Genomic DNA, 115022 nt, shown 5'->3' with positions numbered 1-115022 from the left:
TGCTCATGGGGCCTCGTGATATTGCCAGTGGCGAGAGTTACTTTGAATTCCTGACATTCTCTGCATGTTAGCTTAATATACAAGGCTGTATAAATGTACAGAGTCTGGACGTGATATCCGATGCCCCAGCGCAAAATCATCCATGTAGACTGCGACAGCTTCTATGCCTCTGTGGAAATGCGTGATGATCCGTCTCTGCGGGATGTGCCTTTGGCTGTTGGTGGCGATGGCGGGCGTGGTGTTGTAGCCACCTGTAATTACAGGGCCCGCGCCTTCGGTGTGCGCTCGGCCATGCCCGGCAGTGAGGCCCGGCGACTGTGCCCCGGACTGGTCATGGTGCCGCCAGATATGGCCAGGTACCGTGCGGTTTCCCAGCAGGTGATGGCGATTTTGCGGGAGCTTACTGATCTGGTCGAGCCGCTGTCGCTCGACGAAGCGTTTCTGGATGTCTCAGAAGTGACAGATCATAGGGGCAGCGCCACCCTGATGGCCCGATACCTGCGGGAGAGGGTACGTCAGGAGGTTGGTATTACGGTATCGGCAGGGGTGGCGCCGAACAAGTTCCTGGCCAAGATTGCCAGCGACTGGGAAAAGCCGGACGGGCTGTTCGTTATTCGCCCCGGGGATGTGGACGCGTTTGTCCGGTCCCTCAAGGTGGAAAAACTGTTTGGCGTTGGCAAAGTGACTGCTTCCAAGCTGCATGAGATGGGGGTGGAAACCTGTGGTGATATGCAGGCTGTCGGGCCCGAGGTGCTGACTGACCGGTTTGGCAAGCAGGGGTATCGCTTGCATGAGATGGCCTATGGCAGGGACGAGCGTCCGGTGGTGGTGTCGCGTATCGCCAAGTCGGTCAGTGTCGAGCGCACATTCTCCCAGGATCTGCCCGACCGGCTGGCGTGTGAGTCGGTCATGGCGTCGCTGGTGGATGATCTGAATCGCCGGCTGGCTCGAAAGACCCGCGCCAAGCCAATTCATAAGCTATTCGTGAAGGTTCGCTATAGCGATTTCTCAACCCATACCCTGGAACGGGTTCGTGATCAGGTTAAAGAACCGGAAGCAGACGATTACCTTCCCCTGTTCCGGGAGCTGGTTGGGCAGAAAGACAGGCCGGTGAGATTGCTTGGCCTGGGCGTGCGGTTTCGCAATGACGATGCGCCGGTGACGCAACTGAGGCTGTTCGACTGATTGCGCTGAGACGGACTGTGACTGACGGGTGGTCAGAACAGCTTGGCGGCATCGTCGAACAGATAAGCCATGGACCCATACCCCATGAGACCGCCAATCAGGGCTCCCGCTGCAACATCGGTTGGGTAGTGTAGCCCGAGAACGACCCGGGATGCCGCCACGCTCAGGGTGAACGGCAGGATTGCCACAGCGAGGGCCGGTACCGCCATGAACAACATGGTCTGGAAGCAGATGGCGTGCAGCGTGTGGCCGGAGGGGAAGCTGTATCGATCCAATGGAGGGGTGCCGCAGTTAATGCTGGGAAAGGAAATGAACGGCCGTTCCCGGATCAGTCGTCGTTTTAGGAGCTTGTAGGTGATGGTGCAGGTGAGTCCGGTCAGCGCCATCAGCAGGGCGAGGCCCGGGCCCTGTTCGGGAGCGAAGAACGGGATGGAGAGGATCAGCACATACCAGAACCAGCCGTCTCCGAGTTTGCTCACCAGTTGGAAGTAGCCAAGAGCGGGGCCAAATTGAACCAGTCGGTTAATCGTCTGGCAGAAGGCGTATTCGCGCTGATCTACCAGGTCAAAGAAGCGAGATGCTTTGGTTGTTGGTTGCATGGTATTTCGCCTTTGCAGTTTGCTTGAACACCAGTTGTTCGAATTGTTCTATTTGTGAGTTCCAGCTCAGCTCGAGGGCATCGAGCCTTGCCTGAGCCCGGATTCGGCCGAGCAGGGTCGGTTGGTCGGCCAGCCGGAGCGCGCTGTCTACGAAGGCTTCATCATGATTCAGGGGCGCCTTCATGCCGTTTTCCTCATGGCGGAGGTGCTCGCTGGCGGCGGCATCGTCATAGGCCACGATGGCGAGCCCACTGGCCATGGCCTCCAACACCACGTTTCCGAAGGTGTCGGTCTTGCTTGGGAAAAGGAAAATGTCGCCTGACGCGTAGTGCCTGGCCAGGTCTTCTCCACGTTGTGTGCCGCAGAACATGTAGTCGGGGTGCTTCTCGATCAGTTGCCTGCGTAAAGGGCCATCACCGACGAGAACAAACTTCGCCTGTGGGTGGAGTCCCCGGATCCGTTCGTAACAGGCCACCGCCATTCTCAGATTCTTTTCAGATGCCAGGCGCCCGACATACAGGACCGCCCGCTCATTGCCTCTGAGCCCCCATTGGGATCTGAGGTCATCGTCGCGTTTGTGCGGCGTAAAACGGGTGCAATCGACCCCGCGACTCCACAGGCCTGTCGGCCTGATGCCCATGGCGGCAGTGACCTGCTCCATCTTTCGTGTGGGTACCAGTGTGATGGCGGTCCGGTTGTGGAACCAGCGGCCATAGCCGCACAGCACTCGTTCCAGCATGCCGACACCGTAGTAGCGGCTGTACTGATGAAAGTTGGTGTGGAAGCCGGAGCTTACCGGGATGCCCGCTTTTCGAGCCGCGGATACGGCGGCGACGCCCAGAGGCCCCTGAGTGGCGACGTAGATGGCGTCAGGCCGGTCTTTTCGCCAGAGGCGCTTCATCGAAGCCGCGGTGGTCAGGCCGAACCGCAAATCGGCGTAGCCTGGCAGTGGCAGTCCGGCGACAACATGCTCTTGGGTGAACAGTCCCTCGCCAGCGCATGCGACCTCGCCCTTACGCTCGTGGCGTTGCCTCGGGCGCACCACAGACACCCGGTGGCCACGTTGCATCAGGCCCTGGCAGAGGTGCCGGAGAGTATTGGCAACACCATTGATTTCCGGGGGAAAAGTCTCGGAAACGATGCTAATGTGTTGTTGGCGTCGGCTTGCCCGATTGGTCTCGGTCACGATGCTTCCTGTGTTTCCTTTGTCATGTTTCTACTATGGAAACGCGGCATGACAGTTATGCGACAGTCCCGTGACATTCCCTTTACCTGTTCAACCCCCATGAAGCGGAGATGCTATGCAAACCCGAAAACTTGGAAATACCGATACTGATGTCTCTCTGATTTGCCTCGGCACCATGACCTGGGGAGAGCAGAACAGCGAACAGGAGGCGTTCGAACAGCTCGATTACGCGACCGCCGAGGGTGTGAATTTCATTGATGCGGCAGAGATGTATCCGGTACCTCCCAGGGCAGAGACCCAGGGGCTGACGGAAACCTATCTGGGTAACTGGCTTGCCAGGCGAGGTCGCCGGGATGATCTGGTTATCGCCTCGAAGGTTGCTGGGCCGGGGAATGGTCTGAGTTATCTTCGCAATGGCCCGCGCCTGACCCGGGAGCACATTCGTGAGGCTTGTGATGCCAGTCTGAAGCGTTTGCAGACCGATTACATCGATCTGTATCAGGTGCATTGGCCAGACCGTGGGACCAACTTCTTTGGCAAGCTCGGCTACCAGCACAATCCCGAAGAGGCGTTCACGCCGATCGAGGAGACTCTGGGGGCGCTTGCGGAACTGGTTAAAGAGGGAAAGGTACGACACGTCGGGCTGTCCAATGAAACGCCCTGGGGCACCATGGAGTATCTGCGCCTGGCCCGGGAAAACAACTGGCCCCGAGTGGTCAGCATCCAGAACCCTTACAGCCTGTTGAATCGGACCTTTGAGGTGGGACTTGCAGAGTTCGCGCATCGGGAGCAGACCGGGTTGCTCGCGTATTCACCACTGGCTTTCGGTATGCTTTCAGGCAAATACCTGGGTGGAAAGTGGCCGGAAAAAGGCCGCCTGACGCTCTATGAACGCTTCAGTCGTTACAGTGGCGAACGGGGGATGGATGCCACCCGGGCCTATGTCGAGCTTGCCCACAAACACGATCTCTCACCGGTACAGATGGCTCTCGCCTACGTGAACAGTCGTAGTTTTGTGACCAGCAACATCATCGGAGCAACTACCTTGGATCAGTTGCGCGAAAACATCGCGTCCGAGCGATTGGAACTGAGTGCGGATGTCCTTGAGGCGATTGAGGCCATTCATCGAGAGTTCACATATCCCTGCCCATAATGGGTGTTACCAGTGCCCCGGGATGGATTATCCCGGGGTGCTCGGCCTGCCTTTGTTACAAACTGCAAAACTAGGGATAAAAAGTTGACAAAAAACGACCACCTTGATGACAAATTACTGGCGCCAATGTGTGCAAAGTCACATCTTTCTCTGTCATAACGATTAGACTTTAGCACTAGGAACTCGCAGAATTACGCACCAGCTTATAAGGTCATTGACGTGTCATGATTATTCGTATTTTTGTCGCATTGCTCGCTCTCAATATGGTCGCTTTCGTCGTTCGTGCCGAAGCCGCTGAGCGCGTATTTGGTGACATGGATGAAAATCTGACAACCCAGGATGTTTACGAGCTGCAGGAGCGTATGTCCGGTGATTTTGATCAGGATCCTTCCGAAGCTGTCAGTGCCCTGGGTTCACGCCTTCTGACGCTCTCCATGGTTCGCTCCCACAGCAAGGGCAAGCGGTATGCGTCAACGCCCGCTCAGCCGGATCACGGCATTGCACTCCTGAACGAAGGTGCGTGCCTCAACCTGAAGTGGAATTTCTGAGTTTACACCCGGTCTTTTTTTACCCTCGTTTTTTCTTCATTCGCTTTTCGCTGCAATAAGTCCTCAAAATCCTGATTTAGCGCATTGTCTGTACCACGGTACCGTGTGATCATCCCCACATAAAAACAGTCTCTGTGACTCGGAAGGAGCGTGGCGATGACGGAAACAAGGGGCCATCGGCTCAGCGAAGCGGAAGCGTGTGTTGATGAGGTGATTCGGCGGGTCGGCAAGAAAATTACGCTTGGTCTGCCGCTCGGGCTGGGAAAGCCGGTTCGGTTCGTAAATGCGCTGTATCAGCGTGCCAAGGATGACCCTGATATCTCCCTGCACATCGTAACGGCCCTGTCTTTGCTGGCTCCGAAAGGTGGCTCTTCCCTTGAAAAACGGTTTATGGGGCCTTTTGTTGAGCGCTTGTATGGTCAGATACCGGAGCTTGCCTATGCTCGTGATGTCTCTGCCAATCGCCTGCCGGCGAACGTCCGGGTTTCGGAATTTTTCTTCAAGGCTGGTAGCTATCTCAACAACCGGTCGCAGCAGCGCCATTACATCAGCAGTAACTACACCCATGCCGTTCGCGATCTGATGGCGCAGGGCGTCAACGTGGTAGGTCAGATGGTCTCCCCGGGCGACGCGATGGGCCGACCCGGGGAGGTCAGTCTGAGTTGTAATCCGGACCTGTCGCTGGACCTCATTCCCTTACTGAGAGAATTGGAGTCCGAGGGCACCCCGGTTGCCCTGGTCGCAGAGGCAAATCGCCACCTTCCGTTTATGGGGCATCATGCCGTGGTAGATGAGGCAGCGTTCGACGTTGTTCTGGATCATCCGGCATCCGATTATCCGCTGTTTTCTGCGCCGGCGATGGCGGTGAGTCCGGAAGACCATCTCATCGGCTTCTATGCCAGTGCGTTGTTGAAAGATGGCGGCACGCTCCAGGTCGGTATTGGCTCACTGGGGGCGGCCCTCGTCCACAGCGCCATTCTTCGCCACAAGTACAACGAGGATTGGCTGGCGGTGTACAACCACCTCAAGGTGGCCGAGCGTTTTCCCGTTGTAAATGAATATGGTGGTACCAATCCTTTTGATGATGGTCTTTATGGCTGCAGCGAAATGATGGTCGACGGTTTTATCTATCTGATGCAGGCCGGCGTTCTCAGTCGTGAGGTCTACGACCATGCCGGTCTCCAGACTTTGATCAACCGGCAGGCCATGAGTGTGCAGGTATCGATGGACAGCCTGGATACCCTGCGACGCGAGAAACTGATTGACTCACCGATGCGTGCCCGGGATGTGAGCTGGCTGGTGTCATTGGGGATTCTGAAGGAGAACGTCGAATTCAAGGGCGGTCGGCTGCGGATCGGGGATCATTCCGTAGAGGGGGATCTCGATAGCGCTGAGGCTCGCGAAACCATTCAGGCGTTGGCCCTGGGTGACCGGCTTCGTGGCGGCATTGCCATGCATGGCGGATTCTACGTCGGTCCGGAGCGTTTTTATCAGGCCCTGCGGGATCTGACCGACGAGCAGCGGGACCGCATCTGCATGACCAGCGTCAACTTCGTCAACCAGCTGTACGATCACCCCTTCGGTGATCAGAAGCTCAAGGTGGCTCAGCGCGTCCATGGCCGTTTTATTAACTCCGCGATGATGTATACGCTCAGTGGTGCGGCGGTGTCGGACGGCCTGGATGACGGGCGAGTCGTGAGCGGCGTGGGCGGACAATACAACTTTGTGGCCATGGCTCATGAGCTTCCTGGAGCCCGCTCCATTCTGACCATGAGAGCGACCCGGATGTCCGGTGGTAAGGCCGTTTCGAACATCGTGTTCAATTACGCCCATTGCACCATTCCCAGGCATCTGAGGGATATTGTGATTACCGAATACGGCATCGCGGATTTGCGCGGTCAGTGCGATGAACAGGTTTACCTGAGGCTTATCCGGATCGCCGATTCCCGGTTCCAGCAGGAATTGCTCAAGCAGGCGCAGAAGGCGGGCAAGGTGGATGCGTCTTTCCGCTTGCCGCCAGAGTGGTGCAACAACACACCGGGAGCCGTGCGCAGTGCGGTTGCTGTGGCGGGGAATGGCGACCTTTTTCCTGCGTTTCCATTTGGCCGCGAGTTTACCGACGAAGAGTTGAGATTAGGGAAAGCCCTTAAGGCGCTGAAAGCCGCAACCGCGACCCGACGTGGTAAACTGGCGGTTCTCTGGAAGGCCATGCGAACCCGGGAGGATGCTGCGCAGTATGAGCCCCTGCTCGAACGCATGGGGCTGAGTAATCCCTCCGGATTGAAGGAAAAACTGGACCAGGGTCTGGTTGTTCATGGCCTTAAGATTACCGATTCACCGACAGACAACAGGTAGCCCGAAATACCAATGGATGCTTCACAGAACAGGCCGGCCGTTTACACCGTTCACTATGTCCTCAAGAACCGGATCGGCGAACTGGTCGACACGTCGGAAGGCAGCGAGCCGCTGCATTTTATCTATGGCTCTCCGGACATCATTGAAGGGATCCAGAAAGCGGTCAGGGACCGAAACGTCGGGGATTGTCTGGAGGTGACGGTGCCGCCGGAATTGGCCTATGGAGAACATCAGGAAGAGCTGGTTCGTAAGGTGCCACGCTCAATGTTTGAAGGCGTGGAGAACTTACAGATCGGCATGAAGTTCCAGACCAACACCGGCGATGAGGCGCAGATCGTACAAGTCGTCGGTATTGATGGAAACCTGGTCAAGGTCGATGCGAATCACCCTCTGGCAGGCTTTACCCTGTACTTCGACCTGGAAATCGTGGGTCGGCGTGAGGCGACTGAGGACGAAGTGGCTCAGGGGCGTCCGCTTTTCTGAGTCCTCCCGTTTCCTGATCAAACTCGCCGGCTTGTATACGCTTCAGGCCGGTGAGGACGGTTTCATGAAGCTGGGCCGAGAGTTCTGACGTGTTGGCCGCACTTGCGCTGACCGGGGCGTGGAACAGCACGTCCACCCTCGCGGACGGTTGTTGCAACATCCTCAGGAGGTGGGTGTGGAAATCGTCGTCACCAATAAAAGGGGCGAGGTGGTCCGGGCGACCGTCACGGCGATAGCTCACGGTCACAGGTTGGATGAGCGTTTGCGAATCACCCGCAGCGCCCAATAACAGACCGTGGAATGGGAGCACCGAAAGACCAGTGCTGGTGGTGCCTTCCGGGAAGATCAGAACCGACTCCCCAGTGCTCAGATGGTCCGCAATGCTGCGGCGAATGGCCCTTGCTTTGCCGCCCCCCCGTTTGATAAATAATGTGCCTGCCTGCCGGGCAAGCCAGCCAATCACCGGCCATTGGCCCACTTCGGCTTTCGACAGGAAGCGGATTGGGGTCAGGCTCCCGAGAATCGGGATGTCGGACCAGCTGATGTGGTTGCTGACGAACAGGGCGTTTGTCTCGGGCGCCGGGCCATGCACGCGAACCTTGAGGCCCAGGGTGCGGCACGCTACCCGGAAGCAGCGTCGTGCCCAGGGCGTGCGGTCAATGTGCCTGCGAGTGACCAGATCCGTCAGGAGTAAAGCAGTAGCCAGCCCGACCGTTGCTATCAGAAAGAGCACAAAGCCCGTCAGTCTCAGAACCAGTCTCAGCCATCCCATGGTGTCGTATCTCCCGGCCAGGCCAAATCAGGAAGCTTTACCCAGGAAATGGCGGCTGTAACGGGCTGCCAGTTTGTTGACTTCGAGAAGTACCAGCAGGTCGGCGCAACGGAACTCCGGATCCCAGCACGGTTCACCGCAAACCCGGGCACCCAGGCGCATGTAGGCGCGAATCAACGGAGGTACATCCACTGGGCGCTCACCGATGGAAGCGTGAGTCAGGTGGGGGAGTTCACGCAGGGGGGAAACACGGAAGCGCTCGTCTGCCAGGTATTCCTGTTGCAGATGGCTGGCAATTCGCCAGGCTTTTAGTCCGCCATCGGACATGCCAATGCTGGCGCATCCAATCATGTAATCCACGTCCTGTGAAACGAGGTAGTCGGCGACGGCAGACCACAGCAGGGTGATAGTGCCGCCGTTCCGGTAATCCGGATGGACGCAGGTGCGTCCGAGCTCGGCGACGGTGCCTGGCAGCTTCTCCAGTTCCGAGAGATTGAACTCACCGGCGGAGTAGAAGCCGCCTACGGGGCCGGTGTTGGCCTGGTGAAGGATACGAGTGGTTGCAACCAGTTCACCGGTTTCCGTGTCGGTAACGATCAAGTGGTCGCAAACGGCATCGTAGGCATCGGCATCGATGCCAGCCACCTCGGCTCCAAGGTCACTTCCGTATTCCTCCGAGAATACCCGGTAGCGCAGGCGTTGGGCGGCCTCTACTTGCTTGGGGCAGCGAGTCATCTCGGTTTTCAGCTGTCGGGCACTGCGACGGGCCTTAACGGATTGTGCGGTCATGGCATGGTCTCTTTTGTTTCCATTTCCCGACAAGCCTATGAAGCCGGTATGACACATCGGTGACCGGAGAGTGACGTGTGTATGACAGTCATTGGCCATTTGGGCCACCTCTGGCCTTTGTCACAGGGTGTAACGAAGCAACTGATCCATGTATATTTCTGAATAGCATGTATAATTGCTGTTACATGAGGTTGCCTGTATCGTCAGGTGGCAAGAGAGATCTATAACCGGAAGAACAAAATCAGAGATGGATGGCGGCGTGGAACAGACAAACGAAAGTTGGCGTATTCTGATTGTCGAAGACGACGAGCGGCTGGCAGAACTGACCCGTGAATATCTGGAAAGCAACGGGCTGCAGGTCTCTCTTGAAACCCACGGTGGAGCGGCTGTTGAGCGCATCCGCAACGAGCAGCCGGACCTGGTGGTGCTGGATCTGATGCTTCCCGGTGAAGATGGCTTGTCTATCTGCCGCCGCGTGCGCCCTGCCTATGCCGGCCCCATCATCATGTTGACGGCCCGCACCGATGATCTGGATCAGGTTCTCGGACTCGAAATGGGAGCTGACGACTACATCGGCAAGCCAGTCAAGCCCCGGGTGCTGCTTGCCCGAATTCGCGCCATGTTGCGTCGGGTGACCGAGACCGCTCAGGGTGGTGCGGATGAAGCCGATGGCGAAGAGCCGGTACGTCTGCAGTTCAATGACCTTATCGTTGACCGCTCAATGCGGGAGGCCTGGCTCAATGATGAAAGCATTGATCTCACCAGCGCCGAGTTTGATCTGCTCTGGCTCCTGGCCAGTAATGCGGGACGTGTGCTAAGTCGGGAAGAAATCTTTACCGCGCTTCGTGGCATAGAATATGACGGGCAGGATCGCTCCATTGATGTTCGCGTTTCCAGAATCCGGCCCAAGATCGGTGATGATCCGATCCATCCCCGACGCATCAAGACTGTCCGTAGTAAAGGTTACCTGTTCGTGAAGGAAGCCTGAGTCTGGTCCCGGGAAACCAGCGACTTCTGAACGCTGGTTTCCACTCCTTGTGCCAGGGTAGGTGCCATGCCCCTGAAGCTGTTCCTCAAACTTTATCTTCGCCTTGCAGGCCTGACCGGGCTGGTTGTGTTGGTCTGTATCGCCCTGTTTTCGGGTGTTAACTCGGTCCGCGAGCAGGTCTGGCAGGAAGAATTTCCCGAACCCCTGATGCGTTGGCTGGCGGCAGACCCGGCCTCTGTGGAGCGCTACGACTGGTTGTCTTCTCATTACGACTTTCAGGTACTGGAACCGGATGAGATGACGTTGTCCGATATCACTCGGGAGCGTCTGGGTTATGGTCAGTTGGTGGCGGTCAAAACGGACCTGGGCATTACACTCCTGGTTGTCGGTACCAGTGGCGGTATTCTCAAGCTTAATCTGACTGAACCCTATCGACAGATTACGCAGGCGGTCGCATTGATCATCCGGTGGCACCTTGATCTGGTGGAGTCTCAGGAGCGGGCCGGTGTCATTGACGAATTGTCCAAATCCCTGCATGTCGGCATTCGCCCGGTGAAAGACGCATCCGCTTTGCCGTCGACGGATGTGTTGGAGCGATTGGCCGAGTCGGGCATGGTGTTTTTCCAGGGTGAGGGAAATGCCCGGGTAATGGTCCGGCTCTCAAGCGGCGAGCTGATCGAAGTGAGTTTTCCGGACGCCTATGACCCCTGGGCCTGGCAGGTGTTGTTCCTGCTGGTGGCCGTTGTGGGCGCAGTGCTGGCCGTTGCCCTGTTCCTGGCTGTGAGAGAGGTCGACAATAACCTCAGAAGTGTCGAGTCCGTCGCGATTCGGATTGCCCGTGGTGAGCTTGGGGCCAGGGTAGAAGGCGGCGACAGTAATCTGGTCTCGCGTCTGGCAAAATCCTTCAATGGTATGGCCGAGCACATTCAGCGTCTGGTTCAGGTCCAGAGAGAGATGATTCATGCTGTGTCCCACGAGCTGCGAACGCCGGTGGCCCGGATCCGTTTCGGGGTACAGATGATCGAGGAGTGTCAGGATCAGGAAGCCCTTCACAAGCAACTGGATGGCATTGATGGCGACATCCAGGAGCTCGATGAACTGATTGACGAAATCCTGACCTACGCGCGGCTGGAGCAGGGCGGGCCGGTCTTTTCGCTTCAGGAGGAATCCGTTGTCGATCTGGTCAATCAGGTGGTCTCTGAGCAACAACTCATCCGACCGGCCCTGTCCATTGAGGCCGATATCGACGAGGGCTCCGAGCAGTGGGCACTGTCCGACATTGAGCCGCGTTACATTCATCGTGCCATTCAGAATCTGGTGGGTAACGCAGGCCGATACGCCAATGGCCGGGTTGTGGTCCACTGCCACCTTGACGAGGATAACTGTCGGGTGGATGTCGAGGATGATGGCCCGGGTATCCCGGAAGAAGACTGGGAAAAAGTGTTCACCGCCTTCGCCCGTTTGGATGACAGTCGCACCCGCACGTCCGGAGGCTATGGTTTGGGGCTTTCAATTGTCCGCCGGATTCTATACTGGCATGGTGGTCAGGCATTTGTTGGTCGCAGCGAATCCCTGGGGGGTGCCCGGTTCAGCCTGGTCTGGCCGAGAAAGAAAGCTGACGATGCGATTGTGTGATCCAATACTCACGCCCTCACCAGATGTAACAATCCCGCTACATAACCGCTACTGAAAGCCCGGCCTCAGGTCCTGATAATAGAAAGCGTAAGGGATGACTTTTGAGGTTGTAGTTCTTACGAACTTTCCTTGTTTCATTCGTCATTTAGGGGCTGGTTTTTTCCAGCCCTTTTTTTATGCCTTTCTTTCTGTTTCTTGCCCTGTTCACTCTTACGACTACCGCGCGCCTGTTACACTCCGTAAAAAAACTTACCGGAGACTTGCATGACGCGTTATCTGCTTGCCATCGATCAGGGGACCACCAGTTCCCGTGCCATTGTCTTTGACGAGAGCGGGAATAACTGTGGCATCGCCCAGCAGGAGTTTCACCAGTATTTCCCCAATGATGGGTGGGTGGAGCATGATGCCATGGAAATCTGGGACAGCACCCTGGCCGTTTGCCGCGGTGCTCTGGACAACGCTGGGGTGGCGGCGAAGGAGCTTGCGGGTATCGGGATCACCAATCAGCGCGAAACCACGGTGATCTGGGATCGGAAGACGGGTAAGCCTATCCACCATGCGATTGTCTGGCAGGATCGCCGCACCGCTGCCGTGTGTGCCAAGCTCAAGGCCGATGGCCATGAGGGCACCGTGGTGGAGCGTTCAGGGTTGTTGATTGATCCCTACTTCTCTGCCACCAAGATTGCCTGGATTCTCGACCACGTTGAGGGCGCTCGCGCCCGGGCGGAGGCTGGAGAGCTCGCCTTCGGAACGGTTGATAGTTGGCTGTTGTGGAATCTCACCGGAGGGAAATCCCATTTCACCGACGCCACCAATGCGTCGAGAACGGCGCTTTACAATATCCACGATCAGCAGTGGGACGAAACGTTGCTGGCGCTGTTCCGGGTGCCGGGAGCCCTGCTTCCACAGGTTCTGGATTGTGCGGACAATTACGGGGAAACCCTCGGTGAATTACTGGGTGCGCCGGTGCCAGTGGCTGGCATTGCCGGTGACCAGCAGGCAGCGCTGATCGGCCAGGCATGTTTCGAGCCGGGTATGGCCAAGAGTACCTACGGTACCGGTTGCTTCCTGATCCTGAACACAGGGGAGCAGGCGGTCAGATCCGAGAACCGACTGTTAACCACCATGGCCTACCGGTTGAATGGCAAGCCCTGTTACGCCATCGAAGGCAGTATTTTTATCGCCGGGGCGGCCATGCAATGGCTCAGGGATGGACTGCGGCTCATTGAACATGCCAGCGAATCGTCCGCTCACGCTGAGAATGTGGGTGTGGACAACCCGGTTTACCTTGTGCCTGCCTTCACCGGACTGGGGGCTCCACACTGGGATCCCCATGCACGGGGGGCGATCATGGGGCTGACACGGGACACTGGTATCGGGGAGATCGTAACGGCCGGGCTGCAATCCGTGTGCTATCAGACCAAGGATTTGGTTCGGGCGATTCAGAACGACGGTGCCCGGCTGGCCTCGCTTCGGGTCGATGGTGGCATGGTGGTTAACGACTGGGTGATGCAGTTCCTGGCGGATATTCTGAACGTTGCCGTTGACCGACCCAAGGTTACTGAGACGACTGCCCTGGGTGCGGCCTATCTGGCAGGTCTGCAGACCGGAGTCTACGAAAGCCTGGATCAGATCGCAGGGCTCTGGGAATGCGAGCGGGAGTTTGAACCGGCGATGAAGCCGGCGTTGAGGGAATCGCTCTACGCCGGTTGGCTGGATGCCGTAGAGCGGGTCTGTAATAACTGATCGTCGTCAGGTCAGGCGGAGCGCTCGAAAGCAATCAGGTGGTCCGCCTCGACTCTGACTGGCACATTCTCGCCCATGTGGAAGTCAAGATGGCTTCGGAATAACGCTTCGAACTCTGTGTCGTTTGAGCAGTGGAAGCGGTAAAGGGTCGAGGTGCCTGCGAACGTTTTCTCAACGACTTTGGGGCGAAGCTCGGATTCTGGATCGTAGACGATATCGTCTGGTCGAATCAGCACGTCAACGAGCGTTCCTTTTTCCCATTTATAGGCGCGGTTGCCGTGAATGATACCCAGTTCTGACTCGATGGTATCCGGCCCCAGGGCTATTCCGGGAACAAATCCGCCCTGACCGACAAAGCTCGCTACGAAGCGGTTTGCCGGCTCGTGGTAGAGGTTATAGGGAACATCCCACTGCTGGATGCTGCCGTCCCGAAGAACGGCGACCTGATCGCACATGGCAAACGCTTCCTGCTGATCGTGGGTCACCAGGATAGCGCTGATGCCACGATTCTTCAGGATTTCCCGCACGTCCAGGCTGAGCCGTCGGCGCAGGTCTGCATCAAGATTTGAAAAGGGTTCGTCCAGGAGAATGAGCGTTGGCTCGGGAGCCAGGGCCCGGGCCAGGGCGACACGTTGTTGCTGTCCCCCGGAGAGTTCGTGGGGGTAGCTGTCAGCGAGATCCTGGAGATGCACGACTTTTAGCAGTTCCATGACCTTCTGGCGTTTGTCTGCCTTTTCCATCTTATGGAGCCCGAAACCAACGTTATCGGCGATGGTCAGGTGCGGGAACAGGGCATAGTCCTGGAAAACCATGCCAATCTTCCGCTTTTCCGGAGCCAGGGTTCGGCCGGGTAGGCTTATGGCCTGGGCCTGGAGCCGGATCTCGCCGCTGTTAATGGGCAGGAAGCCGGCGAGGGCTCTGAGGATGGTGCTTTTGCCGCAGCCACTTGGCCCCAGAAGGCATCCGATATCACCCTGGCTGAGCGCAAAGTTGATGTCCTGTACCACGGATTCCCCGCCATATCCACAGGACAGGTTGTTTACTTCCAGCAGCCAATCTGCGGAGGGAGAGGTCTTCTCGGTCATTGGATCAGTCCAGGCGGCCAAGAATCAGGAACTCTAGCAGAGCCTTCTGGGCATGCAGGCGGTTCTCAGCTTCTGCCCAGACCACAGATCCCGGGTGTTCCATCATGTCTGTGGAGATTTCCTCACCACGATGTGCCGGCAGGCAGTGCATGAACAGTGCGTCCTTGTCGGCAATTGACATCAATGTTGGGTTTATCTGGTAGTCTTGGAACGCCTTTTCCCTGGCTTTCTGCTCGTCTTCCTGGCCCATGGATGCCCAGACGTCGGTCACCAGAAGATTGGCGCCCCGCGCTGCATCCTCTGGATCACGAACCACGGTGACCCGGTCTCGGTGCTGCTCAAGCAACTCCGGAGCCGGATCGTAGCCTTCCGGGCAAGCTACGTTGAGATGAAAATCGAACTGCGCGGCTGCGTTGATGTAGGAGTGGCACATGTTGTTGCCATCACCAATCCAGGCAACCGTGCCTCCCCGGATGCTGCCACGGTGCTCACGGTATGTCTGCATGTCGGCCAGCAACTGGCAGGGATGGAAATCATCGGTCAGGGCATTGATGACCGGGACGCTGGATGCAGCCGCAAAACGTTCGACGGTTTCGTGGGCGAACGTTCGGATCATCACCGCATCTACCATGCTGGAGATGACAATGGCGGAATCTTCTATCGGTTCGCCTCGACCCAGCTGGGTGTCGCGGGGGGACAGGAACATGGCAGACCCGCCGAGCTGCGTCATTCCGGCCTCGAAGGAAACCCGGGTACGGGTCGATGATTTTTCGAAAATCATTGCCAGTACGCGATTCTTCAGACTGTCCCGGACGACGCCCTGGCGCCACTCCTTGCGCAGTGCGCTGGCGTGATCCACCAGGCTTTCCAGCTCGGTGGTCGTCATGTCGTTCAGTGTCAGAAAGTGTCTCGCCGCCATGGTGATGGCCCTTGTCTCAACGAAGCCCGCCAGAAACGGGGTTCTATGTGAAAATTTGCGGAAAAAATGGGGTCACAAGTCTAGCCCTTCGCGGCGGGGATGACAACGCCGTAGCCGGGGCTTTGCCTGGGTCAAAACGGCGTGTTTGGTGAGCGCTTGAGGGGACGTGTACAATAGCGTCAACGTCCGTTGCCTTGCGGCAATTCTGTTACATATCTGAGGTAAATGTTCATGGACATCAACGAAACGATCAAGAGCCAGCTCGACGAAAACCCGGTCATTCTTTACATGAAGGGTACGCCCCAAGCGCCTCAGTGCGGCTTCTCTGCGAAGACCGTGCAGGCCGTTATGGCGTGCGGTGAGCGCTTTGCTTTTGTAAACATTCTGGATAATCAGGAATTGCGTGAAGCCCTGAAGGTTTACTCAAGCTGGCCGACCTATCCGCAGCTGTATATCAATGGCGAACTGGTTGGCGGTTGCGACATCGTGCTTGAAATGTCCGAGAGCGGTGAGCTGGCCACTATGGTGAAAGACGCGGTCAAGCAAGCAGAAGCCTGATCAGTCGCGCCTCTAGAGCCGCTCCGGGGCGAGCTTCAGCTCGACCACGAAGCGGTTCTTTGCCTTGTTTCCGGCCGGCGGTGCCGGGTAGGGGCTCGCCGCAAGTGCAGCCCGATAGGCCGCTTTATCGATTCTTTTGTCACCCGACGATTTGACGATTCTTGCCTGGGTCAGGGCGCCGTTATCCAGTAATCCAAGCTCCACTTTCACTGTCACCACAGATTCTCCGGTCTTGCTCGCTTCGTTGGATGCCTTGGCTATCCCGCGCATGCCTTCCGTGGCCTTGGCCAACTGGACGGCGAGCAACGCCACGTATGGATCCTGCTTGACCGGCGCTTCGCTTGTCAGTGTGTTCTGGTCTTTCGCCAGGTTCTCGTTTGGCGAGGGGGCCTGTTCCCGGGTCCGGGGCGTCATCTGCTCACTTGACGTGTCGGGCGCCGGTGTTCGGGTGCTTGATATCTGCGGACGGCTTTGGGGCTTCTGGCTCGCAGGTTTTGAGCGCGTCTCGGCCAAATCGGGCGTCTTCGCAGAGCGCGATACCCTCGGTTTTGCGGTGGTGTCAGGTGGCGTTTTGTCCGGGATTGGGATCTTGAACTCGGGATTTCTGTTGGTTGGCGGCGTTGTAGCGGTTGTCGCTTTCGAGGCTTTGCTCGCTGGGCTTGCCGTTGTCAGCGCTACCTGAATGGTGTTGTGGGGAGGCTCGGGCTTGCTGGATGGAAACGGCAAGCCCGAGAGGATCAGAATATGGACGAGAAGCGCCGACGACAGCGCCAAGAGAAATCGGTAACCCGCCGGTAGATGGGGGGTACTGCCCAGGTGATGCATTGGCGTCAGGCGGTTTTACTCCGCAGGCTGCCAACAACAGCGTCGAGCGCCCGATCAATCAGTGCGCCCTGTTCCAGCAAAGTCAGGCGCCCACGTCGCATTTCGTGTGCGAGTTCGATGCGGTTCTTCTCAATGACTTTCAGTCCCATCCGGTTTACAAAGACGAAGCAGTCCGCTTCTTCAATGATCGCCGACAGTTTGCAGCGGAAGCTGGCTCCGTTGACCAGTCGGAACTCTACCCAGTTGCCAATTTCGATACCATCGATCTGAGTGACATACTCGGAGATGGCTGCATCTTCCAGTTCCTGCTGGCGCTCGACCGCGGTCTGGTGAGTCGCCTCGGGTTCCTCATCGGTTTCCGCCGGTGAGTCCTGACGGGCCTCAATAGCTGCATTGGTCCGGAAGGCCTCAGCCAGTTCGTGTTTGAGGTGGCCCATCATCTCATCCAGCCGGGATGAGTTGTAGGAGACCTCCTCCAGGCCCGCGCGAAGAGTCTTGAGCAGGCTCGGTACAACCCGGACCCACTGATCGCGTTCCTCATCTTCCTGATGAGGGTGGAGGCACCAGATGAGGTCATCCACCGTGCGCACGGCCTCATGCCAGCGATGTTCCACGTCATCCCTCAGGTAGGCGAGGAACATGAAGCGACTCCAGCCGTTGGTCAGGATGTCGTATATGGGGTCTGGCAGCCGGTAACGGGCAAGCTTTTCCTTGAGCAGGGTGTCGACCGTCTCCTGGGCTTTCTGGGACTTGATGCGACCTCGTTCGGACTCCCGGGTTCTCTGCTCTACAAGTGAGGCCTTCCGATTCTCTTTTTCCAGGAACTGTTCGAACTCGTGATTGAGTGTGTCAAACAGGCTTACATCGCCATTGAACTCGTTGAGGATGCGCTGAACGATGTTGTGAATCTGGTTGTAAAGCTTGTCCTTGGCTTTCTCGTCACTGCTGCTCCAGCCAATACCAGCCCGGGCCAGGGAGTTGAGCAGCCGGCGTGCGGGGTGTGTTGCCTGGCTAAAGAAGGTCTTGTCCCGCATGACAACCTTCAGGATCGGGATCTGGAGTCGGCTGATCAGAACCTGCACGGGAGCTGACAGGTTGTAATCGTCGAGAATGAATTCAAACAGCATGGAGACCAGGTTGATCAGGTCTTCATCGAATTCATTCAGTGCTGGTTTCCGGCCGTCGCCTGTGTCGGCTCTCGCCAGTAGTTGCTGGACGACCTGGCGCAGGTCAACGGTTATCGGCTCGCCGTCACTCAGGTTGTCTCCGGTCGGTACGGCGTCCGTTACCGGCAGAGAGTTCAGAAGGTCTGCCAGCTCGGCGTCCCCGACGACTCGCAGGCTGGGGTCGGATGTTCTTGGTGGCATGCCTGCGTTGGTGCGCTGCAGTGCCAACATTTGTCGGATCTGTTCGAACAGAGCGCTTTCATGGGCATCTTCCGGGGAGGCGGTTGTGGCCGTTGCAGGCTCATCACTGGCTTGCTGGGGCGCCTTGCCCTTTTGGGTAGCCTGCTGCTTGCCTGCCTTGCCGTGATAACGGAAGTTGGGAATGATGCCGGCCTGAATCAGAATCCGGTTGGCTTCATCTAGCAGCATTCCGAGATTCGAAACTACGTAGCGATCAAACTGCTTGAGCAGGATCAATCGCTCTCGGATCTGGATTTCCAGTGCCTGGATGGCCTCTGTGAACGCGCTGCAGAGATGTTCGGGTGCCATGGGATTAACGGGGGAATCCTCCGTGGCTTCCGGGTATACCTGACCGAATCGGGTCTGTAACTGGAGCAGCGGACCCTGGAAGTGTGCTTTCGCTTTCGTGATCATCGCATTGAGCGCGACCTGTTCTTCCAGATCCTCATTGCCGACCAGTGACAGCGTGTCGGCTGTGGCCTGCTTGCTCAGGGACTCGTCCTGAATGTGGCCTGTGTGCGGGGGGTTGGCGAAAAACTGTGCGACAGCGTTCTGGAAATGTCTTTCCACGCCTTTGCGTTTGATGCGAATTTCCCGCATCGCTTCGAAGTAGCGATTTTGCTCATTGTTGCTGCGGGCATTATTCGCGAGCTCAAAAAGGGAGTCGTCGACCGCGTCGAATGCTCCCTGCAAAAGATCGCCCAGTCCGGCGACGACGGTGTCGCGGATGCGGGTGACCTCCATTGGAACCGGTTTGCTGCTACCTGCTTCCCTGTGTTCGCGGAGGTAATGTATGCCGGACTGCTTATTCATGGCCGACTCCTTTTACGCCTCAACCGGATACATGACCGAGCTTTAAAACCTACTATTCTCGTTATTGTACAAATTTACCGTATTTTTAGGCAGCTGAACATGATTAAAAGTTAACCTGCGACAGCTGTCAAAGAATTGGCTTCGTATTATAGGCCAAGAGCCCGCTTTTTGCGTTTTTTGGGGTGGACGATCGCAGCCTTGACGACATTGTCCTTTATCTGAAGGACTTCGATGCGATGGCCATCCACTTTCAGGCAAACATTGGTGTCCGGGATGTTTTCCAGTGTCTCGGTAATCAGTCCATTCAGGGTTTTGGGGCCGTCTGTTGATAGCTTCCAGCCCAGGGTCTTGTTGATGGTTCGTACCGCCGCGGTTCCGTCAATAATAAAGGTGCCGTCGTCCTGGGGAATGATGTCAGGGCTTGTGGCGGCATAGTCGGTGGTGAAATCGCCAATGATCTCTTCCAGGATGTCTTCGAGTGTGGCCAGTCCGAGCACGTCTCCGTATTCGTCTACCACAATCCCGAATCGACGCTTCCCTTTCTGGAAATTGATCAGCTGCGTGTTGAGCGGTGTGCTCTCGGGGACAAAGTACGGATCCTGGCAAAGCTGCATGATCATGGCCCGATTGATTTCGTCCTGCTGCAGTAACTTGGAGGCGCTGCGCAGGTGCAGGATGCCCTGAATGTTGTTGATGTCGCCTTTGTAGACCGGCAGTCGGGTGTGCTGGCTGCTGCGAAGCTGCCGAAGAATGGTATCGGTGTCGTCATCCAGGTCGATACCGATGACCTCGTTCCGGGGCACCATAATGTCGTTAACAGTCACCTTTTCCAGGTCGAGAATGCTGATCAGCATATCTTTGTGTTTCTTGGGGATCAGTGCCCCGGCCTCGTTCACCACCGTTCTGAGCTCTTCCCGGCTGAGATGGTCGCTGGCGGCTTCCTCGGGCGACACTCTCAGGAGCTTCAGAATAACTCCGGTCAGCAAATTGACGGCCCAGACAATCGGATACAGCAGTTTTAATAGTGGGCCCAGGATAAAGCTGGCCGGAAACGCGATTTTTTCCGGAAACAGGGCTGCAAGGGTTTTTGGTGTCACTTCTGCGAAGATCAGGATGACGACCGTCAGGAGCAGAGTCGCAATAGCGATGCCGGCATCACCCCAGAGTTCGATGGCAATAACGGTTGCTATGGATGATGCGAGGATGTTGACGAAGTTGTTGCCGATCAGGATAACGCCAATCAGTTGGTCGGTGCGCTGAAGCAGGTTCTGGGCGCGTTGGGCTCCCTTGTGCCCGGTGTTGGCTAGGTGTTTCAGTCGATACCGATTCAGGGACATCATGCCGGTTTCTGAGCTTGAGAAGAATCCGGACAGAAGAATCAGGCCGATAAGTAGAATGAACAGCGCGGTAAGCGATGTTTCGTTCAAGAGAGGTGTCCTTGTATGGCTGACGAGAGAGGAAAATAGGGTTTGCCTGAGGCTGGTGTCAAGTGCCTGCGCCCAGGCCGGTCCTTAGCTTCCCTTTTTGAATACCAGTTCAAGCGCGAATTTGCTGCCGTAAAAGGCGAGCATGAGCAGGATGCATCCTGCAAGGGTCCAGCGACTCGCGGTAATACCGCGCCAGCCTTTCGTGTAGCGGCCAACGAGAAGGGCGACGAACACCAGCAGGGACAGAAGTGAAAAGATGGTCTTGTGCGCCAGGTCCTGGGCGAAGAGGTCTTTGACGAAAAGCGCGCCGGTTCCGATGGCCAGGGTCAGCATCACTACACCGGCCCAGACCATTTCAAATAGCAGGGACTCCATGGTTTGCAGCGGGGGTAGGTTGCGAACCAGGAGGCTGTTGTAGTTGTGCTTGAGCTGGCGATTCTGGAAATACAGCAAAATGGCCTGAATGGCCGCCAGGGTAAACAGGCTGTAGGCGGTAACCGACAGGGCGATGTGGGAAAGCATGCCGTAGCTGTCGTCTGAGACCAGTCTGGACGGCGTGTGGGTGACCAGGGCCATGATGATGGTGAGCGTTGCCAGTGGATATACGCCCAGCAACATATTCTGTACGGGTTTGCGCAGGTTTAATCCGAGTAGCAGAAATACGATGATCCAGGAGATCAGGACCGAGCTCTTGAAAAAGCCAAAGTCAAAACCGCCATCGTGGTGAACGGTCTGGGCGATGAGGAGGCCATGGCTAACCAGTGCAAGAACGCCAATCAGTGTTGTTATGGCGATGTTGCTTTGCACCCGGCCCCTGAAATGCAGTGCCTGTAGTGCAGTTCCTACGCTGTACAGAAATAGAGAGGTTACCGCGAGAATCAGCGTTCCCATGACTTCCTTATTAACCGCTGTGCTGACAGGGGATCGGTGCAATTTGTCACCGATTTGACCGGGCTGGTCGTTTCAGGGCGATAGTCTGGTTATAATGTCGCGATTATGCAACTGGAATCAAGGAGTCCTGTCCGGCTCTGTGGTCCATGCACTCAATTTATCCGGGGTACGGAAGAGTAACATGTTTGAGAACCTCCAAGACCGACTTTCCGGTAGCCTGCGCAAGATTTCCGGTCAGGCGCGGCTCACCGATGACAATATCAAGGATACGCTGCGCGAAGTGAGGATGGCTCTGCTTGAGGCAGATGTCGCCCTTCCGGTCGTGAAGGATTTTGTCGAGGGCGTCCGGGCGAGGGCGATTGGGCAGGAGGTTCAGCGCAGCCTCACTCCTGGCCAGGTGTTTGTGAAGGTCGTCCAGCAGGAGCTGGAGCGGGTGATGGGCGCCGGGAACGAATCCCTGAACCTGGCGACTCAACCACCTGCGGTCATCATGATGGCGGGTTTGCAGGGTGCGGGTAAAACCACCACAGTGGCGAAGCTCTCCCGTTTCCTGAAGGAGCGCGAGAAAAAATCCGTGATGGTTGTCAGTGCGGACGTTTACCGGCCTGCTGCCATCCGTCAGCTTGAAACTCTGGCTGGTGAAGTGGGTATTGAGTTCTTCCCCAGCACGTCTGACCAGGATCCGGTGGATATCGCAGAGGGCGCCATTACTGCGGCCAGGAAGAAGCACGTTGATGTGGTGATTCTGGATACCGCCGGTCGTTTGCATGTTGACGAGCAGATGATGGGAGAGATCGGGCGCCTTCATAAGGCTGTAAATCCGATTGAGACCCTGTTTGTAGTGGACGCGATGACTGGTCAGGATGCCGCTAACACCGCCAAGGCGTTCAATGATGCGCTGCCATTGACCGGTGTCGTGCTGACCAAGACCGACGGTGATGCCCGCGGTGGTGCGGCTCTTTCCGTTCGCCATATCACCGGTAAGCCCATCAAGTTTATGGGGGTGGGTGAGAAATCAGATGCGCTGGAGCCGTTTTATCCGGATCGTGTCGCCTCCAGAATTCTCGGCATGGGCGATGTGCTTTCTCTTATTGAGGAAGCTGAGCGCAAGCTGGATCAGAAGAAGGCGCAAAAGCTCACCAAAAAGATCAAGAAAGGAAAAAGCTTTGATCTTGAGGACTTTCGTGACCAGCTTCAGCAGATGAAGAATATGGGTGGTATTGGTGGCCTGATGGACAAGCTTCCCGGGATGGGGCAGATGGCCCAGATGGCTCAGCAGCAGGTCAATGACAAGTCTGTAGGGCAGATGGAGGCCATTATCTGCTCGATGACACCCAAGGAGCGTCGCTATCCGGATGTCATCAACAATGCGCGCAAGCGTCGTATTGCGGCCGGTTCCGGTACCCAGATACAGGACGTCAATCGACTGCTCAAGCAGCACAAGCAGATGCAGAAGATGATGAAGAAGTTCAGCAAGAAGGGCGGAATGGCCAATATGATGCGCGGGCTCGGTGGCATGATGCCCCCGGGTGGTGGCGGTGGTGGCATGCCTCCTTTTGGCCGTATGTAAAAAGCCTTACACCGAAAACGGTGAAACCGAGCGTTTCCCTGTTTTCTTTGCCGCTTTTTTAGCATAGAATAGCGGCCCTTTCGAGTATGGGTCCTCTCGCCAACTATCTATAAGCGGGTGAGAGACGTACAAAGTTCGTACACACAGAACAGGATATTGGTTAAATGGTAACAATCCGTTTGGCTCGTGGCGGCTCCAAGAAGCGCCCGTTCTACCATCTGACAGTAACCGACAGCCGCAAGTCCCGCGACGGTCGTTTCATTGAGCGTGTTGGCTTTTTCAACCCGGTTGCCCGTGGTCAGGAAGAGCGTCTGCGCGTAGATCAGGATCGCGTCAACTACTGGCTCGGCCAGGGTGCCCAGACCAGCGATCGTGTAGCTCAGCTGCTGAAGACGGCTGGCTAATAGCACTACTGAACCGGGGTTGATGGCATGACGCAGCATTCGCAGGAAACTGTGATCGGCCAGATTACTTCGGTGTTTGGGGTCAAGGGATGGCTTAAGGTCTTCTCTTACACAGACCCCAAAGAAGGAATACTGCAGTATCGGGACTGGGTACTCGATCTGGACGGCAAGCGTATTCCGGCAAGGCTTGAGGAGGGTCGCCGCCAAGGGCAGGGGATCGTCGTCAGGCTTAAAGGTGTTGATGATCGGGATGTGGCGCTGAGCTATCGTGGTGCCGACATCAAGGTTGCGACAGCTGAATTGCCTGAGCTTGCTGAAGGGGAGTACTACTGGTACCAGCTTGAGGGCCTTGATGTCTTCACCGTTGATGGTCAGTGCCTGGGTAAGGTCCACCATCTGATGGAAACTGGTTCCAATGACGTCCTGGTGGTGCGAGCTTCGGATGGCTCTATCGACCAGCGCGAGCGCCTGCTGCCCTATCTTCCTGACCAGGTAGTCAGGAGTGTGGATCTGGCAGAGCGACGTATTCTGGTGGAATGGGATCCGGAGTTCTGACGGGTGTGGATTGGCGCAGTCAGTCTGTTCCCGGAGATGTTCGGTGCGGTTACGGAATACGGGATCACGGGTAGAGCTGTCAGGGATGGTCTTCTGACCTTCCAGAGCTGGAATCCCCGGGATTTTACCCATGACCGTCATCGCACAGTGGACGACCGGCCTTATGGCGGCGGCCCTGGTATGCTGATGAAAATTCAGCCTCTCAGGGATGCTATCCATGCGGCACGTGAGTCTGCGCCTGGCAAGGCCTGTGTGGTGTACTTGTCACCGCAGGGTGAGACCCTGAATCAGTCGGTGGTTGAATCGCTGGCTGAAGAAGAGCGTCTGATTCTTGTTGCAGGTCGCTATGAAGGCGTTGATGAGCGCCTGATAACTGCGGAAGTCGATCGGGAAGTGTCGCTGGGTGATTTTGTCCTTTCCGGCGGCGAGCTGGCGGCTATGGCTGTCATCGATGCGGTAACACGCTTCATCCCCGGTGCGCTGGGTCATGCGCAGTCGGCAGAGCAAGATTCGTTTGCCGACGGATTGCTGGATTGTCCGCACTACACCCGGCCCGAAGTATACGAAGGTCAGGCGGTGCCGGAGGTTCTTTTGGGCGGTCACCATGAACAGATCCGGCGTTGGCGACTCAAGGAGTCGCTGAGGCGAACCCGGGAGCGACGCCCCGACCTGTTGGAAAAACGGGTACTTACGGACGAAGAGCGTGAGCTGCTGGAAGAAATTTTGAATGAACCGGGTGTCTCTGAGTGATTCAGGACACTGAGAGATTGGGTATCAGGAGCATTACGATGAGCGGCAAGAACAACATCATCAGTCAGATTGAAGCAGAACAGATGACCAAGGAAATCCCTGCGTTCGCGCCGGGTGATACCGTGGTTGTTCAGGTTCGTGTAACCGAGGGTAACCGTGAGCGTCTGCAGGCGTTCGAAGGTGTTGTTATCGGTAAGCGTAACCGTGGCATGAACTCTTCCTTCACCGTGCGTAAGATTTCTTACGGTGTTGGTGTAGAGCGTACCTTCCAGACCTTCTCCAAGCTGATCGACAGCATCAGCGTGAAGCGTCGCGGCGACGTCCGTCAGGCCAAGCTTTACTACCTGCGCGACCTGTCTGGTAAGGCGGCTCGCATCAAGGAAAAGCTGGGCTGATCAGCCTATCGCTGAGACGTTCGTTTCCAGAAAAGGCAGCCAATGGCTGCCTTTTTTTGTGTCTGTAGGGTGGTAAAGTTCTAGATTGCCGAGCAGTTGAGGGATGGGGAAGGTGTGAGGTCGTACGACGATATCGTAATAACGCGTTTCACGGATGCTCTCTGGCTTGAGGACGGGCTTGGCGAAAAGACCCGGCAGGCTTATCGCAGCGACCTGCTTCGGTTGTCTGCATGGCTTGAGTCCCAGCCGGGCAAGCCTGTGCTGACTGCTGCCCGCCGTACCGATCTTCTTGCCTGGATGTCTCAGGGATTGGCTGAGGGGGTAAAGACCTCAACGGCCGCGCGCCGTCTGTCTGGTGTTCGGCGATTCTATCGTTATCTGTTGCGGGAAGGTGTTGTTTCCGAGGACCCCACTCTCCGCATCGATAGCCCAAGATTGCCTCGCAGGTTGCCGGATTCGTTGACCGAAGATGAGGTGGATGCGCTGTTAGATGAGCCCGATCCAGATGTGCCGATAGAGCTTCGGGACCGGGCAATGCTGGAGATTCTTTATGGCTGCGGGCTGCGGGTCTCCGAGTTGACGGAGTTGCAGGTTGATCAGGTCAACCTCCGGCAGGGGGTGATCCGTATCATCGGCAAAGGCAACAAAGAGCGCCTGGTGCCTATGGGGGAGGAGGCCGTGGACTGGCTGGTTCTCTATATGAGGGAGGCCAGGCCCGAGCTGCTGAAAGGGCGCGCCGCAGATGCCCTTTTTCCTGGAAATCGACCGGTGGCAATGACGCGACAGGCTTTCTGGTACCGGATCAAGCACTATGCGGTTCGAGCAGGAATTCAAAAGCACCTGTCTCCTCATACCTTACGTCATGCGTTTGCGACCCACTTGTTGAATCATGGTGCCGATCTGAGGGTGGTGCAGATGCTTCTGGGGCACGCTGACCTGTCGACCACACAAATATATACCCATGTGGCTCGCCAAAGGCTTCAGGCGCTTCATCAGTCTCATCATCCCCGTGGATGAGGGTCGGAATTTTGGTTAAGGTGGCTGTTGAACTTTTGCGGCGGCCTAGTGTCGCATAACCTGTTGAGTGGCTCGACGACCTGAACCGGCGAGTCCGTTACCTAATTTGACTGGATGTATGTATGTCTGCCAGAAGAAGCTTGAAGTGTGTGGCTGCAGTGCTTGGAATGAGTGTCGCTGCTCTGTTGTCGGCGCCCCTGGTTGCGGGAGAGGTCGAAGATCGTATCGCTGAGCGCCTGAGTGCCGCTGTACCTGGTTTACAGGTGAGTTCGGTTCGCGAGTCCGAGGCTGAAGGGCTTTATGAGGTTCAGAGCAACAATGGCGAAACCATCTATACCACGGTAGACGGGCAATACCTGCTGACCGGTGACATGCTTAAGATAACCGATACCGGCATTGCCAATGTGACGGAACAGGCCCGGACCGGGCAGCGCCGTAAGGTCATGGAAAGCTTTGGGGACGACGGGGTGATCAGCTTCCCTGCTGAGGGTGACGAGAAGGCTGTGATCAGCGTGTTCACCGACATTGATTGTCCATACTGCCGCAAACTGCATAACGAGGTTGGTCAGCTCAACGGTTACGGCATTACCGTGAATTACTATGCCTTCCCCCGCTCCGGCCCCAATACAGAGTCATTCCGGAAATACGAGTCGGTCTGGTGTGCAGACGATCAGCAGGCGGCTATGGACGCCGCAAAAGCGGGGCGCCGTGTTGAAGCAGCTGAGTGCGAAAATCCAGTGCTTGAACAATACCGCCTGGGTGGTCAGGTCGGTGTCACTGGTACTCCCGCTATTGTGCTCGAAGATGGAACCATGGTGCGGGGGTACGTTCCTGCGGATAACCTGGCCAAGGGGCTGGGCCTCCTCTGATAGTATTTGCGGCCGGTTGCGCCGGCCGCACCCTTCCTGTATTTGATCTGCTTCCGATTCAGGGCTTATTCATGCGCTACTGAATGGGTATACTATGCCCCCACTGAAATTCATCAGCACCCGTTCGGGATCAGAGGTGAAAGTTTGAAAGACGTCAATGTCGGAATCTGCGGACTGGGTACCGTTGGCGGCGGTACGTTCAATGTCTTGACTCGCAATGCCAAGCTTATTGCCGGCCGGAGCGGATGCAACATCCGAATCGCGCGGGTTGCCAGTCGTCACGCCAGGGATGACATGGATCTTGGCGACGTACCGTTTTCTACTGACATCTTTGATGTGGTTAACGATCCCTCTGTCGATATTGTCGTCGAGCTGATTGGCGGCTATGACGCAGCCAAAGAATTGGTACTGGCCGCTGTTCGCAATGGTAAGCACGTTGTGACCGCCAACAAGGCATTGATCGCCGTCCACGGAAACGAAATTTTCGAGGCCGCGGACAAGGCTGGTGTCGTAGTGGCTTACGAAGCGGGTGTGGCCGGCGGTATTCCGGTGATGAAAGCCGTACGCGAAGGTATGGCCGCAAACCGGATCGACTGGATTGCCGGCATCATCAACGGAACCGGTAACTACATCCTGACTGAGATGCGTGCGGGCCGGGAGTTTTCCGAAGTGCTCAAGGAGGCACAGGATCTTGGCTACGCCGAAGCGGATCCGACGTTTGACGTTGAGGGTATTGATGCTGCACACAAGCTGACGATTCTGGCCTCGGCCGGTTTCGGTGTACCGCTGCAGTTTGAAAAGGGATTCACCGAGGGAATTTCCAAAATCACCCCCTACGACATTGCCCATGCGGAATTGCTTGGTTATCGGATCAAGCACCTGGGTATTGCTCGCCGTCGCGAAGATGGCATCGAGCTGCGGGTGCATCCGACACTCGTGCCCAAGAGCCACCTGATCGCTCAGGTTGACGGTGTCCTGAACGCCGTTCTCGTCGATGGCGATGCGGTTGGTCAGACCATGTACTACGGTCCAGGTGCAGGTGACGAGGCGACTGCATCAGCTGTTATTGCCGATATCGTTGACGTTGCCCGCGGAGTTGCCTGCGGCAGCAGCCAGCGGGTTCCGTACCTTGGGTTCGAGCCTGACGCCATCGAAGAGCTCGATGTGCTGTCCATGGAAGATGTGCAGTCAGCTTACTATCTGCGTATCACTGCGCTGGATCGTCCGGGTGTTCTGGCCAAGATTGCCTCTGTACTCAGTGAGCATGGCATCAATATCGAATCCATCATGCAGAAAGAATCCGAACTCAAGGACGGTCGCATCCCGGTGATCATCCTGACCCATACGGTTCAGGAGCGTCAGATGAACCGCTCTATTGAAGAGCTTGAGGGCTTGTCAGACATCGACGGCCAGGTTATTCGCATCCGCGCTGAAAACTTTAACTGACAGGTACGCACGTGAGATATATCAGTACGCGGGGTGAAGCGCCCGCATTGGGCTTTGAAGACGTTCTCCTGACAGGTCTTGCCAGCGACGGCGGCCTTTACGTTCCCGAATCCCTCCCGCACTTCAGTCTTGAGGAAATTCGCAGCTGGCGTGGGCTGAGCTACAGCGAACTTGCGTTCAATATCATGCACCCGTTTGTGAGCGATGCGATTCCGGAAGATGATTTCCGCAAGATGCTGGACGAAACCTACGCGGGTTTTGCCCACAAGGCCGTAGCGCCACTGGTTCAGCTTGATACCAACGAATGGGTGCTGGAGCTGTTCCGGGGACCGACACTGGCGTTCAAGGATTTTGCCTTGCAACTGCTGGGCAGGTTGCTGGATTACGTTCTCGAAAAACGCAAGCAGCACGTGGTCATCATGGGTGCGACCTCGGGGGATACCGGGTCGGCCGCGATTGAAGGCTGCCGCCACTGCGAGCATGTGGATATTTTTATCCTGCATCCACATCAGCGGGTATCCGAGGTTCAGCGGCGTCAGATGACAACCGTCATCGGCGATAATATTCACAACATTGCGGTCGAGGGTAACTTTGACGACTGCCAGAAGATGGTCAAGGAAAGCTTTGGTGATCAGTCTTTCCTGGGCGGCAAAACCCAGCTTGCCGCGGTGAATTCCATCAACTGGGCCCGGATCATGGCCCAGATCGTCTACTACTTCCAGGCCTCCCTGGCACTTGGTGGGCCGGATCGGAGCATGGCGTTCTCGGTACCGACCGGTAACTTCGGTGATATCTTTGCCGGCTACCTGGCCAAAAAGATGGGGCTGCCGATTTCCCAGCTGGTTATTGCAACCAATCGCAATGACATTCTGCACCGATTCATGAGCGGTAACCGCTACGAACAGCACCAGCTGGAGCATACGCTGTCCCCGAGTATGGACATCATGGTGTCCAGTAACTTCGAGCGGCTGCTGTTTGATCTGCACGGTCGGGATGGCGCAGCAGTCAAGGAGCTGCTGGAAAACGCCGCCAAGGGGCCGGTCAGCATTGAAGATTATCGCTGGCGCCATGCTCGCAAGCTGTTTGACAGCGACGCAGTGGATGATAAAACCACCTGCGAGACCATTCGAGAGGTGTTTGAGCAGAACGAATATTTGCTGGATCCTCACACCGCGATTGGTGTTAAGGCCGCCCGTAACTGTCGTCGTGACCCATCGGTTCCAATGATTACTCTGGGGACAGCGCATCCCGCCAAATTCCCGGACGCCATCGCCGAGTCTGGACTGACCGTCAAGCCCGAGCTTCCGCCTCACATGGCTGATCTGTTCGAGCGGGAAGAGCGCTACACGGTGCTGGATAATGATGTGACCGGTGTTCAGTCGTTCATCGCCGAACACTGGAAAAACGCCTGACCGGGTATGACTCCAAAGAAGATTCTGCGTCGCCCCCAACCGGACTCCAGTCCGGTCTGGGGGGCTAGTCTCCCACCGATTCTCCGTCGCCTTTACGCCGCCCGGGGCATTCGCTCCGACGATGAACTCAGCTATACCCTGAAGCACCTGGCCTCGCCGATGGAGCTCAGGGGTATTGAGCGAGCTGTCGGGCTGCTTGCTGAGGCCATTATCCAGAAGCAAAAAGTGCTGGTTCTCGGAGATTTTGACGCGGATGGTGCAACCAGTACTGCGGTTGCCATGCTCGGCTTGACCATGCTCGGTGTCGCCGACATCGATTTCCGGGTGCCCAGTCGCTTTTCGGATGGATACGGGCTGACGCCAGGCATCATTGAAAGGTTGCACCACGAAGGTGAACTCCCCGACCTGATGGTCACTGTAGATAACGGTATTTCTGCTGTTGAAGGCGTAAAAGCGGCTCAGAACCTCGGCATCAAAGTCATCGTTACCGATCACCATCTGGCTGGAGAGGTGTTACCGGATGCTGATGCGATCGTGAACCCGAATCAACCCGGTTGTCCTTTTCTCAGTAAAAATGCTGCGGGCGTTGGGGTCATGTTTTATGTGCTGACGGCCCTGCGTAAACATCTGCGTGACGCCGGGAGTCTGCCAACGCCTGAGCCAAATCTGGGGCACCTGCTTGATCTTGTTGCTCTGGGTACTGTGGCAGACGTGGTGCCGCTGGATCACAACAACCGGATATTTGTAGAGCAGGGCCTACGCCGGATACGCAAGGGCGAAGCCCGCCCAGGCATCCTTGCGTTGCTGGAGGTGGCCGGGCGGGATTACACGGCCATCAGCTCGACGGATCTCGGATTTGTCGTCGGACCCAGATTGAACGCGGCCGGTCGCCTGGACGATATGAGTATCGGCATCGCCTGCCTGTTGGCTGACAGCCCGGATGAAGCTCGCCGGCTTGCAAAGGAGCTGGATACCTTCAATCGCGAGCGTCGGACAATCGAAAAGGACATGAAAGCCCAGGCTCAGGACCTGTTGGCTTCCATGTCACTGGATATCGATGGTCTGCCATGGGGGCTGGCGCTGTTTGATCCCGATTGGCACCAGGGCGTCATCGGTATACTTGCCGCAAGGATACGTGAACAGACCCATCGCCCGACCATCGCCTTCGCGCCAGATGACGATGGCGAGCATCTCAAAGGCTCCGCCAGGTCCATTCCGGGGCTACACATTCGCGACGCTCTGGCAGTCGTCGACGCCCGTCACCCGGGCATGATGAAGAAGTACGGCGGCCACGCCATGGCAGCCGGCATGACCATTGACAAAGACGACCTGGAAGCTTTCGGTAAGGCCTTCGATCAAGCCGTGAGGGATTCTGTCAAAGCCGAGGATCTGGAAGCGGCTATTGTGACGGATGGCCCGCTAAGTGTTGGCGAACTCAGCCTCGACACCGCGAACCTCTTGAAGCGGGCAGGGCCCTGGGGACAGCATTTCCCGGAGCCGGTTTTCGATGGTGAATTCCGTGTCGTCAATCAGCGTATCGTTGGCGAAAACCACCTCAAGCTCGTCCTCCAGCCCATGGATGGCAGCGGCATCGTCGACGGTATCGCCTTCAATACCGGCCCGGAAGTGCCCGATTACACCAAGACCGGTGCTCGGGTGGTCTATAAGCCGGACGCCAATACCTTTCGTGGCAGAACCAATCTCCAGTTGCTGATCGACTATCTGGAACCATTGCCTGTATAGCTGGGGGGGTGGCCGCGGAGGTGGGGATGCTTTTCTTCTGGGAAAAAGCAACTCGCTACGCTCAGACATCTTTTTCCCAGAAGAAAAGCATCCCCACCCCCACGGCAGTCAGACACTCTGCGAATTTAACGGCATAGCAACGAGTGTTGCGGTTTCCCCGGCTGATTTACCGGGGAAATTCCGGTAGAATTCCGCCACTGTTTTTACTCACCATTGTCCATAGCGAGTAAAGGATTCATGGAAATTAATCCCATAGTGACGAAGATCAAAGAGCTTCGCGAGCGCACTGAAGCGCTCAGGGGGTATCTTTGACTACGATCAGCGTAGTGAGCGACTGGTCGAAGTAGAACGGGAACTTGAGCTTCCCACCGTCTGGGACGACCCCGAGCGGGCCCAGGCGCTTGGTAAAGAGCAGTCCGATCTCGGGCTGATCGTCAAAACCATCGACAACCTCACCAATGGACTCGCGGATGCCGAGAGTCTGCTGGAAATGGCGGTCGAGGAAGACGATGAAGGCACCGTGGAAGAGATCGAGAACGATCTTGGCGGTCTCGACAAAGATCTCGAGAAACTTGAGTTCCGCCGCATGTTCTCCGGCGAGATGGATGCCAATAACGCTTATCTGGACATTCAGGCCGGTTCCGGTGGCACCGAGGCCCAGGACTGGGCCAACATGCTGCTGAGGATGTACCTGCGTTGGGCTGAACGTCGCGGGTTCAAGTCAGAGATCGTTGAATTGCAGGAAGGTGAAGTGGCAGGCATCAAGAGTGCCACCATTCACATCCAGGGCGAATACGCTTATGGCTGGTTGCGGACAGAGACCGGTGTGCACCGCCTGGTGCGCAAGTCACCGTTCGATTCCGGCAATCGCCGCCATACGTCATTCTCTTCTGTCTTTGTGTCTCCGGAAGTGGATGACAGCTTCGAGATCGATATCAACCCTGCGGATCTGAGGGTTGATGTATACCGCGCTTCCGGTGCCGGTGGTCAGCACGTTAACCGGACCGAATCTGCAGTGCGATTGACCCACAACCCGACCGGTATTGTGGTTGCGTGTCAGGCGGGCCGGAGTCAGCACCAGAACAAAGATCAGGCCATGAAGCAGCTCAAGGCCAAACTGTTCGAGCGTGAAATGCAGCTGCGCAACGCCGAGAAGCAGAAGGCGGAAGACGCAAAGGCAGACATTGGCTGGGGTAGCCAGATTCGCTCCTATGTTCTTGATGATAGCCGAATCAAGGACCTGCGGACCAAGGTGGAAACCAGCAATACCCAGACGGTTCTGGACGGTGATATCGACAAGTTCATCGAAGCCAGCCTCAAGATGGCGCTGTAAGCGGCGCCATCAACCGTTAAACCGGATTCAATCCCGATTTTAGTGAGCCAACATGACTGAGCAAACCCAGAGCGCTACCCAGCACGAGGACAACAAGCTGATTGCCGAGCGCCGAGCCAAACTGGCCGAGATGCGTACCGAAGGCAATCCGTTCCCGAATGATTTCCGTCGCGACAGCACCGCTGCAGAGTTGCAGAAACAATACGGTGATAAGAGCAAGGAAGAACTGGAAAAGCTGGACATCAAGGTGGCCGTGGCCGGCCGCATGATGCTGGATCGTAAGGCGTTCAAGGTTGTTCAGGATATGACCGGCCGCATCCAGGTATACGCAGCCAAGCACGTGCAGAAGGAAACCAAGCACTGGGATCTGGGCGATATCATCGGTGTTCGGGGTACGCTGTCCAAGTCGGGTAAAGGTGATCTCTACGTCACCATGGACGAGTACGTGCTGCTGACCAAGTCGCTGCGTCCGTTGCCGGAAAAGCACAAGGGCCTGACCGACATGGAAGCCCGCTATCGCCACCGGTATGTGGATCTGATGGTCAACGAGGAAACCCGGAAAACATTCCAGGTGCGTACCGGGATCATTAACAGCATGCGCAGCTACTTCAACGCCCGTGGTTTCATGGAAGTTGAGACGCCGATGCTTCAGGTCATTCCGGGTGGTGCGACGGCGCGTCCGTTTGTTACTCACCACAATGCCCTGAGCATTGATATGTATCTGCGGATTGCCCCGGAGCTGTATCTGAAGCGGCTCGTGGTTGGCGGTTTCGAACGGGTTTTCGAGATTAACCGGAACTTCCGGAATGAGGGTCTTTCGACCCGCCATAATCCGGAATTCACCATGGTTGAGTTCTACCAGGCTTACGCAGACTACGAAGACCTGATGGATCTCACTGAGGACATGCTGCGGCAGATTACGAAGGACGTTCTGGGTACCACGACCGTGGTCAATACCCGTGAGCTCGCCGACGGCGAAGTGGAGACCGTAGAGTATGATTTTGGTAAGCCGTTCAAGCGTATGACTGTGGTTGAGGCGATCCTGGAGCACAACCCGGATATCCAGGCCGGCCAGCTCGGCGACGAGGCCAGTGCGCGCCGCGTGGCCGGGAATCTCGGCATCCAGCTCAAGGATACCTGGGGGCTGGGCAAGGTCCAGATCGAGATTTTCGAGGCAACGGCCGAGCACCTGCTGATTCAGCCGACCTTTATCACCGATTATCCGAAAGAAGTGTCTCCGCTGGCCCGTTGCAAAGACAGCGATCCGTTCGTCACCGAGCGGTTTGAGTTCTTCGTCGGTGGTCGTGAGCTGGCCAATGGTTTCTCCGAGCTTAACGATGCGGAAGATCAGGCCGAGCGTTTCCGGGCCCAGGTTGCGGAAAAGGACGCGGGCGACGACGAGGCTATGTTCTACGATGAAGACTATGTCATGGCTCTGGAATACGGTCTGCCGCCTACGGCCGGCGAAGGTATCGGTATCGACCGCCTGACCATGTTGTTGACCAACTCACCGTCCATCCGTGATGTCATCCTGTTCCCGCATATGCGTCCCGAACATAAGGCCGGGCAGCACGCGGCTGAGGGCGAGGAGTAATACTGTGTCCCCGGTTGAGGTGCTGGCCAGTCAGCTAAGACCGGACCGGGGGTGGTCCGAACATCTGCAAGGCGAATTCCGTCAGCCCTACCTGCAGGAACTGGCGGAGTTTCTGGCTTCGGAGGAACAGGCCGGCAAGGTTCTCTTTCCTCCAAGTCACCTCTGCTTCAATGCCCTGAACAGCACACCGCTGGACAAGGTATCGGTTGTGATACTGGGACAGGATCCCTATCACGGGCCGGGACAGGCCCATGGCTTGTGTTTCTCGGTGCGTCCCGATGTGCCTACGCCACCGTCTCTGGTAAATATCTTCAAGGAAATCCAGGCTGACCTGGGTATTGCTCCTCCAGATCACGGCTGTCTGCAGCCGTGGGCTGATCAGGGCGTCTTGCTGCTAAATAGCGTTCTGACGGTTGTTCAGTCCCAGGCTGGAGCCCATCAGGGCAAAGGGTGGGAGACGTTTACCGACCGGGTTATCGAAACCATCAATCGGGAACGTGAAGGTGTGGTGTTTCTACTCTGGGGCAGCTATGCCAAGAAGAAGGGGCAGCACATTGACCGCAATCGACACCTGGTGCTCGATGGCCCTCACCCCTCACCGCTGAGTGCCTACCGCGGCTTCTTCGGATGCAAGCACTTCTCCAAGGCTAACGATTGGCTGCAACAAAAAGGGCAGCCACCCATAGACTGGGCGCTGCCCTCCAAAGCCGAGCTGATCGCCCGGTATCGAAAGTAGCTCTTACTGAAGCAGGGCCATCGCCGCTTCCATCTGGGCGTTCAGATCTTCTTCCTCGCTCATGTCGATATTGGGGTCGAGGCCAAGGCGGTTGAAGGCACTGATGGTATTCCAGTCCATTTCTGTCCAGGGGTGATCGGTACCGGCGACCAACTGAAGGTTGGCGACCATGACCAGGTCGGCGTAATCCGGCGCAGGTACTTCCCGTTGGAAGTTGGCGTATTCCAGCGGCACGTTCTGCAACTCTTTCGGGAAGTCCCATTTTTTGAGGATGGTTGACCCAATTCGTGGGTGCAGCTCATCAATCACGTTGTCCAGCATGATGGAGCTGATCTGGATGTCCTTGTCCTCAACGTAGCGGAGGATTGGCAGAACGCCGATCAGGTGAACGAGCCCGGCAAGGGTGGCCTGGTCGGGCTTGAGCTTTGTGTAGTGCTGAGCCAACACGTGGCACACGCCGGCGACCTCGGTGCTGGTTTGCCAGGTGGCCCGCAGGCGCTTGTCGATCATGTCAGAGGTTGCCTGGAACATCTGTTCCATGGCGAGACCCATGGCCAGGTTGCTGGTGTAGGCCATACCCAGACGACTGACCGCCATGTTCAAGTTTTCGATGGCCCGGCTGCCACGAAAGAGGGGGCTGTTACATACCCGGATGATACGAGCAGACAGAGCCGTGTCGTTGCTGATGACCTTTACAAGATCAGCAATTGCGGAATCCTCCGATTCAGCAATTTCCCGCACCTGAAGAGCAACCTCCGGCAGAGTGGGAAGCACCAGTTTGTCATTCTCGATGGCAGAGATCAGTTCGGTTTTAATGGTTTCGACAATGTTCGACATGGGTGGTCATTATCCGCTGGTCTGAAGTGGGAAACAGGCAGGGATTGCCGCTCCCCCAGAAAAGTTCTTTACGTGACTCTATTTATAGCAAATTCCCGAGTATTTGCCTGTCAACTTATGTATCTGGAGAGGCTTGATCTTCCCGCTCAGGGACGCTGTAGGGAAGAGGGCGCGGATTCAGGATGGCGCCGCTGTCTTCGATACTCAGATCGCCGGATGCCGCATCGTGACGAATGACGGCCAGCAATTCGACGTGCCCGTCTGTGTATCGAATGGCATTAACAACATCGCCCACAGCGCGTTCCCCAGACAGAATCCGAGTGCCAGGCTTGGGTGCCGTTTCACTGTTGTCAATGGAGAGACGGTAGAGGCTTTTCTTGAGTTGCCCGAGAAAATGCATGCGAGCGATGATTTCCTGCCCGGTATAGCAGCCCTTCTTGAAATGAACTCCGCCCAGCCTGTGCCAGTTCAGCATTTGTGGCACATAGGATTCGAGGGTGGTGTCGGTGAGCGACGGCACGCCTGCTTCGATTTCAGATGCCAACCAGTCAGCGAGTGGGATTTCATGCTCTGGTTTCAGCGTGTTGTTGCCGTCCTGCGTTTGCCAGAGTTCGAAGCGCTGCGTTCCATCGGCTGTGGGCTCCACCCGTACCAGATAGCCGTTCTCCACGGCGCGGGTATCCCCAGGTTGCTCGAGCCCGTCAGCGGCAAGGGATGTCCCATCGGTACCGAGGATGCCATAGACTCTGCCGGACTCGAGGAGGTCTGCCGATGTGCCCCGGAACAGCATCAGGTATTTCCGTAGCTGTTTCAGGATGGTGTCAGCAAGACCTGAGTCCAGAGTCATCAGGACGTCGTCACCAGCCCGAACCAATCGTGTCAGGCAGTAAGCGCGCCCTTTCGGGTTAGAGGCTGCCGCGCGGGGTGAGTGCCCTGTTACTACTTCATCCAGGTGCTGGCTGAATTGCCCCTGGAGAAACTGGTTGGTGCCGGGGCCGGTGACGCGCACGATGACCTGGTTAGTCACGCGCGCCCATCCCGAGGTGGGCGACGGGCTGCTTGCATTGACCGATTGCGCCGGGTTGTGGCTGCCAGTATCTGTCATTGATCTCTCCGGGTTGTGGATTCAGGCGTGGTCTTGCTCGGATTTGCCGAGCCGAAGCCATACCCTGAGACGGCGAAACTCGTTGTTCGGAACGTTTCCGCCCCACCAGCGGGTGCTGGCCAGAAGAATGCTTGAGTAAGAGCCTAATCTGGTGTCGACCGGACGCAGTTTCAAGAGTGTCAGGCGAGAACCGATCCTGCTGCTGCCCGTTGCCCGGACGCCGATTTCGCGGCCATCGGCCAGAAGCACCGAGAGCCTTCCCTGGTCCTGCCTCACGGCAATGACTGATGAGGCCAGCGTGAGCATCCCGGTTGAGCGGAATTGGTAAAGGCCGCCGATGAACGCCACCAGTGTCCCGATCCAGAGCCAGGAATGGCCCATCGCGCCCGATACTGAGGAAAACAGCAAAAGGACCAGCCAGGGTACGATGCTTAGCAGGCCCGCAGGTATGGATGCTGAGAGAGGAATATCAATCCGGTTGGACACGATTCAGGATCATATCCACCATGCGTTGCAGGTCCGGATCTTCCGGGCGGCTTCGTTGCATGAACCACTCGAACATGTCGGTATCTTCGCAGCTAAGCAGTTTCCGATAGCGGGCCTGGTCTTCTTCTGGCAGGTCCCGGTAGACGTTTTCCAGAAAAGGAATCAGCAGGACGTCCAGTTCGAGCATGCCGCGGCGGCTGTGCCACCAGAGGCGGCTGAACTCGGGCTTGTCGGAAGAGGGTGTGTTGTCGGACATAGAAGTTTCCGTTGGCTTGGTGTCAGAAAGAATGTGTGTCGCTCAGGGCGACGAAGTCCGGTAGCTTGTTGGTACCAGCGTGGTGTCTTTTGCTTCGCCTTGCAGTCCCGGGTAGTCCAGTGTGTAGTGTAGGCCCCGGCTCTCCTTGCGCTGCAGGGCTGAGCAGATGATCAGGTCTGAGACGGTCACCAGGTTGCGCAGCTCCAGCAAATCGTTGGTAACCCGGTAGTTGCTGTAAAACTCGCTGATTTCCCGTGACAGCAGGTCAACCCGATGCTTGGCTCGCTGCAGCCGCTTTGTGGTTCTCACAATGCCTACGTAGTCCCACATGAAATGACGGAGTTCATCCCAGTTGTGGGAGATAACGACGTCTTCGTCAGAATCCCGGACCTGGCTTTCGTCCCAGTCGGGCGCATCGGGCGGCGCCGGGATGTCGGCTTCCCGGCGGGTAATGTCTGCCGCCGCGGAGCGACCGTAGACCAGACATTCCAGCAGGGAGTTGCTGGCCATGCGGTTGGCACCATGGAGGCCGGTAAATCCGGCTTCGCCGACAACATAGAGGTTATTGACGTCGGTCCGGCCTCGAACATCCGAGATCACCCCACCACAGGTATAGTGGGCGGCAGGTACGACCGGGATGGGTTCCCGGGTGATATCAATGCCAAAGCCCAGGCACTTCTCATAAATTGTGGGGAAGTGATGCTTGATGAAATCCGCAGGCTTGTGGCTGATGTCGAGGTACAGGTGATCCGCACCGATACGCTTCATTTCGTGGTCGATGGCTCGGGCCACAATGTCCCTTGGCGCCAGCTCGGCGCGGTCATCAAACCGATCCATGAAACGGCTGCCGTCGGGCAGCTTCAATACGCCGCCTTCACCACGAACCGCCTCGGTGATCAGGAAAGACTTGGCGTGCGGGTGATACAGGCAAGTCGGATGGAACTGATTGAATTCCATGTTTGCAACCCGACAGCCTGCCCGCCATGCCATGGCGATGCCATCCCCGGACGCGCCATCCGGATTGGTTGTGTAGCGATACGCTTTGGAGGCTCCACCGGTTGCGATAACGGTGAACCGCGCCCGAAACAGTTCAACATGGTTGGTGTCCAGGTTCAGGATGTAGGCGCCGACGCAGCGGTTGCCAGGGAGCGACAGTTTTCGGTTGGTAATCAGATCGACGGCCACCCGGCTACTCATTAAGTCGATATTGGGGCGGGCCTTTGCCTGGTCGGCAAGGGTGGTTGACACCGCATGCCCCGTGGCGTCAGCCGCGTGGATAATGCGTCGATGGCTGTGTCCGCCTTCCCGGGTGAGATGGTAGTCAGCGTTCTCGTCCCGGGTGAAATCGACACCGGAATTGATCAGCCAGTCGATGCTTTCCTTACCGTGTTCGACGGTGAAACGCACTGCGTCCTCGTGACACAGGCCTGCCCCGGAAGCGAGAGTGTCCTTGATGTGGTCCTCGATGGAGTCTTCATCATCGAGGACGGCTGCGATTCCCCCTTGAGCCCACAGTGTTGCTCCGCTGGAAATGGCGGCCTTGCTCAGGACGCAGACCCGGAGGTGCTCCGGGAGATTCAGAGCAACGGTCAGGCCGGCAGCACCACTGCCGATTATCAGGACATCGAATTCGTAGGACTGTGGCATTGGGTCGTGATCGCGGGCCATAATGAGGGGGTCTATTGAACTAAACTTTGTCCCTGCTGTCTATTTCGCCTGACAGGGTAACCTGCTCGCACAGCGGTCTTACCCGGGTAATCAATGGACGCCGGACAGCACACATGACTCAACCAAAGCTCGTACAGGCCGGTCAACTGGCCGTGAAAACAGGGAATAGCAGCACGCCGTCCATGACTCCTGATACCGATCAGAAACAGGGTGATCACTCTGACAGTCAGACCGACCTGCAACTGGTGCGCAAGGTGCGTAACGGTGACAGGGCAGCGTTCGATCTGTTGGTCGTGAAGTATCAGTCACGGGTGGCCTCAATCATCAGTCGGTACGTTTACGACAGCCAGGAAGTGATGGATCTGACTCAGGAAACGTTCGTCAAGGCATTCCGTGCGATTGATCGGTTTCGCGGTGACAGTGCTTTCTACACTTGGCTCTATCGCATCGCCGTCAACACCGCAAAGAATTATCTGGAATCCCGGGGGCGTCGTCCCCAGGGCAGTGCCGATGTGTCCGAGGCTGAAAATTTTGACGATGGTAGCCGGTTGCGCGATGTCGCATCTCCAGAGCGAATGCTTCAGCGAGAGGAGTTGCAGCAGGCGTTGGCGGAGGCGATCTCGCGGTTGCCGGAAGATCTGCGTTCCGCCTTTTTGCTCCGGGAGTACGACGGTTTGAGTTACGAGGATATTGCCGGGATTCTCGAGTGTCCTATAGGCACCGTGCGTTCCCGTATTTTCAGGGCGCGGGATGCGGTCGACCGCCATCTCGGGCCGCTGCTTAATCATTCAGTGACGTAATTGAGGTTGCATCCCATGGATGACCGTCTCAGAGAAACACTATCAGCGATGATGGACGACGAAGCGGACGAATTGTCGGTTCGCCGTCTCTTATCCCACCCGTCGCAGGAACAGGTGTGCGATCAGTGGCGTCGGTGGCAACAGGTCCGTGATCTGATGCACCATGGCCAGTCGCCGGTTGACGCCGTTGATGTCAGTGACGCTGTCCGGGAGGCCCTGGATGGTCGCCCGAAACTGTCTTCTGCGGCACAAGCTCCGGGCCGGACCCGGCACCGATGGCGATGGCCGGCTGTGGCCATGATCGCAGTGGCGCTGGTCGTGGGTTTTGGAGCCGGTGCCGGGTGGGAATCGGTCGACGCCGGGAGCCAGCCTCAGTTGGCGACCAGTACCGCAGAGCCATCTGGCGTAGTGGGGCCAGAGCCCGAGATTGCATTGCAGGGGCTGGACCAGAAGCAGTGGGAGTACATGAGCCGATATCTGCTTGAACATGCCCAGCACAACAGTGTGGGAGCGGGGCGCGGTTCCGTGGGCTATGCCCGAGTGGTCAGTGCGAATGGCGGTGGATATTGATCTGGAGTGGCGTGAAACATGGCAATCCCGGGTTCATACAACGTGCTGAATAGGCTGGCGATATTCCTGGTCTTTACGGCGCTTATCGTTCCTGTGTCCGTCTACGGCGCTGGGGAGCGTTCGAAGTCTGCTGCTGATTGGCTGGAACAACTCGGGCCAGCTCTGAATATGACTTCCTATAGAGGGGTGTTTGTCTACGCCCGGGGTGATAGCGTGCATTCCATGCGCATTGCCCATCGCTACCGGGACGACAAGGTTCAGGAACGCCTGGTTATTCAGGATGGCGGCAGCGGTGAAATTGTCCGCAAGGGGACCGATGTTGTCTGCGTGTTACCGCGTCAGGGCAAGGTAAGACTGAATCAGGTGATTCCATCCGGCCCGTTTGCCAAAGCCTTCTCCAACCAGAGCGTGCCTCTGAGTCAATGGTATAACGTAGAACTGGTGGGAGAAGATCGGGTTGCCGGCTACAGCGCGGTCATTGTTGCCCTGAACGCGAAAGATGCGTTTCGATACAACCATCGCCTGTGGCTGGAGAAGTCCACGGGGTTGTTGGTCAAGAGCAACGTTGGCGGTGCTGGCAAGGTGCTGGAGCATTTCCAGTTTACCAGCCTGGAGATCACCGACGACATTCCTGATAGCGAGTTTGAAATACAAACGCAGGGGCGGGCAATTGCCCGCTCCGTGAGCCCGAAGGATGAGGTGGCAGCTCCCGTGAATCTTGACCTGGATGGTTGGCGCCCGGGATGGTTGCCAGAAGGATTCCTGCCAGCGGCAGCGCCGCGCTCTGGCAGTGGACACGCGGTGGCGTTTTCAGATGGTGTTGCCGCGTTCTCGATCTTTGTGGAGCCGGAAGGCACTGTAAAAATGCCCTCCGGTGTGTCGCGTATAGGTGCCACCACCGTATACATGCGCGAGCTTGGCTCGGGCGATTCTCGATATCTGATTACTGTCGTCGGGGAAGTGCCGCCGAAAACCGCCAAACAGGTCGCCGAGTCGGTTCAGGTAGACAGTGCGTTGGCCCTCAATGTGGGGCGGCCATGATTACCGAAACCGGGAGAGTCATTGCGCTCAAGGGCGATCAGGCCTGGGTGCAGACCATTCGTGCCAGTGCCTGTCAGAGTTGTTCTGCACGCAGTGGTTGTGGTCAGAGAGTACTGGCGACAGCGACCGGGGGGCGCGCGAATCAGGTGTTGGTTGCGAACACTGTCGACGCGGTTGTCGGGGATGACGTGACGATCGGCATTGATGAGCGAGCCTTGCTGGGAGCGTCATTGATTGTCTACGCCATCCCGCTGTTGTTGTTGATCATTGGGAGTCTGTCGGCGCATCAGTTATCCGGAGGCTCTGATGGCTGGTCAATCACCGGGGCGCTGGTAGGCCTTGCCAGTGGAGTTCTCGCAAGCTCAACTCTGCAGAGGCGCGGTCGTCAGCAATACGAACCCAAGCTTCTCCGGGTGAACCGGATTCCTTCCGGTACCTGTCTATAAACCCTACCGTTTTGTAAGTTGAAATACGCTCTCACAGGATCAAGATAAGATTCTGACCAACGTTCAAACAGGGGGATCAACATGCCAAAACCGTCCAGTGTGCTTTCCCAGCCGTTAGTTTCCTACCCGGTGCGCCGGGGGCTGGAGGCGCTGTGTCTGCTGTCTGTCATGATCGTGGTGCTCTGGAGTCAGAGCGTGAGTGCCAGGGAGTTGCCGGATTTCACAGAGCTGGTTGAAGACAACTCCAGCGCGGTCGTCAACATAAGCACCAGCACCACGCCAAAGGCGCAGGGTTCTCGTTTTCGCGGCATGCCGTTTGACGAGCGCCAGCTCGAGCAATTGCCGGAGTTCTTCCAGGACTTTTTCCGTGGCCAGCAGTCACCCTTTGGTGGGGCGCCGAACCGGCAGCCCCGTCAGTCGATGGGGTCCGGCTTCATCGTCTCTCATGATGGTTATGTGCTGACCAATAATCACGTCGTTGAAGGTGCCGATGAGATCACTGTTCGACTCAGCGATCGTCGCGAACTGCCGGCGAAGCTGGTGGGTACCGATCCCCGATCCGATGTTGCGGTTCTCAAGATTGAAGACGGTGATGACCTGCCGGTGGTCAAGATCGGTCGCTCGCAGGACCTGAAGGTCGGAGAGTGGGTCTTTGCCATCGGTTCCCCGTTCGGTTTTGATCATACCGTGACCGCGGGTATCGTCAGCGCGGTAGGGCGGTCGCTGCCCTCTGAGAATTATGTACCATTTATCCAGACCGACGTGGCGATCAACCCCGGCAACTCCGGTGGCCCGCTGTTCAATCTTGACGGCGAAGTGGTTGGCATCAATTCACAGATCTATACCCGTTCGGGCGGTTTCATGGGGGTCTCTTTTGCCATTCCGGTGGACGATGCCATGAATGTCTTTCGGCAGATTCGTGACAGCGGCACCGTGGCCAGGGGCTGGCTGGGTGTGTTGATACAGGAAGTCAGCAAGGATCTTGCAGACTCGTTCGGACTGCGTCGTCCGAGAGGGGCGCTGATCGCCGAGGTGATGCAGGGATCACCGGCGCAGGAGGCCGGACTGCAGTCGGGTGATATCGTACTGGAATACGATGGCGAGGAAATTCAGCTCTCGTCGGATCTGCCGCCCATGGTTGGTCGGACCGCTGTCGGTGAATCTGCCCGTCTGACGGTATTGAGAAACGGTGATGAAATCGATGTTGACGTGACCATCGGCAAGCTGCCGGAGCAAGGTGGCAATGCGCAGCCTGACAATCAACCGGAGTCCGGAAGCTCATCCGCTGCGCCGTTGGGTATGACCGTCGAGCCGCTACCCGCTGAAATGGCGGATGCCATTGGGGTTAAAGGCGGTGTGGTCGTGACCCAGGTCGGGCCAGGGCCTGCCTATCGGGCCGGTATTCGTCCCCGGGATGTTATCACCGAGATCAATCGTAAGCCGGTGTCGTCGGTGAGTGATTTCAAGGAGGTTGTCGAGTCGTTGCCCGATGGCCGTGCGGTCTCCGTTCGGGTCATTCGGGAAGGACGAGCCAGCTATCTTGTCATGAAGCCCTGACCGCTTCTTTCGAACTGTCTGACAAGGCCCCCGAGCGTGTCGTCGGCGACACTCTCGGGGGCTTTTTGCTATACTCGCCGGAATTGACAAAACAGCTCGGCCACGGAACGGACTGATCAGATGATGCACAAAAAGGATATCTCTCTCCGACAACTGCTGGAGTTCCGGAACGCCTGGGTCGCCTGGCTGGTGTTCCTGGTAGCGATCGTCGTCACAGTCGTGTTGTGGCAGTTGTCCATTCGCCTGGTCGAAGACCGCACCGAGGCCCGATTTCGCAATCAGTCCCTTCAGCTTAAAACCGCCATTGAAGAACGACTCCTGAACTATGAACAGGTCCTGGCAGGCAGTGCCGGTCTGTTTGCCGTGACCGGAGATGTCTCACGGGATCAGTGGCGGGAGTATATCGATAAGGTTGATATCAACCGGTATTACCCGGGTATCCAGGGCATCGGCTATGTCCGTCGCGTCGGCGTCCGGCAAATGGCCGATCACATCGCGTCGGTTCGTGCTGAGGGGGTGATCAACTATCTGGTCAACCCGCTCGGAACGGGTCCCTATTACTATCCGATGGTCTACCTGGAGCCGGGAACCGAGAGAAACCGGCGTGCCCTGGGCTATAACGCGTTCAGTGACCCGGTGCACCGAAGCGCCATGGAGCAATCCCGTGACGATGCCATTCCAACCGTCACCGGGAAAGTGGTTCTGGTGCAGGAAGAGGTCGCCGAGGACCAGGCCAGCTTCCTGATGTACTACCCGGTGTACCAGGGAGGAAAAACCCCTGAAATCCGTGCTGAACGCCGGATGATGCTGTCCGGTTACGTATTCAGCGCATTCCGGATGAATAATCTCATCGACGGTATTGTTGGGCTTATTTCCCCGTTCCTGGATGTTCGCATCTATGATGCGGGTGTCGCGGTGCGCGAGAACCTGATGTATGGCTCCAATCTGGGTTCTCTGGACAATGACTTCAGCTTCCAGATGGAACAGATTGTCACCGCCGGTGGCCGAGACTGGTTGTTGCAAACCCGCTCCACGCCGGCCTTTGATTTCCTGGCATCGGATCCTCGTCCCCCGATCGTGCTGGGCTGTGGCCTGATCATCAGTCTGTTGCTCTATCTGTTTGTGCTGGCGCTGATCCGCTCACGGCTCATGGCTCAGGTAAGCGCTGGCCGTTATCGGGCGATTACTGAAGGGGCCGCCAATGTCACCCTGGTGCTGGATCGTTCTGGTAATGCGACTTATGCCAGCCCTTCCAGCCTGGACATTCTTGGCTTCGATCCTGAAAGCGTTCAGGGGCTGGATTTTGAGACGTTGGTGCATGGCGATGACTGGCCTCATCTGCAACAGGGATTCGAGGAGGCGGTAAAAGCGCCGGGTAAACAGATGCCGGTCATCCGGGCGCGTATCCGGGATGCGGAAGGTCAATGGCGGGATATGGAAGGTACGTTTACCGCCATGTTGTCCGTGCCGGGGGTGTATGGTGTGGTGCTCAGTCTGCGGGATCTTACCCAGCTGAAGGCGGCTCAGTCCGAGCTGCACCGGCTGGCATTCTACGACCCGCTGACCGGGCTCGCGAACCGGCAGTTGTTCCGGGATCGGCTCAATCATGTGGTACGTCGTTGCCGGCGTAGCGGCGAACCCGCCGCCTTGATGTTCCTGGATCTGGACGGCTTCAAGCGGATCAACGACACCCTGGGGCATGATGCTGGTGATGAGCTGCTGCGTCAGGTGGCACAGTGGCTTGAGGGCTGTGTTCGCGAGGAGGATTCGGTCGCTCGCCTTGGAGGGGATGAGTTTGTTGTGTTGTTGTCCCGGATCAGTGGCTCCAACGCGGCAGGAAAAGTGGCTGAGAGCATTCTGCGTAGGCTCTGCCAGCGAATCCGACTGAACGACCACGAAGTCGGTATTACCGTCAGTATCGGTATCACCATGATTCCGCACGACAGTGAAGACTCCGGCACACTGATGAAGTTTGCGGATCTTGCCATGTACCGGGCCAAGGAGCTTGGCCGCAATACCTATCAGTTCTTTACCCCGGCGATGAATATCAAGGCCGCGCGCCGCCTGCTTCAGCAGGAGGAGCTGGCAACGGCACTGGATGGCGAGCGCTTCGTGCTGCATTACCAGCCCAAGATTGATCTGGCTTCCGAACGCGTGATTGGCGTGGAAGCGTTTCTGCGCTGGCACCATCCGGAAAAGGGGCTGGTGTCGGCGCAGCAGTTTATCGGTCTGGCCGAGGAAACAGGTCTGATTATCCGTTTGGGTGAAATGGCTCTGCGGCAGGCCTGCATTCAGGTTCAGGCGCTGGAGCGAGCCGGGTTCGAATCGCTGAAGATGGCGGTTAACCTGTCGGTTCGACAGCTGACGGATTCGGGCTTCCTGGATATGATTCGACAGGTGATTACCGAAACCGGGGTGGCGCCGGAGCGACTGGAACTGGAAATGCCCGCCGAGCTGCTGAACGAAGACCCGCGAATGCTCCGGGAGTTGTTGGTAGCTCTGCACGATCTCGGTGTCTGCCTGATTCTCGACGATTTCGGCACGGGCTCCTGCTCGCTGGTGGCCTTGCAACAGTTGCCGCTGGATGTGGTCAAGATTGACCACCGCTTCATCCGGGATATTCCCTACAACGTCAGCGCAACGGATGTAGCCTCGGCGGTCATAGCCCTTGCCCGCAAATTGCACCTGACGGTGGTCGCAGAGGGGGTGGAAACACCGCAACAGCTCAGCTTCCTGCAGACGGCCGGTTGTGCGCAGTGTCAGGGTAACCTGTTTAGCTATCCGCTCGATGAAGATGCTCTGATCGGCTTCCTTATCCGCCAGTACGAGAGGCCATTGATCTCCTGATCGTGGTAATAGGCGACGGTAACCGGTAAAATCACGCCGTTCCCGGACTCCGGTCGCGGCCTTTCCGGGCTCAATCCTTCGTCTTTTTGTGAGTATTCATCGTCTGTGACTGAACTGAGCCGAATCCGTAACTTTTCCATCATCGCCCATATCGACCACGGCAAATCCACCCTGGCAGACCGCTTTATTCAGACCTGTGGTGGCCTGACAGACCGGGAAATGGCTGAGCAGGTGCTGGACTCCATGGATCTTGAGCGTGAGCGCGGGATTACCATCAAAGCCCAGAGCGTGACGCTCAATTACAAGGCCCGGGATGGTCAGGAATACAAACTGAATTTTATCGACACTCCCGGCCATGTGGATTTCTCCTATGAGGTATCCCGCTCGCTCTATGCCTGTGAAGGCGCGTTGCTGGTTGTCGATGCCGGCCAGGGCGTGGAAGCCCAATCTGTGGCTAACTGCTACACCGCCATTGAGCAGGGTCTGGAAGTGGTTCCGGTGCTGAACAAGATGGATCTGCCCCAGGCAGAGCCGGACCGTGTGGCTGAAGAAATCGAAGACATCATCGGCATTGAGGCTTCCGACGCGGTTCGTTGCAGTGCGAAAAGCGGCATGGGTGTGGAAGACGTGCTGGAGGATCTGATTGCCAAGATCCCGCCGCCCAAAGGCGATCGCAGTGCACCTTTGCAGGCACTGATCATCGATTCCTGGTTCGATAACTATCTCGGCGTCGTATCCCTTGTGCGGGTCACCGAAGGGGTGCTGAAAAAAGGCGACAAGATCGTCATCAAATCGACCGGGCGGGTCTGGAATGCCGACAAGGTCGGTATATTCAACCCGAAGCCCACCGATACCAATATTCTCGAAGCCGGCGATGTGGGCTTTGTGGTCGCGGGTATCAAAGACATCCACGGTGCTCCGGTCGGTGACACCATCGTGCACCAGAAGTTTGCGGAAGAAACCCCAATGCTGCCGGGGTTCAAGAAAGTTAAACCCCAGGTGTACGCCGGATTGTTCCCGGTCAGTGCCGACGATTACGATGATTTCCGAGACGCGCTTGAAAAGCTGACGCTCAACGATGCCTCCCTGTTCTTCGAGCCTGAGAACTCTGATGCTCTTGGCTTTGGTTTCCGGTGTGGTTTCCTCGGCATGCTCCATATGGAGATTATCCAGGAACGTCTTGAGCGTGAGTACGACATCGATCTGATCACCACGGCGCCAACGGTGATCTACGAGGTTGTTACCAAGCAGGGTGAGACCCTGTCGGTGGACAACCCGTCGAGGCTGCCGGATATTGGCTCTATTGAAGAGATGCGCGAGCCCATTGTTGAGGCCAATATTCTCGTTCCGCAGGAGCATCTGGGTAATGTAATCGCACTGTGTGAAGAGAAGCGTGGTGTACAGAAGAACATGCACTTCATGTCGAGCCAGGTGCAGGTGACCTACGAGTTACCGATGGCCGAAGTCGTTATGGACTTCTTCGACAGGGTAAAATCCGTGAGCCGCGGGTTTGCGTCTCTGGATTATCAGTTCGTCCGGTTCCAGCCCGCCAACCTGGTGAGATTGGATGTGCTGATCAATGGTGACCGGGTAGACGCTCTGGCGCTGATCGTTCACAAGGATCAGTCGCATTACAAGGGGCGTCAGCTGATCGACAAAATGAAAGAGCTGATCCCCAGGCAGATGTTTGATATTGCGATTCAGGCCGCCATTGGTAATCAGGTTGTCGCCCGTGTGACCGTCAAAGCACTGCGGAAGAATGTAACCGCCAAGTGTTACGGTGGTGACGTCAGCCGGAAGAAGAAGCTGCTGCAGAAGCAGAAAGAGGGTAAGAAACGCATGAAGCAACTGGGTAATGTCGAGGTTCCCCAGGAAGCGTTCCTTGCTGTGTTGCAAGTGGACAAATAGAAGGCACCTGAATGGATATCGATTTTCCTCTGGTACTGGTTGTTCTGACCTTCGCGACGGGTCTGATCTGGCTGGCGGATAAGCTGTTTTTACGGGATCGCCGCCTGGCCGCGGTCAAGTCCAGTGGAAACAGTCAGGGTGCGGTGGATGGTGACGCCGCCGTTGAAGGTGAGGAGCCCAAAGAGCCCTACCTGGTGGATCTGAGCCGGTCATTTTTTCCGGTGCTCGCCATCGTGCTGGTGCTCCGTTCCTTTCTGGTCGAACCTTTCCAGATTCCATCAGGCTCCATGCTGCCCACCCTGGAGGTCGGTGATTTCATTCTGGTGAACAAGTACGCCTATGGGCTTCGCTTGCCCGTGGCGGGCACCAAGATCCTGGAAGTCGGAGACCCCCAGCGCGGAGATGTCATGGTTTTCCGTTACCCGAAAGACCGTAAGACTAATTACATCAAGCGCGTGATTGGTCTGCCGGGCGATCAGATCCGATATCGGAACAAGCAGTTGTTCATTAATGGAGAGCTGATTGAGAGCCGATTTATCGCCCGTCTGCCCCCGGTTGAACTGCGCCGGGAAGACCTTGGGAGTGTCGAGCATGACATCTATCTGACCCTTGGCCGTCCCGGTGCTGCAGGTGAAGGTGTCTGGACTGTACCCGAGGGCCACTACTTCATGATGGGTGACAACAGGGACAACAGTAATGACAGCCGGTTCTGGGGCATGGTTCCGGACGAACTGGTTGTCGGCAAGGCTTTTGCGATCTGGATGCACTGGAAATCACTTACCAGTCTGCCATCCTTTGATCGTGTGGGTGGAATCGAATAATTCCGACAAACTGGAGCGCAGTCATAATGAAGAAGAACAGTTTATCCACCATGAACCGGCAAGCGGGTGCGTCCGCACTGACTATCATGGTCATGGTGTTGTTTTTCGGCAGCCTGTTGACCCTCGTGATCAAACTTGGTCCGGCTTATCTGGATGACATCACCATTCAGGAGGCTCTGGAAAGCCTTGAGGGTACCGAGGGGCTTTCCAATATGGGGCCGGCCCAGGTCCGAACGCTGATTAATAAGCGCCTGAGCGTGAATAACGTCCGCGGTTTTGAGGCCAAGAATATCACCGTGGAGAAAAATGGCGAGCTGGTGGTCATTAACGTGGACTACGAAGTTCGCAACAACATATTCAGGAACGTGGATACCGTGGTCCACTTCCAGCACAAATACGAGATGAAGGGCAAGTGAGCTCCCAACCCGACCTGGATCAATTACAGCGGCGCATAGGTTATCAGTTCAACTCACCTGAGCGCCTGCTGCTGGCATTAACCCACCGCAGTTATGGCAACCAGAATAACGAGCGCCTGGAGTTTCTGGGCGATTCGATCGTTAACATGGTGATCGCCGAACATCTTTTCCTGAACTTTGAGAAGGCCCGGGAAGGGCAATTGAGCCGGCTTCGCGCGAGAATGGTCAAGGGGGTTACCCTGGCCGAAATTGGCCGCGAATTCGATCTCGGGAATTACCTCAGGCTCGGCTCCGGCGAATTGAAGAGTGGGGGATTCCGCCGGGAATCGATTCTGGCTGACGCCGTTGAATCAATCATTGGTGCGATTTACCTGGACAGTGATTTTCACACCTGTCGCGAGAAAGTCCTGCAGTGGTTCGAGCAGCGTCTGGCAAAGCTCGATCTCCAGGATACCCAGAAAGATCCCAAGACACGATTGCAGGAGTATCTGCAGTCTCGCCAGTTCCCTTTGCCAAAATATGAGGTCATTTCGGTGGATGGTGAAGCTCACAATCAGACCTTTCATGTGTCTTGCGCGTTACCCTCGCTGGGGCGCAAGACCTCGGGGACGGGTAGCAGCCGCCGGGTGGCAGAACAGCAGGCTGCGCGGAGCGCGCTCCGTGAGCTTGGTGTGGAGAATCAGTGATGAACGATATTACCCGTCCGGAAAACCCCGATAGCCGGTGTGGCTTTGTGGCCATTGTCGGCCGACCGAATGTTGGTAAGTCAACGTTGTTGAACCACATTCTCGGCCAGAAGCTCAGCATCACCTCCCGCAAGCCGCAGACCACCCGTCATCAGGTGCTTGGTATCAAGACGATGGGGCCGGTTCAGGCGATCTATGTTGATACGCCAGGCATGCATGAGGAGGAGCCTCGGGCCCTGAATCGGTACATGAACAAGGCCGCATCGTCAGCGCTGATTGATGTCGATGTGGTAGTGTTTGTGGTCGATCAGACGACCTGGACCACCGCCGACGATATGGTTCTGGAAAAGCTCAGCAATCTGCGTTGTCCGGTTATACTGGCCGTCAACAAGGTCGATAAGCTGGAAAAGCGGGAAGCGTTGCTTCCGCATCTGGACATGCTGTCGAAAAAGCGGGATTTTGCTGAGATTATTCCTCTATCCGCGCTGAGGGAAACCAACCTTCAGCCGCTGGAAGAAGCGGTTGGACGGTATCTGCCTGAAAGTATCCATTTTTATCCCGATGATCAGATTACAGATCGCAGTGAGCGCTTCCTCGCCTCCGAGATCGTCCGGGAGAAGATCACCCGTCAGCTGGGTGCCGAGCTTCCCTATGCGGTCGCCGTGGAAATCGAGGAGTTCAAGCGGGAAGGCAAAACCCTGCACATTTCCGCTCTGATTCTGGTGGAGAGAGAAGGCCAGAAAAAGATCATCATCGGTGACAAGGGCGAACGCATGCGTCGGATCGGCCAGGAAGCCCGAACCGATATGGAGAGGTTGTTCGACAGCAAGATCATGCTGCGTCTCTGGGTGAAAGTGAAGCGCGGCTGGGCCGACAGTGATCGGGCCCTCAAGAGTCTTGGGATGAACGACTTCTGAGGTCTGTATGACGGGGCCGGAGCAGCAGGAGCCCGCTTATGTCATTCACCGTCGGGCCTGGCGGGAAACCAGCCTGATGGTGGACGTGTTCACGCTGAATCACGGTCGTATCACAGTGATTGCTCGTGGTGGAAACACGGCGAAAAGCCCTCTGAAGGCGCAGCTTCAGCCCTTCCTGCCACTCATGCTTGACTGGACTGGGCGAAGCGAACTCAAAACGCTGACTCACACCGATGTTCGTTCCGGTCCGGAGCTCAAACGCCCCGCTTCGCTCTATAGTGGACTTTATCTCAATGAGCTGCTGCAGCGGGTTCTGCCGGCGGCAGACCCCCACCCAACTCTGTTCGCCGCCTATATCGATGCCATTGCCGAATTGGCCGCAAGTACCGATGTTGAACCGGTGCTCCGACGATTTGAATCCGCATTTGCCCAGGCGATGGGGTTTGGTTTTGCGTGGGATGTGAGCATGGATAATGGTCAACCCGTCGTGGCGGGCCAACACTATTGCTATGATCCGGAGCAGGGGATCGTCTCGGTTCCCGGGCCGGGCACCCGCCTGAAGAGCCTACCCGGAAATGCCTTGCTTGCCCTCGCTGAGGGCGACCTGGAGTCGGAATCCAGCCGTAAGGTCGCCAAACGCGTAATGCGGGTGTTGACGGACTACCTGTTGCAGGGCAAGCCCCTGCACAGTCGCAGTTTATTCATTCATCTTCGTGGAGAACGACATGAATCCTAGAGTTTTGCTTGGCGTAAACATCGACCATGTGGCGACGCTTCGCCAGGCCAGGGGAACGCGATATCCGGATCCGGTGCAGGCTGCGTTGATGGCCGAAGAGGCGGGCGCCGATGGGATTACCATTCACCCCAGAGAGGACCGTCGCCATATCCAGGACCGGGATGTTCTCCTGTTGCGGGAAGTGCTGCAGACCAAGATGAATCTGGAGATGGCGGTCACCGATGCCATGCTGGCGTTTGCTGAACAGGTTCGCCCGGAATGCGTATGTCTGGTTCCTGAAAAACGGGAAGAACTGACCACCGAAGGGGGACTGGATGTCGATGGTCAGGAGGCGAGGGTAGCAAAGGCGTGCGAGCGCCTGGCTCGTATCGGTGCCGAGGTCTCCCTGTTTATCGATCCCGATCCCGTTCAGATTGATGCAGCGGTGCGTTGCGGTGCGCCAGTGGTTGAGCTGCACGCCGGCGAATATGCGGAGGCAAAAACAGTGGAGGAGGCGGATGCGTCGTTCAGGATCCTCGAAGATGCCGTTGCCTATGCCCGGAAAAAAGGTCTGATCGTTAACGCCGGGCATGGACTGCACTACCACAACACAGAACGAGTGGCCGCGATTTCCGGTATCAATGAACTGAATATCGGCCATGCCATTGTCGCGCGGGCAGTCTTTACCGGCCTCAAGGATGCAGTTCGGGATATGAAGTCGATTCTGGATCAGGCCCGCGGGCGAGCCTGACCGCTGCTCAGGACGTCTCCGTCTGGGGGTGATGCTCGCGGAACAGTTGCTGCCAATCAGTCTGCTCGCTCCAGATCTGCAGGCGCTCCATGGCCGACAGCAGCTGGTTTTTCTGGTGCTCGATGTCCGGAGCGGCGCATTTCAGGGCCGTCTCGAGTCTGTTCGCCGCGAGCCGCAACTCGGGTACACCGCAGTAGCGGGTTGCGCCGTGCAGCTTATGGACGCACTCGAGCAGGTTGTCCATATCGCCGCTGAGCCAGTAGGCCTCGACCTGGGGCATGTCCCCGTGCATCTGTTCCAGCAGCATACTGAACAGCTCCTCGGCCAGGTCGGCCTTCCCGGCAGCTAACTGAATGCTTTCCTCCACACTCACGCAGTCCTGCTGCATCTTGCGGGTTGAAGGTCTCAATGCCCGTCGAGTGTCTCTGATTTCCGGTAGTGGTGCTTCCCGGCTGCCATCCCGTGGATCGCAAATATAGCCTGTGTAGTCGCGAATGGTTTCTGAGAGCTGAGTGCTGCTGATCGGTTTGGCCATATACCCATCGAAACCCTGCTGGATCAGACGATCCTGTTCGTCGGCCAGGGCATGAGCCGTCAGCGCGATAATCGGTGTGCGATGCCCGGACGAGTCCATTTCCCGCAGGCGAGCCGTGGTCTCGACGCCGTCCATTCCGGGCATCTGAAGGTCCATAAAAACCAGATCGAATGGTTTCTGCCGGGCTTTGCTCAGAGCCTCAAAGCCGCTGGCGGCACCCTCCGCATCAATCTGATGGTCGCGAAGCAGGGTCATAACCAGCTTCAGGTTCGCTTCGTTGTCATCCACTGCCAGAACGCGGGGCACCGCGCCTGCAGGTAAGGTATTCAGCGGGGTTGTCGCTTCGGGCAGCACACGACCGCCTGCGTTGATACCGTGAATCAGTAGCAGTAGCTCATCGTATAGGGCATCCCGGCAAATCGGTTTGGTCAGGTGACCGCTCGCAAGCCCGGACAAGGGGGTGTCGTGGGTTTCCAGTGTTGGCGTCAGTATCAGGGTTCGGCAATCACGCTCAATTTCCAGTGCCCGCAAGAGATTGCAATACTGGTTTGAGCTGAGCAGGTGCCGGGTGATGCCGATGATGGCCAGGGCATAACCCGCCTGACTCTTCTGGGCTTCCTCGATCTGTTCCTGCATGGTCGCCGGAGAGTTGACGCGATCCACTGTCATGCCCCAGTCCCGTAGCATGTGTTCAACCGCAAGACCAGTGGTCTTCTGTTGCTCCAGATAGAGGACCCGTTCCCCTCGAAGGGCGTCTTTGGGCGCCACCGTTTCGCCACTGGCGGACAACTCCGAGGTCAGCGTGAACCAGAACGTGGAGCCCTTGCCCAATTCACTTTCGAGGCCGATCTTGCCGCCCATTTCTTCGACGAGACGCTTGGATATCGCCAGTCCCAGACCGGTGCCGCCGTATTGTCGGGCAGTGGATGCATCTGCCTGGCTGAAGGCGTTGAACAGGGATTGTTGCTGGGCGCGGGACAGGCCGACGCCGGAATCGGTAATGCTGAGCCGGAGCGTGACCCGGTTATTCTCGGTGTCTTCTTCCTCCAGGCTTGCCCGCAGCACCACCTCACCGGTCTGGGTGAATTTAATGGCGTTGTTCACCAGGTTGGTGATGACCTGTTTGACCCGCAACGGGTCCCCCATAATGTTGTCCGGGACGTCGTTGTAAACCAGAGGAACCAGGTCCAGATTCTTGCTGTGGGCGGCTGGCGCCAGCATCACCATGACCTCTTCAACCACATCGCGGAGCTGGAAGGGGACCCGGTCCAGAATCAGCTTGCCGGCTTCGATTTTCGAGAAATCGAGTATGTCATTGATGATGGTGAGCAGGATTTCGGAGGACTTCCGTATCGTGCTCAGGTGGTCGCGTTGTTGTCTGGGTAAGGGGCTCTTGAGCAGCAGCTCGGTGAAGCCGATGATGCCGTTCAGAGGGGTCCGGATCTCGTGAGACATGTTGGCCAGGAACTCGGACTTGATCCGGCTCGCTTCCAGCGCCTCCTTGCGGGCGAAATCCAGTTCGATGTTCTGGATCTCAATGGTTTCCAGGGTTTCCCGAAGGTCTTCCGTCGCCTGGTCGATGTTCTGCTGCATCTCCGCCTGGGCCTTGCTCAGTTCCGAAGCCATGGCGTTGAGGCCGGATTCGAGTTGTTCGAATTCCGGGCCCGCGCCGGTATGGACTCGGGTATCGAGTTTGCCCTCCTTGAGTTTGGCAACGGCGCCGTTAAGCTCGAACACCGGATCCGTAAAGGCCCTGCTAAGGCGAAGGGCGATCATCAGACTGATGATGACACCGGCCAGGATCAGTAACAGAGAGATAAGCAGCGCCTTGTAGGTCTCCTTTTCAGTGCGGATATGGGACATCTCGACGGCGACCCAGCCCAGGGGCTTGCGTTGTTGCTCCATGGTTTGCCTGGCGTCCGGGTCCAGCATGTTCTCGATCATCAGATCCTGCATGAACACCGGTGTGACAAACCGTGTGCTGGTGTGCTGATTAATGCGGGTGGCTTCGTCGGCGGGCAGGGACCCGACGCCCAGGGTGTCGGAGCTCCCGGGGCCGGTATGCAGCAGGCGGCTGCCGCTGCCGTCGAAGAACGTAATGGAGCGAACGTCCTGTTCCTCCAGAAGGGCATTGGACAAGCTACTCAACAGGCTACGGTTGGCGGTGAACAGGCCGTACTCAGAGGCAGCCGACAGCTGTCGGGACAGGGACTCTCCCCGATCCCTGAGCAGGTTCTCGATGTTCGTCACCCAGCTGTAGGTGAAGAACATCCCCAGCATGAGAGTGGTCAGCAAGGTGGGAATAAGAGTGACCACCAGCACTTTTTTTCGAATGCCCCAGCGCCGCATATCCTTTTCCTGAATGATTGCCCGGGTCCCGCAGTCAATGCGGGATCACGTCCTTGTCAGAATAGATGAACCAGAGGTAGCACGCTGAGGTATCAATCCCAGCGTCTCCAGAAATTCTCTGCGGTTATAGCCTCCGGTCATGGATATAGCGAGAAGCTGTATTGGGAGACCGTGGCCATAACGCGTATCATGCGAAGCCGAAAGTGTACCACAGGGCAAACAAATGAATTTCCCCACCATTGAAGATTATGTCGGGCATACCCCTCTGGTTCGCCTGCAGCGTCTCCCGGGCGAGACCAGCAACATCGTTCTGGCTAAGCTGGAGGGTAACAACCCTGCGGGATCGGTAAAGGATCGTCCCGCTATTAGCATGATCCAGGAAGCCGAGCGTCGGGGCGACATCCAGCCCGGCGATACCCTGATTGAGGCCACCAGCGGTAACACCGGTATTGCGTTGGCGATGGCGGCGGCGATCAAGGGTTACCGCATGGTGCTGATCATGCCTGCGAATATGAGCGAGGAACGTCGAGCCTCGATGCGGGCTTATGGCGCCGAGATCATTACGGTCAGTCAGCAGGAAGGCATGGAGAGGGCTCGAGATCTGGCTCTGGAAATGGAAGCCGATGGCAAGGGCAAGGTGCTGGACCAATTCAGCAACCCGGATAACCCCCTGGCGCACTATCGCACCACTGGCCCGGAAATCTGGGAGCAGACTCAGGGGAGGGTAACGCATTTTGTCAGTTCCATGGGCACAACCGGCACCATCATGGGCGTTTCACGCTATCTGAAAGAGCGCAATCCGGACATCCAGATTATTGGCCTTCAGCCTCGTGAAGGGGCTTCCATTCCGGGTATCCGGCGCTGGCCGGAAGAGTACCTGCCGAAAATCTATGAAGCACCGAGAGTGGATCAGGTGTTGGACATCGGCCAGGAAGAAGCCGAGCAGACCATGCGCGCCCTGTCATCCGAAGAGGGCATCTTCTGCGGTGTATCCTCCGGTGGTGCCATTGCAGCCGCCCTCAGATTGTCTGAACAGGTTGAAAATGCGGTGATCGTAGCCATTATCTGTGATCGCGGCGACCGGTACCTGTCGACGGGTGTCTTTCCGGGCGCCTGAACTGAATTCCCTAACAGAGATGTATGTATGAGCAGACGACGCAGGAAGGTTCTTCCAAAGGAACCTGTGCGCTGTGAGGTTGAGTCCCTGAGTCATGATGGTCGGGGTATTGCCCGTCAGGAAGGTAAGGCCCAGTTCGTGGATGGGGCGCTTCCCGGTGAGACGGTGATGGCGAAGATGGTTACCACCCGCAGTAAGTTCGACGAGCTCCGGACGGTTGAAGTCTTGGAGGCTGCGCCGGAGCGTCAGCAAACGCCCTGCGAGTTTGCCGACCTGTGTGGTGGTTGCAGTCTGCAGCATATGAGCGGCGATGCCCAGATCCGGTTCAAAGAGGACACCCTGCGGGAACACTTTGCCCACTTTGGGGGCATAGAGCCGGACGAATGGATTGAACCTCTGCGCTCCCCGGACAGTCTGGCATACCGCCGCAAAGCCAGGTTGGGAGTTCGCTACGTCAAGGCCCGAGAGTCTGTATTGGTGGGATTCCGGGAAAAACGCAGTACTTTCCTGACAGACATCAACCGTTGTGCGGTGATGGATCCTCGTATTGGTGAACGAATCCTGCCACTTCGCGAGCTGCTCCACAGCATGGACGCCTACAACCGTATTCCCCAGGTGGAAGTGGCCTGCGGCGATGATGTAGCGGCCATGGTGTTCCGAAATATGGACGATCTGAGTGACGGCGATCGTGAAAAACTGATCTCTTTTGGCCAGGCCCACGAATTGCATATCTACCTCCAGCCGAAAGGGCCCGATACCGTGCATCGGATCTGGCCGGAAGCCAAGGATGCATCGGAAGAGAGGCTGAGTTACCGGCTGGAAGAATTCGACCTGACCCTGAAGTTTCATCCCATGGACTTTACCCAGGTCAATGCAGCGCTTAACCGCACCATGGTACACAGGGCGGTGGAATGGCTGGATATCAAGCCGGGTGAGCGGGTGCTCGATCTGTTTTGCGGGCTTGGTAACTTTACCTTGCCGCTGGCCTGTAAAGGCGGGCAGGTGGTCGGTGTGGAAGGCGATGATGCCATGGTCGTTCGGGGGCGCGAAAATGCGGAACTCAATGGCCTGGATAATGTCGACTTCCACGGCGCTGACTTGCACGGTGATTTCACCGGCCAGAGCTGGGCCAAAGAGGGCTTTGACAAGATCCTGATTGATCCGCCGCGTTCAGGGGCAGAGGAAATCTGCAAGTATCTGACTGCGTTCGGTGCCAGCCGAATCGTTTATGTGTCCTGCAATCCGGCAACGCTGGCGCGGGATGCAGGTGTGATGGTGCGCAACGGCTATCGTCTTGTGCGTGCCGGTGTGATGGATATGTTCCCGCACACCACTCATGTGGAATCCATCGCATTGTTTGAGCGGGATTTCGGCTAAAGGGATGCACCGCGCGGCCAGGGATGGCAGCGTAAGAACCAATAAAAGGCAGACATGGTAAAAGTTCGCGAAGATTACGCCATCACCGGTGACGGTGAGATCGATATCGAACGATGGGTTCAGGGTATCGCCTCCCAGACGCACCTGGAGGATGAGGGGCAGTTCCGTAAGGCGTGCGAAATGGCAGCAGCCATTGATATGCAGGCGTTCCGGGAGGATCGTCTTTGGGCGCCCGGTGCCAGCAGTTTCCAGACCGGTATCGAAATGGCTCAGGTCCTGGCTGAGCTCCATCTGGATCAGGCCAGCCTGGTCGCTGCCATTCTTTATCGGGCTGTTCGAGAAGAGCGTATTCCGTTGGACGACGTTCGCAAAGCGTTTGGCGATGAGGTGGCGGCACTGATCAACGGTGTCCAGCAAATGGCGGCGATCTCTTCGATCCATCATCCCCTGAAAGGTAATGTGCTGGGGCAGAGCGAAGGCCAGCTGGACAATGTCCGAAAGATGCTGGTAACCATGATCGATGACGTCCGGGTTGCACTGATCAAACTGGCAGAGCGGACCAGTGCGATTCGGGCTGTGAAGAATGCACCGGAAGAAAAACGGATGCGGGTCGCAAGGGAAGTGTTTGATATTTATGCCCCGCTGGCCCACCGGCTCGGTATTGGGCATATCAAATGGGAGTTGGAAGATCTCTCGTTCCGTTACCTCCACGAGTCGGCCTACAAGAAAATCGCCAAGCTGCTGGATGAAAAGCGTTTGGATCGCGACGGTTACATCAAGCGTGTCATCGAGTCCCTGGATCGGGAGCTAAAGGCATCGGGCATTGAGGGCGAACTGACCGGGCGTGCGAAACACATATACAGCATCTGGCGGAAAATGCGCCGCAAGGGCATCGACTTTTCTCAGGTCTATGATGTCCGGGCTGTGCGCATCCTGGTGCCCGAAGTGCGGGACTGTTACGCCGCCCTGGGTATTGTGCACAGCCTCTGGCGGCACATCCCGAATGAATTTGACGACTACATTGCCAATCCCAAGGAGAACGGCTACCAGTCGTTGCACACTGCGGTGATTGGCCCCGAAGGTAAGGTGATGGAAGTCCAGATTCGGACCCATCAGATGCACGAAGAGGCCGAGCTCGGCGTCTGTGCACATTGGCTGTACAAGGGGACAGACAAGAGTAATAAATCCACTGGCTATGAAGCCAAGATTAACTGGCTCCGTCAGGTGCTGGAGTGGCAAGAGGATTTGGGCGATCTATCCGGCCTGGCTGATCACCTGAAGACCGATGTCGCTTCAGACCGGGTTTATGTTTTCACCCCGGAGGGGCATGTTGTTGATATGCCCCAGGGGGCAACCCCGGTCGACTTTGCCTACCGTGTTCATACCGAGATTGGCCACGCTTGCCGAGGTGCTCGGGTTAATAACCGGATTGTGCCGCTGACCTATCCGCTCAAGACTGGCGACCAGGTGTTCATTCTGACTGCCAACAACTCAGCGCCCAGCCGGGACTGGTTGAATCCAAGCCTGGGCTATGTCCAGACATCCCGGGCCAGAGCAAAGGTAACTCATTGGTTCAAGCAACAGGACCGGGACCGCAATATTGTGGACGGCAGAGCGATTCTTGAAGATGAGTTCAAGCGTCTTTCACTCTATGACGTCAGCCTTAATGAGCTTGCTCGCAAGGTGAACTATCAGGACGCGGATGACATGTTCGCCGCCGTGGGCGCCGGCGATTTGCGTCCGGCCCACGTAGCCAATGTCGCCCAGCAGATGCTGGAGCCTAAAACCGAACAACTTGACCTTCGGCTGACTTCACAACGCCATAAACCCTACGACACCGAATCCGACATCCAGATTGTTGGCGTTGGCAAGCTCAAGACCCAGGTGGCGAAATGCTGCAAACCATTGCCAGGAGATGAAATCGGGGGTTACATCACGGTTGGACGAGGGGTAACGGTGCACAGACAGGACTGTCTGACCTTTCTCAATCTGAAGGAATTTGAGCCAAATCGAATCATCGAAGTCAGCTGGGGTGGTCGTCCCGCCGCGGTGTACCCGGTAGACATCGAAATCGAAGCCTATGACCGTTCCGGATTGCTGAGGGACATTACGCAAGTACTTTCCCACTCAAAGAGTGATGTATTGGCTCTGAATACCCTGACGAACCGGGATGAAAATACCGCGACGATGACGGTGACGGTGGAGATCTCCAGTCTGGAACAACTGGCCCGTCTGTTGGCCCAGATTCGCAACCTGCCAAACATTATTGACGTGAAACGGAAGCGAGGATGAGCTATTCAATCGACGACCTCAAGACCCTCATGGCTCGGCTTAGAGATCCGGAGACCGGTTGTCCCTGGGATACCAAGCAGGACTACAAATCGATCGTCCCCCATACGATCGAGGAAGCCTATGAGGTAGCTGATGCCATCGAGCGCGAGGATTTTCCCCACCTGAAAGACGAGCTGGGAGATCTTCTGTTTCAGGTCATCTTCTATGCTCGCCTGGGCCAAGAGGATAACCACTTCGATTTTGACGATATCGTCGATAATCTCGTGCGAAAGCTGATCAGGCGCCATCCCCATGTGTTCCCCGGGGGCACTCTGGAAAGCCGGGTGGACCCGGACAATCGTCCTGATGATGCCTGGATCAAGGAAAGCTGGGAGCGCATCAAGGCGGAAGAGCGGGCTGCCAAGCCTGTCTCTGATGTTCCCTCGAGTCGGCTGGATGGCATTGCCCAGACGCTACCAGCCATTGCCAAGGCGGAAAAGCTTCAGAAGCGCGCCGCCAGGCACGGGTTTGACTGGCCAGATATCGGGCCTGTTTTTGACAAACTCCATGAGGAGATTGATGAACTCAAGGAAGCCTGGAATTCAGCGCAGAATGGTTCCGGCGACCGTGATGCGGTTGAGGACGAATTGGGGGATCTGATGTTCGTCTGCGTGAATCTGGCACGATTCCTGAAGGTTGATCCTGAGCGAGCCTTGAATCGAACCAACCACAAATTCGATGCCCGCTTCCGGGCCATCGAGCGAGTGCTGGAATCCGAGGGTCGCGATCTGGACGATGAATCTCTGGAAGCGCTGGATGCCGTGTGGCAGAAAGTGAAAGGAGTCGAAAAGAACGGTAATGATCCGGTGTGACCTGTCACCGGTAAGTACAATCCGTTACCAATTTTGTGGCCCCTTGAAGGGAGGCTTCGTCTACACTTCCGGAAACGGCTGCACTGAATCTGTGCGCCGTGCGCCATCAATAAGATGCAGGAGTGAAGGCACCATGAAAATCAAGGATCTGGTCAAGTATTGGGACAAGCACGCGCGCGGTCGGCTGACCCGAGACGCCTATTTTATGGCGTTGTCCGACCAGCATCACAAACGCCTCGAAAAACTGGCGGCGTTGTATCCGATGAAATCGCCACAGGATCTGATGCGGGATTTGATTTCCGCTTCACTGGACGAAATGGAAACCAGCTTTCCGTATGTTCAGGGGTCGAAAGTGGTGGCTTACGATGAGGACGGCTTTGAGATCTACGAGGATCAGGGGCTGACGCCGAAATTTGTGAGCCTGAGCCAGAAGCATATCCAGCGGCTCAAAGCGAATCTGATCGAATCCGTCGCCTGACATTGTCGCACTGAGCGACGATCCCCGCGAACGGACGAAACTCCTGCGGAGTGGCCACGGCCACTCCCTCAGCTTACTTGTCTTTACCTTCCAGCTTGTCTTTAAGCGGACTCTGCCGTACCAGATCATCCAGCGCTGCAGCAATCATGTCATTGAGAATATCGCTCTCGTTTCTGTCCGGGTAAAGTTCGGCCAGTGCGGCGATGCGCGCGGCGTCTTCCAGCGGCAGCCGCAGGTTGTAGTCATGGGTCCGCTCAACCGGCTCTTTCTTCTTTTCCCAGTGCTTCGGCAAATCAGTTACTTTCATGAAAACTCCTTGCGGCTTCAGGCTTTAATCGCCAATAGACTTTCTCGTCTGTTCCTTAGTATCGTAAGTTTACTTTGCCTCCGTCAATTCAAAAGGACGCCAATGTGACTGAGCTACATCCTGATCTTCGAGAAAACGTACGTATGCTGGGTGAACTCCTGGGCCAGAGTATCCAGAAGTATCCAGGGCAAGCCTGTTATGAGCTGATTGAGGAGATCCGGGCAGCGGCCAAGGCCGACCGGCGGCAGGAAAGCGGTTCCGGGCAACGGCTTGTGAGCCTGCTTCGCAAGCTGAGTGATGACGAACTGCTTCCTGTGACACGTGCGTTCAACCAGTTTTTGAACCTTGCCAACCTGGCTGAGCAGTATCATGGTATCCGGCGCAAACGCGGTCATCAGTCAGACTTGATGGTCGAGTCTCTGAGCGATGTCTTTGGTCGCCTGTCGGAGGGCGGTATCAGTCCGGAGGAGTTGCATCGACGTGTCGCCGACCTCCGCATCGAATTCGTACTGACAGCTCATCCGACCGAAGTCACCCGTCGAACGCTGATCATGAAATACGACGAGATGTCTGACTGCCTTGGCAAGCTGGATCATGACGATCTGATGCCGGCCGAGCGGGATGAAATTATCAGTCGCATCTCCCAACTGATTACGGAAGCCTGGCACACCGATGAAATTCGACATGAAAGGCCGACGGCGGTCGATGAAGCAAAATGGGGGTTTGCCGTCATTGAGAACAGTCTCTGGCAGGCGCTCCCCAGATTTCTGCGCAACCTGGACACCTCTCTGATTGATGCCACGGGCAGGGGGCTGCCTCTGGACGCCTCGCCGATCCGTATCGCTTCGTGGATGGGTGGGGATCGCGATGGCAATCCGAACGTGACTCATGACGTCACCCGCGAGGTCTTTCTCCTGGGCCGGTGGATGGCGGCGGACCTATACCTTCGGGATATTCAGTCCCTGAGAGCAGAACTTTCCATGTGGCAGGCCAGTGACGAGCTGCGGGAGCAGGTTGGCGATGTGCGTGAGCCCTACCGCCAGGTTCTCGGCGCACTTCGTGAGAGGTTGATTCGTACCCGGGACTGGGCTGAGGCCAGCATCAACGGCGAGGTTGCCGACGCAACGGATATCCTGTTTGAAAATCAGGATCTCACCGCGCCGCTGGAACTGTGCTATCGGTCGCTGGTCGACTGTGGTCTGGAAAGCATCGCAAACGGCCCGCTGTTAGATACGCTGCGCCGGGCGCATACCTTTGGTTTGCCGCTGATTCGCCTGGATATCCGGCAGGAAGCATCGCGTCATGCCGACGCGGTGGCTGAAATGGTGGATTACCTCGGGCTTGGCGACTACCTGTCATGGTCGGAGAAAGAGCGGCAGGAATTTTTGATTGGCGAGCTCCAGGGCCGCCGCCCCCTGGTACCGAGAAACTGGGAACCGTCCGCCCCGGTGAAGGAAGTGCTGGCGACGTGCGATGTAGTGGCTCGGCAAACGCCTCAGGCGCTTGGTTCCTATGTCATCTCCATGGCCAGTAAGCCTTCGGATGTGCTCAGCGTTATTTTGCTGCTCAGGGAATCGGGAATGAAGTTTCCAATGCGCGTGGTTCCCCTGTTTGAGACGCTGGATGATCTGCGGGGTGCGCCAGAGAGCATGGCGGCATTGTATGAGGTCGAGTGGTACCGGGAATATTGCCAGGGTCAGCAGGAAGTGATGATCGGTTACTCGGATTCTTCCAAGGATGCCGGCCAGTTGATGGCGGCCTGGGCGCAGTACCAGGCCCAGGAACAGCTGACGCACGTTGCCCATCAGTATGGTGTGCACCTGACCCTCTTCCATGGTCGGGGAGGCACTGTGGGCCGTGGCGGAGGCCCGGCAAACCGGGCAATCCTGTCCCAGCCTCCGGGATCGGTGAACGGGAGTTTCCGGATCACTGAGCAGGGTGAGATGATCCGTTTCAAGTTTGGTTTGCCACAGCTTGCGATCCAGAGTCTGACGCTCTATACCACCGCAGTCATCGAAGCAACGCTGGCGCCGCCTCCCAAGCCTGAGGATGACTGGCGGGAAACCATGGACTGGCTGACAGAACGATCTCTGAAGGCCTATCGGGATGTGGTGCGGGAAAACCCGGACTTTGTTCCCTATTTCCGCCAGGTAACGCCAGAGCAGGCTCTGGGTAAACTGGCACTTGGAAGCCGTCCCGCCCGGCGTAAGGCCACCGGTGGGGTGGAAAGTCTCCGTGCCATTCCCTGGATATTTGCCTGGACCCAGATGCGACTCATGCTGCCGAGTTGGCTGGGCAGTGACGTGGCCCTGGAAGAAGCGGCCCGGGACCACCGTTTTGATGTGTTGAGGTCGATGATGAACGGGTGGCCGTTCTTCCGCACCTACGTGGATATGCTGGAAATGGTGCTCGCCAAGGCGGATCTGCGAATTGCCAGTTACTACGAGCAAACGCTGCTGGATGATGAGGAGCTGCAGGCTCTGGGGGCAGATCTTCGAACGCGTTTGCAGGGCTGTATCCAACGACTGCTGGAGCTGAAGCAGCAGGACGACCTGCTGGAAGATGAGCCAGTTTTCGCCCACTCCATGCGGGTTCGTAATCCTTATACCGATCCGTTGCATTATCTCCAGGCCGAGTTGTTGCGTCGGGATCGGGAGAGTGAGGGTAAGGGTGAGGTGCCCGAATTGGTGGAGCGAGCTTTGAAAGTCACCATGGCGGGTATCGCAGCAGGAATGCGCAATACAGGGTAAACTAGGGATTGGTGAAGAGCCGTGCTTGTTTTCGGCTCACGGATCACAGGAGTAGGTAGTGGCGCTTGCTGCAAGACTGGAACGTTTTCTAGCGCGAAAAGGCATCGCCTTTTCGGATTTGTCCATCGATCAGGTGACCAATCTGGGTGCCGCGGTGATTGCCTCCGGGCAACCGCAAAGCGAGTTCATTCAGGCAACGCTGCTGATTGATATCAGTGGTGTGGTGATGGTGGTGCATATGTTTGACAGCACCCTTGATCTGGATGCCGTTCAGGAAATGACCGGTAGGCGCCTTCAGCCCCTGACGGCGCGCCAGACCAGTCGACTGTTCAGCGATTGTGATCCTGGATTTACGCCGCCCATTGGTGCTGCTTATGAATTGCAGGTGCTGGTGGATGAAGATGTCACCACGGCGGACCGGGTGCTGTTCACGGGCGGAACGGATCGCGGTCTGGTGGAAATGGACGGACGCTCCCTGAGGCTGGCGCTTGCTGGCAGCCGCCGCGGCCACCTGGTGATTCGTGGACAGGGAAATGGTGATCGGGAGGCGCTGACGCTTGAGGAAGTGGCGGATAAACTCCAGAAACTGTACCGGCTGCCTCCCATGCCGGCACTCGCGCTGCGTATCCTGCGCCTGACTGCCAACTCGGAGGCCACCGCCAAGGAACTGGGTGAACTCATTGAATTTGATCCCAGCCTGACCGCCCAGGTCATGCGCTATGCCCGATCGGCGCTGTTCAACTACCCGGGGCAGATCAATTCTGTGCAGGAAGCGGTGACTCGGGTACTGGGCTTTGACCGGGTGGCCCATATTGCCTTGGGGATTGCTTCGGTCCGGGCGTTCGACGTCCCGCGGCACGGCATGCTTGGGATGGATAATTTTTGGCGTCATTCGCTTTACTGTGCCTTCCTCTGCCAGAGCATCGCACCGCACTGCTCCGCCGACAAAGGGCTGGCTTACCTGTGCGGTTTGCTGCATAACTTCGGTCTTCTGCTGGTTGGACACCTGTTTCCGGGTGAATTCGAGGAGCTGAATACTCTGCGCGAAGACAATCCGGAGGCGAGCATGCACTCGCTGGAGCAGCAGGTGTTTGGTCATGGTGAGAACGAACCTGTCCTTGCTGTTGGGCATGGTGCGATCGGTGGCATTCTGCACAAGCTTTGGCAGCTGCCAGATCCTGTTATCAAGGCGGCTGGTATGCATCAGAATCCGGGCTATCACGGGGAACACGAAAACTATGTGATCATGGTTCAGTTGGCCAACGCGCTGTTAAAACAGCGGGGTGTCGGTGATGAATTCAACGAAGACGATATTCCCTCTCTACTCGAAAGTCTTGGCCTGGATGCCTTGAAGGTGGACGAGTTCAATGCCGAGATTGATCGGGTGTCCGACGATCTGGACGCTATGGCCCGATCACTCTCGTCCTGACAGTTTGGCGGCTGTTGAGCGAGCCGCCATATTCCCGATTATGCGCATGATACGGAGGTCGACTTTCTCTCATGATACGGAGGTCGACTTTCTCTAAGGAGGCTGACTTCGTATAATGCGCCTTCGCCGATTTCGGCGGCGCGCGTGACCACGGTTTGTGGACGGTGGAGAGGTTGTCGCAAAGACGGGGATTTTTGCCGCAACTTTTCAAACGATAATGACTAAATTGGGAGCACAGCGTTATGCGAATCATCATGTTAGGCGCACCGGGCGCCGGTAAGGGGACTCAGGCCCAGTTCATTACTGAGCGTTATGACATTCCCCAGATCTCCACCGGTGACATGCTGCGGGCAGCGGTCAAGGCCGAGTCCGAGCTTGGCCTGCAGGTGAAGGAAGTCATGGCTTCTGGTGGCCTGGTCTCTGACGATATCATCATCGCCCTGATTGAAGAGCGCGTTCAGCAGCCGGACTGCAAGAATGGCTTCCTGCTGGATGGTTTCCCGCGCACCATTCCCCAGGCCGAAGCGCTCAAGGATCAGGGCATCGATATCGACTATGTGGTAGAGATTGCGGTTGATGATGAAGAGATCGTGAGTCGTCTTTCCGGCCGTCGTGTCCATGAGGGCAGTGGCCGGATCTACCACGTCAAGTACGATCCGCCCAAGGTCGAAGGTAAGGACGATGAAACTGGCGAGCCGCTGATTCAGCGTGAAGACGATCAGGAAGCGACGATTCGCAAGCGTCTGTCCATATACCATGAGCAAACTGCTCCGCTGGTTGATTTCTACCAGGGTTGGGCATCCAAGGACGCCGCTGCGGCACCCAAGTATGTGCGTGTCGAAGGGGTTGGCAGCCTGGACAGCATTCGCGACCAGATCCTGTCCCAACTCAAGTAACTACGATCGAGGCCGCTCACGTCCGTGAAACTACTGGCGCTTGATACATCATCGGGGGGCTGCTCGGCAGCCCTTCTTGATGATGGTGAGATCACAGAGCGTTTTGAAATCGCTCCCAGAGGTCATACCCGGCTATTGATGCCGATGGTGCGGGAGTTGCTCGCCGAGAAAAATCTTACCCCATCCGAGCTTGATGCACTGGCATTCGCCTGCGGCCCGGGCTCCTTTACCGGTATACGGATTGCAACGGGCGTGGTGCAGGGATTGGCCTGGGGGCTGGATATTCCTGTGGTACCGGTCTCATCCCTTGCCGCGGTGGCCGTCGGTGCAATCGACCAATTTGGCCTCGCCGAGGGCGATGCCGTTGCCGTTGCCTTTGATGCGCGTATGGGGGAAGTCTACTGGGGCTGTTTCGGTTGTGCCGACGGGCTGCCAGTGTTGCTCGGAGAGGAGCAAGTTTGCCCGCCCTCTATGGTGTCCCTTGAGTCCTGTTCCGGCCGCTGGGTTGGCGCCGGGCCCGGCTGGCAGTTCCGGGCAGACATGCCCGGGGCTGTATCCAATGCCGTACCGGACAGCATCGAGTCGCTGGTGCCGAGAGCTTCCGGGGTTGCTCGCCTGGCGATCCATGCCGCTGAGAGCGGCGCGACCGTGTCCGCCGACAAGGCGCAGCCCGTGTATATCCGGGATGAAGTGGCCTGGAAAAAACTGCCTGGTCGTTAAAAGGGGGTGTCTGGGTCGTACAAAATGTGACCAGGCATCTTTCTTTCCCGTCCGTATTCTTCCATACTCTTTGTTCCAGTATTCCGTTCACTGAGCCAGCGGTATCTTATCGATGATTGGCGGTATTAACCCCAGTGGCAACTACGGTTACCAGACCGGCACCAATAACCCTGCCAGGGATCGTGGCGATACGGTCAGCGCACCGGCGTCCTCTCCTGAGAAGCCGGCTGACGCGGTCCGCCGGGATCTTGGTGCGGGCCTGCAGGAATCCGCTTCCCAGCGAGTGGGTGGAGGAGAGCAGTCAGAGCGCCGGATCGAGGCCCGACGGGCCGCAGAAGATGCCCGTCTTGAGCGCTTTCGGGCCGATGAGGTGCCCCTGCCAACCGCTAAAGCGCTGTCCACATTTGCGACTGTTGCATCCGCAGGCCAGGAATCCTCTGGTGAGGGTGTGCTTGCGGGCATTGATATCCTGGTCTGATGTCCGATTTTTCTGCAGAGCCAAATCCTTTGACCTATTTGCAACAACTGGCGGTCGGGCGCAGCGCGCTCGGCGATGGTATGCAGGCGGAGGCTCTTAGCCAGTCCCTGGCGGTGAAAAACCTGGGGGTCGTGCGCCCGAAAGACATCCGCGATGTTCCTGTACTCCTGTTTCTTGATGAGCATGGCCTCGGGCTGCAGCTGACGGGCAAGGGCGCACCCGGTCCGGTCCGAGCCGAATTTGTCTCCGGTAAGATGAGGTACCGCCGTGAACACGGTGGTGGTGCCGGCCAGCTCGTGGCCAAGGCTGTCGGGTTGCAGAAAACGAAAGCAACTCTCCATGTTCTGGACGCGACCGCCGGGCTGGGTCAGGACGCCTTTGTGCTCGCCAGTCTCGGTTGCCGAGTAACGCTGTTTGAGCGTAACCCTGTGATACACGCGCTGCTGGAAGATGGTCTGGCCAGGGCTGCCCTGAACGTTGACTGCGCGCCAATCATTGAACGGATGACCTTGCGGGAGGGCAGCAGTATAGACTGGCTATCCTCTGCCTCCGAGGGTGTTGCCGACGTGATCTATCTGGACCCCATGTTCCCTCACCGGGATAAATCGGCGCTGGTAAAAAAGGAAATGCAGGTGTTCCGGATGATCGTTGGCGATGACGATGACTCGGAGCGCCTGTTGTCTGCGGCGCTGGCCGCAGCGACTTATCGCGTCGTGGTCAAGCGGCCGCGGAAGGCGTCCGCCATCGAGGGACCTGAACCGGCGACCCGAATTGAGGGGAAGAGTAGCCGGTACGATGTGTATTCGATCAAGGCGCTGCCCACAGGCTAGCGCCCGGGGTCATGCGCCCAGCATGGTCACTTGCTGAATGGCCTGGCGTTTTTCGACGCTGAGCACCAATCTCGCGTCTTCGGCTACCTCATCCAGACCCTCTCCATAGCAGATCAAGCCATTCTCATCGGTCGTGATCACGCCGTTTTTCTGAAGGTTGGCAATGAAGTTGCGGAACAGGCTCTTGTCAAAGAATTCAGGGGCGTTCAGGCCGAAAAGGATCGACATACGCTCGGCGAGCAGGGTGCTTTGTTCTTCCAGCTCGGCGGCGCTGAGCTTACCGGAGCCGTATTTGCGAAGAATGCCCAGGGCAATGTGGTAGCGTTCCAGGGTCTGGATAATGAAGCGTGATAGCACTCGCAGGCGCAACATGGCTTCCGTGCCTTCCTCCGGTCGACCGATGCGGTCATCCGGCAGAGCCTTCAGCAGCCCTCTCTCAATCAGAACATCTATCCACTGATTGATCACCCGCTCTGCCTCTTCCGGCTCATACTTCAGGAACAGCTCGGACTGCAGATAGGGATAGGCGACGCCGGCCAGGAATACCACTTTGTCCCGGCGCAGGGAATCCTTGTTTTCGAACAGGCTGGCCACCAGCGACGGCAGGGCGAACAAGTGCTGGATGTTGTTCCGGTAGTACGTCATCAGAATGGCGTTACTGCCTTCCAGGGCAATGATGTCGCCAAGCTTCTGGGGCTGGCGAGCCACCAGCCCCATGTTCTCGCAATAGGCCACCCAGTCCCGGCCATTGCCCTCGGGCAATGTAACGGTCTCGGCATAGGGGTATGCTTTCAGCAGGCCGGCAAACTGGTCCATCAAACGGATCAGCTGACCCTCATCCATCGCAAGCCGATCGGTGCCCAGGAGAACGGTTGCAGTGATGCCAATGGGATTGACGGCTACCGAGGCGTTGATGTTGGAAGCGACCCGAAGCGCGAGCTCATCCACAGCCCTGTTCAGCCAGGCGGGCCGGTATTCGGCGTCGTAGGCTTCCTTGCGCCAACTCTCGTGGACCTCATCCAGCACCTCGGAAAGAGGAATGGCATCGCCAAAGTTGACGGCCACCCGACCGAAGGAGTTGCTCAGCTTACGGACCGTCTTGGCCAGTCCGAATACACTTTCTTTCTGCTTCTTCTTGCCCCTGAGCTCACCCAGATAGGAGCGTCCCTCCATGACCTTTTCATAGCCGATATACACCGGGACAAACACGATTGGCTTGCGATGGTCCCGGAGAAAGCTACGCACGGTCATAGCAAGCATGCCAGGCCGGGGTTGCAGCATACGGCCTGTCCGGCTGCGGCCACCCTCGACGAAATACTCCACGGAATAGCCCCGGGAAAACATGACGTGCATGTATTCATTGAAGACGGTGGCGTATAGCGGGTTGTCCTTGAAACTGCGGCGCATGAAAAAGGCTCCACCGCGACGCAGAATCGGGCCAACAATCGGCATATTCAGGTTGATACCGGCGGCGATGTGGGGCGGCATCAGACCGTTCTTGTAGAGTACGTAGGACAGCAGCAGATAATCGATATGAGAACGGTGGCAGGGCACGTAAACCACAGCGTTGTCTTGCGCAACTTCCTTTACTTCACGGATGTTGTTAATGGCGATGCCGTTATAGATCTTGTTCCAGAGCCAGCCCAGCACCACTTCCAGGAAACGTATGGTGACAATGGACATGCTGGCGGCAATCTCGTCGGCATATTTCCACGCTTTGGCGCGGACTTTCTCCGGTGGAATGTCGTCCTTTGCCGCTGTTTCTCGAATGGCTTCTTTGACGGCCTGGGTGCGCACCAGGCCGCCGACCAGAGTCCGGCGGTGGGACAGGTCGGGGCCGAGTACCGCCTGGCGCACCCGGCGGAAGTGTGTGCGCAGGATCCGGGCGAGTTTTCGCTGTGCCCGCTCCTCGGAGTTCCGGTATTCTTCAACCACCTGGGTCAGGGACAGTGCCTGATTGAATTGAACATAGGTGTTACGCCCGTGAACCATGATAATCAGTAGCTTCTGCAACCGGCCGGCAACCGACCAGGTGTCGGAGAGAAGCAGCTTGACCAGAGATTTTTCCTTGTCTGGAGAGCGGCCCCAGAAGAGAGACACTGGAACAATCTGGACATCTTCTTCCGGATTTTCCAGACCATAACGGACCAGGGCCCGGAACTCCTTGGTGGGTACCGGTGTCTGGCGCCTCTGGAACAATCCTCCGAGCCGCTGGTACAGAAAGAAGAAGGAATGGGAGGGCGCGTTTTTTACCGGCAGTGCTTCCGTTGCCCCGGGGAGCCCGGCACGAATCACTTCCTGTTCCAGAACCAGGCGTGTGGAAAGGGATTGGTATTGGAGTACATAGCAAACGGGTTTGTTTGGATCCAGTCCCAGAGACTCAAGGCTGTTGCCACTGACATCCGTTCTGACCCAGAGAAACAGAATCTTGCGGAAAAGTGTCAGGATCAGGCTGCGTATGCCCTGATAAATGCGCATATAAGGTGGCTCCGGTAACTGAAACAGGTGCCAAGTTTACTTGGTTGCGATGTGGGCGGAAAGCCGTGCTTCCGTTCTTGGGTGCTCCCGCAATGTGTTACATTTCAGCTTGGCCTACTTATCACTCAGGTAAATGCAGACAATGACCGAATCATACACAGGCTGGGTGCCGGACTGGTCCACAGAACCACCAGCAGACGGTGATTTTATGCTGGTGCTTTCAGGGCAGTCGGTTTTGAAACCGGAGCATGGCTGGCTGGTTCCGGTAAGCCTGTTACTGGGAAAGCTCGACCTCAGTCATGCCGTGTTCCTCGGTTACCTGAACGAGCAGCGGGTGTATGTCATTGGCGTTGATAAACCTGAGGTTTCCGGGCTTGATCCAGTCTCGCTGAGGGAGGCACTGTTGGTGCGGGAGAAAGCGCCCACGGATCTGCTGAGTACCGGTTTCCAGGTCTGGCAGTGGTGGCGGGACCATCGGTACTGCGGCCGTTGCGGGGAAGAGACCGGGTTTCACCCGCGGGAGCGCGCCAAATGGTGCGGTCATTGTGGTATCCCCTGGTATCCGCGCCTCGCACCCTGTGTGATCGTCGTTATCCGCCGTGATTCCCGGTACTTGTTGGCGAAATCGACTCGGGCGAAGGGAAACTTTTACAGCCTGATTGCCGGTTTTGTCGAGCCCGGAGAGAGTCTCGAAGGTGCCGTTGCCCGTGAGGTCCGGGAAGAAACGGGGCTCGACGTGACCAATATTCGCTATCATGGTTCCCAGCACTGGCCATTCCCCCACCAGTTGATGGTCGGCTTTTTTGCCGACTATCTGGGGGGAGAGTTGGTGTTGCAGGAGGATGAAATTGAGCACGCAGATTGGTTCCTGCCCGGTCAGACCCCACCCGTTCCTCCGGCAACGACCATTGCAGGGACGCTGATTCAGGCGATGGAACGAGAGCTGTCTGGTGGTGACGGGAGTGAGGGTCTTTGAAGTCTGCCAAGTTACCCAGGGTACTGGTTTTCGATTCAGGGGTCGGTGGCCTGAGCGTGGCTGCCTGCATTCGACATCAGCTTCCGGGTGTGGAGCTTGTTTACCTGGCGGATAACGCCGTATTCCCCTACGGAGATCAGTCAGAGTCGACTGTCATCGAACGCTGCGAGCGGCTGATTTCAGGTACGCTTGAGTGCTTTCCGAGTGATGTGGTTGTTGTTGCCTGTAACACGGCGAGTACGGTGGTGCTTCCGCATCTCCGGGCAGCCATTTCAGTGCCGGTTGTCGGGGTTGTGCCTGCTATCAAGCCTGCCGCCACGAAAACCCGTAATGGCCGTATCGGTGTGTTGGCGACGCCGGCGACCATTCGCAGGCCTTATCTTGAGAACCTGATTACTGAGTTTGCCAGCCACTGCGACATTTCGCGTGTCGGCCACCCGGATCTGGTGCGTTGGGTGGAAGATTCTGTTCGCGGTATGGAGGTCCCCCACCGGGCGCTTTCCGAGGCGGTGTCGGTGTTTAACGAGGCAGGGGTCGATACCGTTGTCCTGGGCTGCACTCATTACCCTCTGCTTCTCGACGCGCTGCGCCAGGTATTGCCGCAAGTGGAATTCTGGGTGGATTCCGGTGAGGCTATTGCTCGTCGTGTGGCGCACCTGCTTGAGGAACTGGGCAAGCTTGGGGTGGCTCGGGTAGGCGAGCCCGGGCGTGCGGCCCCGGTGATGGCCGCGCTGTTTTCAGGAAAAGTGCCGGAGGGCCTGGCCGAGTTCATGGCCGGACTGGATTTGCGCCCCGAAGTGATTCACGGTGCTTGGTCCGGGAACCCGGCCTGAGTTACAGCAACCGGGTCAGTTTGAACATGGCCAAAAACTCCAGTGCGGGAATGGAGCGCCGATGACAGCAGTAGGTTTTGAAGTTGTCGCCGCGGAAGCGGGATTTCGTAAACTCCAGGCCCTTGAAGTTGTATAGGAAGTTGCCCTTTTCATAGACCGTGTGAAGAAGCCGCTTCAGGAGCCGGCTTTCCTGATGTTCCGGGGTCTTGTCGAGAGACAGGGGGATCAGTCCCAAATCAACAAACGGCACGCCTTCGGCTTTGAACACGTCCATGGCATGGGCCATTAGCGTGTAGAAAATACCTTGCCTGAAATCCGCGTTGGCTCTGGAGATATTTGGCACGTAGCTGATGATCTCATTGTTCCGGTAGATCGGGTCGAAATAGATGAAGCCGACGGCTTTCCCATCCTGATACGCGTAAAAATGCCGCTCATTTTCCCGGTATTCCATTTCCATTGGCCGGATCAGAAAACGGATTTCGTTGCTCTTGCACTTCCGAGTGCGTATCCAGGCCTCGGAAATTTCCCGAGTATGGTCGTCGCTGAAGCGTTCCTTCACGGTAATGTTGTTCTTTTCAGCCTGGTTCAGTGCCGTACGCAGAATCTGCTTCTTTTTGCCGGACAGTGACCATTTGCTGAGATCAATTCGGGATTCGCTGCCGAACTGGGTGCCATAAAGACCAAAACGCAGGTGCAGGAAATCGACGACCGATTTGGATACCTGAATGTAGCTGGCGTTGGGGAAACGGTTGTGAAAGCGCTCGAGGATCACCGGGAAGTTTTCGGGTGAGCAGACCGGGTCGGACAGCACAAAGGTGCCACCCCACTTGCGCATGTACGCGACGTAGCCGATGCCGGGGAGATCAAAGTACTGCATTCCCGGTTGGAGCGTGGAGAACGACTGGGAATGCACACCGTACTTTTTCAGGTAGCTGACCCGCTCGGAGAAGCTGAAATTGCTCTCGGCGAGGTCCTGAAGTCCTTCCAGGGCAAGAATTTGATCCGACATGTCTATGCTCCCCTTTTTTTGTTGTTGAACGGGTGAATGGCCCGATTACGCCTGCTTCCGCCCGAGGATCGACCAGTAGCAATCCATGTTCAGCAACTTGAAGTGCTTTTTGTCGGTGACCTCCAGCCCCAGTTTTTTCATGTGCTCGGGGTAGTTGTAGATCTTGTGGAAGGCGTTGTTGGCAAACAGCCAGAAGGTAAACACGGCCATATACCAGTAGAGCTTCTTGAACATGCGTGCGACGACGTTGCCAGTGGGGTAGCAGAAGTCTCCGACGACGACCCGTGCGTCGGCTTTTCCGAGCCGGATCAGGTGCTCCAGCACCTTGACCATCATGTCTTCGTCAAAAACATTGAGGAAGAAATTGGCGACGACCATGTCGTATTGCTCAAATTCTTCGACCTTCATGATGTCGCTGTGGATACGGCGGATGGTGAGGTTCGGTGCTTCCTTCACCTGGGCTTCGCCAAATTTGCGCAGCATGGTTTCTGAGAGATCAACCACCGTGACATCCGCGCCCAGTTCTGCTGCTCGGATTGCGTCGCGACCATGGCCGACACCGGCAAACAGAATCTTGTCACCCGGCTTGACGGTTTCCACATCCAGCATCGCTGTTTTGCAGTGATGAATGCTCTTGCCGCTATAGAGGTTGCTCAGGAAATCGTAAACCGGACCAATGTACTTGTACTTGTCGCGCATGATGACTGCCGCCTGTTCTTGTTGCTCCGAATGTTGTCACCTTTGTTGTGTTTTTCGCCTCGGGCGATGCCGGGGCCTCGGTGATCAACGACTGTGAGATTGAGCTTAGAGAACAGGGTGGGGGAATTATGTGCAGTAATGCGCATTTCCGGATACACAAAGTAACGTTCAGCAATACTTTGCAAACCGGGTCAAGGTTTTATATAGGAATGTCGGACAATCAATAATGCCGACTAGAAAGCCACGGCTCTCGCGGTGCTCTGTCCCAGCGCCTTGCAGATCTCGAGAGCGGGCCTGGCCGGGCCATAGAAGAAGCCCTGAACCTGATGGCAGCCCAGGCCGCGCAGGTATTCGAGCTGCTCATCGGTCTCCACGCCTTCGGCCACAATTTCCAGCTTGAGACCATGGGCCATGGCGACAATTGCATTAACAATGCAGGCGCCGTCATCGCCGCTGCGGATGGCTTTTACGAAGGACTGGTCCACCTTGAGGGTGTGAATGGGTAGGCGATGGATGTAGTTCAGGGAAGAGTAACCAGTGCCGAAATCATCGATCGCTATACGAACGCCCAGGCCGGCCAGTTCCCTGAGTTTCTGACTGATCTGTTCGAGGTCATTCATAATGACATTTTCGGTGATCTCGATTTCCAGGTTGCCAGCAGGGAAGTTGTGCGCCGCGACCCGTTGCATCAGAGTTTCGACAAACTTCGGGTGTTCCACCTGAATCGGAGAGAGGTTCACGGCCAGGCGCAAATCGGGATGACCGGCACGAATCCATCGGCCAACATCCTGGCAGGCTTTGTCGAGAACCCGCTCGCTGAGCAGGCCAATCAGCCGGGTTTCCTCTGCCAACGGCAGGAAGTCCCGTGGATAAAGCAGTCCGCGCTCCGGGTGCTGCCAGCGTACAAGTGCCTCCAAACCGACAATCCGGTTGGACTTTGAACAGACCTGGGGCTGGTAGTAGACGCGCAGTTCATCGCGCTCCAGAGCCATGCGCAGGTCTCGTTCCAGGTTGAGGCGGTTCGCGGTGTCGATGCTCATGCTATCGGAGAAGAACCGGTAACCGTCTTTGCCCTTGGCTTTGACATGGTACATCGCAATATCGGCATTCTGGATCAGCTGATCCATGGAATCCCCGGCATCGGGGAACAGGGAAATGCCGATGCTCACGCCAACGAAAACCTCGTGATCCCCGAGCTGGAAGGGGGCTTTCAGGGCGTCGATCAACTTCTTTGCTATGCCCCTGGCATCCTCGTGGCTGTGTATGGAGGGCAGGAGCAGGGTGAATTCATCGCCACCGAATCGGGACAGCGTATCCCCCTTGCGCAGGCATTTCTCAAGGCGGTGGGTAACGGCTTGTAGGAGTCTGTCTCCCATGGCGTGTCCCAGCGTGTCGTTAACGACCTTGAAACGGTCCAGATCCAGAAACATCACGGCCAGTTTCTGACCATTGCGACGCGCATGGGTAATGGCCAGCTCCAGTCGATCCTTGAAGAGGGCTCTGTTCGGGAGTCGGGTCAACAGGTCGTGATAGGCCTGGAAGTTGATGAAGGCTTCCGCCTCCTTTCGCTCGGTTACGTCCCGCGCAGTTCCGTAGTAATGGGCCGTTTTTCCGTTGAAATTGCCGGTAGTGTTCTCGGTGTGTTGCCAGGTCTGAGGATCGATAGGAAAGGCGGTTATCTCAAAATGTCGGGTGGCGCGTCGGCTGCCACGAGTCTTGAGTCGGACTTCCAGGGTACGCGGGTTGTCGGAGGTAATATTGGGGCCCTGAAGGGCGTACGTGCCACGCGCCAGGTCCCGGTCATCGATGATGTGACGGAAATGGCGGCCGCAGAGCTCGGCCGGGTGATAACCCAGCAGGCTTTCTATCTTGCTGTTGACGAAGCAGAACCTTCCCTTCTCGTCGAGCATGAAGACGATGTCGGGGGAACTGTTGACAATGTAACGGTGCAGGGCCTCGGATTTCTCCAGGCGGAACTGGACCTGCTCGTGGGCCTTTATCAAGGATTGCTTGCCGGTTACGCTTTCGACCGTGGCCAGTAATTCCTCGGGGTCAAACGGTTTGCGGATGTAATCCAGGGCACCCCGGCGTAAGGCTCGGCTGACCGCGGTAAAGGAGCTTTCGCCGCTGACCACAATGCAGCCGCAGTCCGGCTGGGTGTCGGCGATGTGAGACATGACATCGAACCCGTCCACTTCCGGCATGCGCAGATCCAGCAGAGCCAGGTCGAACGCTTGTGAATTCACAAGTTCGCAGGCTTGGCGGCCTCCCAGTGCTTCGGAGACTTCATAGCCGCGCTCCTGCAGCAAGGATGAAAGGGAGCGGAGCAGACGGGGTTCGTCGTCCACCACAAGGATCTTTGCCGCAAACCCGTTACTGAAAGGCTGGTCAGTGAGCTCAGGTGCCATCGGTCTTTGTCCGTCGTTTCTGCGTCAGTCAGTGTCGTTCTTTTCATGACTTGCGGCGGGCAGCAGTATCCTGAAGGTCGTGCCTTCCTGCCCTGTCCTGCAAGCAATGATGCCCTCCATGTCATCAATTAACTGCTTTACGATGCTCAGGCCCAAACCACTGTGGCCTTCACCTTTTACCGTTTTTATCGGAGCAAACAGGGATTCCCTTACATCCTTGGGGATCCCTGGCCCGGTATCTGTAATTTCCAGTTCTACCCAGTTGCGGTTGTTTTGCCAAACTGGAGCGGAGGTCCTGAGTTCAACCTTGCCGCCGCTTTCCGGGAGGCTTTCAACTGCGTTCCGGACAAGATTTATAACGATCTGTCGAATCGGCGAAGCGCTGGCCTGGACCAGGGTCGGTTGCGCGCACGGTATCACGTTGAACTCGTATTTTCCTTCGGTGAACAGGCTGTCTTCCAAAATTCGTGACAGGTTGTTCATTTCTTCATTGAGATCTGTGGGTTCTCCATCCGCTGATCCGGAGGTGGAGTGGCTCATCTGCAGAAGAAGGTTGCCGGCCCGATCCAGTTCATCCCGAATGACATCCAGCTCTTCCCTGACGCTTGCGTCGTCCAATCGGCTTCTAAGCTGGTATATGTATTGTCGAATGATCGTCAGTGGATTGCTGACTTCGTGCACCTGTTTGCGCATGGCTTCGCGAGCAAGCTGGTTGTCCAGGTCTGAATCCGGTTGATTTCCGGAGCCCTTGAGGCTGTATCGGTTAAGAGTCAGTGCCAGCTCACGCGTGAATATCGACGCCATCTCTTCGGTTACGTCGAGTCCCTCACTGTCGGTTCCCAGTGCAAACACTCCGGGACACTCGTCATCCGTCACCACGGGTACGGCCAGCAGTGACGGGGAGTGCAGTAGCGCCAACAGTTGGCGGTCCAGAACGGTTGGGTTGCGGTCGCCGAGGCGAGCTGGTTTTTTTGTATTGAATGCCTCGGTGAGCACGCTGCCGCCGGGCTTGGCGGACAAGGAAAATGACGGTATGTCACCGATGGTGCTGGACAGCAGAACAAGGTTATCTTCGGATCGGCCGAAGCACAGAGCTGGCAACCCGGTGATCAGCGTCAGGCTATTGACGGTTTCCGCGAGCGCATCGTCGATCGGGCCGTGGAATTCGTTCAGTCCAAGCGCCTGATTCGCCATCGCCTGGCGGAGAATGATCTGTTTCAGCTGGCGGGTGGCGGTTTCACCATCGTAGTCGTCTTCAAGAGGAATGCCGAGTGATTCCGCCATGCCAGTGACTTCATGGCTGATCCTGCGATTGATTTCCCGGGTCAGCTCTTCGTTGAGGCCGAATATGGTGGCCGCCGCTGCGATACCAGCGGCGTCGGAAAGCGCAAGCCGGGTCGACAGGCTGATCAGCTTCACAAGGTGGCTGGCGTCTTTGAGTTCGTTCGGCAGAGCTTGCTGATAACGCATGGCATCGGCAGCGATGGGGCCCAGTCCCCAGGATGCTACCAGGTCTGCAGCTATATCAGATTGATGGTTGAAGTAGTGCTGCCTGGCCTCGGGGTCGGGGGTCTTCAGGGCAATCAGCTCGCCGATGTTGTGTAGCATGCCGAGCATGAAGGCTTCATCAGGCTCGGGGTAGCGTGTCAATGTTGCCAGTGCTCTTGCCGTCAATGCGGTGGTGAGCGAGTGTCGCCAGAAGTCACGGAGTTGTTGCCATTCATCGCCTCCCAGTTCAAACAGCAGTTGTCGAAGGGCGGCGGTTAATACCAGCGTGTGAAATCGTCGCGTGCCCAGGCGCAGTAGTGCCTGATCGACGGATTTGATGCGGGAAATGGGGCCGTAAAGCGCGGAATTAGCGAGTGCGAGAATTCGCGCAACAAGGGCGGTATCGGCCGAGACGATGTCGCTGATCGTGCGGTAGCTCTCTTCCTGGTGGCACGCCTCAAGCGCCCGCAGAGTGACCTCCGGGAGACTCGGTAGCTGTATATCGGGTGCCATGTGCATGGATCGATCTGCCGCGCCTGTGACGTTTCTATTTTTTCGTTATTGGACCTGCCCGTTTTTAACTGACGGGCTGTTCATTCTTAAACAACGCATTTGAGCTTAGACAATAATCCGTCGTTATTAAATACTTATTGGTGTTTTTTTAAGCAATATATTATCCGTCATGTGATATGTGTAGAATTTTTACAGGTGAAAGTGCGAAAATCACTATAGTCAGGGATGTAGATTTTCGAACATGTCAGTGAAAGAGCCTTCCAAGCACAAATCAAACCAACCCAGAACCATCGCGATCACCGGTGGAAAGGGCGGGGTCGGTAAAACGTCAGTCGCTTTGAATCTGGCGCTCACGCTTGCGCGCCAGAATAAACGGGTTTTACTACTGGATGGTGACACTGACCTCGCCAACGTCAGCATCATGGTGGGTCTGTATCCGCAGAAAACTCTGGCCAACGTCATGGCCGGTGAGTGCCGGCTGGAAGATACGTTGCTGGAAGCCGAGTACGGTCTACATATCGTACCGGGAGCTTCGGGCGTGCAGGAATGTATGGACATGAGTCCTGATGATAGCCTTCGGATCCTGCGAGCACTGTCCCAGCTCGAAAGTCGTTATGACTATGTCATCACGGATACCGCTGCGGGCCTGCAGGCCTCAGGTCTTCATATGATCGCTGCGGCCGAGCTGGCCTGCATTGTGGTTACCCCGGATCCGGCGTCGCTGACGGATGCGTTTTCCCTGATGAAGGTCATGAAGCGTCGCGGCTACAAACGAGTGCCCAGTATATTGGTGAACATGGCGCAGGGTGCCAGCCAGGCACGGTCTGTCTTCCAGCGCCTGGACGCCGCAGCGCAGCGTCATCTGGGGGAGGGCTTTCACTACCTCGGCGGGATCTGGCGGGATGAAACCCTGCGTCAGTCGGTGCTCAACCAGCATCCGGTTGCGCTCCTGCCTGTCGGTGATCCCTCCTGTCGCCAGTTTCATACTCTGGCGGATATGCTGGATGTTCGGCTTTCTCAGCTCCCAAGGCGTAAAGCCGGTATTGCAGCCTACTGGCATAGCGTTTCCCGTAAACAGGGTAACGTTCAGCCTCAGAAAAGGGCGCCGAAACCGCTCAGCGTTCGCGAGAGATGCATGAATGCCATATCGGAGCTGGAATCGATTCTGGCGCAATCACCGGATAATGGCTTGCTTCGTTATGAGGCGTTTACCCGCCTGTTTGCACTGCTCGGGGGCACGGTAGACAGCGACACCGTGGAGATTATTCAGACCGGGTTGGGAGCCATGAGGTGGGAAAGCCTGAGTGGTGAACGCAAGGCTCATCTGGCCGAGCATCTCCGTCACCTCGCCGATGAGATACATCCGGTGAGACCTGTTGATGTGCAGGCGCCAGTACATGAAACCATGGTGTCTGAACCGGTGTACGACCGCATCAGTTTTGGCGAACAAGACCAGTTGTTACAGGCGCTCAAGGCGCAGCCTGCAGACATATCCCTCGACCAGCTACTCAAATCCCTTGCCGGAGATCGCGGTTCCGGCCACGGCTAGGCAGACCATCGAACTGCCGATTTTCTCGTCATTTTTTTAGCGCTTTTTGTATCGTAACTTTGCTGTATGTCACCGTACTGTCACCGCGGCTGTGCAAAGATTGAGCGTAATTTCCGGTGGTGGCCCGCAATATGCAGCGCCCTTTCCAAGTGGTTCACAGTTCTTCCTGCCGGCAGATGTCGGACCGGCTGTAGCTCTTATTCGTAGAGAAGGAGTTCTCCTATGGCAACACAGCAGACTAATCCCGGAGAGTCGTCGTCCGAGGTGCTCGATCGGCTTCGCGGAAAACATGTTCTTATTACTGGTACCACCGGCTTTCTTGGCAAAGTTGTGCTCGAGAAACTGATTCGGGCTGTGCCGGATATTGGCGGAATACACCTGCTCATACGCGGCAATAAACGGCACCCGGACGCCCGTGGTCGCTTCATGAACGAAATTGCCACATCGTCGGTCTTTGAGCGACTCCGTCAGGAGGACAACGAGGCGTTCGAATCGTTTGTTGAAGACCGTGTGCACTGCGTGACCGGGGAGGTCACTGAGCCTCTGTTTGGTCTCGGAGCGGATCAGTTCAGCAAACTGGCCAAAGGGCTGGATGCGGTCATCAACTCGGCCGCGAGTGTTAACTTCCGTGAAGAGCTGGACAAGGCGTTGTCCATTAACACCCGTAGCCTTGAAGGAATCGCGGAGTTGGCCAGGCAGAACGCCAATCTGACGGTGTTGCAGGTTTCCACCTGTTACGTGAATGGCATGAACGCCGGTCCGGTTACTGAATCGGTTATCAAACCGGCTGGTGAAGATATTCCTCGCAGCAGTGAGGGGTATTACGAGATCGACGAGCTGGTTCGCCTGTTGGATGACAAGGTAGCGGATGTCCGTTCACGGTATTCCGGTAAGGTGCTGGAGAAGAAGCTTGTGGATCTGGGTATCCGGGAAGCCAACCATTATGGCTGGAGTGATACCTACACGTTCACTAAATGGCTGGGTGAGCAGCTATTAATGAAGGCCCTGGCAGGGCGGGCGCTGACTATCGTGCGACCTTCCATTATCGAGAGCGCTCTGGAAGAGCCGGCCCCGGGTTGGATCGAGGGCGTGAAAGTCGCGGATGCCATTATTCTCGCGTATGCCCGGGAAAAAGTGACCCTGTTTCCGGGTAAGCGCTCGGGCGTCATTGATGTCATTCCCGTCGACCTCGTGGCGAACAGCATTATTCTGGGGCTGGCGGAGGCCGTTTCCGAGCCGGCCCAGCGGCGGATTTATCAGTGCTGCAGCGGCAGCTCTAATCCGATCACGCTCGGTGAATTCATCGATCATCTCATGGAAGAGGCGAAGGAAAACTACGCCGAATACGATCAGCTGTTCTATCGCAAACCGAGCAAGCCGTTCATTGCTGTGAATCGCAGGTTGTTCGATACGGTGGTTGGCGGGGTACGAATTCCACTCAGAATCACCAGTCGTGTGCTGAAAATGCTCGGGCAGAGCCGCGAACTCAAGGCGCTGCGCAATCTGGACACCAGCCGTTCGCTGGCAACCATTTTTGGGTTCTACACCGCGCCGGACTACATCTTCCGGAACGATGACCTGCTGGCTCTGGCCGCCAGAATGGGTGACGTGGACAAAGTCCTCTTCCCGGTGGATGCCCGCCAGATCGATTGGGCGGTGTACCTGCGTAAGATCCATATGGCGGGATTGAACCGGTATGCTCTCAAGGAACGCAAGCTATGCAGCCTGCGGTCCGCAAAAGCTCGCAAAAAGGCAGCTTGATACTGATAACCCGGCCCGTTCAACCCTGATCGGGCCGGCTCCCTCCCTTTTCCTGATCGTCACGGGTGACTGACCAGCGCCGGCTGGTGGTTGCGAATGTGGCTTTTGCATCTATCCTTACTTAAGCTCGTCATTTTGCGAAAAATGCCGTCTTTTTCTTGTCGTTTTCCAGCTAGATTGGGCTAAAAGCCTATGCACTTTAGGACGTTAGTCTAATTCATTGTTTAGTGGCACACATGTTGAACTTACAGCTATCCGTCTGCGGGGTCCCAAGAGGCCCGATCGATCTGTATTCCAAAAACCGACAATGACAACAGACTCTGACTAAAGGGGGAGCACAATGACTGATAAACACCTATTTCCGGTAACGCCAGAGGTGGCTGAAAGAGCACTTCTGAACCGGACTCAGTATGACGAGATGTATCGTCAGTCAGTTGAAGAACCGGACGCCTTCTGGGGCGAGCACGGCAAGCGTCTTGACTGGATCAAGCCGTTCAGCAAGGTCAAAAACACCACCTACGATTACAACAACCTGTCCATCAAATGGTTTGAAGACGGTCAGCTGAACGCATCAGCCAACTGCCTGGATCGCCACCTTGAAACCAGGGGCGATCAGACCGCTATCATTTTTGAAGGCGATGATCCGGCCGACTCCCGCCACGTGACCTATCGTGAGCTGCACGAGGAAACCAGCAAGTTCGCCAACGTCCTGAAAGGGTTGGGTGTGAAGAAGGGCGATGTCGTCACTATTTACATGCCGATGATCGTTGAGACCGCCGTGGCGATGCTGGCCTGTGCGCGTATTGGCGCCATCCACTCTGTGGTATTTGGTGGTTTCTCCCCGGAAGCGCTTGGCGCCCGTGTCGTTAACGGCAAATCCCGGTTCGTGATCACGGCCGATGAAGGCCTTCGCGGTGGTCGCAAAATTCCGCTCAAGAAAAATGTGGACGCGGCTCTGAAAGCTGAAGAGTCTGCCAGCGTCGAGAAAGTGGTGGTCGTGACTCGCACCGGCAATAAAGAAGTACCTTGGAATGAAGGTCGTGATGAACGTTACGAAGACCTGATGGCGTCTGCTTCTGCCGATTGCCCGCCTGAGCCGATGAATGCCGAAGATCCGCTGTTCATGCTTTACACTTCAGGCTCTACTGGCGCGCCGAAGGGGGTTCTGCACACCACCGGCGGGTACATGGTTTATGCGTCCATGACCCATCAGTACGTCTTCGACTACCACGATGGCGACGTCTACTGGTGTACAGCAGACTTCGGTTGGGTGACCGGCCATAGCTATATTCTGTATGGCCCGCTCGCCAATGGTGCGATCACGCTCCTGTTCGAAGGCGTTCCCAACTATCCGGACAGCTCCCGCATGGGGCAGGTCGTTGATAAGCACCAGGTCAACATCCTCTACACCGCGCCGACCGCGATTCGTGCCTTGATGGCAGAGGGTGAATCCTGCATGGATGGCACTACCCGTGACAGCCTTAAACTGCTCGGTTCGGTTGGTGAGCCAATCAACCCTGAGGCGTGGGAGTGGTATCACCGTGTCATCGGTAACAGCAAGTGCCCGATCGTGGACACCTGGTGGCAGACGGAAACCGGCGGCATTCTGATCTCCCCGCTGCCGGGCGCGGTTGATCTCAAACCGGGCTCTGCAACCCTGCCGTTCTTTGGCGTGCAGCCTGCGCTGGTTGATAACGACGGTAACATCCTTGAAGGTGCGACCGAGGGTAACCTGGTTATCCTGGATAGCTGGCCTGGTCAGATGCGCACCATCTACGGTGACCATGAGCGCTTTGTTCAGACCTACTTCAGTACCTACAAGGGTATGTATTTCACCGGTGACGGTGCCCGTCGTGACGAAGATGGTTACTACTGGATTACCGGCCGTGTCGACGACGTGCTGAACGTATCCGGCCACCGCCTGGGTACCGCCGAGGTCGAAAGCGCTCTGGTTGCTCACGAAAAGGTCGCTGAAGCGGCGGTTGTTGGCTACCCGCACGATATCAAGGGGCAGGGCATCTATGTCTATGTCACCCTGGTTCATGGCGAAGAACCAACTGATGAGCTCAAGAAAGAACTGGTACAGTGGGTTCGTAAGGAAATCGGTCCGATTGCATCGCCTGATGTGATCCAGTGGGCGCCGGGACTGCCGAAAACGCGTTCAGGCAAGATTATGCGTCGGATTTTGCGTAAGATTGCGGCTAACGAGCACGATCAGTTGGGTGATACCTCCACGCTTGCAGATCCCAGTGTGGTGGATGATCTCATCAGTGGTCGTCAGTCATAGTATGATCTGGTGAGTAACATTAACCTGTAAGGAAGGTTTGAATGGCACAAACAATTATCGTCGCTGATGATCACCCGCTGTTTCGTGCAGCATTGAAGCAAGCGGTCAGTCAGGCGGTACCGGATGCCGAGACGGTTGAAGTCGATAGCATCAAGTCACTGCAGGCGGCGGTTGAGTCGCATCCCGATGCAGATCTGGTCCTGTTGGACTTGAATATGCCGGGAGCCCACGGTTTCTCCGGGCTGGTCTTTATGCGAGGGCAGTACCCCGGGTTACCTGTGGTCGTTGTGTCAGGCTCCGAGGAATTGCAGGTTATGCGTCGTTCGATCGACTATGGGGCGTCTGGCTTCATTCCGAAGTCAGCGCCACTGCCAACCATCACCGAAGCAATTCAGGCTGTCCTGGAAGGGGATGTCTGGCTGCCAGAAGGTGTGGCGGAAAAGATCGAACGCATGCAAACTGATGCCACGGACTTCTCCGAAAAGCTGGCGTCACTGACGCCGCAGCAATTCCGGGTGCTGGGTATGTTGGCCGAGGGGCTTCTGAACAAGCAGATCGCCTACGACCTTGATGTCTCGGAAGCCACAATCAAGGCCCACATTACTGCCGTATTCCGGAAACTGGGGGTTCGTAACCGCACCCAGGCAGTCATTGCCATTCAGCAGATGGAAATCGATCCGTCGGACCAGTCGCTGTCTGGTAGCTGACCAAACGCGTTTTCGGATTTCTTTGAAACGGGAGCCTTCGGGCTCCCGTTTTTTGTTGCCCTCCCTGTGTGCCTCTTCCGATGATTTTCTTTTAATTGGTACGACTGTTCTCTTTTTGGGCCTTGTTAAACCTCATTAATATTGCCGCTGTTGTTAATTCTTCTGAAGTTGTGTAAATTCAGCGCACAGTTGTACTCTGAAATGAATTTTCTGTGATTGAGCAAATGGCAGGTGCCGAATGAATGCAGTCGTAAAGCCCGACACTTCGGGCAAGCCGATATTTGGGAAGCCCGATGAGCGGGAACTCCGTGATCGGATGAAGAGAGAGTTGCCGAAAGATACCTTTGCTCCCCAGTCCTGGCGGGTGGTCTGGTTCCTGCCGCTGCAACTGATTATATGGAGTGGAATGGCAACAATCCTGCTGGCGGGGCTGCCATGGTACGTCAACCTGTGCCTCGGGTTACTGGTGGGGCATACCATCGGCTGTCAGGCGCTGCTGGCCCACGAGGTATTGCATGGGGCGCTGGGCATGAGCCGGCGTTGGCAGAACTTTTTCGGCTGGCTTGGCTTCGGACCGCTGCTGGTTCCGCCCGAGTTCTGGCGCAAGTGGCACAATGTTATCCATCACGGCAATACCAATCAGGGAGATGTCGACCCGGACAGCTTCGGCACCATGCGCCGCTACAATTCGGACCCGAAACAGAAAAAATTCACAAAGCTGGCGCCCGGTTCTGGTACCTGGTACAGCTACCTGTTCCTGACCTACTCATTCACCTTCCACGCCCAGCTCGTGCTCTGGCTGCAGGCGAAGCGACGCAAGCAGTTCAAAGGCTTCGACCGGACCCGTGCCATCCGTCAGGTATTTGTCTGCATCGCACTCTGGACGGCGCTGGCTGTCATTTCCGGTCCTCTGGCCTTGTTTACCGTGCTGGTGCCCTTCATGGTTGCCAATGCATTGGGACAAGGGTACATACTTACCAACCATTTCCTGCGCCCCCAGACCGCAACGAACAACCCGCTGGACAACTCCATGAGCTTGCGTAGCCACCCGCTGTTAGACAGGTTGCACTTCCGCTTTAGCCATCATGTGGAGCACCACTTCTTCCCGAAAATGTCCTCCAACAAGGCCCCGCGGGTGCGGCAGTGGCTGGAAACGAATCACGGCGAACGCTACATGGCCATGCCTCACAGCACTGCCTTGAGACTCCTGTACACCACGCCCAGGGTTTATAAATCATCGACGGAGCTGGTGGACCCGAACAATCCGGAAAGGGTGTTCGATCTGATGCCGTTGCAAAAGAAATACGCTGCCGCTTCGGTGGGCTGACAAAACCTTGCGGAGCCATGGATGGCGGAGCAGAGCGTACAGGGGTGTAGCTACAGCGTGTTTTGGGAGCCCCTGTCACCGGTGGCTCCGGAGCTAGTGCAAAGCGAGCCTAGCTCCCGGCGTACCCAAGCTCCTTGTTGACCAGGTTAAACAACGCCTGCCCTTTGTGCCAGTGGTCGAAATTCTCCAGGAACTGGTCCGTGAGGGCCCGCTTCCAGCCGATAAAATCACCCGCCATATGCGCGGTCATGGTGACGTTTTCCATATCCCACAGAGGATGATCTGCCGGCAGCGGTTCCTCCTCGAACACATCCAGCCCTGCGCCCGCGATCTCCCCGGACTCCAACGCAGCCACCAGATCATCCGTTTTGACGATCGGCCCCCGGCCAATGTTTATCAGCCGCGCCGAATTCTTCATCGCTTTGAACGCCTTGGCATCAAACAGGCCTTCCGTCTGCGGTGTCAGTGGGGCCGCAATGACCACATAATCCGAATGGCCGAGTTGATTGAATAGTTCGTCATTGCCGTGCACGGCGACGAAATCCGGATCGTCATGTCTGGGTTTGCGGGCGATGCCATGTGCGCTCAGGCCTGCGGCGCCAACCAAACGACCTATCTGCCGGCCGATGGAGCCCGCGCCGACCACCAGCACCTGCTTGCCTTCCGCTCTCTCAGTATCCCGGTGTTTCCACTCATGATTGATCTGCAGCCGGATCGATGCCGGGAAATCCTTGGCAAACATCAGAATGGTGCAAAGCACATACTCGGCAATGGTCCGATCGAAAATTCCGCGGGCGTTGGTCACGACCACATCACTGCTGATCAGGGCAGGGAACATCAGGGCATCCACACCGGCACTGGTGGCGTGAATCCATTTCAGCTGGTTTGCCGATGACCAGGCCGCCTCCAGCGCTTCAGTCCGGAAATCCGTCACCATCATGACATCGGTTCCGGGCAGGGTGTCACGCAAGGTCTGCTCATCGCAGGCAAACCGGACCTCAGCCCTCGCGCTGATGGCGTCAGTGCCTGGTGGTTCCGGCTCACCCGGGGCAGTGAGTATGGTAACCACGGGTTTGTTTTGCTGAGACATCGGTCCTCCACCTGACTGAAAACTGCAAAGAGAATGAGGGGTTAGATACAGTCTGGTTTGCCTTGTGTGTTGGGTCAAATTTTCCCTTGTAGAGCCTGAATTTACTGACTAGTCTGCAATGGAAGCTCCCTACTTTGTTTTCCCTCGTTTGCAGGAGGTTTTTATGGCAGAAGCCGCCAACAAGGATACCGGCCAGAGCAGACCCCGTAAGGTGAAGTATCGCAAGAACAAGGCCAGTTGGAACCCTGCCATGCAGGCGATCCCGGTGCCGGGTATCCGCCGGATGGTCAACATGGCGGCGACCATGAAAGATGTGATTCATCTGTCGATCGGTCAGCCGGATCTCCCGACACCGAAGCACATCGTGGACGCGTATATCGATGCGCTCCATGCCGGCCAGACAGGCTACACCATGGATGCTGGCCTGCCGGAGTTACTGGTGGCCCTGCGCGACTATTACGGCAAGCGATACAACCGTAAGCTGACTCGGGACAACATCCTGATTACCAGTGGTGCCACCGAGGCAATGTACCTCGCGATCTCGGCGACCTCAGCGCCCGGGCGGCAGTTCCTGGTTACAGACCCGTCGTTCCTTCTTTACGCGCCATTGATCCGGATGAACGGCGGCGAGGTGAAGTTTATTCCGACCCGTGCGGAAAATGATCACCAGCTTGATCCGGACGAGGTGATACGCGCAATGGGCTCCCGCACCTTTGCGTTGATCCTGAACAATCCGAATAACCCCACTGGTGCGGTCTATCCCCGGACGACGGTGGAGACCATTCTGGAGGAGTGTGCGTACCGCGGCATTCAGGTCTATGCCGACGAAGTCTATGACCACCTGATTTTCGACGATGATGATTTTGCCAGTGTCCTGAACTGCTCCATGGACCTGGATAACATCATGTGTATTTCCAGCTTTTCCAAGACCTACAGTATGGCTGGCCTGCGGGTAGGGTGGGTTATCTCCAGCCAGGCGGCCATCAAGTCCCTGCGTCGCTACCACATGTTCACCACCTCGGTGGCTAACACGCCGTCTCAGTTTGCGGGTGTGGCAGCACTGACTGGTGATCAGCAATGCGTACAGGACATGGTCAACATCTATCGTGAACGACGCGATAAGGTCGTAGAGCTGATTGATCAGACACCCTACATGACAGGCTACAAGCCTGGCGGCGCCTTTTTCGCGTTTCCGGACTTGCCGCCCCACGTCGATGGCTCGGATCTGGCGCTGCGAATGCTTAAGGAGACTGGCGTCTGCGTCGTTCCGGGGGATGCCTTCGGTGAGGAATCCACGAACGCCGTGCGCATCAGTTTCTCCACGACCTGCGAAAAGCTGGAGGAAGCGTTCGACAGGATCATTCCCTGGATGGCCAAGCAGCAGTTCTGAGTCGCGAGATGTCTGCCCTGGACTCGGTTCTCATCCAATGTCCGTACTGTTGGGAGACGCTGGACATCAGCGTCGACCCTTCCGTACCGGAGCAGCAGTATGTTGAGGACTGCCAGGTGTGCTGTCAGCCCATTGTGCTGCACGTCACGATTGATGATGACCTTACTCCCCACGTTCAAGCCTGGGCCGAAAGCGAGTAATCGCCCAGGTTCTTCTGTCTGACCGGGCCTTCCTTGCCGAATAGTAACCCCCAATAGTTGCCTGAACGCGTCCCTTGGCGCAGGATTAAGTCAGGTTCCATGGAGACGAGCAATGAAAACAACCTTAATGAAAGGGCTGGCGGTGCTTGGCCTGGCCACACTGGCGTTGACGAGCGGGTGTGCCAGCTTTTCCCCCTATTCGATTTCCGAAGGCGAACTGGAGCGCCACCTCCAGGGCGTAGTCAGTGATTACGACAAGCAACAACTGCAGAGTGGCTCGCCCCTGAGCCTCAGTCTGAACGATGCGGACATTACTCTGGGACCCGATGGTCGCGATGTGGCGGTCATTGATGTGAAAGGGCAGGTTGCCCTGAACGCAATGCTGGCGAAGATTCCGGTGGATATCGCGTTGAAAGTGGAGGGGGCTCCGGTCTATGACAGTCAGGAGAAGGCGGTCTTCATCCGCCGCTTGCAGTTGCTTGAGAGCAGCATTGATTCACCGTTGTTCAAAGGGGATCTGGCACCAGTCACCGACAGTGTGATGCGGGTGGTGGCCCAGATGCTTGAGACCATGCCGGTGTATCGGCTGGATGAAGCAGATCCGGCACAGAAAATGTTTGGCATGATGCCGGTGGATATCCGTGTGGCTCCCGGTCGACTCGAGTTTGTCATGGCCGATCAGTAAGTCAGTGGTCACAAACTGAAAAAAGGCAGGTCCACAAGGAGCCTGCCTTTTTTGTTGCCGGTTTGCCGGTGCGTTACGCGGTGGCTTTCAGGGCCTCCTCGAAAATGCCCGTGGCCTCATCGATCTGCGCCTGGGTGACGATAAGTGGCGGTAACCAACGGACAATCTCGCCGTATGGGCCGCAACGCAGCATCAACAGCCCGCGTTTCTCGCACTCTTTCAGGATGCCAGCGGCACGATCGCCATCCGGGCAATCGCCCCGGCGCATTTCGACACCAAGCATCAGCCCCATGCCGCGCACATCGGCCATATCCGGGTAGTCTTTTTTCAGCGTGTGAAGATTGTCCCGGAGGCGTTTGCCCATGCGCTCCGCATTTTCAACCAGGCCTTCCTCCCGTATGACATCGATGGTGGCAATGGCCGCTGCGGCCGAAACCGCGTTTCCGCCGTAGGTGCCGCCTTGGGAACCGGGCCAGCCTTTGGCCATGGTCTCTTCCGAGGCGGCCAATGCAGAAATCGGGAAGCCGCTGGCCAGGCCTTTTGCGATCATGATCGCGTCAGGTGTGACGCCAAAGTGATCGTGAGCCCAGAACTTGCCACTGCGACCGAAGCCGGCTTGTACCTCGTCGAACACCAGCATGATGCCATGCTTGTCGCAGCGCTCTCGCAGCCCCTGCATGAAACGGGTATTGGAAGGTACATAACCACCTTCGCCCTGAACCGGCTCGATAAGCATGGCCGCGGTTTCTTTCGGGGCGGAGTAGGTAACAAAAATACGATCCAGTTCCTTCAGGCAGAAGTCGGTTGCTTCATCGAGGCTCCAGCCATAGTGGAATGCATGGGGGAATGGAGATACAACGACGCCGCCCATCATCGGGCTGACACCGGCGCGAAGCCCTACGCTCGAGGTCGTCAGTGACAGGGAACCCATGGTCCGGCCATGGAAGCCGCCGTGAAACACAATGATATTGGGTCGGCCGGTAACCTGCCGAACCAGGCGGATGGCGCCTTCGGCAACCTCGGTCCCGGCGTTGGAGAAGAAGAAGGCGTTCAGCGGGTCAGGGGTCAGTTCGCCCAGTTTTTCTGCAAGCTCTGGCAGCCGGGGATTCATGACGGTGGTTGCCTGAGCGTGAATCATGGTGGCGACCTGCTTTTGGGCCGCCGCCACCACCTTCGGATGACAATGTCCGGTACTCGTAACCCCGATACCGGACGTAAAATCGAGATACCGGCGTCCTTCCGGATCAACGATATAGGCGCCCTCGCCCTTGGCGGCAGTGATGCCTGTGGCCTGCTTGAGCAGTGGTGACAATTTGCCTTTGTGGTCGGTCACGATATACCTCCCGAAGTGAATTTAGTCCCTCTTGGAGACTAGTTCCTGTCACACGGTTTTTGAAACCAAATGACGAATTTAATTGAGATTTTCAGAGAATCCGTTAAGCAAGCCGTGCACAGATGGCGGCGCCGATTTCCTGGGTACCCCGTTGCCGTGTCGAGTTCTCTGCAAGGTCAGCCGCGACCGCTTGGAACAGCGCCTTGCCCGCGGCTGCCAGGTTCGGATCTTTCCGCCCCAGCCACTCAAGCATACGTGCCGTGGTGAACAGCATCGCCGTTGGATCCGCAAGGCCCTGGCCGGCAATGTCCGGTGCGCTGCCGTGAGTGGGCTCGAACATGGACGGCATGTCCGGGTCGGTGGGGTTCAGGTTGCAGGAGGGGGCCACCCCCATGCCGCCAGAGAGCACGGCGGCGAGATCTGTGAGGATGTCGCCCTGGAGATTGCTGGCGACCACCACATCGAAGGCCCAGGGGCTCTGAACAAACTTCATGCAGGCGGCATCCACCAACTCGTGGTGTATCGCCACGTCCGGGTATTCCCTGCTGATCTCCTCGAAGGCCTCGGTGTACATATCGCCCCAATGCCTGAGCGCATTGCGTTTGGTGACCAGGCAGACCTGACTTTCGCAGGTGCGACCATCAATGGTGCGAAAACTGCGGGTGCGACTTTCCTTGATCCTGTCCGCGGCCCTGGCTCTGGCCTGTTCGAATCCATAGCGAATGATGCGGTCCGTGGCCTTGCGGGTGAACACTTCCATCTGAGTCGCAACTTCATCCGGGGTGCCTTTGCGGAGGCGGCCGCCCTGGCTGACATACTCGCCTTCGGAATTTTCCCGGATAACCAGCATGTCGATGTCTCTTGCGCGGTCATCGGCGAGGTATTGCCGGGCCCCGGGGAGCAAGCGGGCAGGGCGTTCACAAACCCACTGGTCGAAGCCCTTGCGCATATCCAGGAGGGGCGAGAGGGAGATGCTGTCGGGTAACAGGTAACGTTCCGGATCATCCACCGGGCCAGGATCACCCAGTGCGCCCAGAAGAATCGCATCAAATTTCTGGAGTTGCTCAAGTGCATCTTCCGGCCAGGATTCACCGTGATCCTCATGCCAGGCATGAGACGGCCATGGGAAGCGCGTCCATTCAAGGGCCAGACCGTGTTTGGCTCGCAGTGCCTCGAGGCACTTTACCGCTTCGCCTACGACTTCGGGGCCAATGCCATCGCCGGGGGTGACTGCGATGCGTATAGTGTCGGCCATTCCTGAGACTCCTTCTGCTTACAGGCGGTTTGGTTTCCAAATCCCAGTGTAGTCTGGGACACAGCTGATGCCACTTTGTGCAACACTTGATTTAAGCGCCTATAGTCTCGGGTGGGGGTAACTTGTATTGCTTGGTGGTCGGTCGGGAAAACTGGTAATGTTCCCGCCAAAATATGCCGCTAAAAGCGGCATAGCTGGAGCCGAAGAGGAGTTTTGATGGATCTGCCGGTTGTATTGTTTGATGAATCACACTGCGCGCAGTGTGAGTGTGGTGCGGGACTGGATTTTTCCTTCAGCTTCGCATTTCAGCCTATTGTTGACACTGACCGGGGCGAGGTATTCGCCTATGAAGCGTTGGTGAGGGGGCCCAAGGGCGAGCCGGCGCCAAGCGTTCTTTCGAAGGTAAACGAGAGAAACCGTTACGCGTTTGATCAGGTGTGTCGGGTTCGTGCAGTGAAGCTCGCTGCCCGCCTGAATATGAAGGCTATGCTGAGTATTAACTTCATGCCTAACGCAGTGTACCAGCCCGAGTATTGCATTCGGACCACGCTCGCGGCTGCACGAACCTATGATTTTGATACCAGTAAGATCATTTTTGAGCTGACCGAGGATGAGAATCTGTCGTCGGTTGGTCATCTGGTTTCTATTATCGAATCGTATCAAGAGATGGGATTCAGTACCGCGATTGATGATTTTGGTGCTGGCTATTCGAGATACAATATAATGACGGCCAGTCCTCCAGACCTGCTTAAACTCGACATGGAGCTGATCAGGGACATTCATGAACGACCCAACAAACAAGCGGTTGTCTCTGGAATTATCACAATGATGAATCTGCTGGGCGGCCAGATCATCGCCGAGGGCGTGGAAACTGAGGAAGAATACCGTTGGCTGCGAAATGAGGGCATAACGCTTTTTCAGGGTTACCTTTTTGCACGGCCGGGATTTGAATGTTTACCTGAGCCCAGCATACCGGCTTAGTTCAACGCACCACTCGCTGAGACGTTATCTTGTTATATCGAATCATTACACTGATTGGCGGCCTCGTTTTTGTTGCTGCTCTGTTTGCTTTGCTCTGGTTGTTCTGCAAAAAGTTCCTGCAGCACCATGGCGTGACTGACCAGGTATCAGACCGTGCTACCGTGCTCGCTACCTGGACATTTGCCGGTATCAGCGTTGGGCTGTTGATGGCGGTTGCCGGGGCCTTTGTACTCGGTCCATGGGCTTTCTACCGGACTCTCCGGGGCCACGGCGTGGACATATCAGACGCCGCAGCCATTTGGTGGGGGTTGGGTATTGTGATGGCCGCCGTGGGGATAACCGGGGCTGGCTTCTTTGCGTTCCTGATGCTTGTCGGTGCCTACTGATCCTGGTCCAGGTAGTCCCTCAGTTGTTGCCGGAACCAGATTAGCGCTGGTTCTTTCTCATAGGCTTTGTGCCAGTACAGGTGCACATCGATAGATGGTAGGTCCGCTGGCGGGTCCATGATCGAGATGTTGGAGCGCTCTGCAATCAGGCGGGCATAGGTTTCCGGCATGGTCAGTAGCAGATCGGTCTCCTCCACCACGCGACATGCTGCGAAATAGTGCTGGCAGCGCAGTCGGATGTTTCGATGGGCGCCGAGCCGGGACAATTCAAAGTCCTCGATGCCCGGTCCTTCGGTTCTGGATGACACCAGAACGTGTTTTGCCTCCAGGTAGTTCTCCATCGACAGACCATGGGCCACCAGCGGGTGGTCCTTGCGAGCCAATACCACCAATCTGTCCTGACGAAGCAGCTCATGAGACGTCTGACTGCTGACAGGAAGCAGTACATCCACCGCAAAATCGAGTTTGCCAGCAGCAAGCTGTGTCTCCATATCGCGCCGGGCAATTCTCTGGCTGGTAATTTCCAGTTCCGGGTAGGGAGCCAGCCGCTTCATCAGCTGCGGCAGGTAGGTGGATTCGAGAATATCCCGCAGGCCCAGCGAGTACGTCTTTCTCTGACTGGCGGGATCGAACGCGTGGAACTGATTGACCGCACTCTGGATCTGGGTGAGTCCGGGGCGCATGGACTCCAGAAACCGACGGGCCAATGGTGTCGGCACCATCTGGTTGCCCTGTCGGGTAAACAGAGGATCATCAAAGTGATCCCGCAGGCGGGACAGTGAATGGCTGACAGCCGGTTGCGTGAGGTGCAGAGCCTTGGCGGCGCGAGTCAGGCTGCCCTCGCGATAAATGGTATCGAACACGTGCAGCAGGTTGAGATCCAGGCGATTCAGGGCCATGTCGTGAGTCCATTTTCCAGATAAGTCCCGTTAATAATAAACGATTAGAATAATTCAGTCGCGTAATAGTCTGTGCCGTCCTAGACTGATTCCAACATTTATTTCCAGGGCGCTTTTGCCCGGTAATGTCAGCGAGGATTGGTTGATGGACTTCAATATTTCCGAGAAAGGTCAGGACTATCTCAATCGCGTGAAGCAGTTCATGAAGGATGAGATTTACCCGATTGAAGAGCAGTACCACAAGGAACTGGCGTCCCAGGAAAATCGTTGGGTAGTGCTGCCCATCATCCGGGAGCTTAAAGAAAAGGCAAAGGCCCAGGGACTTTGGAACATGTTCTTCCCGGATGAGAAGCATGGCTGTGGCTTGCTCAATTCCGACTATGCGCTGATCGCTGAGGAAACTGGTCGAAGCTTTATTGCGCCCGAAATCTTCAACTGCAATGCGCCAGACACCGGCAACATGGAAGTGCTGATTCATTACGGTTCCGAAGAGCAGAAAGCGGAATGGCTGCCTCGCCTGATGAGCGGTGAAATTCGCTCAGCATTCTGTATGACCGAGCCGGGTGTGGCCTCCTCCGACGCGACTAATATGGAAGCGACAGCGATTGTTGAAGGCGACGAAGTCGTGCTCAATGGTCGCAAGTGGTGGAGCACCGGGATCGGCCACCCGGACTGCAAAGTCGGAATTTTCATGGGGCTCACCGACCCGGACGCCCATAAGCATCGCCAGCATTCCATGGTTCTGGTACCCCTGGATACCCCGGGCGTGAAAGTCGAACGGATGTTGCCAGTCTTCGGCGCATACGATGAGCCTTATGGCCATGGCGAAGTTGTTTTCGACAACGTTCGATTACCCAAAAGCGCCATCATCGCCGGCCCGGGCCGGGGATTTGAAATCGCCCAGGGCCGCCTCGGACCCGGGCGTGTTCACCACTGCATGCGCGCCATTGGCGCTGCGGAGCGCACCCTTGAGCTTCTGATCAAACGCGCCATGACTCGCGAGGCTTTCGGTCGGCCTATTGCCAAACTCGGCGGAAACCCAGACATCATCGCCAACGCTCGTATGTCCATCGAACAGGCACGCCTGCTGACTCTGAAATGTGCCTGGGCGCTCGATACCAAGGGCATTCTGGGGGCGTTGCAGGAAGTCTCCATGATCAAAGCGGTGGTGCCTTCGATGTTGCAGACCATTGTGGATCAGGCGATTCAGATTCACGGTGGTGGTGGCGTCAGCGATGATGATTTCCCGCTGACGGCGTTGTTCGCCTATGCTCGGGTATTGCGATTGGCTGATGGGCCTGACGAAGTGCATCGGGCGATGGTGGCTCGGCTGGAGCTTCGCAAGTACAAGTGACGTTGGTTTTGGGTGTTGGCGCAGTCGAGCCGGTGGGCGTATCTGAAACCCGCTCCTGCGGCCATCCATGGGCGCTTGAGCTCCGCCATCCCTGGCTCCGCACAGTTTCAGATACGCCCTGCCACCGGCTCTATCGAACACCGGAGTAGCCAGCGTTTTGCAGGCCGCACGGTGTTTTGGAGATTCTGGTGGGGATGTTTTTCAAAACTGTGCGGAGCCAGGGATGGCGGAGCTCAAGCGTCACATGGACGTGCCGAAGGAGCGAGTTTTGAAAAACATCCCCACCAGAAGCTCTGGCACCCAAACCGTCCAGTAAACAACAGAAAAAGAACTCCATACAAAACGGAGAACAACGAGAATGGCACAGAGAGTATTTATTACGGGGGGCGCTTCAGGTCTTGGACGGGCGATTGCGCTGCGTTATGCCAAAGAAGGCGCGAAAGTCTGTATCGGGGATATCAGCCCGGAGCAGGGCGTTGAAGTTGAAGCCGAGATCAACAAGGCCGGTGGTGAAGGTCACTTCGTGGAGTGCGACGTACGCCGCCTGAGCGACTTCGAGAAAGTGCGGGATGATCTGGTACAGAAGTGGGGCGGTGTGGACGTTGTCGTGAACAACGCCGGCGTGGCCTCTGCCGGTTCCATCGAAGACACCACCATTGCCGACTGGGAGTGGATTCTCGATATCAACGTCATGGGCGTTGTCCGTGGCTGCAAGGCCTTTACACCTCTGTTCAAAGAGCAGGGCAAGGGTGCATTTGTGAACATCGCATCCATGGCCGGCCTGATGCTGGCACCGCTCATGGATAGCTACAACGTCTCCAAGGCCGGTGTGATCGCGCTTTCCGAGACCCTCAGCCAGGAGCTTCGTGATTCTGGCATTCACGTCAGCTGCGTTTGCCCGGCATTCTTCCAGACCAACCTGACCAGCTCCATGCGGTCCGATATTCCCGGCATACAGCAGAACGTGAACAAGCTGATGAAACGTTCGAACATTACCGCGAGCGATGTGGCCGAGGACATTGTCCGGAGCGTGAACGATCAGAGTTTCTGGGTGCTGCCCCATGCCAAAGAGCGCCGGATGTGGATGCTCAAGCGTCACGCACCCTGGGCGTTTGATTGGCTGATGCACCAGGAGAGCAAGCGCTGGATGGGTAAGATGGGTGGCAAGGCAAAGGCCTGATTGGCCGAGCCTCCCGCGTCGCACGATGACAGGAGAACGCGAATGACACAGATCGATCAGGCAGTGGAAATCCGCGAAGGTGAAGAGCTGGATGTCGCCGCTGTCGACCAATTCATGAAACAGGCCGTTCCGGGTCTGGAAGGTGAGCCAGCAATCAAACAGTACCCAGGTGGTGCCTCCAACCTGACCTACCAGGTGGATTATGGCGACAACTCCTACGTACTGCGCCGGCCGCCGTTGGGCAAGATTGCCAAGTCTGCCCATGACATGCTTCGGGAAGCCCGCGTCATGGAGGCCTTGAAGCCGGTGTATCCCTATGTGCCAAACATTGTCGCGATCTGCGACGATCATGACGTTCTGGGCTGTGATTTCTACGTCATGGAGCGCCTCAAAGGCATCATCCTTCGCCAGGACTTCCCAAAGGACTTCGAGTTGAGCGAAGCGGATACCCGCAAGCTGTGTCTCAATGTCATCGATAAGCTGGTGGATCTGCACGAGGTGGACGCCAAGGCCGCCGGGCTCGACAAACTCGGTAAAGGCGCAGGTTATGTTCAGCGCCAGATCGGAGGCTGGAGTGATCGCTTTCGCAAGGCCCGCACCGACGATGTCGGCGATTTTGAAGCGGTCATGAGCTGGCTCAACGACAAGATGCCGGAGGATGTCGCCCAGGTGGTTATCCACAATGACTACCGCTTCGATAACGTCGTTCTCAACCCGGACAACCCCTTTGGGGTCATCGGCGTGCTGGATTGGGAAATGGCCACTATTGGCGACCCGTTGATGGACCTTGGCAACAGCCTTGCCTATTGGATTCAGGCTGATGACGAGGGGCCATTCCAGATACTGCGCCGTCAGCCCACGCACCGTCCGGGCATGCTGACCCGCAAGGAAGTGGTCGACTACTACATGGAAAAATCCGGTTTCCGGGCGGATAACTTCGATTTCTACGAGATATACGGCCTGTTCCGGTTGGCGGTCATTATCCAGCAGATCTATTACCGCTATTACCATGGGCAGACGAAAGACAAGCGATTTGCAGCGTTCGGGCACGCCGCGAACTACCTGGAAAAGCGCTGTCAGCGATTGATCTCCGAGAGTTCCCTGTAATGGCTACGGTTTATCTGATTCGCCACGGCCAGGCCAGCTTCGGCAAGGACAACTACGACCAGCTCTCGCCCCGTGGGTGGGAGCAGGGCCAGGTGCTAGGTCGCTGGTTGGCCGGCAAGGTGGAACCGAAAGCGGTCTTTGGCGGCAATATGGAGCGCCACCGGGAAACCGTCGAGGCCATTACCTCGGGCTACGGGCAGGCGTTGCCGGATATGCAAGCGGTTGAGGGCCTGAACGAATTTGACCACATGCAGGTGGTTGAGCGTATGAAGCCCGAGTGGGCTGACCGGCAGGTCATGGCCCGGGATATGAGTGCGTTTCCCAAGCCGGCACGGCTGTTCCAGCAAGTTTTCGAGCAGGCCATGGCCCGCTGGGTCAGCGGTGATTATGACAGTGAATACGCCGAAACCTGGGAGGGGTTCAAGCGCCGGGTCATAACGGCTCTCGATGAGCTGATTGGCTACGCCGATGGTGGCGACGTACTGGTCTCCACATCCGGCGGCCCCATCGCAGTGATTGCCCAGCACCTGCTGGAACTTTCCGATGCGAAGGCCCTGGCGATGAACAATGTCATTGCCAATACCAGTGTCTCCCGCATCCTGCATTCCGGCCCGCGTCGTAGCCTGTCTGTTTTCAATAATTACAGCCACCTGGAAGCGGAAGACCCCGCCCTGGTGACATTCCGATAAAGATTGAGGTAAAGCAATGAGCAGCAAAGACCTGTTTGACCTGAGTGGCAAGGTAGCACTGATCACCGGCGCGAGCCGTGGCATTGGCGAAAGCATCGCACGGACGCTGGCCGATTATGGTGCTCACGTCATTGTCAGCAGCCGTAAGATTGATGACTGCGAAAAGGTAGCCAGCAGCATTCGTGAGGCCGGCGGAAGCGCCGAGGCCTATGCCTGCCACATTGGCGAAATGGAGCAGATTGAAGGTGTCTGGGAACACATCAACAACACCCACGGCAAGATCGATATCCTGGTGAACAACGCTGCCGCAAACCCTTACTTTGGTCCGGTAGAGGATACGGATATCGGCGCATTTCAGAAGACCGTCGACGTGAATATCCGGGGCTATTTCTTCATGTGCGCTCGCGGTGCCCAACTGATGAAGAAGAACGGTGGCGGTTCCATCGTTAACGTGGCCTCTGTAAACGGTGTTAACCCCGGGCATTTCCAGGGGATTTACTCCGTGACCAAAGCTGCGGTCATCTCTATGACCAAATCCTTCGCCATGGAACTCGGGCAACAGAACGTGCGGGTGAATGCGTTGCTGCCAGGCCTGACCGACACCAAGTTCGCCAGTGCTTTGACCACTAATGATGCGATCAAGAAGCAAGCCATGGCCCACATCCCGATGAAGCGGGTGGCTGACCCCTCTGAGATGGCGGGAACGGTTCTTTACCTGGTTTCCAATGCCTCCAGCTACACGACCGGTGCGTGCATCAACGCCGACGGTGGTTATCTGACGGTCTGATAGCCGGGCGCGTTCAGGACCCTGCGATTTCAGGTGCTGACGCACACGTCAGCGCCTCGAAATCCTGCTCAAGCGCCCGGGCCCGATCTTCCAGTTCGGCTAGCTGCTGCGTATTAGCCGCTGCTATGACTTTGTGCATGAGGTCACTCATGGCAAGCCGGCTTGTCGTCATCATCTGCTGGTAGCGTTGGCCTCGGTAGGTTTCCGATTGCTGGATTAAGCCGGTGATGGCTTTCTCGAAGCCGGGCTCCGACCGGCGGTTCAGCGCCTCAAGCAACGCCACTTGCCAGAGCCTTCGTCCTTCGAGCCAGATTTTTGTCTGGTTTGTTCTGTCTTCTGACCACTGCGCTATGATCTCAATCTGTCTCTGGTTGAGCGGGCCCAGCCAGCGCTCAGCCCGTTCTCTGGTTCGTTCGGCTCGGGCTTCCGCCGTGCGCTCAGGTGTTTCCCGAAGAAACTCCTCTTCCAGATCCTGCTGACTCTCTATCATGTTTTCTGAGAGCTCCTGAATCTGATTGTCGTCGAGGCTTGATAGCAGGTTAACGGCAAGAGGTGTCGCCCGATCCAGCAGAGAGGGCACAAATGAGATCAGCTGTTCCTGATGAGACGCGATGTTTTGGCGGTCCAGCTCCCGGGCGGCAATATCAGACTGAAGAGCCTGGAGCCAATGACGGTAACGGGGGAGTTCGGTCGAGCAGTGCCACTGGCGTAACGCCTCAATGTCAGAGTTGAGCGCCTGCTTCTGAGCGTCGTTGAGGGACACATAATCCTCAACCCACCATACGATACCCCAATCGGCGTAGCGATAAGCCATTTTGGTTGAACTGCATGCTGCGAGCAGAACCATCGTCAAGGCGAGGGCCGCAGGCTTTGCTATAGAACCGCTCAGCGTCTCTGGACTTGGGGCCATGGTTGCCTCGTATCGTCGGAAAGGAGAGTCGCAAAAACATCGCAAGCTTATTATCATGCGCAACTGCTCTAACGACAGTTTACGACACATTGCTGCTGCCGGATGTGGTTGTGAACCGGAAACCTGCAACTTCGGGAGTCTCTATGCCAGGAATCAAGCCAGCTCGCCTTCGACAGTTTGTTTTTGGCTTTTACATGTCCGGTATGATGTCGCTCCTGATGTCCGGTGTGATCACCATGATCAATACCGGTCTCGAAGGGGATTTTTTCTGGCGGTGGTTGGCGGCGTGGCTGGTCGCCTGGGTTGTCGCATTTCCGCTGGTGACCGTGATTGCTCCGCTGGCGGTCAGGATGACCGAAGCGACGTTACGGAAACTATCGCCGGAAAAATAATGGCTCGGGCGACCGCGTCGTGGAACGGGAACTTGTCACTGGATCGAAGTGGTCTTTGATGGGCTTGATGGTGCCCTGGAAATGGCCGTTCCGGTCGGTGGTTTGAAATGCAGTGAATAAAGCACGCGGTCGAGCACGGCCTGGCCATTCCAGGCAGGGTCATTGTTGACCATGCCGACAACTGCCCAGGTGGTGTTGTGTTCGTCCCGGGTAAAGCCTGCGATGGAACGCACGTTTTCAAGGTATCCAGTCTTGATCCGGCCGCTGCCATCCATGCCTGTGTTTCTGAGTCTGCGAGCCATGGTGCCGTCCATCGCAATGATCGGCATTGAGGCCATGAGGTCAGCGGCAAAGGGACTATTCCATGCGTGTTGCAGCAGCTCGGCGCCCTGGCGGGCGGTAAAGCGGCCGTGGCGTGACAGGCCCGCGCCATTATCAATCACCATGCCCGCGGTGTTGATGCCCTTGTCCTCAAGCCAGTCATAAATCACCCGGATGCCGGCCACCCGGTCATCGTTCTCGTCATCTTTTCGGTTTTCGGCGCCGATGGTCAGCAACATCTGGCGGGCCATCACGTTGCTGCTCCACTTGTTGATATCCCGGACCATGGTGACCAGGTCCGGGGACGTGGTTTTCAACACAAGACGGGCATCTTCGGGTGTTGCACCGGTGGCATTTCCGCCGGAGACGGTTACTCCGGTTTCAGCAAGTACGGAGCGAATCAGGGAGGCCGAGTATTGCTCATGGGGCAGCAGGGACATATAGCGCGTGGTCCTGCACCCTTTGGGAAGCTCACCGGTTACCCGGACCGTGACCCGGTGGTCGTCATGGAAGATCGGATCCCATTCAAAACGGCGCCGGCTCGGGCAGGGGCCTTCGGCCGTTGCTGTTACCCGATTGTCGATCACAACGTCCGGCAGGTTGGGGGTCGTCCAGGCCTGGGTGCCACGCTCGTCGGCGCGAACCTGAAAATGCAGCAGGTTGAGGTTGGTCAGATACGCTGACGGCTCCACCAGGAAGGGTCTATGTGGGTCGTCCCCGTTGTCCTCAAAAGACGGAAAGCCTTCATCGGCGCGGAAATAGCTGCCATCCAGTACCAGTTCGCCATCAATGGATGTAATGCCCATGCCCCGGAGTTCGCGAAGTGTGCTCCATAGACGCTCAATCGTCAGCTTTGGGTCGCCTCCAAACCGGACATAGAGATTGCCCTTCAGGGTATCCCCCACCATGTCTCCGTCGGTTAAAAAATCGGTGTCCCAGCGATGGGTGGGGCCCAGAATTTCAAGCGCCGCGTAGGTGGTAACCAGCTTCATAATGGAGCCGGGGCTCATCAACTGGTCGGCATTGATGAACTGTTCAATACCGGGGCCGTTGAGCGGGATTGCAGCCATGCTCAGCGCCTGCTCGTTATGCAGCGCCTGCTCGGCGTAATCGCGCATGTCGGCACTCCAAACCCGGGAAGAAGAGCGGAAGCTTTTATCTGCAGATTCCTCGGCGAATGCCACGGGGCCTGCGCAAAGGGCTGCTGCGGCGAGTCCAGCAAGGATGGAGCGGTAAACGGGGATACCCGTCTTGCTTGATGTGTTTGCGCGTCCCATACCCAATATCCCCGCCAGGGCCGTTTGTTGAATCTTTATTCTTCAACAATAGCCCATCTTCGCTCGTTGTACTATGCAGAAAAGCTCTACATGACGTTAAAAAATGCCAGTAGTGTCATTGTTTCTATTGAAGTTTTGTGACGACGTGTAAGTGCCCTTTGGAATCATGGAGTTAGCCGGGCCAAATATTCGGGTTTGCCACCTGGGCCAATTGAAGCAGCGGTGAAAAGCGGATAATGCAGTCAAAGACCCAGAAACAAGGAACCACTATGCTCAAAGCGATCAGGCACAATGTGAATGTGCTCGAATCCGTCGCCACATCGTCTTTCACGGCCTGGAGGGGATGTCTGGTGGTTAAGGCCGCCGAACAGCCTGAGAAGCCGCTTGTTCTCTATGACATGGAAGCGTGCCCCTACTGTCGTCGCGTTCGTGAGGCGCTGACGTCGCTTCATCTGGATGTGGATATTCGTCCGTGCCCGAAAGGTGGAAAGCTCTATCGTCCGGAGGCCGAGGCCATTGGCGGCAAGCAGATGTTCCCGCTGCTGGTGGATGAGAATACCGGCAAGGTGCTCTATGAGTCCGCCGATATTGTTGAGTATCTGTTCCGGGAGTATGGCAAGCGCCCGGTCCCGAAGCTTTACCAGTCAAAGCCCTGGCAGCCTGCGTTGAGCTCCGTGGGCTCGGGTGTCAGTGAGCTGCGAGGGATGCATGCGTCACCGGGGAAACGCCCTGAACAAGCGCTGCATTTGTGGAGCTTTGAAGGTAGCCCGTTCTCCCGCCTGGTCCGGGAGAAGCTCTGCGAAATGGAAATACCCTACACACTCCACAACATCGGCAAAGAGCACTGGACTGAAATCGGTCCTGCCAGACAACGCATCAAGCCAGGGGCCTACCAGCCCCAGCCCGGAGGCAAGCGGGACGCATTCTTCCAGCAGCACGGCAGAGTACAGGTCCCATACCTGGAAGACCCCAACACAGGCGAAGCCCTGTTTGAGTCATCCCGCATCCTGAAGTACCTGGACGCCACCTACGGCGGTTGAGTCCCTCTCAGTCCCAATCCGGGGCGAATCCCGGATTGGCGATTCGCTCGCCTCGGTCCAGGGCGTCAATGGCGCGAATCTCGTCGTCCGTCAGCTCAATATTCAGCGCATCCAGGTTGGCTTTAAGGTGGGCCGGCCTGGTCGATGACGGAATGGGGACGACGCCCCGGGAAGCAACCCAGGCGATGGCCACTTGAGCTGGCGACACGTTCCTGTCCTGGGCGATATGCAGCAGCGTCTCGTCCTCCATGACCTTGCCTACAGCCAGCGGCATGTAACCGGTTACGGTGATGCCCAAGCTCTGGGCGTGTTGCACCACTTTTTTATTGGCCAGGAATGGGTGTACTTCCACCTGATTGGTGAGCAGTGGCGCGTCCCCCAGAATCTCGACTGCTTTGTCCATCTGGGCACAGTTGAAATTGGAGATGCCGATGTGATCGGTCAGTCCTTCACGTTGGGCATCCCGCAGTGCGCCTAGGTATTCCTCCATGGGCACTTCGTCGCCGGGGGAGGGCCAGTGAATCAGTGCCAGATCCACATGGTCGGTTTTCAGGCGATCCAGGCTGCCATGCAGGCTGTTGATCAGGTCGCTGGCATGCAGTTGGTCGTACCAGATTTTGGTGGTAATGAAGATCTCCCGGCGGGGAATGCCGCTTGAGGTTATTCCGTCTCCGACCTCGGCTTCGTTGTCGTACATCTGCGCCGTATCGATATGGCGGTAGCCGAGGGACAACGCGCTTTTCACTGCCTCGCGCGCCGTGTTTCCTTTGAGCCTGAATGTTCCCATGCCAATCCCTGGAAGTGTGCTGAACGACATACTGTCCTCCTGTTGCAACGGGGTACTCATTGAACGGGCCCTCATTTAAGGGGTACTTGGTAAATGGTGCTCCCGGTCTGGTTCTTCAATGGACTGGTCGGTATCATCTGCGCCAGACGACCATCCTGAGAGACGACGTTATGTTTACCGGCCAATGCCTGTGTGGCGATGTCACGTTCAAATACGATGGCCCATTGGGGCCGGTTTCACTGTGCCATTGCAGCCAGTGCCGACGCGCCCATGGCAGCGCGTTTTCAGCCAGCGCTCCGGTTCAGAAAGTACGCTTCCGGGTTGTGTCCGGTGAAGAGCGGATCACAGAGTTCGAATCACGGCCGGGCAAGTATCGGGCATTCTGCAGCCGCTGTGGCAGCCAACTCTACAGTCGCGTTGATGCCATCCCCGGCATCATCCGGCTTCGTGTCGGAGCGATCAACGAGCCCCTTGGTCGCGGAGCCGCCCAGCATGTGTACGTTGGCTCGAAGTCAGACTGGTTTGAAATCACCGATGATCTCCCGCAGTTTGAGAAAACCGAGCGGACAAACGATCCTCATTGAACCGGATCCAGGCGGTATACCTTGCCGTTACTGGAGTCTGTGAGTAACCAAAGAGACCCATCCGGGCCATCCCGAACGTCCCGGATGCGCTCATCAAGTTCTGTCAGGATATCCTCTTCCTCCCTGACCTTTCCATCCCGGATGTCGAGCCGCACCAGCTTTCGCATCTTGAGTGCACCTACAAACAGGTTACTCCGCCACCGGGGGAAATGTTCGCCGGTATAGAACGCCATGCCAGATGGCGCGATCGAGGGGTCCCAATAGTGTAGCGGCTGCGCCATACCCGGTTTCTCGGTATGAAAGCTGATCGGCAAACCGGTGTAGCCGATACCATAGGTGATCTCCGGCCAGCCGTAGTTGGTGCCACTGCGAACAATATTGATCTCATCACCCCCTCTGGGACCGTGCTCATGGGTCCAGATGGCGCCGCTTTCAGGATGAACTGTCATGCCCTGGATGTTTCGGTTGCCCCAGGTAAAGAGCGTGTCGTTGATCTCGTCGTTCCCCAGACCCGGGTTTCCCGGCGCGGCTTCGCCATTGATTGTGATTCTGTGAACACCGCCGGCATCATCACCGGTATCTTGGGCCCGGTCTTTATCGCCCCGGTCCCCCACCGCTATATAAAGATACCCTGAACGGTCGAATGCCATGCGCCCGGCAAAGTGACGGGAAGTACCCGAGCGGGGTAGCGCTTCGAAAATCACCTCTACGTCGGTCAGTTCGTCTCCTTCAAGAGTTGCCCGGGCAACCCGCGTGGTCATGCCGTCACTGGAGCGGTGGGCATAGCTCAGAAAGAGGGTGTGATTAGCGGCAAACTGCGGATGTAACACCACATCCAGCAGTCCGCCCTGTCCGGAAACCACCAATTCCGGCACCCCGCTGATTGGGGCCGCGACCAGTACACCGTCGCGAATCCGGCGAAGTCGCCCCTCGCGTTCTGTCACCAGCATGTCTCCGCCGGGGAGGAAGGCCAGGCTCCACGGATGCTCAAGGCCTGAGGCCACTTGGGTCAACTCGAACTGGTGTTCAGTGGATGTGTATACCTGTCCTGCGGCCAGGGGAGACGTGGCAAGCATCAGGCAGGTGAAGAGCGTGTACGCTTGGGTCTTCATGGCAAAGCCTCCGGTTTACCTGTGTATAGGTTAGCAAACCGCAAATAGTTCAGCTTAATTGTTGCAAATGAGAATTCTTATCACTAATATCGAATCAAAGACTGAAGCTCGTCATCGTCAGCCGAACGCAGGGAGACCAACATGTCAGTAGAGAAGGAGATGATTGAAGGTTTGAAAATCGCCGCTGGAGCGGGTCTTTTCATTCTTGTGGTCGCCACTGGCCTGGTGGTTGGGAATGGGGTGATTGCCTGAGGGCGGACAGTCGTTGCTTGCGATGGATACCACAGGTTCCGCAATAGCCGTTCCCAGGCAGCAAGTACTTCAGACAGCACCCCTTTCGCTGAGGTAACGCGCAAGCCTGATCACCAAACTCAGCCGGAATCCAGTCGATATAGCGATTGGCGTCGCACCAAAACTGTTCAAGCCATTCCCCGGCGAGCGTGCAGATATCGCGCGGCACAGCCAGATTCCAGACGGCAGAGAAGGGCGCCCCGAGAGCCAGCCCGACACTGCTCCAATACGCGCCCGGGCTCACGCCCAGGGATTTCCGGAAGGTCGGATACCAGTCGTTCATGGCGGTCGACAGGTGAGTAATGAATGGCTCGACTCCAACCGCTTCCCCCTGTCCCGCCTGGAACCACCGTGACACTGATGACCCTTCGTTCGCTGGGGCCAGAAAAATGCGCCCTGGGTCTGGCACGCCGGCCTCGCCCCGCAGAAACAGGGTAATAATCAGCGGCGCAATCACTGACAGTGACAGATCCTGGTGAGCTACAGAAAGCGCGGCCCGCAATTGCTGAGGCTCCGACATTTCCGGGTAGTCTGCCAGCAGTTGGCGCTTGAGGAGATCGGGCTGCTCCAGGCATTGGCGCAGACTCAGCAGGGCGGGGCGCTCAAGATTGGGAGCTCGGAGCGCCTGGCCGAGAACCTCGTTGGCATCGAGCTGCGACGCTGATAACAGCTGGCGATACCGTTCCGGCCAGCAGCGAGGCGCTGACTCAGTTTGGGTTTCAGCTGCGGCCATGTCGGCTCAACCCCCACAGGAAGTAGATTCCACCCACCAACGCTGCCAGGAGGCCGGCAGGTAACTGGTTGGGAAAGATTACGGTGCGGGACAGGTAATCCGCGATGGCCAGGAGCAAACCGCCCGCCAATGCTGCGACAACCAACTGCCGGCCGACCGTTTGCTGGCCGAGAACTCGCGCAAGGTGAGGCGCGATAAGTCCGACAAAACTCAATGGGCCTATCACAATGGTGGCCGCCGCTGTCAGCAGGGCGGCGAGCATCAGAAGAATCAGGCGGGACCGACCTACCGAGAGCCCCAGCGAAGAAGCGGTCGTGTCGCCCATGGGCAGAATGGTCAGCGGTCGAACCACCAGGAATAGTCCTGCACAGAGCGCCAGAATCAGTGCAAGCAAAGCGATCGCCTCGTGCTCGGATACCAGCCAGGTTGAGCCATACATCCAGTTGAGCAGGCGTGTTGCTACCGAGCCGCCAGAGGCCATCACCAGGCGCAGTCCAGCGTCCATGAAGACATAAAGCGCAAGTCCACCAAGCAACAGTTGGTTGCCGGCGAAGCGGTGTTTGCGGGCGAGAAGAATCAGCAACCCCAATGCCCCGGTAGCGCCGACGGTGGCAGCTGTCAGTTGCCCTGCACGCCCGAGTTCCGTTCCGGTAAGGATGAGAACGACCATGACCAGAGCCGCGCCACCACTGATGCCCAGAATTTCCGGGCTGGCCATGGCGTTGCTGGTCATTCGCTGAATCAGGGTGCCGGCCAACCCCAGGGCTACCCCTGCCAGAATAGCGGCCAGGAGCCGCGGGCCGCGCCAGACCCAGGCTTCGCCCCACTCGGAAACCGGTGTCCAGTTCCACTGGGTCAAACCGGGTGACCAGCTCATAGACAGGATAAATATCGCCAACAACAGCGCCCCGATGACGGAGGCGGCAATCAACGTAGAGCGGCGAACCGGCACAAATCCGGCCGGGCTGGAGTCCTGCCCCGGCATATGATGGGTGTTCCGGACGCTGTGAAGGGCCAGAAGAATGATTGGACCACCAATGAGCGCTGTGGTGGTGCCGGTGGGCACCAGAGAGCCGTTGCCCCAGGTGGATGCCCATTGGGCCAGCGTGTCGGCGAGCAATAGCAGCCCGCTCCCAAGTAACGAACTCCAGATCAGTTTCTGGGCGAGCGTTCGGGCGCCAAGCAGTCGGGCGAGAACCGGCGCGGCCAGGCCGACAAAGGCGACGACACCAACCCGGCTGACCACAGTGGCACTCATCAGTACCACCAGGAACAGGGCAATGATGCGAACCAGTGCCACCCGTGCTCCGAGGGCGCTGGCGGATGCCTGGCCCAGTTGCAGCAGTTGCAGCGGGCGCATCAGCAGCACGAGGGCAAAACCAATCGCCAGTACCCGGGGCCAGAGGTCCAAAAATGGGTCCCAGTTGTTCTGGACCAGAGAGCCGGCACCCCAGATAAACAGATTGCCCAGCCATTCCCCCTTGAGTAGCAGGAACGCCATATTGAGCGCCCCCATAAAAAACGTGATCACCAGGCCAGCGAGAATCACCGTGACCGGTGAAAAGCCCAGGCGCCAGGTGAGGGCGACGACCAGTCCAATCGCCAGCAGGCCACCTGCTACCGCCGCCAGATCCGGACTGAACGTCAGTAGCGCAGGAGCAAACAGGGTGGCAACGGTGACACCAAACTGACCTCCGGCTTCCACGCCCAGGGTGGTCGGGGAGGCCAGCGGGTTGCCCAGAACCTGTTGTGTCACCGCGCCCGCAAGCCCCAGCCCGCAGCCAATCAGCAAGGCGATGGATACCCGGGGTGCCCAGCTGAAATGAGCCAGCACGGATGAATATTGCTCACCGTTGTAGGTCCAGAATGCGGCTAGCAGATCCAGAGGCGATAGTTCGCCAAACCATGGGGATGCCGTCGCGATCAGAGCACAAAACCACAAAAGAGCCGTGCTAAGGGGCAGTTTTCCCGGTATCGACGAAGTTGTTTGGCGAATGGTTTGCACGTCAGTGGACATTGTCGCTGCCCCCCTTTACCAGCGCATCCGCCAGCTGAACCGCAATTCGCTTCACCGGGAAAACACCACCAAAGGGCCAGGCTGCGTCGATCTGATAGATCTCGTCCTGCTGCACGGGAGCCAGGTAGGTCCAGAAGGGGCTGTTTGCCAGTTGATCTGTTAGTCCCGGCCGTATGGGTTCCAGAATTACCAACCGGCTATCGCTGTAGGGGGCGATGGCTTCCAGGCCCACTGTTGAAAAGCCCCAGTAGCTGCCTGGATGGGGCCACGCGTTCTTCAGATCCAGTGAGTCCAGGGCTTCTTGAAACAGTCCATTCGAGGTGTAGACCCGCACGTGGCGATCATCCATAAAGTTCAATAGCGCCACGGGTTTGTTATTCAATCCATGGTCTGCGAGCCGTTGCCGCTGATGTTCCAGGGTATTGGAAATATCCGCCAGGACGGCCTCAGCCTCAGCTTTCCGGTCCAGGATATCACCAAGGGTAAGCAACATTTCCCGGGCTTTGTCGTAAGGTCTGGCGCCTTCCTTGTAAACACTGATGACATAGGTGGGTGCAATCTCTTCCAATAGATTGGCGGCAGGCGCCATCTCCGTGCTGGTAACGATAAGGTCGGGGTTCAGTTCTGCGATGGCTTCGAGGCTCGGAGACACCCGGGTGCCGATATTGGGCACATCTTCCGGTAGCGCCGGTTCGCGTACCCAATAGGCATAACCCTCCTTGTCGGCCACCCCCACCGGGGTAATCCCGAGCAGCAGTAGGGATTCCGTTGCTGCCCAGTTCAGGGCAACGACCCGGGTGGGGGTCTTATCCAGGGTCAGGGTGCCTTGCTCATGCTGCCAACTTGTTGCTGCCACGATGCCGGGAAGAAGCAGTAGAAGGGCTGCCAGACAGGCGCGCCGAGTAAATGAGTGGCGTTGATCAATGCACATAGGATACCCACTGGCCGGGCGCACGCTCCATGACGCCCATGGGAACGCCATAGATAGACTCCAGAACTCCGCTGTCCATGACCTCCCGAGGGCTTCCGTCCGCGATGAGCTGGCCGGCTCGAAGTGCGACCAGGCGATCACAGAATCGGGCCGCCAGATCCACATCGTGCAGGACAACGACCACGGTAAGATCCCGGTCCTGGGCGAGCCGATGAACCAGTCTGAGGGTTTCCACCTGATGCTTCACGTCCAGAGCCGAAATCGGCTCGTCCAGCAACAGGCAGCGGGTCTGCTGCGCCAGGAGCATGGCAATCCAGGCTCGCTGGCGTTCACCGCCGGAGAGCGTGTCTACGGAGCGCTGGGCAAAAAGTGTCAGGCCGGTATCCTTGATGGCCTGGTCAATCAGTTGCTGGTCTTTCGGAGTGTAGCGGCCTAATGGTCCCCGCCAGGGGTACCGGCCAAGGGCTACTAGCTCCCGAACGGTCAGGCCGTCGGTGCCGGGGGGATGCTGGGGCAGGTAACCGACGGTGCGGGCAAACTCCCGGGCACCTGTATTGCCGAAGGCATTACCCAGCAGGCGGGCTTCGCCAGAGGTCGGGGAAATCTGACGTGCGAGGACTTTTAGCAGAGTCGACTTGCCGGAGCCATTGTGGCCCAGCAGGGCGGTGACTTCCCCTTCGTTAAAGCCCATGTTCAGATTGCTGATGATGCTCGTGTTGCTGATGCGAACACCAAGCCCTGACACTTCAAAAAACGCAGACATGAAGCCTCCTACTGACTGGAGGCGTAAGGTTAATTTAAATGCGAATTATTATCAATAGTGTTTTGGCGGAATTAAACCATGAACGCAAATGGGCAGGCCTCAGGCCCGCCCGGTCTGCACCTGCCACTGGGCGAAATAGGCGCCCTGTTCCGCCAGCAACTGGTCATGGCTGCCGGACTCGATGATCTTGCCCTGTTCCACCACGGCGATGCTGTCTGCATCAACAATGGTTGAAAGCCGGTGCGCAATCATGATTACCGTGCGGTCATGGCCGATTCGCTTCAGCGAACGTTGGATCGCCGCTTCGGTCTCGTTGTCCACGGCACTGGTGGCTTCGTCGAGAACGAGGATCGGTGGATCCTTGAGCAACGCCCGGGCGAGGGAAAGCCGCTGACGCTGACCGCCAGACAGGCGAACGCCGCGCTCACCCACCGGTGTGTCCAGCCCCTCTGGCAGCGCCTCGATAAAGCTCCACGCTTCGGCGGTTTTGGCGGCGTCGATGATCTGTTCGTCGGTGGCATCCGGTTGGCCGTAAACCAGGTTGTCTCGGATGGTGCCTTCAAACAGATAGACATCCTGGCTGACCAGGCCGATGGCACCCCGCAGGGATGCCAGGCTGGCGGAGCGGATCGGCAGACCATCAATGAGGATGCGGCCGTGGCTGGGATCATAGAAGCGGAGCATGAGTTTGATCAGGGTCGATTTGCCAGACCCCGTCGCGCCCACCAGGGCAAGGGTGTTGCCCGCCGGAATGTGCAGATCGATATCCCGGATACCCGCGCCGCTGGAGGGATAATGGAAGCTTACTCCCTCGAACCTGACGTCGCCTTTAACCGGCAGCTCCAGCGCGGTGCCCTCCTGATCATGCACGTAAACCGGCTCGGCCAGAAGGTCGAGGATCCGGCGGGTGCTGGCCATGGCGCGTTCGAAAAGGTCGATGACTTCGGCCATGCCGGTCAGAGGCCAGAGCAAGCGTTGGGTCAGGAAGACCAGTACGCCGTAAGCGCCCACGTTCAGGGTGCCCTCCAGCGCCATCATGCCGCCAACGGTGAAGGTGGCCAGGAACCCGGCCAGGACCGCCATTCGAATCACGGGAATAAAGGCGGAACTGATGCGAATCGCCTTCTGGTTGGCTTCGACATAGGCCTCGCTGCTGGCTTTCAGCCGCTCCGCCTCACGGGTTTCTGCGGTAAAACTTTTGATGGTAGCGATGCCGCCGATATTGTTGGCCAGGCGGCTGGAAAGATCGCCCACTTTCTCGCGTACATCCGCATAGAGTGGGCCGGCCTTGCGCTGGAAATAGAAGGCTCCCCAGACGATCAGCGGTATCGGAGTAAAGGCCAGCATGGCCACAAGAGGCGACAGGATGAAAAAAACCGCTCCCACCGCCACGATGGAAACCGCGACCTGAATCATGGCGTTGGCACCGCCGTCCAGGAAGCGCTCCAGCTGATTCACGTCGTCGTTCATGGTCGCAACCAGCTGGCCGGAGCTGCGGGATTCGAAGAAGCTCATGTCCAGTCGCTGGGCATGTTCATAGGCATCCTGGCGAAGGTCTGCCTGAAGCCGTTGGGCGAGGTTTCGCCATAGTATCTGGAACAGGTATTCAAACAGGGATTCACCGGCCCAGATGAAGAAAGTCATCACCGCCAAAATGGTGATCTGCTCCTGAGCACTTTCAAAACCGAGGCCGGCAACAAAACTGGCTTCCTGATTGACCACCACATCAATGGCCACACCGATCAGGATTTCCGGAGCGATGTCGAATAGCTTGTTTATGATGGAGCAGGTGGTGGCTGTGATAATTTGCCGGCGGTACCCCCGCGCATATCTGAGCAGACGGGCGAGGGCAGCGAAACTGCTGGTCGGATTGCTGGCATTGCCGGACATGAAACTCTCCGCGACGATGTGAAAGCGCCAAGGGTAGCGGCTCACCTCATCCAATGAAAGAGAATCGTTAACATTTCCGTATGAGAGGTGTTCGTCTTTTCAGGCGAGGGCTCGCTAGCGTTTGTGGTTTTTCTGCAACCAGCGGTCAAGCTTATCCGCAAATTCCTTTCGGTCACCCTGGCTGAAGGGGGCTGGCCCGCCAGTCACCTGGCCGGCACTGCGCATTTCCTCCATGAAGTTTCGCATCGCCAGGCGTTGGCGGATGTTCTCCTTGGTGAACGCCTGCCCTCTGGGGTTGAATACGTCGGCGCCTTTCTCGATGGCTTCTGCGGCCAGGGGGATGTCCTGGGTGATCACCAGGTCGCCCTCGGTCATCTGTTCCATGATTTCGTTATCTGCCACGTCAAAGCCATGGGGAACCTGCCGTCGCCCGATGTAGGGGCTTGGGGGCAAGTTGATGGCGTGGTTGGCGATAAAGGTGGTCTGGATCTGCCAGCGTGTGGCGGCTCGGCACAGGATTTCCCGGATGGGAACGGGGCAGGCGTCGGCATCGACCCAGATTGGCATGTTGGCTTTCCTTGAGAGTTGGAATCAAGATGTAGTTTAACCTGTCTTGACCGGCACTGCTCAATTCCCGGGTCATCGGATTGCCATCATTTGCTGAGGTGGTTGAGCCGCCTTTCTCTGTTTCTGGTATTATTAGGTTTTCATTTGATTAACAGGAAATGATAATGTCTCAACTTCCTCCCTGCCCGCAATGCAACTCCGAATACACCTATGAAGATGGCGTTCAGCTCGTTTGCCCCGAGTGCGGCCACGAGTGGACCGAAGCCGAACAGGCAGAAACTGAGGCCGGAAAGATTGTTCGCGATTCCAATGGCAATGAACTTCAGGACGGGGACACGGTCACTGTGATCAAGGACCTGAAAGTAAAGGGTTCAAGCTCTGTCGTTAAGGTCGGCACGAAGGTAAAAAATATCAGGCTAGTTGATGGCGACCACGATATCGATTGTAAAATCGACGGGGTCGGTGCTATGAAACTCAAATCCGAGTTTGTGAAGAAGGCCTGATACTAGGAGGTTTTCTTCCGGGAAACCTTCGAAGGGGGGCTGAATGTCTGATACCCAGAAAGAAGAAGGCGTCAGTAGTGCCAGGGCAGACAGTCGCAGGCACGAACTGC

General features: G+C 57.0%; 105 protein-coding genes (2 of these 105 running past the window's edge). 68 read left to right on the top strand and 37 right to left on the bottom strand.

Going from position 1 to position 115022, the window contains the following annotated elements; translation table 11 throughout:
• On the bottom strand, positions 1-7 hold the start of the coding sequence (locus D777_RS10395) for a DUF1244 domain-containing protein (protein ID WP_036131751.1). The gene continues 272 nt to the left of window position 1, outside the view; the window shows 7 of its 279 coding nt (coding positions 1-7); the start codon lies at positions 5-7; its stop codon lies beyond the left edge, outside the window.
• Positions 8-120: 113 nt separating this feature from the next.
• Between D777_RS10395 and dinB the strand changes: the two genes are divergently transcribed.
• Positions 121-1185, top strand: coding sequence for a DNA polymerase IV (gene dinB / locus D777_RS10390; protein ID WP_036131750.1), 1065 nt, complete (start codon positions 121-123; stop codon positions 1183-1185).
• A 32-nt stretch (positions 1186-1217) separates the two neighbouring features.
• On the opposite strand, the gene D777_RS10385 is transcribed toward dinB, so the two are convergent.
• Both D777_RS10385 and D777_RS10380 read right to left on the bottom strand, forming a co-directional pair.
• On the bottom strand, positions 1218-1784 hold the full coding sequence (locus D777_RS10385) for a phosphatase PAP2 family protein (RefSeq protein ID WP_036131749.1): 567 nt from the start codon (positions 1782-1784) through the stop codon (positions 1218-1220).
• Positions 1750-2970 carry a glycosyltransferase family 4 protein gene (locus D777_RS10380; RefSeq protein ID WP_036131748.1) on the bottom strand — a complete coding sequence of 407 codons (1221 nt, stop codon included), beginning with the start codon at positions 2968-2970 and terminating at the stop codon, positions 1750-1752. Before D777_RS10380 ends, D777_RS10385 begins: the two co-directional genes overlap by 35 nt.
• A gap of 115 nt (positions 2971-3085) precedes the next feature.
• On the opposite strand from D777_RS10380, the gene D777_RS10375 reads away from it, so the two are divergent.
• The 4 genes from D777_RS10375 (at position 3086) to D777_RS10360 (ending at position 7509) form a co-directional block, all read left to right on the top strand.
• The gene (locus D777_RS10375; protein ID WP_036131746.1) at positions 3086-4123 is read left to right on the top strand and encodes an NADP(H)-dependent aldo-keto reductase; all 1038 of its coding nucleotides are present in this window, start codon (positions 3086-3088) and stop codon (positions 4121-4123) included.
• A 224-nt stretch (positions 4124-4347) separates the two neighbouring features.
• Entirely contained in the window at positions 4348-4671 is a 324-nt protein-coding gene (locus D777_RS10370) for a hypothetical protein (RefSeq protein WP_036131744.1), read from the top strand.
• A 156-nt stretch (positions 4672-4827) separates the two neighbouring features.
• Entirely contained in the window at positions 4828-7026 is a 2199-nt protein-coding gene (locus tag D777_RS10365) for an acetyl-CoA hydrolase/transferase C-terminal domain-containing protein (protein ID WP_036131742.1), read from the top strand.
• 12 nt (positions 7027-7038) lie between these two features.
• Entirely contained in the window at positions 7039-7509 is a 471-nt protein-coding gene (locus D777_RS10360) for an FKBP-type peptidyl-prolyl cis-trans isomerase (protein WP_036131741.1), read from the top strand.
• Here D777_RS10360 and D777_RS10355 read toward each other — a convergent pair.
• On the bottom strand, positions 7427-8281 hold the full coding sequence (locus D777_RS10355) for a lysophospholipid acyltransferase family protein (RefSeq protein WP_036131739.1): 855 nt from the start codon (positions 8279-8281) through the stop codon (positions 7427-7429). The two genes, D777_RS10360 and D777_RS10355, sit on opposite strands and share 83 nt — an antisense overlap.
• A gap of 27 nt (positions 8282-8308) precedes the next feature.
• Positions 8309-9070 carry a GNAT family N-acetyltransferase gene (locus D777_RS10350; RefSeq protein WP_036131737.1) on the bottom strand — a complete coding sequence of 254 codons (762 nt, stop codon included), beginning with the start codon at positions 9068-9070 and terminating at the stop codon, positions 8309-8311.
• Between the two features lie 247 nt (positions 9071-9317).
• Here D777_RS10350 and D777_RS10345 point away from each other — a divergent pair, with 247 nt between their 5' ends.
• From D777_RS10345 to glpK, 3 genes are all read left to right on the top strand, one after another.
• Positions 9318-10058 (top strand): response regulator, encoded by a 741-nt coding sequence (locus D777_RS10345; RefSeq protein WP_036131736.1) that lies wholly within the window; start codon positions 9318-9320, stop codon positions 10056-10058.
• A gap of 66 nt (positions 10059-10124) precedes the next feature.
• Positions 10125-11693: an ATP-binding protein gene (locus D777_RS10340; protein ID WP_036131734.1), complete on the top strand. Its 1569-nt coding sequence runs from the start codon at positions 10125-10127 to the stop codon at positions 11691-11693.
• A gap of 264 nt (positions 11694-11957) precedes the next feature.
• Positions 11958-13439, top strand: a complete 1482-nt coding sequence (gene glpK / locus D777_RS10335; RefSeq protein ID WP_036131732.1) for a glycerol kinase GlpK — start codon at positions 11958-11960, stop codon at positions 13437-13439.
• An 11-nt stretch (positions 13440-13450) separates the two neighbouring features.
• Here the strand turns inward: glpK and D777_RS10330 are convergent, their stop codons facing one another.
• Both D777_RS10330 and argF read right to left on the bottom strand, forming a co-directional pair.
• On the bottom strand, positions 13451-14524 hold the full coding sequence (locus D777_RS10330) for an ABC transporter ATP-binding protein (RefSeq protein WP_036131730.1): 1074 nt from the start codon (positions 14522-14524) through the stop codon (positions 13451-13453).
• Positions 14525-14528: 4 nt separating this feature from the next.
• On the bottom strand, positions 14529-15443 hold the full coding sequence (argF, locus tag D777_RS10325; protein ID WP_036131727.1) for an ornithine carbamoyltransferase: 915 nt from the start codon (positions 15441-15443) through the stop codon (positions 14529-14531).
• A gap of 231 nt (positions 15444-15674) precedes the next feature.
• On the opposite strand from argF, the gene grxD reads away from it, so the two are divergent.
• Entirely contained in the window at positions 15675-16001 is a 327-nt protein-coding gene (grxD, locus tag D777_RS10320; RefSeq protein WP_036131726.1) for a Grx4 family monothiol glutaredoxin, read from the top strand.
• A 12-nt stretch (positions 16002-16013) separates the two neighbouring features.
• On the opposite strand, the gene D777_RS17855 is transcribed toward grxD, so the two are convergent.
• The 4 genes from D777_RS17855 to D777_RS10295 all read right to left on the bottom strand — a co-directional run bounded on the left by D777_RS17855 (position 16014) and on the right by D777_RS10295 (position 21363).
• Positions 16014-16775, bottom strand: coding sequence for a TonB family protein (locus tag D777_RS17855; RefSeq protein WP_160171436.1), 762 nt, complete (start codon positions 16773-16775; stop codon positions 16014-16016).
• A gap of 56 nt (positions 16776-16831) precedes the next feature.
• Positions 16832-19045 carry a DUF1631 domain-containing protein gene (locus tag D777_RS10305; protein ID WP_036131718.1) on the bottom strand — a complete coding sequence of 738 codons (2214 nt, stop codon included), beginning with the start codon at positions 19043-19045 and terminating at the stop codon, positions 16832-16834.
• A gap of 146 nt (positions 19046-19191) precedes the next feature.
• The gene (locus tag D777_RS10300; protein ID WP_036131716.1) at positions 19192-20472 is read right to left on the bottom strand and encodes an HlyC/CorC family transporter; all 1281 of its coding nucleotides are present in this window, start codon (positions 20470-20472) and stop codon (positions 19192-19194) included.
• Between the two features lie 84 nt (positions 20473-20556).
• Entirely contained in the window at positions 20557-21363 is an 807-nt protein-coding gene (locus D777_RS10295; protein ID WP_036131714.1) for a cytochrome C assembly family protein, read from the bottom strand.
• A 181-nt stretch (positions 21364-21544) separates the two neighbouring features.
• Between D777_RS10295 and ffh the strand changes: the two genes are divergently transcribed.
• The 13 genes from ffh (at position 21545) to ung (ending at position 35187) form a co-directional block, all read left to right on the top strand.
• Entirely contained in the window at positions 21545-22933 is a 1389-nt protein-coding gene (gene ffh, locus D777_RS10290) for a signal recognition particle protein (protein ID WP_036131712.1), read from the top strand.
• 164 nt (positions 22934-23097) lie between these two features.
• Complete coding sequence (gene rpsP, locus D777_RS10285; RefSeq protein WP_036131703.1) at positions 23098-23337, top strand: 30S ribosomal protein S16; 240 nt, start codon at positions 23098-23100, stop codon at positions 23335-23337.
• A 27-nt stretch (positions 23338-23364) separates the two neighbouring features.
• Positions 23365-23892, top strand: coding sequence for a ribosome maturation factor RimM (rimM, locus tag D777_RS10280; RefSeq protein WP_036131701.1), 528 nt, complete (start codon positions 23365-23367; stop codon positions 23890-23892).
• Between the two features lie 3 nt (positions 23893-23895).
• The gene (gene trmD / locus D777_RS10275) at positions 23896-24642 is read left to right on the top strand and encodes a tRNA (guanosine(37)-N1)-methyltransferase TrmD (protein ID WP_036131699.1); all 747 of its coding nucleotides are present in this window, start codon (positions 23896-23898) and stop codon (positions 24640-24642) included.
• Between the two features lie 38 nt (positions 24643-24680).
• Positions 24681-25037: a 50S ribosomal protein L19 gene (rplS, locus tag D777_RS10270; protein ID WP_036131697.1), complete on the top strand. Its 357-nt coding sequence runs from the start codon at positions 24681-24683 to the stop codon at positions 25035-25037.
• A gap of 114 nt (positions 25038-25151) precedes the next feature.
• Complete coding sequence (gene xerD, locus D777_RS10265) at positions 25152-26054, top strand: site-specific tyrosine recombinase XerD (protein WP_036131695.1); 903 nt, start codon at positions 25152-25154, stop codon at positions 26052-26054.
• Positions 26055-26176: 122 nt separating this feature from the next.
• Complete coding sequence (locus D777_RS10260; protein ID WP_036131693.1) at positions 26177-26923, top strand: DsbC family protein; 747 nt, start codon at positions 26177-26179, stop codon at positions 26921-26923.
• Positions 26924-27067: 144 nt separating this feature from the next.
• On the top strand, positions 27068-28369 hold the full coding sequence (locus tag D777_RS10255; RefSeq protein ID WP_036132024.1) for a homoserine dehydrogenase: 1302 nt from the start codon (positions 27068-27070) through the stop codon (positions 28367-28369).
• 11 nt (positions 28370-28380) lie between these two features.
• Entirely contained in the window at positions 28381-29781 is a 1401-nt protein-coding gene (gene thrC / locus D777_RS10250; protein WP_036131691.1) for a threonine synthase, read from the top strand.
• Between the two features lie 6 nt (positions 29782-29787).
• Entirely contained in the window at positions 29788-31524 is a 1737-nt protein-coding gene (recJ, locus tag D777_RS10245) for a single-stranded-DNA-specific exonuclease RecJ (RefSeq protein WP_036131689.1), read from the top strand.
• A gap of 237 nt (positions 31525-31761) precedes the next feature.
• Positions 31762-32857 (top strand): peptide chain release factor 2 gene (gene prfB, locus D777_RS10240; protein ID WP_150112639.1). Its coding sequence is split into 2 segments (ribosomal slippage): positions 31762-31833 and positions 31835-32857, totalling 1095 coding nucleotides; the frame shifts between segments, so codons are not numbered across the junction.
• 52 nt (positions 32858-32909) lie between these two features.
• Entirely contained in the window at positions 32910-34451 is a 1542-nt protein-coding gene (lysS, locus tag D777_RS10235; protein WP_036131686.1) for a lysine--tRNA ligase, read from the top strand.
• A gap of 4 nt (positions 34452-34455) precedes the next feature.
• A complete protein-coding gene (ung, locus tag D777_RS10230; protein ID WP_036131683.1) occupies positions 34456-35187 on the top strand; it encodes a uracil-DNA glycosylase in 732 nt (243 codons plus the stop codon).
• Positions 35188-35190: 3 nt separating this feature from the next.
• On the opposite strand, the gene D777_RS10225 is transcribed toward ung, so the two are convergent.
• The 5 genes from D777_RS10225 to nadB all read right to left on the bottom strand — a co-directional run bounded on the left by D777_RS10225 (position 35191) and on the right by nadB (position 39518).
• Positions 35191-36024 (bottom strand): HDOD domain-containing protein, encoded by an 834-nt coding sequence (locus D777_RS10225; RefSeq protein ID WP_036131680.1) that lies wholly within the window; start codon positions 36022-36024, stop codon positions 35191-35193.
• Positions 36025-36139: 115 nt separating this feature from the next.
• Positions 36140-37129 carry a CAF17-like 4Fe-4S cluster assembly/insertion protein YgfZ gene (gene ygfZ, locus D777_RS10220; protein ID WP_036131678.1) on the bottom strand — a complete coding sequence of 330 codons (990 nt, stop codon included), beginning with the start codon at positions 37127-37129 and terminating at the stop codon, positions 36140-36142.
• A gap of 21 nt (positions 37130-37150) precedes the next feature.
• Complete coding sequence (locus tag D777_RS10215; RefSeq protein WP_036131675.1) at positions 37151-37615, bottom strand: hypothetical protein; 465 nt, start codon at positions 37613-37615, stop codon at positions 37151-37153.
• On the bottom strand, positions 37599-37871 hold the full coding sequence (locus tag D777_RS10210; protein WP_036131673.1) for an FAD assembly factor SdhE: 273 nt from the start codon (positions 37869-37871) through the stop codon (positions 37599-37601). The genes D777_RS10215 and D777_RS10210 overlap by 17 nt, the downstream gene beginning before the upstream one ends.
• Positions 37872-37913: 42 nt before the next feature.
• Positions 37914-39518 carry an L-aspartate oxidase gene (gene nadB / locus D777_RS10205; RefSeq protein WP_201443363.1) on the bottom strand — a complete coding sequence of 535 codons (1605 nt, stop codon included), beginning with the start codon at positions 39516-39518 and terminating at the stop codon, positions 37914-37916.
• Between the two features lie 134 nt (positions 39519-39652).
• Between nadB and rpoE the strand changes: the two genes are divergently transcribed.
• The 13 genes from rpoE to pdxJ all read left to right on the top strand — a co-directional run bounded on the left by rpoE (position 39653) and on the right by pdxJ (position 53014).
• Positions 39653-40339, top strand: a complete 687-nt coding sequence (rpoE, locus tag D777_RS10200) for an RNA polymerase sigma factor RpoE (protein WP_036131668.1) — start codon at positions 39653-39655, stop codon at positions 40337-40339.
• 15 nt (positions 40340-40354) lie between these two features.
• On the top strand, positions 40355-40909 hold the full coding sequence (locus D777_RS10195) for a sigma-E factor negative regulatory protein (RefSeq protein WP_036131665.1): 555 nt from the start codon (positions 40355-40357) through the stop codon (positions 40907-40909).
• A gap of 18 nt (positions 40910-40927) precedes the next feature.
• On the top strand, positions 40928-41950 hold the full coding sequence (locus D777_RS10190; protein WP_051669060.1) for a MucB/RseB C-terminal domain-containing protein: 1023 nt from the start codon (positions 40928-40930) through the stop codon (positions 41948-41950).
• Positions 41947-42396 carry a SoxR reducing system RseC family protein gene (locus D777_RS10185; protein WP_036131663.1) on the top strand — a complete coding sequence of 150 codons (450 nt, stop codon included), beginning with the start codon at positions 41947-41949 and terminating at the stop codon, positions 42394-42396. Before D777_RS10190 ends, D777_RS10185 begins: the two co-directional genes overlap by 4 nt.
• Positions 42397-42564: 168 nt before the next feature.
• The gene (locus D777_RS10180; RefSeq protein WP_227501744.1) at positions 42565-43953 is read left to right on the top strand and encodes a DegQ family serine endoprotease; all 1389 of its coding nucleotides are present in this window, start codon (positions 42565-42567) and stop codon (positions 43951-43953) included.
• 120 nt (positions 43954-44073) lie between these two features.
• Positions 44074-46800 (top strand): bifunctional diguanylate cyclase/phosphodiesterase, encoded by a 2727-nt coding sequence (locus tag D777_RS10175; RefSeq protein WP_036131657.1) that lies wholly within the window; start codon positions 44074-44076, stop codon positions 46798-46800.
• Positions 46801-46905: 105 nt separating this feature from the next.
• Positions 46906-48708: a translation elongation factor 4 gene (gene lepA, locus D777_RS10170; protein WP_036131654.1), complete on the top strand. Its 1803-nt coding sequence runs from the start codon at positions 46906-46908 to the stop codon at positions 48706-48708.
• Positions 48709-48719: 11 nt separating this feature from the next.
• On the top strand, positions 48720-49529 hold the full coding sequence (gene lepB / locus D777_RS10165) for a signal peptidase I (RefSeq protein ID WP_036131651.1): 810 nt from the start codon (positions 48720-48722) through the stop codon (positions 49527-49529).
• A 26-nt stretch (positions 49530-49555) separates the two neighbouring features.
• Entirely contained in the window at positions 49556-49945 is a 390-nt protein-coding gene (locus D777_RS10160; protein ID WP_036131650.1) for a DUF4845 domain-containing protein, read from the top strand.
• Complete coding sequence (rnc, locus tag D777_RS10155) at positions 49942-50631, top strand: ribonuclease III (protein ID WP_036131647.1); 690 nt, start codon at positions 49942-49944, stop codon at positions 50629-50631. Before D777_RS10160 ends, rnc begins: the two co-directional genes overlap by 4 nt.
• Positions 50631-51548: a GTPase Era gene (gene era, locus D777_RS10150; protein ID WP_036131644.1), complete on the top strand. Its 918-nt coding sequence runs from the start codon at positions 50631-50633 to the stop codon at positions 51546-51548. Before rnc ends, era begins: the two co-directional genes overlap by 1 nt.
• A 7-nt stretch (positions 51549-51555) precedes the next feature.
• Complete coding sequence (recO, locus tag D777_RS10145; RefSeq protein ID WP_036131641.1) at positions 51556-52284, top strand: DNA repair protein RecO; 729 nt, start codon at positions 51556-51558, stop codon at positions 52282-52284.
• Positions 52274-53014 (top strand): pyridoxine 5'-phosphate synthase, encoded by a 741-nt coding sequence (gene pdxJ / locus D777_RS10140; protein ID WP_036131638.1) that lies wholly within the window; start codon positions 52274-52276, stop codon positions 53012-53014. The genes recO and pdxJ overlap by 11 nt, the downstream gene beginning before the upstream one ends.
• Before the next feature lie 7 nt (positions 53015-53021).
• On the opposite strand, the gene D777_RS10135 is transcribed toward pdxJ, so the two are convergent.
• Positions 53022-55898 (bottom strand): ATP-binding protein, encoded by a 2877-nt coding sequence (locus tag D777_RS10135; protein WP_036131634.1) that lies wholly within the window; start codon positions 55896-55898, stop codon positions 53022-53024.
• Positions 55899-56121: 223 nt separating this feature from the next.
• Between D777_RS10135 and cysM the strand changes: the two genes are divergently transcribed.
• The 5 genes from cysM to D777_RS10110 all read left to right on the top strand — a co-directional run bounded on the left by cysM (position 56122) and on the right by D777_RS10110 (position 62013).
• Positions 56122-57015, top strand: coding sequence for a cysteine synthase CysM (gene cysM, locus D777_RS10130; protein WP_036131631.1), 894 nt, complete (start codon positions 56122-56124; stop codon positions 57013-57015).
• Positions 57016-57042: 27 nt separating this feature from the next.
• Positions 57043-58392, top strand: a complete 1350-nt coding sequence (rlmD, locus tag D777_RS10125) for a 23S rRNA (uracil(1939)-C(5))-methyltransferase RlmD (RefSeq protein ID WP_051669059.1) — start codon at positions 57043-57045, stop codon at positions 58390-58392.
• A 54-nt stretch (positions 58393-58446) separates the two neighbouring features.
• Complete coding sequence (gene relA, locus D777_RS10120; RefSeq protein WP_036131626.1) at positions 58447-60684, top strand: GTP diphosphokinase; 2238 nt, start codon at positions 58447-58449, stop codon at positions 60682-60684.
• A complete protein-coding gene (gene mazG / locus D777_RS10115) occupies positions 60681-61535 on the top strand; it encodes a nucleoside triphosphate pyrophosphohydrolase (protein WP_036131623.1) in 855 nt (284 codons plus the stop codon). The genes relA and mazG overlap by 4 nt, the downstream gene beginning before the upstream one ends.
• Positions 61536-61668: 133 nt before the next feature.
• The gene (locus tag D777_RS10110) at positions 61669-62013 is read left to right on the top strand and encodes a hypothetical protein (protein ID WP_036131620.1); all 345 of its coding nucleotides are present in this window, start codon (positions 61669-61671) and stop codon (positions 62011-62013) included.
• A gap of 73 nt (positions 62014-62086) precedes the next feature.
• On the opposite strand, the gene D777_RS10105 is transcribed toward D777_RS10110, so the two are convergent.
• Positions 62087-62320, bottom strand: coding sequence for a hypothetical protein (locus D777_RS10105; protein ID WP_036131617.1), 234 nt, complete (start codon positions 62318-62320; stop codon positions 62087-62089).
• Between the two features lie 104 nt (positions 62321-62424).
• Between D777_RS10105 and ppc the strand changes: the two genes are divergently transcribed.
• The 6 genes from ppc (at position 62425) to D777_RS10075 (ending at position 69423) form a co-directional block, all read left to right on the top strand.
• Positions 62425-65070, top strand: a complete 2646-nt coding sequence (gene ppc / locus D777_RS10100; protein WP_081849526.1) for a phosphoenolpyruvate carboxylase — start codon at positions 62425-62427, stop codon at positions 65068-65070.
• A gap of 58 nt (positions 65071-65128) precedes the next feature.
• The gene (locus D777_RS10095; RefSeq protein WP_036131611.1) at positions 65129-66499 is read left to right on the top strand and encodes an HDOD domain-containing protein; all 1371 of its coding nucleotides are present in this window, start codon (positions 65129-65131) and stop codon (positions 66497-66499) included.
• A 242-nt stretch (positions 66500-66741) separates the two neighbouring features.
• Positions 66742-67395, top strand: a complete 654-nt coding sequence (adk, locus tag D777_RS10090) for an adenylate kinase (RefSeq protein WP_036131607.1) — start codon at positions 66742-66744, stop codon at positions 67393-67395.
• A gap of 24 nt (positions 67396-67419) precedes the next feature.
• A complete protein-coding gene (gene tsaB, locus D777_RS10085) occupies positions 67420-68115 on the top strand; it encodes a tRNA (adenosine(37)-N6)-threonylcarbamoyltransferase complex dimerization subunit type 1 TsaB (protein WP_036131604.1) in 696 nt (231 codons plus the stop codon).
• Between the two features lie 112 nt (positions 68116-68227).
• Positions 68228-68593, top strand: a complete 366-nt coding sequence (locus D777_RS10080; protein ID WP_036131601.1) for a hypothetical protein — start codon at positions 68228-68230, stop codon at positions 68591-68593.
• 80 nt (positions 68594-68673) lie between these two features.
• Entirely contained in the window at positions 68674-69423 is a 750-nt protein-coding gene (locus D777_RS10075) for a class I SAM-dependent methyltransferase (protein ID WP_264673443.1), read from the top strand.
• Between the two features lie 9 nt (positions 69424-69432).
• Here D777_RS10075 and plsB read toward each other — a convergent pair whose 3' ends face one another.
• Positions 69433-71901, bottom strand: a complete 2469-nt coding sequence (plsB, locus tag D777_RS10070) for a glycerol-3-phosphate 1-O-acyltransferase PlsB (RefSeq protein WP_036131596.1) — start codon at positions 71899-71901, stop codon at positions 69433-69435.
• Between the two features lie 142 nt (positions 71902-72043).
• Between plsB and nudC the strand changes: the two genes are divergently transcribed.
• Complete coding sequence (nudC, locus tag D777_RS10065) at positions 72044-72877, top strand: NAD(+) diphosphatase (protein WP_036131592.1); 834 nt, start codon at positions 72044-72046, stop codon at positions 72875-72877.
• Positions 72874-73710: a glutamate racemase gene (gene murI / locus D777_RS10060; protein ID WP_036131588.1), complete on the top strand. Its 837-nt coding sequence runs from the start codon at positions 72874-72876 to the stop codon at positions 73708-73710. Before nudC ends, murI begins: the two co-directional genes overlap by 4 nt.
• Before the next feature lies 1 nt (position 73711).
• On the opposite strand, the gene D777_RS10055 is transcribed toward murI, so the two are convergent.
• From D777_RS10055 to D777_RS10040, 4 genes are all read right to left on the bottom strand, one after another.
• Positions 73712-74719, bottom strand: a complete 1008-nt coding sequence (locus D777_RS10055) for a DUF2156 domain-containing protein (protein ID WP_036131586.1) — start codon at positions 74717-74719, stop codon at positions 73712-73714.
• Positions 74720-74764: 45 nt separating this feature from the next.
• A complete protein-coding gene (locus D777_RS10050; RefSeq protein WP_036131584.1) occupies positions 74765-75418 on the bottom strand; it encodes a class I SAM-dependent methyltransferase in 654 nt (217 codons plus the stop codon).
• Between the two features lie 233 nt (positions 75419-75651).
• Positions 75652-77826 (bottom strand): EAL domain-containing protein, encoded by a 2175-nt coding sequence (locus tag D777_RS10045; protein WP_036131581.1) that lies wholly within the window; start codon positions 77824-77826, stop codon positions 75652-75654.
• 24 nt (positions 77827-77850) lie between these two features.
• Positions 77851-79833, bottom strand: a complete 1983-nt coding sequence (locus D777_RS10040; RefSeq protein WP_036131577.1) for an HDOD domain-containing protein — start codon at positions 79831-79833, stop codon at positions 77851-77853.
• 235 nt (positions 79834-80068) lie between these two features.
• On the opposite strand from D777_RS10040, the gene D777_RS10035 reads away from it, so the two are divergent.
• From D777_RS10035 to D777_RS10015, 5 genes are all read left to right on the top strand, one after another.
• A complete protein-coding gene (locus D777_RS10035; RefSeq protein WP_036131574.1) occupies positions 80069-81376 on the top strand; it encodes a MinD/ParA family ATP-binding protein in 1308 nt (435 codons plus the stop codon).
• 222 nt (positions 81377-81598) lie between these two features.
• Positions 81599-83137 (top strand): fatty acyl-CoA reductase, encoded by a 1539-nt coding sequence (locus D777_RS10030; protein WP_036131572.1) that lies wholly within the window; start codon positions 81599-81601, stop codon positions 83135-83137.
• A gap of 340 nt (positions 83138-83477) precedes the next feature.
• Entirely contained in the window at positions 83478-85424 is a 1947-nt protein-coding gene (gene acs / locus D777_RS10025; protein WP_036131569.1) for an acetate--CoA ligase, read from the top strand.
• Positions 85425-85465: 41 nt separating this feature from the next.
• Positions 85466-86131 carry a response regulator transcription factor gene (locus tag D777_RS10020; RefSeq protein ID WP_036131566.1) on the top strand — a complete coding sequence of 222 codons (666 nt, stop codon included), beginning with the start codon at positions 85466-85468 and terminating at the stop codon, positions 86129-86131.
• A 238-nt stretch (positions 86132-86369) separates the two neighbouring features.
• Positions 86370-87458 carry a fatty acid desaturase family protein gene (locus D777_RS10015; protein WP_036131565.1) on the top strand — a complete coding sequence of 363 codons (1089 nt, stop codon included), beginning with the start codon at positions 86370-86372 and terminating at the stop codon, positions 87456-87458.
• A 109-nt stretch (positions 87459-87567) separates the two neighbouring features.
• Here D777_RS10015 and D777_RS10010 read toward each other — a convergent pair whose 3' ends face one another.
• Positions 87568-88548, bottom strand: coding sequence for a D-2-hydroxyacid dehydrogenase (locus D777_RS10010; protein ID WP_036131562.1), 981 nt, complete (start codon positions 88546-88548; stop codon positions 87568-87570).
• A gap of 163 nt (positions 88549-88711) precedes the next feature.
• Here D777_RS10010 and D777_RS10005 point away from each other — a divergent pair, with 163 nt between their 5' ends.
• From D777_RS10005 to D777_RS09995, 3 genes are all read left to right on the top strand, one after another.
• Positions 88712-89938 (top strand): pyridoxal phosphate-dependent aminotransferase, encoded by a 1227-nt coding sequence (locus D777_RS10005; RefSeq protein WP_036131560.1) that lies wholly within the window; start codon positions 88712-88714, stop codon positions 89936-89938.
• Between the two features lie 8 nt (positions 89939-89946).
• On the top strand, positions 89947-90138 hold the full coding sequence (locus D777_RS10000; protein WP_036131558.1) for a CPXCG motif-containing cysteine-rich protein: 192 nt from the start codon (positions 89947-89949) through the stop codon (positions 90136-90138).
• A 112-nt stretch (positions 90139-90250) separates the two neighbouring features.
• Positions 90251-90823 carry a DUF1439 domain-containing protein gene (locus tag D777_RS09995; RefSeq protein ID WP_036131556.1) on the top strand — a complete coding sequence of 191 codons (573 nt, stop codon included), beginning with the start codon at positions 90251-90253 and terminating at the stop codon, positions 90821-90823.
• Between the two features lie 73 nt (positions 90824-90896).
• On the opposite strand, the gene D777_RS09990 is transcribed toward D777_RS09995, so the two are convergent.
• Positions 90897-92156, bottom strand: a complete 1260-nt coding sequence (locus D777_RS09990; protein ID WP_036131554.1) for an aspartate aminotransferase family protein — start codon at positions 92154-92156, stop codon at positions 90897-90899.
• Between the two features lie 103 nt (positions 92157-92259).
• The gene (locus tag D777_RS09985) at positions 92260-93411 is read right to left on the bottom strand and encodes an isocitrate/isopropylmalate dehydrogenase family protein (protein WP_036131552.1); all 1152 of its coding nucleotides are present in this window, start codon (positions 93409-93411) and stop codon (positions 92260-92262) included.
• A gap of 216 nt (positions 93412-93627) precedes the next feature.
• Between D777_RS09985 and D777_RS09980 the strand changes: the two genes are divergently transcribed.
• Both D777_RS09980 and D777_RS09975 read left to right on the top strand, forming a co-directional pair.
• Entirely contained in the window at positions 93628-94392 is a 765-nt protein-coding gene (locus D777_RS09980) for an EAL domain-containing protein (RefSeq protein WP_201443362.1), read from the top strand.
• A gap of 29 nt (positions 94393-94421) precedes the next feature.
• The gene (locus D777_RS09975) at positions 94422-94778 is read left to right on the top strand and encodes a hypothetical protein (RefSeq protein ID WP_036131550.1); all 357 of its coding nucleotides are present in this window, start codon (positions 94422-94424) and stop codon (positions 94776-94778) included.
• Here D777_RS09975 and D777_RS09970 read toward each other — a convergent pair.
• Positions 94772-95677: a LysR family transcriptional regulator gene (locus D777_RS09970; protein WP_036131548.1), complete on the bottom strand. Its 906-nt coding sequence runs from the start codon at positions 95675-95677 to the stop codon at positions 94772-94774. The genes D777_RS09975 and D777_RS09970 overlap by 7 nt on opposite strands.
• Positions 95678-95822: 145 nt before the next feature.
• Here D777_RS09970 and D777_RS09965 point away from each other — a divergent pair, with 145 nt between their 5' ends.
• The 5 genes from D777_RS09965 to D777_RS09945 all read left to right on the top strand — a co-directional run bounded on the left by D777_RS09965 (position 95823) and on the right by D777_RS09945 (position 100794).
• Complete coding sequence (locus D777_RS09965; protein WP_036131546.1) at positions 95823-97031, top strand: acyl-CoA dehydrogenase family protein; 1209 nt, start codon at positions 95823-95825, stop codon at positions 97029-97031.
• A gap of 358 nt (positions 97032-97389) precedes the next feature.
• Entirely contained in the window at positions 97390-98211 is an 822-nt protein-coding gene (locus D777_RS09960; protein ID WP_036131545.1) for an SDR family oxidoreductase, read from the top strand.
• A 42-nt stretch (positions 98212-98253) separates the two neighbouring features.
• Positions 98254-99318, top strand: a complete 1065-nt coding sequence (locus D777_RS09955; RefSeq protein ID WP_036131543.1) for a phosphotransferase family protein — start codon at positions 98254-98256, stop codon at positions 99316-99318.
• A complete protein-coding gene (locus D777_RS09950) occupies positions 99318-100007 on the top strand; it encodes a histidine phosphatase family protein (RefSeq protein WP_036131542.1) in 690 nt (229 codons plus the stop codon). Before D777_RS09955 ends, D777_RS09950 begins: the two co-directional genes overlap by 1 nt.
• Before the next feature lie 16 nt (positions 100008-100023).
• Positions 100024-100794: an SDR family oxidoreductase gene (locus D777_RS09945; protein ID WP_036131540.1), complete on the top strand. Its 771-nt coding sequence runs from the start codon at positions 100024-100026 to the stop codon at positions 100792-100794.
• A gap of 13 nt (positions 100795-100807) precedes the next feature.
• On the opposite strand, the gene D777_RS09940 is transcribed toward D777_RS09945, so the two are convergent.
• Positions 100808-101704 carry a DUF6279 family lipoprotein gene (locus D777_RS09940; RefSeq protein WP_036131538.1) on the bottom strand — a complete coding sequence of 299 codons (897 nt, stop codon included), beginning with the start codon at positions 101702-101704 and terminating at the stop codon, positions 100808-100810.
• 143 nt (positions 101705-101847) lie between these two features.
• Here D777_RS09940 and D777_RS09935 point away from each other — a divergent pair, with 143 nt between their 5' ends.
• The gene (locus D777_RS09935) at positions 101848-102096 is read left to right on the top strand and encodes a DUF2798 domain-containing protein (protein WP_036131537.1); all 249 of its coding nucleotides are present in this window, start codon (positions 101848-101850) and stop codon (positions 102094-102096) included.
• Positions 102097-102131: 35 nt separating this feature from the next.
• Here D777_RS09935 and dacB read toward each other — a convergent pair whose 3' ends face one another.
• A complete protein-coding gene (gene dacB, locus D777_RS09930; RefSeq protein WP_081849525.1) occupies positions 102132-103694 on the bottom strand; it encodes a D-alanyl-D-alanine carboxypeptidase/D-alanyl-D-alanine endopeptidase in 1563 nt (520 codons plus the stop codon).
• Positions 103695-103963: 269 nt separating this feature from the next.
• Here dacB and D777_RS09925 point away from each other — a divergent pair, with 269 nt between their 5' ends.
• Positions 103964-104734 carry a glutathione S-transferase N-terminal domain-containing protein gene (locus D777_RS09925; protein WP_036131535.1) on the top strand — a complete coding sequence of 257 codons (771 nt, stop codon included), beginning with the start codon at positions 103964-103966 and terminating at the stop codon, positions 104732-104734.
• A 7-nt stretch (positions 104735-104741) separates the two neighbouring features.
• On the opposite strand, the gene dkgB is transcribed toward D777_RS09925, so the two are convergent.
• The gene (gene dkgB / locus D777_RS09920; RefSeq protein WP_036131534.1) at positions 104742-105551 is read right to left on the bottom strand and encodes a 2,5-didehydrogluconate reductase DkgB; all 810 of its coding nucleotides are present in this window, start codon (positions 105549-105551) and stop codon (positions 104742-104744) included.
• Between the two features lie 140 nt (positions 105552-105691).
• Here dkgB and D777_RS09915 point away from each other — a divergent pair, with 140 nt between their 5' ends.
• Entirely contained in the window at positions 105692-106105 is a 414-nt protein-coding gene (locus D777_RS09915) for a GFA family protein (protein ID WP_036131532.1), read from the top strand.
• Here D777_RS09915 and D777_RS09910 read toward each other — a convergent pair.
• The 7 genes from D777_RS09910 to D777_RS09880 form a co-directional block, all read right to left on the bottom strand.
• Positions 106099-107217: a PQQ-dependent sugar dehydrogenase gene (locus D777_RS09910; RefSeq protein ID WP_036131530.1), complete on the bottom strand. Its 1119-nt coding sequence runs from the start codon at positions 107215-107217 to the stop codon at positions 106099-106101. The two genes, D777_RS09915 and D777_RS09910, sit on opposite strands and share 7 nt — an antisense overlap.
• 199 nt (positions 107218-107416) lie before the next feature.
• A complete protein-coding gene (locus D777_RS09905; protein WP_051669058.1) occupies positions 107417-108241 on the bottom strand; it encodes a (2Fe-2S)-binding protein in 825 nt (274 codons plus the stop codon).
• Positions 108228-110258, bottom strand: a complete 2031-nt coding sequence (gene fhuB, locus D777_RS09900; protein ID WP_036131528.1) for a Fe(3+)-hydroxamate ABC transporter permease FhuB — start codon at positions 110256-110258, stop codon at positions 108228-108230. Before fhuB ends, D777_RS09905 begins: the two co-directional genes overlap by 14 nt.
• Positions 110248-111240: an ABC transporter substrate-binding protein gene (locus D777_RS09895; RefSeq protein ID WP_227501736.1), complete on the bottom strand. Its 993-nt coding sequence runs from the start codon at positions 111238-111240 to the stop codon at positions 110248-110250. Before D777_RS09895 ends, fhuB begins: the two co-directional genes overlap by 11 nt.
• Positions 111179-111952: an ABC transporter ATP-binding protein gene (locus D777_RS09890; protein WP_036131524.1), complete on the bottom strand. Its 774-nt coding sequence runs from the start codon at positions 111950-111952 to the stop codon at positions 111179-111181. The genes D777_RS09895 and D777_RS09890 overlap by 62 nt, the downstream gene beginning before the upstream one ends.
• 99 nt (positions 111953-112051) lie before the next feature.
• The gene (locus D777_RS09885; protein ID WP_036131521.1) at positions 112052-113842 is read right to left on the bottom strand and encodes an ABC transporter ATP-binding protein; all 1791 of its coding nucleotides are present in this window, start codon (positions 113840-113842) and stop codon (positions 112052-112054) included.
• A 114-nt stretch (positions 113843-113956) separates the two neighbouring features.
• Positions 113957-114409, bottom strand: coding sequence for a YaiI/YqxD family protein (locus D777_RS09880; RefSeq protein ID WP_036131519.1), 453 nt, complete (start codon positions 114407-114409; stop codon positions 113957-113959).
• Between the two features lie 164 nt (positions 114410-114573).
• Here D777_RS09880 and D777_RS09875 point away from each other — a divergent pair, with 164 nt between their 5' ends.
• The gene (locus D777_RS09875) at positions 114574-114912 is read left to right on the top strand and encodes a zinc ribbon domain-containing protein YjdM (RefSeq protein WP_036131517.1); all 339 of its coding nucleotides are present in this window, start codon (positions 114574-114576) and stop codon (positions 114910-114912) included.
• A gap of 43 nt (positions 114913-114955) precedes the next feature.
• On the top strand, positions 114956-115022 hold the 5' portion of the coding sequence (locus D777_RS09870) for a phosphate-starvation-inducible PsiE family protein (protein ID WP_051669057.1). 452 nt of this gene lie beyond the right edge of the window; 67 of the gene's 519 nt are visible here — the first part of the coding sequence; it begins with the start codon at positions 114956-114958; the stop codon falls past the right edge of the window.

Origin of the sequence: Marinobacter nitratireducens (genome assembly GCF_000708045.1) — a bacterium.
Taxonomy (GTDB): domain Bacteria; phylum Pseudomonadota; class Gammaproteobacteria; order Pseudomonadales; family Oleiphilaceae; genus Marinobacter; species Marinobacter nitratireducens.
Note: the sequence above shows the minus strand (reverse complement) of the source record. Positions and strands in the feature narration are given on the sequence as shown.

What these genes read in the sequence shown, in the direction of transcription:
- dinB (WP_036131750.1), top strand. Translation starts at nt 121, where the DNA reads ATGCCCCAGCGCAAAATCATCCATGTAGACTGCGACAGCTTCTATGCC.
- D777_RS10385 (WP_036131749.1), bottom strand. Translation starts at nt 1,784, where the DNA reads ATGCAACCAACAACCAAAGCATCTCGCTTCTTTGACCTGGTAGATCAG.
- D777_RS10375 (WP_036131746.1), top strand. Translation starts at nt 3,086, where the DNA reads ATGCAAACCCGAAAACTTGGAAATACCGATACTGATGTCTCTCTGATT.
- D777_RS10370 (WP_036131744.1), top strand. Translation starts at nt 4,348, where the DNA reads ATGATTATTCGTATTTTTGTCGCATTGCTCGCTCTCAATATGGTCGCT.
- D777_RS10365 (WP_036131742.1), top strand. Translation starts at nt 4,828, where the DNA reads ATGACGGAAACAAGGGGCCATCGGCTCAGCGAAGCGGAAGCGTGTGTT.
- D777_RS10360 (WP_036131741.1), top strand. Translation starts at nt 7,039, where the DNA reads ATGGATGCTTCACAGAACAGGCCGGCCGTTTACACCGTTCACTATGTC.
- D777_RS10355 (WP_036131739.1), bottom strand. Translation starts at nt 8,281, where the DNA reads ATGGGATGGCTGAGACTGGTTCTGAGACTGACGGGCTTTGTGCTCTTT.
- D777_RS10350 (WP_036131737.1), bottom strand. Translation starts at nt 9,070, where the DNA reads ATGACCGCACAATCCGTTAAGGCCCGTCGCAGTGCCCGACAGCTGAAA.
- D777_RS10345 (WP_036131736.1), top strand. Translation starts at nt 9,318, where the DNA reads ATGGATGGCGGCGTGGAACAGACAAACGAAAGTTGGCGTATTCTGATT.
- D777_RS10340 (WP_036131734.1), top strand. Translation starts at nt 10,125, where the DNA reads ATGCCCCTGAAGCTGTTCCTCAAACTTTATCTTCGCCTTGCAGGCCTG.
- glpK (WP_036131732.1), top strand. Translation starts at nt 11,958, where the DNA reads ATGACGCGTTATCTGCTTGCCATCGATCAGGGGACCACCAGTTCCCGT.
- D777_RS10330 (WP_036131730.1), bottom strand. Translation starts at nt 14,524, where the DNA reads ATGACCGAGAAGACCTCTCCCTCCGCAGATTGGCTGCTGGAAGTAAAC.
- argF (WP_036131727.1), bottom strand. Translation starts at nt 15,443, where the DNA reads ATGGCGGCGAGACACTTTCTGACACTGAACGACATGACGACCACCGAG.
- grxD (WP_036131726.1), top strand. Translation starts at nt 15,675, where the DNA reads ATGGACATCAACGAAACGATCAAGAGCCAGCTCGACGAAAACCCGGTC.
- D777_RS10305 (WP_036131718.1), bottom strand. Translation starts at nt 19,045, where the DNA reads ATGAATAAGCAGTCCGGCATACATTACCTCCGCGAACACAGGGAAGCA.
- D777_RS10295 (WP_036131714.1), bottom strand. Translation starts at nt 21,363, where the DNA reads ATGGGAACGCTGATTCTCGCGGTAACCTCTCTATTTCTGTACAGCGTA.
- ffh (WP_036131712.1), top strand. Translation starts at nt 21,545, where the DNA reads ATGTTTGAGAACCTCCAAGACCGACTTTCCGGTAGCCTGCGCAAGATT.
- rpsP (WP_036131703.1), top strand. Translation starts at nt 23,098, where the DNA reads ATGGTAACAATCCGTTTGGCTCGTGGCGGCTCCAAGAAGCGCCCGTTC.
- rimM (WP_036131701.1), top strand. Translation starts at nt 23,365, where the DNA reads ATGACGCAGCATTCGCAGGAAACTGTGATCGGCCAGATTACTTCGGTG.
- rplS (WP_036131697.1), top strand. Translation starts at nt 24,681, where the DNA reads ATGAGCGGCAAGAACAACATCATCAGTCAGATTGAAGCAGAACAGATG.
- D777_RS10260 (WP_036131693.1), top strand. Translation starts at nt 26,177, where the DNA reads ATGTCTGCCAGAAGAAGCTTGAAGTGTGTGGCTGCAGTGCTTGGAATG.
- recJ (WP_036131689.1), top strand. Translation starts at nt 29,788, where the DNA reads ATGACTCCAAAGAAGATTCTGCGTCGCCCCCAACCGGACTCCAGTCCG.
- lysS (WP_036131686.1), top strand. Translation starts at nt 32,910, where the DNA reads ATGACTGAGCAAACCCAGAGCGCTACCCAGCACGAGGACAACAAGCTG.
- D777_RS10225 (WP_036131680.1), bottom strand. Translation starts at nt 36,024, where the DNA reads ATGTCGAACATTGTCGAAACCATTAAAACCGAACTGATCTCTGCCATC.
- ygfZ (WP_036131678.1), bottom strand. Translation starts at nt 37,129, where the DNA reads ATGACAGATACTGGCAGCCACAACCCGGCGCAATCGGTCAATGCAAGC.
- D777_RS10210 (WP_036131673.1), bottom strand. Translation starts at nt 37,871, where the DNA reads ATGTCCGACAACACACCCTCTTCCGACAAGCCCGAGTTCAGCCGCCTC.
- nadB (WP_201443363.1), bottom strand. Translation starts at nt 39,518, where the DNA reads ATGCCACAGTCCTACGAATTCGATGTCCTGATAATCGGCAGTGGTGCT.
- rpoE (WP_036131668.1), top strand. Translation starts at nt 39,653, where the DNA reads ATGACTCAACCAAAGCTCGTACAGGCCGGTCAACTGGCCGTGAAAACA.
- D777_RS10195 (WP_036131665.1), top strand. Translation starts at nt 40,355, where the DNA reads ATGGATGACCGTCTCAGAGAAACACTATCAGCGATGATGGACGACGAA.
- D777_RS10190 (WP_051669060.1), top strand. Translation starts at nt 40,928, where the DNA reads ATGGCAATCCCGGGTTCATACAACGTGCTGAATAGGCTGGCGATATTC.
- D777_RS10185 (WP_036131663.1), top strand. Translation starts at nt 41,947, where the DNA reads ATGATTACCGAAACCGGGAGAGTCATTGCGCTCAAGGGCGATCAGGCC.
- D777_RS10180 (WP_227501744.1), top strand. Translation starts at nt 42,565, where the DNA reads ATGATCGTGGTGCTCTGGAGTCAGAGCGTGAGTGCCAGGGAGTTGCCG.
- D777_RS10175 (WP_036131657.1), top strand. Translation starts at nt 44,074, where the DNA reads ATGATGCACAAAAAGGATATCTCTCTCCGACAACTGCTGGAGTTCCGG.
- lepB (WP_036131651.1), top strand. Translation starts at nt 48,720, where the DNA reads ATGGATATCGATTTTCCTCTGGTACTGGTTGTTCTGACCTTCGCGACG.
- D777_RS10160 (WP_036131650.1), top strand. Translation starts at nt 49,556, where the DNA reads ATGAAGAAGAACAGTTTATCCACCATGAACCGGCAAGCGGGTGCGTCC.
- era (WP_036131644.1), top strand. Translation starts at nt 50,631, where the DNA reads ATGAACGATATTACCCGTCCGGAAAACCCCGATAGCCGGTGTGGCTTT.
- recO (WP_036131641.1), top strand. Translation starts at nt 51,556, where the DNA reads ATGACGGGGCCGGAGCAGCAGGAGCCCGCTTATGTCATTCACCGTCGG.
- pdxJ (WP_036131638.1), top strand. Translation starts at nt 52,274, where the DNA reads ATGAATCCTAGAGTTTTGCTTGGCGTAAACATCGACCATGTGGCGACG.
- D777_RS10135 (WP_036131634.1), bottom strand. Translation starts at nt 55,898, where the DNA reads ATGCGGCGCTGGGGCATTCGAAAAAAAGTGCTGGTGGTCACTCTTATT.
- cysM (WP_036131631.1), top strand. Translation starts at nt 56,122, where the DNA reads ATGAATTTCCCCACCATTGAAGATTATGTCGGGCATACCCCTCTGGTT.
- rlmD (WP_051669059.1), top strand. Translation starts at nt 57,043, where the DNA reads ATGAGCAGACGACGCAGGAAGGTTCTTCCAAAGGAACCTGTGCGCTGT.
- relA (WP_036131626.1), top strand. Translation starts at nt 58,447, where the DNA reads ATGGTAAAAGTTCGCGAAGATTACGCCATCACCGGTGACGGTGAGATC.
- mazG (WP_036131623.1), top strand. Translation starts at nt 60,681, where the DNA reads ATGAGCTATTCAATCGACGACCTCAAGACCCTCATGGCTCGGCTTAGA.
- D777_RS10110 (WP_036131620.1), top strand. Translation starts at nt 61,669, where the DNA reads ATGAAAATCAAGGATCTGGTCAAGTATTGGGACAAGCACGCGCGCGGT.
- D777_RS10105 (WP_036131617.1), bottom strand. Translation starts at nt 62,320, where the DNA reads ATGAAAGTAACTGATTTGCCGAAGCACTGGGAAAAGAAGAAAGAGCCG.
- adk (WP_036131607.1), top strand. Translation starts at nt 66,742, where the DNA reads ATGCGAATCATCATGTTAGGCGCACCGGGCGCCGGTAAGGGGACTCAG.
- D777_RS10080 (WP_036131601.1), top strand. Translation starts at nt 68,228, where the DNA reads ATGATTGGCGGTATTAACCCCAGTGGCAACTACGGTTACCAGACCGGC.
- D777_RS10075 (WP_264673443.1), top strand. Translation starts at nt 68,674, where the DNA reads ATGCAGGCGGAGGCTCTTAGCCAGTCCCTGGCGGTGAAAAACCTGGGG.
- plsB (WP_036131596.1), bottom strand. Translation starts at nt 71,901, where the DNA reads ATGCGCATTTATCAGGGCATACGCAGCCTGATCCTGACACTTTTCCGC.
- nudC (WP_036131592.1), top strand. Translation starts at nt 72,044, where the DNA reads ATGACCGAATCATACACAGGCTGGGTGCCGGACTGGTCCACAGAACCA.
- D777_RS10055 (WP_036131586.1), bottom strand. Translation starts at nt 74,719, where the DNA reads ATGTCGGATCAAATTCTTGCCCTGGAAGGACTTCAGGACCTCGCCGAG.
- D777_RS10050 (WP_036131584.1), bottom strand. Translation starts at nt 75,418, where the DNA reads ATGCGCGACAAGTACAAGTACATTGGTCCGGTTTACGATTTCCTGAGC.
- D777_RS10045 (WP_036131581.1), bottom strand. Translation starts at nt 77,826, where the DNA reads ATGGCACCTGAGCTCACTGACCAGCCTTTCAGTAACGGGTTTGCGGCA.
- D777_RS10040 (WP_036131577.1), bottom strand. Translation starts at nt 79,833, where the DNA reads ATGCACATGGCACCCGATATACAGCTACCGAGTCTCCCGGAGGTCACT.
- D777_RS10035 (WP_036131574.1), top strand. Translation starts at nt 80,069, where the DNA reads ATGTCAGTGAAAGAGCCTTCCAAGCACAAATCAAACCAACCCAGAACC.
- D777_RS10030 (WP_036131572.1), top strand. Translation starts at nt 81,599, where the DNA reads ATGGCAACACAGCAGACTAATCCCGGAGAGTCGTCGTCCGAGGTGCTC.
- acs (WP_036131569.1), top strand. Translation starts at nt 83,478, where the DNA reads ATGACTGATAAACACCTATTTCCGGTAACGCCAGAGGTGGCTGAAAGA.
- D777_RS10020 (WP_036131566.1), top strand. Translation starts at nt 85,466, where the DNA reads ATGGCACAAACAATTATCGTCGCTGATGATCACCCGCTGTTTCGTGCA.
- D777_RS10015 (WP_036131565.1), top strand. Translation starts at nt 86,370, where the DNA reads ATGAATGCAGTCGTAAAGCCCGACACTTCGGGCAAGCCGATATTTGGG.
- D777_RS10010 (WP_036131562.1), bottom strand. Translation starts at nt 88,548, where the DNA reads ATGTCTCAGCAAAACAAACCCGTGGTTACCATACTCACTGCCCCGGGT.
- D777_RS10005 (WP_036131560.1), top strand. Translation starts at nt 88,712, where the DNA reads ATGGCAGAAGCCGCCAACAAGGATACCGGCCAGAGCAGACCCCGTAAG.
- D777_RS10000 (WP_036131558.1), top strand. Translation starts at nt 89,947, where the DNA reads ATGTCTGCCCTGGACTCGGTTCTCATCCAATGTCCGTACTGTTGGGAG.
- D777_RS09995 (WP_036131556.1), top strand. Translation starts at nt 90,251, where the DNA reads ATGAAAACAACCTTAATGAAAGGGCTGGCGGTGCTTGGCCTGGCCACA.
- D777_RS09985 (WP_036131552.1), bottom strand. Translation starts at nt 93,411, where the DNA reads ATGGCCGACACTATACGCATCGCAGTCACCCCCGGCGATGGCATTGGC.
- D777_RS09980 (WP_201443362.1), top strand. Translation starts at nt 93,628, where the DNA reads ATGGATCTGCCGGTTGTATTGTTTGATGAATCACACTGCGCGCAGTGT.
- D777_RS09970 (WP_036131548.1), bottom strand. Translation starts at nt 95,677, where the DNA reads ATGGCCCTGAATCGCCTGGATCTCAACCTGCTGCACGTGTTCGATACC.
- D777_RS09965 (WP_036131546.1), top strand. Translation starts at nt 95,823, where the DNA reads ATGGACTTCAATATTTCCGAGAAAGGTCAGGACTATCTCAATCGCGTG.
- D777_RS09960 (WP_036131545.1), top strand. Translation starts at nt 97,390, where the DNA reads ATGGCACAGAGAGTATTTATTACGGGGGGCGCTTCAGGTCTTGGACGG.
- D777_RS09955 (WP_036131543.1), top strand. Translation starts at nt 98,254, where the DNA reads ATGACACAGATCGATCAGGCAGTGGAAATCCGCGAAGGTGAAGAGCTG.
- D777_RS09950 (WP_036131542.1), top strand. Translation starts at nt 99,318, where the DNA reads ATGGCTACGGTTTATCTGATTCGCCACGGCCAGGCCAGCTTCGGCAAG.
- D777_RS09945 (WP_036131540.1), top strand. Translation starts at nt 100,024, where the DNA reads ATGAGCAGCAAAGACCTGTTTGACCTGAGTGGCAAGGTAGCACTGATC.
- D777_RS09940 (WP_036131538.1), bottom strand. Translation starts at nt 101,704, where the DNA reads ATGGCCCCAAGTCCAGAGACGCTGAGCGGTTCTATAGCAAAGCCTGCG.
- D777_RS09935 (WP_036131537.1), top strand. Translation starts at nt 101,848, where the DNA reads ATGCCAGGAATCAAGCCAGCTCGCCTTCGACAGTTTGTTTTTGGCTTT.
- dacB (WP_081849525.1), bottom strand. Translation starts at nt 103,694, where the DNA reads ATGGGACGCGCAAACACATCAAGCAAGACGGGTATCCCCGTTTACCGC.
- D777_RS09925 (WP_036131535.1), top strand. Translation starts at nt 103,964, where the DNA reads ATGCTCAAAGCGATCAGGCACAATGTGAATGTGCTCGAATCCGTCGCC.
- dkgB (WP_036131534.1), bottom strand. Translation starts at nt 105,551, where the DNA reads ATGTCGTTCAGCACACTTCCAGGGATTGGCATGGGAACATTCAGGCTC.
- D777_RS09915 (WP_036131532.1), top strand. Translation starts at nt 105,692, where the DNA reads ATGTTTACCGGCCAATGCCTGTGTGGCGATGTCACGTTCAAATACGAT.
- D777_RS09910 (WP_036131530.1), bottom strand. Translation starts at nt 107,217, where the DNA reads ATGAAGACCCAAGCGTACACGCTCTTCACCTGCCTGATGCTTGCCACG.
- D777_RS09905 (WP_051669058.1), bottom strand. Translation starts at nt 108,241, where the DNA reads ATGGCCGCAGCTGAAACCCAAACTGAGTCAGCGCCTCGCTGCTGGCCG.
- fhuB (WP_036131528.1), bottom strand. Translation starts at nt 110,258, where the DNA reads ATGTCCACTGACGTGCAAACCATTCGCCAAACAACTTCGTCGATACCG.
- D777_RS09895 (WP_227501736.1), bottom strand. Translation starts at nt 111,240, where the DNA reads ATGGCGTTCCCATGGGCGTCATGGAGCGTGCGCCCGGCCAGTGGGTAT.
- D777_RS09890 (WP_036131524.1), bottom strand. Translation starts at nt 111,952, where the DNA reads ATGTCTGCGTTTTTTGAAGTGTCAGGGCTTGGTGTTCGCATCAGCAAC.
- D777_RS09885 (WP_036131521.1), bottom strand. Translation starts at nt 113,842, where the DNA reads ATGTCCGGCAATGCCAGCAATCCGACCAGCAGTTTCGCTGCCCTCGCC.
- D777_RS09880 (WP_036131519.1), bottom strand. Translation starts at nt 114,409, where the DNA reads ATGCCAATCTGGGTCGATGCCGACGCCTGCCCCGTTCCCATCCGGGAA.
- D777_RS09875 (WP_036131517.1), top strand. Translation starts at nt 114,574, where the DNA reads ATGTCTCAACTTCCTCCCTGCCCGCAATGCAACTCCGAATACACCTAT.